The sequence below is a fragment of the Pseudomonas sp. BF-R-19 genome, assembly GCF_019956445.1.
In the GTDB taxonomy this organism is placed as follows: domain Bacteria; phylum Pseudomonadota; class Gammaproteobacteria; order Pseudomonadales; family Pseudomonadaceae; genus Aquipseudomonas; species Aquipseudomonas fluorescens_BH.
The window spans coordinates 173,015-288,357 of record NZ_JAHBDN010000070.1 but is presented as its reverse complement, the minus strand read 5'-3'; the positions used below and the strand labels follow the sequence as shown (position 1 = coordinate 288,357).

Genomic DNA, 115,343 nt, shown 5'->3' with positions numbered 1-115,343 from the left:
CGGCGTTCGCGTCGACTCGCACCTGTACAGTGGTTATGCCGTTCCGCCAAACTACGATTCGTTGATCGGCAAGCTGATCACTTACGGGGCAACCCGCGACGAAGCCATGGCGCGCATGCGCAATGCGCTGGACGAAATCGTGGTCGACGGGATCAAGACCAACATCCCGCTGCACCGCGACCTGACCCGCGACGAAGGCTTCTGCAAAGGGGGCGTGAACATTCACTACCTCGAGCACAAGCTGGCTGGTGAGAAGCACTAAGCTTCAATCCGATCAACAAAGCCGCCTTCGGGCGGCTTTGTTGTATCTGGAAGTAACTCAGATCCCATTGTGGGAGCGGGCTTGCTCGCGAAAGCGGCGTATCAGCCAACCATTAATTAACTGCCCCCCCTCTTCGCGAGCAAGCCCGCTCCCACAGAGCCCTGCTTCGCTCAACATCTGCGCAGCGAATGCAGCTCCCACAAAACCCACACTCTCGCGTAAACTTGCGCCCTTCTCGCAGCCCGCTAGGCTGCAATCAATATTTTTCAAAGGTGCCCGCCATGCCTTGGCTGCAAGTACGTCTCGCCATCAGCCCAGAACAAGCCGAAACCTATGAAGACGCTTTCCTTGAAGTGGGCGCCGTGTCGGTAACCTTCATGGACGCCGAAGATCAGCCGATCTTCGAGCCGGAACTCAACACCACGCCGCTGTGGTCGCACACACACCTGCTGGCCCTGTTCGAAGGTGGCACCGAGCCCGGCCCGGTACTGGCCCATCTGGAGCTGCTGACCGGCAGCCCGCTGCCTGAACACCACAGCGAAGTGATCGAAGACCAGGACTGGGAACGCAGCTGGATGGACAATTTCCAGCCAATGCGCTTCGGCCAGCGCCTGTGGATCGTGCCGAGCTGGCACGCCGCGCCGGAACCTGACGCAGTGAATCTGCTGCTGGACCCGGGCCTGGCGTTCGGCACCGGCACCCACCCGACCACCGCGCTGTGCCTGGAATGGCTCGACGGCCAGGACCTGAAGGACTGCAACGTGCTGGACTTTGGCTGCGGCTCGGGGATTCTGGCGATTGCTGCCCTGCTGCTGGGCGCGAAAGAAGCGGTCGGCACCGACATCGACGTGCAGGCCCTGGAAGCCTCGCGCGACAATGCCGGGCGTAACAACATTGCCGAACACCTGTTCCCGCTGTACCTGCCGCAAGACCTGCCGCAGGTGCAGGCCGACGTACTGGTGGCCAACATACTCGCCGGCCCACTGGTTTCCCTGGCGCCGCAGTTGTCGGGCCTGGTCAAGTCGGGCGGGCGCCTGGCGCTGTCGGGCATCCTCGCCGAGCAAGGCGATGAAGTCGCTGCGGCCTACGCCAAAGACTTCGATCTGGACCCGATCGCCAATCGCGATGGCTGGGTGCGTATCACTGGCCGTCGGCGCTAGAATGGACGCCTGCATAATCCGGATCGCCGCATGACCGATAGCTTCGTCACTCAGTGCCCGCATTGCCATACCAGCTTCCGCGTCAGCCATGCCCAGTTGAGCGTGGCGCGCGGGGTGGTTCGTTGTGGCTCCTGCCTGCAGGTGTTCAATGCCGCCAGGCAGTTGCTTGAGCAGGTCGGCAAGGAATCACCGGTCGCGACGCCGCTCCCGCCTGTGCAGCCTGCGGAGCCCCTCGATCCAACGCCGCCGCGCGCCATCAGCCAAAAGCAATGGAGCGCGACCGAACTGGACCTGGACAGTCTCGACCTCGACGAAGAGCTCGCCCGGCTCGAACAGCGGGAAATCCAGCCGACCACCGAGTTCGGCCGCCATCGCGACGACTCGCTGAGTGCCCGTCGCGATAGCACCGGGCAGGACGACGAGGGGCCGTGGTCCGACAGCCTGTTCAGTGCGTCGGCGGCCGATCGTGCGCCAGCCGACGAACCGCTCGACAGCCTTGAAACACCAGAACCGACGATCGAACCGAGCAAAACCTCGCGCACCGAACCTTCGCTGTCCCTGGAACCGGTTGATCTCGACGACGAGCAGCAACCACCCCAGCTGCGCCTGAACGACCCGCTCGATGCACCGCTGAGCCACGAACGCCTGTCGGCCGCCGACGAGAACGAAATCGACGACAACCTGCCCTCGATCGAGCCGCTGCGCAAGCGACGCGAACGCAGCGAGCCGGGCGTGCGCGCCGAGGTGCTGCAAGACCTGACCGACGATCCGCTGCAACTGGACTGGCAAAAACGCCGCTCGCCCTGGGGGCGACGGCTGTTGTGGTTGCTGCTGGTGCTGATTGCCGCTGGCGCCCTCGCCGGCCAGTACATCGCCTACCATTTCGACGAATTGGCGCGACAGGATCAATATCGCCCGTGGTTCCAGCAACTGTGCCCGCAAATCGGCTGCACCGTGCCCTCCAAGGTCGACATCGCGAAAATCAAGAGCAGCAACCTGGTGGTGCGCAGCCATCCCGAGTTCAATGGCGCCCTGGTGGTCGATGCGATCATCTATAACCGCGCGCCCTTCTCCCAGCCCTTCCCGCTGCTGGAACTGCGCTTCGCCGACCTCAATGGCCACCTGATCGCCAGTCGCCGCTTCAAACCCGGCGAGTACCTCAATGGCGATCTCGAAGGCATGGCGGAAATGCCTCCGCAAACGCCGATCCACATTGCCCTGGACATTCTCGACCCTGGTGCCAAGGCCGTGAACTACAGTTTGAGCTTTCACTCTCCGGAGTGAAACGCTTCATCGTTCCGGGATTAACGTCGGTTTTCTGACTCCCCCTGGCCAACCAAACCACGGGTAATAACAGAATAACTGTTCAGATTTTGTTCAATTCAGCCTTTATCCAGTCATCGAGAGCGGGTATCATGCCAACCCTTTTTCGAACTCTCATGATCCGGCCCCACAACAGGGAAGTCCTATGTCGGCGGTACGCATCGGCCCATACACATTACATAACAGCTTGATTCTCGCCCCCATGGCAGGAGTCACCGACCAGCCCTTTCGTCAGCTGTGCAAGCGCTTGGGCGCGGGACTGGTCGTCTCGGAAATGGTCACCAGCGACATGAGTTTGTGGAACACCCGCAAATCGCGCATGCGCATGATCCACGAAGGCGATCCCGAGCCACGCTCGGTCCAGATCGCCGGTGGTGATGCGCAGATGCTGGCGGACGCGGCCCGGGCCAACGTCGAGCTGGGTGCACAGATTATTGATATCAACATGGGTTGTCCGGCGAAGAAGGTCTGCAACAAGGCCGCCGGTTCCGCCCTGTTGAAGGATGAAGCATTGGTCACCGAGATCCTGCAGGCCGTCGTGGCTGCGGTCGATGTGCCGGTGACCCTGAAGATCCGGACCGGTTGGGACCGGGACAACAAGAACGGCCTGACAGTGGCGAAGATCGCCGAACAGGCAGGCATTACGGCGCTGGCGGTGCATGGCCGCACCCGTGCCGACCTGTACACCGGTGAAGCCGAGTACGACACCATTGCCGCGATCAAGCAGGCGGTGTCGATTCCGGTCTTCGCCAATGGCGATATCGATTCGCCGGAAAAGGCCCGGTACGTGCTCGACGCGACCGGTGCCGATGGCCTGTTGATTGGCCGGGCTGCCCAGGGGCGGCCATGGATTTTTCGCGAGATCGACCATTTCCTGCGTACCGGCGAGAAACTCCCGGCGCTGGAACTGATCGAGGTGGAACGCATTCTGCTAGAGCATCTGGCTGCCCTGCACGCCTTCTATGGCGATGTCATGGGCGTGCGCATTGCTCGAAAGCATGTGGGCTGGTATCTCGCAACCCTGCCGGGCGCCAGGGAGTTTCGCGCCCACTTCAATCGTTTGGATGGTACGGATACACAATGCGCCAACGTTCGGGCGTTTTTCGCCGAGCGTTACAAGAGCCTGACAGGGGACGGAGAGTGGGTGGCCGCATGACGATGATGACCGAGACTTTAGTGAGTGGAACAACACCCGTGAGCGACAACGTAAATTTGAAACAGCACCTCAATACGCCAAGCGAAGAAGGCCAGACCCTTCGCGGGAGTGTCGAGAAGGCGCTGCACAATTATTTCGCCCACCTTGAGGGCGCTGCCGTCACGGATGTGTACAACCTGGTGCTCTCCGAAGTCGAGGCTCCCCTGCTCGAGTGCGTGATGAATTACGTCAAGGGCAACCAGACCAAGGCCAGCGAGCTGCTCGGGCTGAACCGGGGCACGCTGCGCAAGAAACTCAAGCAATACGATTTGCTGTAAGCATTCAATCAAACCAGAAAGGCGCCCGCGTAAAACCGGTCGCCTTTTTTGCTGACTTCCTTTGCTTTTGATGGAAATTGAGATGACCGACCAGACTACCCGCCTGCCGATCCGCCGCGCCTTGATCAGCGTTTCCGACAAGACCGGGATCCTCGAATTCGCCAAGGAGCTTGAAGCCCTGGGCGTCGAGATCCTCTCCACCGGCGGAACGTTCAAGCTGCTGCAGGACAACGGCGTTGCTGCAGTGGAAGTCGCTGATTACACCGGCTTTGCGGAAATGATGGACGGCCGGGTGAAGACCCTGCACCCGAAAATCCACGGCGGGATCCTCGGCCGTCGCGGTATTGACGACGCCATCATGAACGAGCACGGCATCAAGCCGATCGATCTGGTAGCGGTCAACCTGTACCCGTTCGAAGCCACCATCAGCAAGCCAGGCTGCGACCTGCCGACCGCCATCGAGAACATCGACATCGGCGGCCCGACCATGGTCCGTTCCGCGGCCAAGAACCACAAGGACGTGGCCATCGTGGTCAACGCCAGCGATTACACCAGCGTCCTGGAAAACCTCAAGGCCGGCGGCCTGACCTACGCCCAGCGTTTCGACCTGATGCTCAAGGCCTTCGAGCACACGGCCGCCTACGACGGCATGATCGCCAACTACATGGGCACCGTGAACCAGGCAGCCGAAACCCTCTCGACCTCCGGCCGCAGCGAATTCCCGCGCACCTTCAACAGCCAGTTCATCAAGGCCCAGGAAATGCGCTACGGCGAGAACCCGCACCAGAGCGCGGCGTTCTATGTTGAAGCCAAGCCTGCCGAAGTCGGCATCGCCACCGCGACCCAACTGCAAGGCAAGGAACTGTCGTACAACAACGTGGCCGACACCGACGCCGCGCTGGAATGCGTGAAGAGCTTCGTCAAGCCGGCTTGCGTAATCGTCAAGCACGCCAACCCGTGCGGCGTGGCTGTCAGCCCTGATGCCGAAGGCGGCATCCGTCAGGCCTACGAACTGGCCTACGCTACCGACACTGAATCGGCGTTCGGCGGCATCATCGCCTTCAACCGCGAACTGGACGCCGAGACCGCCAAGGCCATCGTCGAACGTCAGTTCGTCGAAGTGATCATCGCGCCGTCGGTCAGCGAAGAAGCCCGCGCCATCGTCGCTGCCAAAGCCAACGTACGCCTGCTGGCCTGCGGCGAGTGGTCGGCTGACCGCGCGGCGGCCTGGGACTACAAGCGCGTCAACGGAGGCCTGCTGGTACAGAGCCGCGACATCGGCATGATTGGCGCCGACGACCTGAAAGTCGTGACCAAGCGCGCACCGAGCGAGCAGGAAATCCACGACCTGATCTTCGCCTGGAAAGTTGCCAAGTACGTCAAGTCCAACGCCATCGTCTACGCCAAGAATCGCCAGACCATCGGTGTCGGCGCCGGCCAGATGAGCCGCGTGAACTCCGCGCGTATCGCTGCAATCAAGGCAGAACATGCCGGTTTGCAGGTTCAAGGTGCGGTCATGGCATCCGACGCGTTCTTCCCGTTCCGCGACGGCATCGACAATGCAGCCAAAGCCGGTATCACTGCGGTGATCCAGCCAGGCGGCTCGATGCGTGACAACGAAGTGATTGCAGCAGCTGACGAGGCCGGTATCGCGATGGTGTTCACCGGCATGCGCCACTTCCGTCACTGATACACAGATTCAAATGTGGGAGCGGGCTTGCTCGCGAAGACGGCAGCACATTCAGTATTGATGTGACTGACACACCGCTTTCGCGAGCAAGCCCGCTCCCACAGGTAAAGCATCTTTGCGATGCTCAACAGAATTAGCGTCATCCGAGGTTTTTGAAATGAATGTTTTGATCATTGGCAGCGGTGGCCGTGAACACGCCCTGGCCTGGAAAGTGGCTCAGGATCCGCGTGTGCAGAAGGTATTCGTGGCTCCGGGCAACGCCGGTACCGCCATCGAAGCCAAGTGCGAGAACGTCGCCATCGACGTACTGGCGCTTGAGCAACTGGCAGACTTTGCCGAGAAAAACGTTTCCCTGACCATCGTTGGCCCTGAAGTGCCGCTGGTTGCGGGTGTTGTGGATCTGTTCCGCAGCCGCGGTCTGGATTGCTTCGGTCCGACCGCTGGCGCTGCACAGCTGGAAGGTTCGAAAGCCTTCACCAAGGACTTCCTGGCTCGCCACAAGATCCCGACTGCCGACTACCAGAACTTCACCGAAATCGAGCCGGCCCTCGCTTACCTGCGTGAAAAAGGCGCTCCGATCGTGATCAAGGCCGATGGCCTGGCCGCTGGTAAAGGCGTGATCGTCGCCATGACCCTGGCCGAAGCCGAAGACGCCGTGCGCGACATGCTGGCGGGCAATGCCTTTGGCGATGCGGGTTCGCGCGTAGTCATCGAAGAGTTCCTGGACGGCGAAGAAGCCAGCTTCATCGTCATGGTCGACGGCAAGAACGTTCTGCCGATGGCCACCAGCCAGGACCACAAACGCGTCGGCGACGGCGACACCGGGCCAAACACCGGCGGCATGGGTGCTTACTCCCCGGCGCCAGTGGTCACCGCCGAGGTGCACAAGCGCGTCATGGACCTGGTGATCTGGCCGACCGTGTGCGGCATGGCCGAGGAAGGCAACGTCTATACTGGCTTCCTGTACGCCGGCCTGATGATCGACAAGGCTGGCAACCCAAAAGTCATCGAATTCAACTGCCGCTTCGGCGACCCTGAGACCCAACCGGTGATGCTGCGCTTGCAGTCGAGCCTGGTGCTGTTGGTCGAAGCGGCTCTGGCGCAGGCGCTGGACAAGGTCGAAGCGCAATGGGATCCACGTCCGAGCGTCGGTATCGTGCTGGCCGCAGGCGGCTATCCTGGTGACTACGCCAAAGGCGTGGCCATCAATGGCCTGGATGCAGCAGCTGCACTGGAAGGCAAAGTCTTCCACGCCGGAACTGCGCTCAAGGACGGTCAAGTCGTAACGGCCGGTGGTCGGGTGCTTTGCGCCACGGCCATGGGCGCCAGCGTCGACGCTGCGCAGCAGCAGGCTTACAAACTGGCGGCATCGATTGACTGGGAAGGCTGTTTCTATCGCAAGGACATTGGCTACCGTGCCATTGCCCGCGAGCGTGGCGAAAATCAGGAATAAGGTAAACACCGCGCCAGGCAATGAACACGGTTTATTGCCTGGCTGTTCCGGCGTCGCGCATCGTTATATTCTGGCATCAACCTAACGAAGGGATTTCGCCGTGCGCTGGCTCAGGATTGCCATAAGCTTGACCGTCACTTTGCTGACCTTGCTCTGCATGCTACCGGCCCAGGCCACGCAAGGCAGTGGCTGGGCGGTATTGCTCGACGAACAGGGCGACCTGCAACTGAGCGACATCCGTTCCGCACGTTACACCAATCAATTCAGCCCCATCGAACTCGACCGCATTACTGCGGCCGAACCCGATGGCGCGCTATGGTTGCGATTCAGGCTCGCTCCGGGCAAACACGAACAGTTGCTGCGGGTGTTCGCGCCTGACCTGCGCCAGTTCAACATGTACGTACTGGACGACGACAAGCTGATCGATCAATCCAGCACGGGCAACGAACAGCCGCAATCCGAGCGACCATTGCCCAGCAGCGACTTCATGCTGGCTCTGCCGCAAAGCGACAACCCCCTCGACGTTTATCTGCGGCTGGCCTCCGATCACCAGTTACGGCCCTATATCACCCTGCAATCGGCGATCCTCGCGGCTGCCAACCAGATCCAGACGCTGATCTATGGCCTGCTGTTCGGTTGCATCGCCATGTTGATCCTGCACAATCTCATCCGCTACACCTATACCCGCTCGCACAGTGCCCTCTGGTTGGCGACGTGCGAAGGGCTGTTGATGCTCAGCCTGCTGTTGTTGCTGAACCTCGCCGGCCCCTGGCTACCGGACTGGCATGCACTGCAAACGCCAGGGGCTTACCTGGCATTGTTAATGACTGCGCCCTGCGGCCTGATGCTTGCCCATCGTTTCTTCTCCCCACTCGGGCCGCATCCGCTGAATCGGTTGCTGCTCGGCGAGGTCCTGCTCATCACCGCCTGCGGCCTGATGCTGCTGTTCGTCAATACCTTGCCGCTGAACTTCATTACCTATGGCCTGGTGGCCCTGGCCGGCCTGACCATGCTGTTCATCAGCGCCTATCACTGGCAAAAAGGTTATCGTCCGGCTCGCCTCTTCGTGGCGGCCATGGTGGTGTTCAACCTCGGGACACTGGTCATCCTGCCGGCGCTGTTGGGGCTGACCCTGATCGAACCCCATGGCCTGCTCACCACCTTGCTGGTGGTCATCTGCATCAGCGGCCTGCTGATGAGCATTGCATTGAGCGAGCGCCAGCGCCGCATCACCGAAGACCGCTTCAGCATCAGTCGTGACCTGGCGGCCAGCAACGCCGAGATCAACGCCAAGGCCGAGTTCCTGGCGAAGATCAGCCATGAAATCCGCACCCCGATGAACGGCGTCCTCGGCATGACCGAGCTGCTGCTGGGCACGCCGCTTTCGGTCAAGCAACGCGACTATGTGCAGACGATCCACAGCGCGGGCAACGAGCTGCTGACACTGATCAACGAAATTCTCGACATCTCCAGACTCGAGTCCGGGCAGATCGAGCTGGACGATGTGCAGTTCGACCTCAACGCGCTGATCGAAGACTGCCTGAACATCTTCCGCGCCAAGGCCGAGCAGCAAAACGTCGAGTTGATCAGCTTCATCCAGCCGCAAGTGCCGCGGGTGATCAGCGGTGACCCCACACGCCTGCGCCAGACGCTGTTGAGCCTGCTTGAAAACGCCCTGAAAAAAACTGATGAGGGCGAAATCCTGATCGTCGTGGCGCTCGACGAGCGCAACACCAAGCCACGCCTGCGTATCGCCGTGCAGGACAGCGGCGAGCCCATGAACGCCGAAGAACGCGACGCCCTGATGCACGCCGAACTGCACAGCCGGCATTTCCTTTCGGCCACCCACCTGGGCGGCAACCTGGGGCTGGTGATTGCCCGCCAGCTGATCCGCTTGATGCAGGGGGAATTCGGGATCAAGAGTGGCAGCAACCAGGGCAGCACCCTGTGGCTGACCCTGCCGCTGGACCCGGAGCGCCTCGAACACCCGACCTCCGACCTCGATGGCCCGCTGCAAGGTGCGCGGGTATTGGTGGTGGACGATAATGAAACCTGTCGCAAGGTGCTGGTGCAGCAATGCAGCGCCTGGGGCCTGAATGTCAGCGCCGCGCCTTCCGGCAAGGAGGCACTCGCACTGCTGCGCACCAAGGCTCATTTGCGCGATTACTTCGATGTGGTCCTGCTGGACCAGAACATGCCCGGCATGACCGGCATGCAACTGGCGGCCAAGATCAAGGAAGACCCGAGCCTGAACCATGACATCCTGCTGATCATGCTCACAGGCATCAGCAACGCACCGAGCAAGATCATCGCGCGCAACTCCGGGATCAAGCGCATCCTCGCCAAACCGGTGGCCGGCTACACCCTCAAGACCACACTGGCCGACGAACTGACCCAACGCAACAACGGTCTCGTCGCCACCCACCCAGTGCAAAGCGATCCGGCCCTGCCGGTCAAGGTCCCCTGCGACTTCCGCATTCTGGTGGCCGAAGACAACAGCATTTCGACCAAGGTGATCCGCGGCATGCTGAGCAAGCTCAACCTGCAACCGGATACCGCCTGCAACGGCGAAGAAGCCTTGCAGGCGATGAAGGCCCAACGTTACGACCTGGTGCTGATGGACTGCGAAATGCCCATCCTCGATGGCTTTTCGGCTACCCAGCAATTACGCGCCTGGGAAGTCGGCAACCAGCGGACTCGCACCCCTGTGGTGGCGTTGACCGCCCATATCCTTGCCGAACACAAAGAGCGTGCGCGCCAGGCCGGCATGGACGGACACATGGCCAAGCCGGTGGAACTGTCGCAGTTGCGCGAACTGATCGAGCACTGGGTCGCCCAGCGTGACCAGCAGAATCGCACCACAACCCAAACGTCCTGAGCCGACAGACTTCGCAACCCCTGATAGACTCCCTCCCGACTTCCCTCGCCAGTGAGCCCGGCACCATGCTCCATGTGTTGTTCAGCGTTTACCTGAAGATGCTGGTGCTCTACAGCCCATTCTTCGTGTTGTCCTGCTTCATCAGCCTGACCCGTGGTTATTCGCGCAAGGAACAGCGACGGCTGGCCTGGAAAGTAGCGGTCGCCACCCTGGTCTCCAGTGTTCTGTTGTACTTGTTCGGCCGAGTGATTTTCACTGTCTTCGGCATTACCGTGGATGCCTTTCGCATCGGCGCCGGCAGTGTCCTGTTCATCTCCGCACTAGGGATGGCGCAAGGCAAATCGGCGGTACAGACCGACAACGTGCAGCAGGATGTGACCATCGTCCCGCTGACCATTCCGCTGACGGTCGGCCCCGGCACCATCGGCGCCTTGCTGGTGATGGGCGTGAGCCAGCCGCACTGGGACGACAAGCTCACCGCCATTGTCAGCATTGCCCTGGCCAGTTTCACCGTGGGCGTGGTGCTGTTTTTGTCCGGCCGTATCGAGCGCATTCTTGGCGACCAGGGGTTACAGATCGTCAGCCGCTTGATGGGGTTGTTCGTGTGTGCACTGGCGGCGCAGATTATCTTCACTGGGGTGAAGGGTTATCTGGTGCCTTAAAGCACGTTTACCCCACTCCAAAAACAAGGCCTTGTGCGTCAATCACAGGGCCTTGTCTTTTATTGCGTGCAAAGCCTTTCAGTCAGGACTGGAGTTTGCGCACGAACACCTTGTTTGAATAAGCTTCGATTTTCTGGTGGACCCGTTTACGGTAGTTTTCAAACGCCCGTCGGTCGAACACAAACACCCCGCCATCGGGAATGATCGCCAGCTCTCGATCGAACTCGCTCAACAGGAAAAAGTCGCTTTCAATCACGGTCGCGCTGTAGCGCAAGCCAAGCAGGCAGACGACCACTTCACCCGAGGCGAGCCGCTCGCAAGGCGCGCACTTGAGGATGCCCGAGCCGCCATTGGCAACATTGCCGCGAAAGAAGTCCCAGGCAAACTCATCCAGCCGCAATGCCTTATAGGTGTCCTCGAACAACCGGCCCAACCGCTCCACACCCAAATTGCCCATCACGGTATAACTGGCGCTTAACAATTGACGGACGCTCGCTACCCGGATCGGGTCGGATGGAACAATAGTTTTCAGTGCGAACCCCGCTTTGAGCAACCGCCCTTGAAAATAATCGAACCAGGTTTTCTTCGAGACCTTTCCCGGATACTTTTCGTTAGCGGCCAACTCTGCGTACATCAAACAATCCTGTATATCCTGCTGATCTTGCGGACTATCACTTTGCGCAAAAGACAACAGACAGCCACCCACTACGACGGCATTGAGAGTTACAGACATATTCACCACTCATAGTCAGCACTTGAAACCGGCATTACCGACAAAAAGCCAGCCTCACTACCCTATTAATTGTTTGAAAAGGCCATCGGCATACTCGTCGTTATACGCATATATCGTATTTTTCACTCGTTCGAATGAACGTCGATTAAAATTACGCACACCGGCGCCCTGGAAAATCTGCACCCCCTGGGTTTTGTAAGTCACGAATAAGAAGTTTCCGTTGTAATCCTTGTCTACCAGATCCAGTCCGCCCATCAGCATGGCCATGCCTGCGCCTCGCGTTGCGATGCAAGGAACAGCCTTGAAGCTGACGACATCGTTTTTCTTGCTGCCAGCATCGACAATCTTCAGTGCATCCTTATCGCCCTTAAGCTTGCTGAAACCCGACGCCACCAGGCTCAGGACGCTGCCTGCTCCACCGGAAATAACGGTCTCAAGCACTTGCAAAATCGCTTCATTCATCGTGATGGTGAGCTGTTTGCTGACGTATTTCTTGTAGGTGAAGCTTTCCGTCACCCAGCCCACCGCCAACAATGCCTCGTTGTACTCCCGGTAGCGTTCTTCGTTGCTGGTTCCCTTGGGCAGGCGCCGAACTACCGCTTCGGCAAACTGCTGGCAGTCCAGCGCATCCTGCCTGTCGTCCTCCGAAAGCACCTGGTCAAAGACCACCAGCGAGGGCCCTACTACCGAAGTCCCCACACCTTGCGCCGACGAGTCACTCGATGCCGTCCCCAGGGTCGAGGTGGAACGCTTGGTCCGCCCCCCAGGCGCGACGTTTTGCAGTTCTGCCGCAATGCCTTCGAAGTACTTATCCTGCGCCGCATCATCAAATGCCATTTGAGTAACTGGCGGAATATTTATATCGCTCATTTAAATCTCCATTTTAATTAACATGCCACTCCATGCGACAGCTTTAAAACTAAAACAAAACACTGAGCCATTCAAAACAAAAACACTTAAAACTTATTTCAAATAGCAAATATCAAAAAGCCCACGACAACTTTCATTGACCGCGGGCTAATCGTTAGTTTGTATTTTTTGAAACAGCGGCTTGGAAAACCAGGCCGCTTCAACTCAGGATACTGGTTTACTGCCATACCAGCGTGGCGTGTAAACCCAGTCCCCGCCTCCAGCGCGTGGAAAAACGCAGGTCAGGGATGAACCGATCAACACCATGGTGCGCATGTCGACCTGATCCGGGGTCAACTGGCCAAGGGTAGTGGTCCGCAGCGTCTGCCCCGGACGCCCGATATCCCGCCCCAGCACCACGGGAGTCTCTGGTACGCGGTGCCGGGCAACGATGTCCAGCGCCTGGCCCAATTGCCATGGCCGCGAACGCGAGATCGGATTGTAGAAGGCCAGGGCCAGGTCGGCTTGCGCGGCCAGGTCCAGGCGTTTCTCGATGATTGCCCAGGGCTTGAGGTTATCCGACAGCGACAGCACGCAGAAGTCATGCCCCAACGGCGCACCCGCCTGGGCGGCTGTCGCCAGCGAGGCGGAAACCCCCGGCAAAATCTCGAGATCGACGTTGTGCCAATGGACGTCGGTGGATTCGTGCAGCGCTTCCAACACCGCCGCAGCCATGGCGAAAACCCCCGGATCACCTGAAGAAACCACCACCACCGAACGCCCTTGGGCCGCCAGCTCGAAAGCGTGACGGGCGCGCTGCATCTCTTCGCGGTTGTCGGTGCAATGCAGCACCTGGTCGGCACGAAACGGCCCGGCCATGCGCACATAGGTTTCGTAGCCCAATACATCGTTGGCGCGTGCCAGTTCAGCCTTCACTGCCGGCACCATCAGTTCAGCAGCGCCCGGCCCGAGGCCGATCACCGCCAGCCGTCCACGCGGGCGGCCGATCTGCAACGGGTCCAGCGGCAGCTCTGCCACCGCAATGGCAATGGTGTCGCTACCAAGCATGGAAACGGGCTGGCCGATGGCAGTACGCAGACGTTCGCCAAGCGCCTTCCCGGCGTGGGCAAAGCGTAGCGGCACGCCCAATTCAAGCGCCGCCTCGCGCAACCCCAAACTGGCCATTTCGGTGTCGGCGGCCAACAGGCAGGCCAGCGACTGCACGGCGATTTTCGCCTGATGCAAAGCTTCGCACACTGCCTCCGCGACGTTCACCAGGCCAGCATCCACAGCGACCACTACATTACGCGGGTAGATCAACAATTCGTTGGCCGCGGGTGCCCGCTCGGCATGACTGACATGCACGGCCAATCGGGCCTGTGCATCCTCAGGCAATTGCGCCTGTGCCAGCCACGGTGCTTCGCCTTCGATACGCACGGTTTCGCCGGCGAGCAAATCGGAAACGAACCGCTTGCCCAGTTCCAGATCGCCAAGGGCATAACCGCTGGGCGGGTTGAGCAGGCACGTGCCGAAACGCAACTCGCCGCTGGTGGTGATCGCCGCAGCGACTTCAAGCGCGGCAGCAATCTCCCGCGCCATCACATTCACACCGCCAAGACCACCCAGCAGGGGAACCACGGCGCTGCCGTCTTCGGCCACCGCCAATACCGGTGGCTCGGCGCCCTTCTCCAGCAATAAGGGCGCCAGTGTGCGGATCACGATCCCCGCCGCGCACAGGGCAATGATCGGTGTGCCCTGCTGATAGAGCTCGCGCAGGGTCGCGCCGAATTCGTGATAGATCCGATCCGCGCCTTCGACCCGCTCGGCCAGGCCGTGGATCAGGGCTTCGGGGTACACCTGCTGAATGCTGCGCGCGGTAGCGAGGCTGCCATTGCCGAGAATGACAATCGCCGGAACTGGACGAGTCATCAGCCTTGCCACCTTTCGCCGGGAACGATGATCAACGAGAAGTACGGAGAAGACATCGGCTCGACCTGATCCAGCGGCACGATCTTCTGATTGGCCATGGTCGCGCGCTCGACGTACAACGCGCGTTCGGCCAGGCCGAGCTCTTCCAGCACCTGGCGAACCTTGGGAAAGTTGCGCCCCAGCTTCATGATCACCGCCGCATCGGCATCGGCCAGGCGACGCTTGAGTTCGTCGTGCGGCAGCACACCGGACAACACCGACAGACTCTGATTGCGATACACCAGCGGCGCACCGAGCACCGAGGCCCCGCCGAGCATCGAGCACACGCCCGGCACGACTTCGGCCTGATAACGCTCGGCGAGCCGGTCGTGCAAGTACATATAGGAGCCGTAGAAGAACGGATCGCCTTCGCAGATCACCGCCACGTCGCGACCGGCATCGAGATGCGTCGCCAGTTCGTCGGCGGCGTCATCGTAGAAGTCGCTGATCACTTGCTCGTAGGACAACGGTGCCGGCAACGCTTCGGTGGTCACCGGGTACACCAGCGGTAACAGCTTCTGTGCTTCCTGCAGATGCGCCTCGATGATGCCGAAGGCGTTGCCCTTCTTGCCCTTGGCCACGAAATACGCCACCACCGGCGACTCGCGCAGCAAGCGCAGGGCCTTGACGGTAATCAGTTCCGGATCACCAGGGCCGACGCCGAGGCCGATCAAACGTCCAGGTTGCTGCATCATTCGATCTCCGTGGCGAGGGCATTGACGGCGGCGGCGGCCATGGCGCTTCCGCCCATGCGACCTTGCATGATGACGAAAGGCACGCCACGGCTGTCGGCCGCCAGCGCGGCCTTGGATTCGGCGGCACCGACGAAGCCCACTGGAAAACCGAGGATCAGCGCCGGTTTCGGTGCACCGGCGTCGAGCATTTCCAGCAGGTAAAACAGTGCCGTCGGGGCGTTGCCGATGACCACCACGCTGCCTTCCAGGTGCGGGCGCCACAGTTCCAGCGCAGCGGCAGAGCGGGTGTTACCCAATTCACGAGCCAGTTCCGGAACGCTCTCGTCGCGCAAGGTGCAAATCACCGGATTGTTCGCCGGCAACCGCGCGCGGGTCACGCCTTCGGAGACCATCCGCGCATCGCACAAAATCGGCGCACCGGCCGCCAGCGCATCACGCCCGGCCTTGCCGGCCCCTGCGGAAAACTGCAAGCCGTCGATGGCCTCGACCATGCCGCAGGCGTGGATCACACGAACCGCGAGTTTCTCCAGATCGTCCGGGATTCGGTCGAGGTTGGCCTCGGCGCGAATGATCGCGAAGGAATTGCGATAGATCTCCTGACCGTCGCGGATGTAATCAAGCATCAAGGGGGCTCCGTGAGCGGGCGTCGAGCAGGGCCGCGACCGCTTCAATAGTAAGGTTGCGTGCGTGCAGCGCGCCGAAACCCGGCTGTGCTGCATCGCGAAAATAGAGATCGTAGTGACCGTGGGCGACGGCCAGTAATGTGACGGGCGCCGTATGTGCAGCGGCGCAGGAGCGCGGGCAACCGCTCAGGTGCATGTTCAGGGCCGGTCCATGGCGGTGCAGCAACGCGGCCAGTTGCAGGGCATCGCCCTTGGTCTCGGCCAATCCCTTGGCGCAACCGCTGGAACCGGTGCAGGCGATCAACCGGGATAATGGCTGACCGGCCTCACAGGACAAGCCCAGACGTTGCAAACGCCCCATGACTTCGGCGGCGTTTTCCATGCGGACATTGGGCAGCAGCAGGCTTTGCCAGGGTGTGAAGCGCAGACTGGCATCACCGAACTCCCGTGCCAGTTGTGCCACCCCCCGCAGCATCGACGGATCTAGCCGCCCCAGAGGCGGGACGGCCCCCACATAGACAACACCGGACTCGGCCTGGGGATGGGCACCCAGGTGCAAATCACTTGAGCCCGAAACCCGCTGCCAACCGACAACGGCTTGCAGCGGCACTCGCTCGGCCAGTCGAAGCACAATGCCCTCGATCGGGCACTCGGCCAGCAAATGGCGCATCCGTGTCTGCTCGGGGCGCGCCAGTTCAAGGAACAACTCAAGGACCGCGACCACCAGCGCGTGCCCGTCAGCCAGTGCAACCGATCCGGCGGGTCTGTCCGTCGGGCATCCCGCCAGACCGAACGCCAGCCGTTGCTCGCCGTCTTGTTCAAACGCCGAGAGCCACAGGTCATGGGGATGTTCGAGCATCGTCAGGTCTTCGCCGCCATCGAGTTGCACGGCGAACTTGGCACCGAGGTCGTGGAACGCTTCCTGGTTTTGCAGTGTGGCGAGGATTTGCCCGGCCAGCGGGCGAGTGTCGAACAACATGCGCCGATCGATCCCGGCACCGGGGCTGAGCATCAGGTTGCGCACATCGTCGCCAGCCGCCGTGCGCGGCCCCAGATCGGCGGCCAGCAGGCTATCGATCAACGCCGCTTGCTCGTTGCCAATGCCGCGAATCTGCAGGTTGGCCCGGTTGGTCGCCTCGATCGCCCCGCTGGCGTAACGCTCGGCCGCAGACGCTACGGCCTCGGCCTGGTCGCTGCTGATCGAACCACCGTCCAACTTGATCCGGCAGATGCCGCCATCCAGCGCCGGGACAATACGCAGCAACCCCGGACAGGCCGAGGGGCGTAAGGCAGTGGACAGTGGACGTTCGTTCAAGGTGGACCCGTTCAGGTGGCGAGGCAGTTCACGGCGAAAGTGCGCGGTATTATGCCTGCTTTACTTCGCTGCATGAAAAGACTCCGGTCGGGAAGACAAGGCAGTCAGCTCAAGGAACCCGCGCTATCATGCCGCCCAACAACGTTGAACGCGTGATTGAGGAATGGCATGACACCCTGGCTGACGGTAGTAGGCATCGGCGAAGACGGTTTCAAGGGCCTGGGCAAAAACGCCCGGCATGCGCTGTTGCGCGCCGCGAAAATCTTCGGCGGCCAGCGGCATCTGGATTTGCTCCCGCCGTGCATACGCGGCGAGCGCCAGCCGTGGCCGAGCCCCTTCTGCCTTGAGTCGCTGCTGTCGCACCGTGGCGAACCCGTTTGCGTGTTGGCCAGTGGCGATCCGATGTTCTTCGGCGTCGGCGCCAGCCTCGCCCGGCAACTCCCCGCAGCCGAGATGCTGACGCTTCCCGCGCCGTCCTCCTGCTCACTGGCCGCGGCGCGAATGGGTTGGCCCATGCAGGAAGTGGTCATGCTGTCGGTGGTTGCCCGCCCCGTCGCCGCACTCAGCGCGCAATTGTCCAGTGGCGTGCGCTTGCTGGTGTTGTGCAACGACGGCAGCAGCCCCGCCGCCATCGCCGCACTGCTGCGTGAGCGTGGTTTCGGTCCGAGCCGGATAACCGTGCTCGAACATTTGGGCGGTGAAGCCGAGCGACGTGTCGACGGTATCGCCAATGACTGGACCGATCCTGTGATCGCCGACCTGAACCTGATCGCCATCGAGTGCATCGCCGAGCCGAACACGCTGCGCCTGTCGCGACTGGCCGGGTTGCCGGACTCGGCGTTCAAGCATGACGGCCAGATAACCAAGCGCGACGTTCGAGCGGTCACCCTTGCTCGACTGGCCCCGGCGCCCGGCGAACTGTTGTGGGACGTCGGCGCCGGCAGTGGCTCGATCGGCATCGAATGGATGCGCGCCCACCCCGCTTGCCGCGCACTGGCCATCGAGTCAGATGCGGGCCGACAAGCGTTGATCGAACATAACCGCGATGCCCTCGGCGTTCCCGGCCTGCAACTGGTTCGCGGCAGCGCGCCACAGGCATTGGCCGGACTGGAGCGACCGGATGCGATATTCATTGGCGGCGGTGTCACCCGCGACGGCGTGCTCGATACCTGTTGGGCCGAACTCAAACCCGGTGGCCGGCTGATTGCCAACGCAGTCACCCTGCAAAGTGAAATGACCCTGATGGCCTGGCGCGAGCAACACGGCGGGGAGTTGACCCGCATTCATATCGCCCAGGCACAACCGCTGGGCGACTTCGACACCTGGCGCCAGGCCTTGCCGATTACCTTGCTGGACGTGACGAAGCCCTTCGATGCGTGACGAAACCGCCGAACAACCCGCCCCCCTGCGCAGTGGCCTGACCACCGGCAGTTGCGCCACGGCCACCAGCCTCGCCGCCGCGCGTCTGCTGCTGGATGGCACAGCGACCGATGCGGTGGAAATCGTGTTGCCCAAGGGCAAACAAGTGCAGATGCGCCTGGAGTTCTGCCGCCTCACCGAGGACGGCGCCGAAGCGGGAACCCTCAAGGACGCCGGTGACGATCCGGACGTGACCCACGGTGCCCTGCTCTATTCCCAGGTGCGCCTGAGCAGCGAACCGGGGACTCGCTTCAAGGCCGGTCGCGGCGTCGGCACCGTGACCCGGCCCGGGCTGGTGCTGGGTGTCGGCGAGCCCGCGATCAACCCGGTGCCGCGCAAAATGATTAGCGAACACCTGGCCCGACTGGCCGACGAACTCGGCTACAGCGGCGGTTTCGAGGTCACGGTCAATGTCGAGAACGGCGAAGCACTGGCACTGAAAACCATGAACCCGCGCCTGGGCATTCTTGGTGGCCTGTCGATTCTCGGCACCAGTGGCATCGTCCGGCCGTTTTCCTGTGCGGCCTACATCGCCTCGATCCACCAGGGCATCGACGTGGCGAAAACCAACGGTTACCTGCACATCGCCGCCTGCACCGGCAACGCCAGCGAAGACACCATGCGCCGGGTCTACAACCTGCCGGAAATCGCCCTGATCGAAATGGGCGACTTCGTTGGCGCCGTGCTCAAGCACCTGCGCAAAGTACCGGTGGATAAACTCAGCCTGTGCGGTGGTTTCGGCAAGATCAGCAAACTGGCGGCCGGGCACATGGATTTGCACAGTCGCCATTCGAGCATTGACCTGCCGCAATTGGCGCTATGGGCGGCGCAGGTCGGTGCCGATGCCGCGTTGCAGCAGAGCATCCGGGAGGCCAACACCAGCCAGCAGGCACTGACCATGGCCGCCGCAGCCGGGGTCGCCCTGGGTGATGCAGTCTGTCAGCACGCCCTGGATTTTGCCCGTAGCGTGGTGCCGGCGCAGGTTCAGGTGGAAGTCTTTGCCATCGATCGCCAGGGCGGGATCGTTGGCCATGCGGGAGCCTTTCAATGAAGCGCATCCTGTTGCTCGGCGGCGTGACCGAAGCCATGACCATTGCCCGCACGCTGGGACCGCAGCATATCTACAGCCTGGCCGGTGTCGGTCGGGTGCCAACCGATCTGCAATGCCAGGTTCGTGTCGGCGGCTACGGCGGTGCCGAGGGTCTGGCGCAGTTCATTGGCGATGAAGACATCGATCTACTGCTCGATGCCACTCACCCCTACGCTGCCCAAATCAGCCAGAACGCCGCGACCGCCGCGCGCTTGAGCGGCATTCGCTGCTGGGCGCTACGCCGTCCCGCCTGGCAAGCCCAGGCGGGTGATGACTGGCGGGAAGTCAGCGATTGGGCCGAACTGATCGAAGCCCTGAAGCCCTTCCGACGACCGCTGTTCACCCTCGGTCGCGAGCCTCTGCAACACCTGGACGAAATTCCTGCGGAGCAATTCTGGACCCTGCGCGCACTGGATGTGTACCCGGGCAACGAGCGCTGCGAAGTGATCGGCGCACGGGGCCCCTTCCTGATCGACGATGAACGTGAGTTGTTCGAACGGCGAAACATCGATGTGCTGATCAGCAAGAACAGCGGCAGCACGGCGACCGAGCCAAAGCTGGAAGTGGCGCGTGAGCGTGGGGTACCGGTGATTATCTTGAAACGGCCGGTGTTGCCGGGGGTTGATCGGGAGTTCCTGACGCCTGAGGAAACACTTGGTGCGTTGTCAGTCTTCGCTCATTAGGTCAGGATCATTGGCTTGCATGATAAGTAACCTATTTGTTACCATCAGGGCCGCCTGTGATCACACTCGAAGAATACGTACAGGACAACGAAACCAGCCCCTTTGATAGCCGAGTGTCTATAAAAAAGACTGAACGACACCGGAGATAACGTCATGGCGCTCACCCGAAGCTACAAACACACCATTGCCGAGCGTGCCCAACGTGATCCCGAGTTCGCCCAGGCACTGTTGGATGAGGCTGCTACTCTGTTTCTTAACGGCGAACCCGAAATGGCGCGGATCATCCTGCGCGACCTCATCAACGCCACCGTTGGTTTTGAAGAACTGGCAAAGGAAACGGCAAAGCCCAGCAAAAGCCTCCATCGAATGTTGTCCGCCAAAGGCAACCCGAGCATGGACAACCTGGCTGCAATATTCGCCGTAATTCGCGCTACGCTTGGAGTAGAAATACAAGTACATGCGGTACGTGCGCACTGAGCTGACGTCTTTTTGCTGCGACACCAAACCGCACGCCGCCTTTTTACTTATCGGCCCTGATCAGGCTAAATAGCCCGCGCCTGATCGCCCACCCAAACGGATCTTGTCCCATGTCCCGACAACGGCTCGCAATTGCCTGGATAGCCTGCTTCGCAGTGCTGTTCAACATGCTCGCCATGCCGATGTCCGGAGCGATGGCGCAAACGGCGAAGTCACCTGCCGAACAGTTGTTGTGGGGCAGTTTCTGCAGCGCCAGTGGCACCAGGATGGTGGCGATTTCCATCGGGGACCTTGAACAGAAAGCCCCGCAAAACGACGATCATTCCAACATGCAGCATTGCTGGTGCTGCTCGGGTTCTGCGCCATTGGTGGCGTTGCCGGGGCATTCGCCACAGCTGTATTTCGCGCACTTCGAATCCAACCGAAGCCTGCCCGCCACTTCGCTCGACAGCCCGTCACCGCGCCAGCAATGGCCGAGCCTCAACCCCCGCGCGTCCCCTCTGGTGTGATTTTTTCTCGCAATTGACTGCGTTTTAAATCGTTCCGGAGAACTGCCATGTTGAACAAACTCATCGTTCTGGCTGCGTTGCTGCTGCCTGCCTGCTTTGCCAATGCCCACGAATACAAGGTCGGCGCACTGGAAATCGCTCATCCGTGGTCCCAGGAGTTGCCGCCCAATGCGCCCACCGTTGCGGCGTATTTCGTGATCAACAATGAAGGCAAGACCGCCGACCGCCTGCTCAGCGTCGACAGCCCCATTGCGGGCGAAGCGCAGTTGCATGAGCACGTGATGCAAGGCGACATGATGAAAATGCAGCACGTACCGAGCGTGGAAGTGCCCGCCGGAAGCGAGGTCACTTTTGCGCCGATGGCCTATCACGTGATGTTGCTGGGCCTCAAGGACCGCAGCCTGCTGGTTGACGGCAAGCGTTTCCCCATGACGCTGCACTTCGAGAAGTCCGGTGACGTGACGGTCGAAGTCGCGGTGCAGAAGCAGGCGCCGGACACCATGCAAGCGCACGTGCACAAGCCGTAATCGCCTGAACTGAAAACGCCCATGCGCCCGCTTAGCGCCAGGTCATCCAGGTCACGCAATCAGGCATTGAGCCTGACACGCGGCAGCTGGATCAGCCTGTTCGCCATGCTGATGATCTTTATCGGTCCACTGATTTCTCAGTCGATGCCGATGGATTCGCGCGCCATGTCGATGAGCATGCCTGCGGGTATGAGCATGGACATGTCGGCGATGGAACATGCCGACCATGCCACGCAAGCCGCCGCCGAGCACTGCCCGCCTGCCCTCGGGCACCATGTGCTGTGGGAAAAGTGCGGCTATTGCAGCCTGCTGTTCAATTGCCCGGCGCTGACCGGTGGCGTGTCTTTCGCCAACTTCGTCATCGCGCCCGTCAACACCTTCACCACACCCTCTCCACGCCTGGGCCATGCCCGGCAAACCTTCTTCCCCGGCGCCCGCACCCGCGCCCCGCCCGTCGTCGCGTAAACACTCACTTCTGATTTCACACGGTCCGCAAGACAGCCAACGCAACCTGTGGGAGCGGGCTTGCTCGCGAAGAGGGAGTGTCAGTCAACGTTGATGTTGTCTGGCACACCGCTTTCGCGAGCAAGCCCGCTCCCACAGGGACAGCTTCAGGCTGCCGGCCGTGTCGTTTACGACTGTTCGATGGAAATTGTCATGTCCCGGTTTTCCGCTGTCCCGTGCTTGAGCCCTGCCCAAGCCTCTTATGCCCTGAACGAATCCGCCGTTCGTTTCAGGCACGCCACCGCGATCCTGTGCGGTGCCTTGCTGGCGCCCTCTGCGCTGGCCGATGAACATTCCGGTCACACTGAAGAACTGAGCCCGACGGTGATTACCGCCGTTGCGCCCAGCTCGCCCTTGACCATCGTCACCAACCCCAAGGATCCGCGCCAACCGGTACCGGCCAGCGACGGCGCCGATTACCTGAAAACCATCCCCGGCTTTGCCATGGTGCGCAATGGCGGCACCAATGGTGACCCGGTACTGCGCGGCATGTTCGGTTCGCGGCTGAACATCCTCACCAACGGCGGCATGATGCTCGGTGCCTGCCCGGGCCGCATGGACGCCCCGACCTCCTACATCTCGCCGGAAACCTACGACAAACTCACCGTAATCAAGGGCCCGCAAACCGTGCTGTGGGGACCGGGTTCCTCGGCTGGCACTATCCTGTTCGACCGCGAGCCGGAGCACTTCGGCGAACTCGGCACACGGGTCAACGCCAGCGTGCTGGCCGGCTCCTACGGTCGCTTCGACAAACTGGTGGACGCCGCAGCCGGCGGTCAGTCAGGTTACGTGCGGGTCATTGGCAACACCGCGCACTCCGACGACTACCAGGACGGCAACAACGACACCGTGGCGTCGCGCTACGACAAATGGAACGGCGACGTGGCCGTCGGCTGGACGCCGAATACCGACACCTTGCTGGAGCTGACCGCCGGCCGTGGCGACGGTGAAGCCCGCTACGCCGGGCGCGGCATGGACGGTTCGCAGTTCCTGCGCGAGAGCCTCGGCCTGCGCTTCGAGCAGGCCAACATCGGCGAGGTGCTGGATAAGGTCGAGGCGCAGGTCTACTACAACTACGCCGACCACGTGATGGACAACTACACCCTGCGCACGCCATCCGGCACCGGAATGATGGCCGGGCCCATGGCCTCCAACGTCGACCGCCGCACCCTCGGCGCCCGGGTCAAGGCCACCTGGCGCTGGGCCGATGTACAGCTGATCAGCGGCATTGACGCGCAGACCAACGAGCATCGCCAGCGCGGCGCCATGGGCGTCGACACCTACAAGGACCTGCCCTACACCAAGGATGCCGACTTCCATAACTACGGTGTGTTCGGCGAACTGACCTGGTACGCCGCCGACCGTGACCGCCTGATCAGCGGCGCACGCCTGGACCGCGCCTCGGCCAAGGATTTTCGGCAGACCGTCGGCTCGGGCATGATGACCCGCCCGAATCCGACCGCCGACGACACCCGCGCCGATACCCTGCCGAGCGGTTTCATCCGCTACGAGCATGACCTGGCCGACAGCCCGACCACCTTGTATGCCGGCCTCGGTCACACCCAGCGGTTCCCGGATTACTGGGAGCTGTTTTCACCCAAATCCGGCCCCGCCGGTTCGGTGAATGCCTTCGATTCGATCAAACCGGAAAAAACCACCCAGCTCGATTTCGGCCTGCAATACAAGACCGAAGACCTCGAAGCCTGGGCCTCGGCTTACGTCGGGCAGGTGCGCGATTACATCCTGTTCAATTACACCCCGACAATGATGGGTACGACCTCGCAAGCCGAAAACATCGACGCGCGAATCATGGGCGGCGAACTGGGCGCCGCTTACAACTTCACCAACAACTGGAAAGCCGACGCGACCCTGGCCTACGCCTGGGGCAAGAACAGCAGCGATGGCAGTGCATTGCCGCAAATGCCGCCGCTGGATGCCCGTTTCGGCCTGACCTACAGCGAAGACAACTGGAGCGCCGGCGCACTGTGGAGAGTGGTCGCCGCGCAAAACCGCATCGACCAGAACAAGGGCAACGTGGTCGGCAAGGATTTCGGCAAGACGCCGGGTTTCGGCGTGTTCTCCCTCAACGGTGCCTATCGGATCAACAGCAACTGGAAGGTCAGCAGCGGCGTCGACAACCTGTTCGGCAAGGCTTACGCCGAGCACTTGAACCTGGCCGGCAACGCCGGTTTCGGCTACCCCGCCAATGACCCGCAAGCCATCAAGGAGCCGGGGCGAACGCTCTGGACCAAGGTGGACATGAGCTTCTAAAAGCTTCGCGAGCAAGCTCGCTCCTACAGGGGAGCGAGCCTGCTCGCGATCGGTTGCGCAGCAACCGCAAAACAAACAACTAAAAGATCCAGCCAAGCGGAGCACACGTGATGAAACAGCCCAAAGTGAATTTCTACAACCTGGCGTGGCGCTGGCATTTCTATGCCGGATTGTTCGTTGCGCCATTCATGGTGATGCTGGCCCTGACCGGCACCCTCTACCTGTTCAAACCGCAGCTCGACTCGCTGATGTACAGCAGCCTGCTCAACGTCCCGGCCGGTCATCACACCGTACCGGCCGACGACCTGCTGACACGGGTGAAAACAGCTTATCCACAAGGCCAGGTCACCCAATACCTGCCACCGGTCAACGCCGAGCGCAGCGCGCAGTTTGTCGTGCTCAACGATGACAAGGAGCTGAACGTTTTCGTCGATCCGTACCACGGCGACATCCTCGGCGAGCAAGACGCCAAGAAGAACCTGCAAGCCATCGCCCGGTCGATTCACGGCGAGTTGATGATCGGCACCATTGGCGATCGGCTGATCGAACTGGCCGCTGGTTGGGGCGTGGTGCTGGTGGTGTCCGGCATCTTCCTGTGGTGGCCGCGCGGTCAGGCGGCAGGCATTTTGTGGCCACGCCTGAACAGTCGTGGTCGCGTATTGTGGCGCGACCTGCACGCGGTCACCGGGTTCTGGGGCGCTTCCCTGCTGCTGGTGATGCTGCTCAGCGGCATGACCTGGACCGGCTTCTGGGGCAAGCAATACGCCGAAGTATGGAACGTGTTCCCGGCCGCCATGTGGGATGACGTGCCAAAGTCCGATATCGAGGCGCGCAGCCTCAACACCGCCACCCGCCAGACCGTGCCGTGGGCCATGGAAAACACGCCGATGCCGATGTCCGGCGACCATGCCGAGCACATGGCCCACGACGGTGCAGCGGCCGGCCCGGCCTCGCCGACCATCCGCCTGCAGGACGTACAAAACATCGCCAGAGAGCGCAAGGTCGAACCGGGTTACAGCATCACCCTGCCGACCACTGCAACCGGCGTGTTCACCATCGCCCTGTTCGCCGACGACCCGCGCAATGACGCCACGCTGCACATCGATCAATACACCGGTAAGGTCCTGGCCGATGTACGTTTCGAGCAGTACGGCACCGTCGCCCGCGCCACGGAAATCGGCGTGATGCTGCACGAAGGCAAGATGTTCGGCACGTTCAACCAAATCGTCGTGTTGCTGATCTGCCTGATGATTTTACTCAGCGCGGTCAGCGGCGTGGTGATCTGGTGGAAGCGCCGTCCGCAAGGAAAACTCGGCGTGCCGCCGCTGCGCCACGACCTGCCGAAATGGAAAACCGCGATGGTGATCATGTTCGCCCTGGCGGTGGCCTTTCCGTTGGTGGGCGCTTCGCTGGTGGTAGTGTGGGTGCTGGATCGTGTGCTGCTGTCGCGCTTCACCCGGCAGACTGAGAGCGCCTCATCTTCATCATGAAACAGGCGAGATGCGCGGGGCTCAATGGGCTGTAAACTCCCCCGCGCGTCACCCTCTCGCATTCAGGGTGTCCTTTCGGGCCCCTTCGCGGGCAAGCGCGCTCCCACCGGGTTCGCGCAAATCCTGTGGGAGCGGGCTTGCCCGCGAAGGGGCCATCAGCATCACCTCAAGAGCCACTGCATGACCTCGCTGAACCTCACAAACCTCACCTGGTCCCCACTGGGCCACGGCCATTACCACCACCAATTCCATCTGCGCGATGCCTCTCTGCACGTGGCCGCTGGTGAATTCGTCGGTCTGATCGGCCCCAACGGCAGCGGCAAGACCAGCCTGTTGCGGTGTGCCTGGCGCTTCAATAAACCGGAAAGCGGCGAGGTCAGGCTCGATCACCAGAACGTCTGGAAACAATCCTCGCGCTGGTGCGCGCAACGCATCGCCGTGGTGTTGCAGGAGTTCCCTGATGCCTTTGGCCTGACGGTCGAGGAAGTGGTCGCCATGGGCCGCACCCCGCATAAAGGCTTGTTCGATGGCGACACCTTTGAAGACCGCGACCTGATCAATCAGGCCCTGGAATCCGTCGGCCTCAAGGGCTTCGAAGACCACGGGTTCGTCACTCTCTCCGGTGGTGAAAAACAGCGAGTCATCCTCGCCCGCGCCCTGGCCCAGCAACCACAATTGCTGATCCTCGACGAGCCGACCAACCACCTCGACCCGCGTTACCAGCTTGAGCTTTTGCAGTTGGTCACGCGCTTGAACATCGGCACCCTGGCAAGCATCCACGACCTCAATCTGGCGGCGGCTTTTTGTGATCGGCTGTACGTGATCAATCATGGTCGTATCGTCGCCAGCGGCACGCCAAAAGAAGTCCTGACGGCTGCGCTGCTGCGCAATGTGTTCGGCGTCGAAGCACTGATCGATGAACACCCACTGCACGGCTACCCACGAATCACCTGGATAACCCAACCATGACTTTGCGTTCCCTGCTGCGCTGCTGCCTCCCTCTCGTGATGCTGCTGGGCAGCGCCCAGGCATTGGCCGAAGCCACCCGTTACCCGCTGACAATCAAAAGCTGCAACCGCGAAGTGACCTTCAAGCAGGCACCGCAACACGCCCTCAGCCACGACATCAACATGACCCAGATGATGCTCGCCCTCGGCCTCAAGCCGCAGATGGCCGGTTACAGCGGCATCAGTGGCTGGAAGGCCGTGACGCCCGAGATGCAGGGCATTCTCGAAGGCCTGCCGGAGCTGGCGGCCAAGTACCCGTCGGTGGAAACCCTGCTCAATGCCAACGTCGATTTCTTCTTCGCCGGCTGGGACTACGGCATGCGTATCGGCGGCGATCTCACACCACAAACCCTGCAACCGCTGGGCATCAATGTGTACGAGCTGAGCGAATCCTGCGCCTTCGTGATGAAACGCCCGCCGGCCAGCCTCGAAGACACCTACAACGACCTGCGCAACCTCGGCAGAATCTTCGACGTGCAGGACCGCGCCAACGCCCTGATCGCAGACATGCAGGCGCAAGTGGCGGACATCGGCAAAGACCTGCCCGTGGAAAAACCGCGGGTCTTCCTGTACGACAGCGGCGAAGACCGGGCCATGACCTCAGGAAGCCTGGGCATGCCGCAAGCTCTGATCGACGCCGCTGGCGGGCGCAATGTCCTGGAGGATGTCGACGCGAGCTGGACCCGGGTCAATTGGGAAACCGTGGTCGAGCGCAACCCGCAGGTGATCGTGATTGTCGACTACAGCGAAGTCACTGCCGAACAGAAGATTCAATTCCTGCTGGGCAACAAGGCCCTGCAATCGGTGGACGCGATCAAGCACCGGCGCTTCATCGTCATCCCTTACGTGCAGGCCACGCCGGGGATCGATAACGTGCTGGCGGTCGCCACCCTGGCCAAGGGTCTCCACGGCGAATGATCAACCGTCGCTACGCCCTGTTGCTGATCGCCCTCGGTACCCTGTTGCTGGTGTCGTGCGTGGTATCCCTGGGTTTCGGCCCGGCACGGGTGCCGCTGGATGTGGTGTGGCGCATCCTGTTGCACAAACTGTTCGGTTTCGGTGTGCCGGACTGGAACCCTGGACAAGAGCATATCGTCTGGCTGATCCGCGTCCCGCGCATGCTACTTGGCGCGTTGGTGGGCGCCGGCCTGGCGTTGATCGGCGCGGTGCTGCAAGCGGTCACGCGCAACCCGTTGGCTGACCCGCACCTGCTCGGCGTCACGTCCGGCGCGACCTTGGGCGCAGTCATCGTGGTGTTGCATGTCGGTGCAATCGCTGGCCTGCTGACCTTGCCGATCGCGGCATTCATCGGTGCATTGCTGAGCATGCTGGTGGTGCTGATGATCGCCAGCCGTCATGGTCGCCTGGACAGTGACCGCTTGCTGCTGTGCGGCGTGGCGGTGTCGTTCGTGATGATGGCGATTGCCAATTTGCTGCTGTTCATGGGCGACCATCGAGCCAGTTCGGCGGTGATGTTCTGGATGCTTGGCGGGCTCGGGTTGGCACGCTGGGAGCTGCTGGCGGTGCCGACCGCCAGCGTGCTGCTCGGGCTGATTTTGCTGCTGGGCATGGCGCGACCGCTGAATGCGCTGATGGCCGGTGAGCAGACAGCGGTGACCCTGGGCCTGAATGCACGCAGCGTGCGCCTGCGGGTGTTTCTGATTGCGTCATTGATGACCGGGGTGCTGGTGTCGATCAGCGGCTCGATCGGTTTTGTCGGGCTGATGGTGCCGCACATTGCGCGGCGCCTGGTCGGCGCTGAACACCGAAGATTGCTGCCGGTGTGCGGGTTGCTCGGCAGCCTGTTTCTCGTCTGGGTCGACGTCGCCGCCCGGACACTGATCGCCCCCGAAGACTTGCCCATCGGCGTTGCCACCGCGGCGATTGGCGGGTTGTTTTTCATCGGGTTGATGCGACGTCGTTAACGCCACATTTAATTAAAGAAGTTTCAGAACTGTATTTACGCTTGGAAAAACCTCGTATTGAGTTAACGCTTAACAAGTTAACCATCATGTTCATACTCCGCACTCGCGAGTTCAACTACAAAACGCTCGCGCACTTCAACGACGATTATTCCTACACCTTAATCGCCAAAACTCTTACAAGAGCGGAAAGAGGTAAACATGTTCAAGAAGTTCATCGCATCCATTGCACTTGTTTCAGCGCCCGCATGGGCAGTGCAGCCACCCTTTACTGGCGTTGACTACAGCGGCCGGTATCAATGCACCGGAATGGACAGCCATATCGGTGCGTTTGAAGGTGTTGTCGACATGAAACTCAATGCCGAACAGAGTACCGGCGAACACGGCGCCTACGGTTTTACACTGACGTTGCTCGACAACTCCCGGTATGACGGATTTGCTGCCGCCAACTTGAGTTCCCTGGCGATTTACTTTGCCCATACGGATCCGTCGCTCAAGGATTACGGCGTCGGGATTGCGGAAATTGCTAAAACCCCTGACGGGAAAACTTCATTTACCAAGTACTACTACGGCCCGGAGTACGAAGGGGGCGGACATGGTTTTGAAACCTGCATTAAAAGCTGAGTTGATGCGCCGCTGACCTTGTGGGAGCGGGCTTGCTCGCGAATGCGGTGTTTCAGTTGCCATTCATGTTGTCTGACACACCCTCTTCGCGAGCAAGCCCGCTCTCACAATTGATCGATGCTACCCGCCCCAATCTGGCGCAGCTCTTCGCACCAACGCGCCAGACGCGATCCTTCATGGTGCGCCATCAAACCGTTCAACCGCTCTAAAACGACATTTCCCTGCCTTTTGCCGACCGGGCACAGCCCTTGCAAAACACACCTTCAGTAGTCCGCATCTGCCAACCAAGAAAACTCATAAGTTCATGGAGATCGCACAATGAAGCGTCGCAGTTTGATCAAGGCTTTCACACTCTCGGCAAGCATCGCCGCGATGGGCATGACCTGGACTGTCCAGGCCGCCGAGACCATCAAGGTCGGTATTCTGCATTCGTTGTCCGGAACCATGGCGATCTCCGAAACGTCGTTGAAAGACATGGCGCTGATGACCATCGACGAGATCAACGCCAAGGGCGGCGTAAACGGCAAGATGCTCGAGCCGGTGGTGGTCGACCCTGCCTCGAACTGGCCGCTGTTCGCCGAGAAGGGTCGTCAGTTGCTGACCCAGGACAAGGTCGCCGTGGTGTTTGGTTGCTGGACTTCCGTGTCGCGCAAATCGGTACTGCCGGTGTTCGAAGAACTCAACGGCCTGCTGTTCTACCCGGTGCAATACGAAGGCGAAGAGATGTCGCCAAACGTGTTCTACACCGGCGCGGCGCCGAACCAGCAGGCGATCCCTGCCGTTGAATACCTGATGAGCGAAGAGGGCGGCAGCGCCAAGCGCTACTTCCTGCTCGGCACCGACTACGTCTACCCGCGCACCACCAACAAGATCCTGCGTTCGTTCCTGCACTCCAAAGGCGTGGCCGACAAGGACATCGAAGAGGTCTATACCCCGTTCGGTCACAGCGACTACCAGACCATCGTCGCCAACATCAAGAAGTTCTCGGCCGGTGGCAAGACGGCGGTTATCTCCACCGTCAACGGCGACTCCAACGTGCCCTTCTATAAAGAACTGGCGAACCAGGGCCTGAAAGCCACCGACGTTCCGGTCGTGGCGTTCTCGGTCGGCGAAGAAGAACTGCGCGGCATCGACACCAAGCCACTGGTGGGCAACCTGGCGGCGTGGAACTACTTCGAATCGGTCGAGAACCCGGTGAACAAGAAGTTCGTCGATGACTGGAAAGCCTACGCGAAGAAACACAACCTGCCGGGTGCAGACAAAGCCGTCACCAACGATCCGATGGAAGCCACTTATGTCGGCATCCACATGTGGGCGCAAGCGGCGGAAAAAGCCAAGTCCACCGACGTCGACAAAGTCCGCGAAGCCCTGGCCGGCCAGACCTTTGCCGCGCCGTCCGGCTACACCCTGACCATGGACAAGACCAATCACCACCTGCACAAGCCGGTAATGATCGGCGAGATCCAGGCCGACGGTCAGTTCAACGTGGTGTGGCAGACCGAAGGACCGATCCGCGCCCAGCCGTGGAGCCCGTTCATCCCGGGCAACGACAAGAAGCCGGAGTATGCGGTGAAGAGTAACTAAGCCATTGGGCCTGACGATTGTTCCGGCCCAACACAACTCCCTGTGGGAGCGGGCTTGCTCGCGAAGACGGCGGCACATCCAACATCTATGTGACTGACACACCGTCTTCGCGAGCAAGCCCGCTCCCACATTTAGTCCGAGCAAGGCGACTCTCTATGCCCACTGCCCTGTACCGATTTCTTCTGGCGATCGCACTCTTGTTGCCGATGGCCGCCCACGCCGGTGACACCGAAGACTTCGTCACCGCCAATCCCGTGCAGCAAGCCAGACTACTGGAGTCCTGGGCCGCGCAGCCCGATCCGGCCCGTATCGAATTGATCAACGCCCTGCAACAAGGCGAGTTGAGCATCAACGGCCAGCCGAAAACCTTGCGTCTGAACAACCGCCTTCGGGGTCTCATCGACACGGCCCTGGCCAGCCATCAGTTGCTCGCCGCCGACACCAAAATCCGTCTGGCCGCCGCGCAGCAATTGCAGAAAAGTGCCAAGCCGGCGCAGTTGAAATTCCTCGACCAGCAGTTGGCGGGCGAACAGGACGAAGGCGTTCACGCCGCATTGAGCCTGGCTCTGGCCAATCTGCAACTGGTCGACAGCGACCCGGCCGTGCGCCTCGCCGCTGTACGCCTGCTCGGTGAAACCGGCGATCCGCTGGCCCGAACACGCCTGGAAAGCCTGCTGGAGCCGGGCGTTGAAACCGACGCGAATGTGCGTACCGCCGCCGAAACCAGCCTCGCTCAAGTCAAACGCAAACTGCTGGTCGGCGAGATGCTCGGCCAGGCATTCAGCGGCATGTCCCTGGGATCGATTCTGCTGCTCGCCGCCCTCGGTCTGGCGATCACTTTCGGCCTGCTCGGCGTGATCAACATGGCCCACGGCGAGATGCTGATGCTCGGTGCCTACTCGACCTATGTGGTGCAACTGATGTTCCAGCGCTTCGCACCGCAGGCCATCGAGTTCTATCCACTGATCGCGCTGCCCGTGGCGTTTTTCGTCACCGCGGCCATCGGCATGGCGCTGGAGCGCACGGTGATTCGCCACCTCTACGGCCGTCCGCTGGAAACCCTGCTCGCCACCTGGGGCATCAGCCTGATGCTGATCCAACTGGTTCGCCTGGTGTTCGGCGCGCAGAACGTCGAAGTGGCCAACCCGGCGTGGCTGTCGGGCGGCATTCAAGTACTGCCGAACCTGGTGCTGCCGTACAACCGCATCGTCATCATTGCCTTTGCGCTGTTTGTGGTGGTGCTGACCTGGCTGCTGCTGAACAAGACTCGCCTTGGCCTGAATGTTCGCGCCGTCACGCAGAACCGCAACATGGCCGCCTGCTGCGGCGTACCCACCGGGCGTGTGGACATGCTCGCCTTCGGCCTCGGCTCGGGTATCGCCGGCCTCGGTGGCGTGGCCCTGAGCCAGATCGGCAACGTCGGCCCGGACCTCGGCCAGAGCTACATCATCGACTCGTTCCTGGTGGTGGTGCTCGGCGGTGTCGGTCAGTTGGCCGGTAGCGTGCTGGCGGCGTTTGGCCTGGGGATCGCCAACAAGATTCTCGAACCGCAGATCGGTGCCGTGCTCGGCAAGATCCTCATCCTCGCGCTGATCATTCTGTTCATCCAGAAGCGTCCGCAAGGCCTCTTCGCACTCAAAGGACGGGTGATCGACTGATGAACCAGCCCCTGCTCGTTACCGTGACCCAAAAAGCCGGCCCTAAAGTCTCGATTGCCGTCGGTGCAGTGATCCTCGTTCTGCTGTTGGCGCTACCGCTGCTGTCGCTGTTATCGCCCGACAGCACGCTGCACGTTTCGGCCTACACACTGACGCTGGTGGGCAAGATTCTTTGCTACGCCATCGTCGCACTGGCACTGGATCTGGTGTGGGGTTACGCCGGCTTGCTGTCCCTCGGCCACGGTCTGTTTTTCGCCCTCGGCGGCTATGCCATGGGCATGTACCTGATGCGCCAGGCCTCGGGCGATGGCTTGCCGGCGTTCATGACCTTCCTGTCGTGGACCGAAATGCCGTGGTTCTGGACCGGCACCAGCAGCTTCCTCTGGACCTTGTGCCTGGTGGTTTTGGCGCCGGGTTTGCTGGCCTTGGTGTTCGGCGTCTTCGCCTTCCGTTCGCGGATCAAGGGCGTGTATTTCTCGATCATGACCCAGGCCCTGACCTTCGCCGGCATGCTGCTGTTTTTCCGCAACGAAACCGGCTTCGGCGGCAACAACGGCTTCACCAACTTCCGCACCATTCTTGGCTTCGGCATCACTGAGCCGGGCACCCGCGCCGTGCTGTTTTTCGCCACGGTGCTGTTGCTGGTGGCGAGCCTGTTCATCGGCTGGCGCCTGGCGCAGAGCAAGTTCGGCCGGGTACTGACCGCGCTGCGCGATGCGGAAAATCGCCTGATGTTCTGCGGCTACGACCCACGCGGTTTCAAGCTGTTCGTGTGGGTGTTGAGCGCGGTGTTGTGCGGCCTGGCCGGTGCGTTGTACGTGCCGCAAGTGGGGATCATCAACCCGAGTGAAATGTCGCCGACCAACTCCATCGAAGCGGCAGTCTGGGTGGCACTGGGTGGGCGTGGCACCTTGATCGGTCCGTTGCTCGGCGCCGGCGTGGTCAACGGCATGAAGAGCTGGTTCACCGTGGCGTTCCCCGAGTACTGGCTGTTCTTCCTCGGCGCGCTGTTCATCATCGTGACCCTGTATTTGCCCAAAGGCGTGATCGGTCTGCTGAAGAAAAGAGGTGAGCAATGAGAGTCACTGCAACCGCTGAATTCATGCTCGAACCAGCGTTTTTTCCTGTGGAGCCCAACAAGGACGCCGGCAGCAGCCGCGATGCCATCGGCCTTGGCCAACGCGTCGGGCCAGGCCTGAACACCCGCCACGGCACCATCCTGACCCTGGAAGACATCAGTGTCAGCTTCGACGGCTTCCGCGCGCTGAACGAACTGAACCTGTACATCGGCGTCGGTGAGCTGCGCTGCATCATCGGCCCCAACGGCGCAGGCAAGACCACGCTGATGGACGTGATCACCGGCAAGACCCGCCCCAGCCACGGCAAGGCCTGGTTCGGCGAAACCCTGGACCTGACGCAAATGAGCGAAGTGCAGATCGCCCAGGCCGGCATCGGTCGCAAGTTCCAGAAACCGACGGTGTTCGAAGCCTTGAGCGTGTTCGAGAACCTTGAGCTGGCGCAGAAAACCGACAAGTCGGTGTGGGCCAGCCTGCGGGCGCGTTTGAGCGGCGAACAGAAAGACCGCATCGCCGAAGTGCTGGAAACCATTCGCCTGACCAGCTCGGTCAATCGCCCGGCCGGCCTGTTGTCCCATGGTCAGAAGCAGTTCCTGGAGATCGGCATGTTGCTGATGCAGGACCCGCAATTGCTGCTGCTCGATGAGCCGGTGGCGGGCATGACCGACGCCGAAACCGAATTCACCGCCGAGCTGTTCAAGAGCCTGGCTGGCAAGCATTCGCTGATGGTGGTGGAGCACGACATGGGCTTCGTCGGCTCGATTGCCGACCACGTCACGGTGTTGCATCAGGGCAGCGTGCTGGCAGAAGGGTCGCTGGAGCAGGTGCAGGACAACGAGCGGGTGATCGAGGTTTATCTCGGTCGATAGACATGTGAACACCGCCCCATGTGGGAGCGGGCTTGCTCGCGAAAGCGGTGTGCCAGTCGATGCAAATGTTGAATGTCAGTCCGCATTCGCGAGCAAGCCCGCTCCCACAGGGGATTTGAGGAGTATTTGAGAATGTTGCAAGTCGAAAAACTGCACCAGTACTACGGCGGAAGCCACATCCTGCGCGGCCTGACGTTTGACGTGAAGGTCGGCGAAGTCACCTGCCTGCTCGGCCGAAACGGCGTGGGCAAGACCACCCTGCTCAAATGCCTGATGGGCCTGCTGCCGGCGAAGGAAGGCGCGGTGAACTGGGAAGGCAAGCCAATCACCACGTTCAAGCCGCACCAACGCGTGCATGCCGGCATCGCCTACGTGCCGCAGGGCCGGGAGATCTTCGGCCGCCTCACCGTGGAAGAAAACCTGCTGATGGGGCTGTCGCGCTTTCCCGGCAGCGAAGCGAAGGAAGTGCCGGCGTTCATCTACGAGCTGTTCCCGGTGCTGCTGCAAATGAAGCAACGCCGGGGCGGTGACCTGTCCGGTGGCCAGCAACAACAACTGGCCATCGGCCGTGCGTTGGCCAGCCGCCCTCGCCTGCTGATCCTCGACGAGCCCACCGAAGGCATCCAGCCATCGGTGATCAAGGAGATCGGTGCCGTGATCAAAAAACTCGCCGCCCGGGGCGACATGGCCATTCTACTGGTCGAGCAGTTCTACGATTTCGCCGCCGAACTGGCCGACCAATACCTGGTGATGTCCCGGGGCGAGATCGTGCAACAGGGGCGCGGCGAGAACATGGAAGCCGAAGGGGTGCGCGGACTGGTCACGATCTGAGTCGATCACTCTCCGTGAGGCCTGGAGGGGAGCGATTGGCAGGGAACCAATCAGCCGTGATCGGACCGAGAAGTCCGGTCGATCCGGTTCGCCATCGATGAGGCGCACCAATTTATTGCACGATATTTCATGACTGGCCCTGCGTTGGTGCATCAGCACAATCAATAGACGCCTCCTTCCTGCGAATTCTTGCGGCACAGCCTTTGCAACTATCCTGACGACCCCACGATAAGCACTGACTATGACTCTTCCCGCATCTGGCGCCTTGTTTACCCCCAGTTGGCACGCCGAACTGGAGCTTGGCTACGCCCGATTCGACAACACCACTCGCCCGGTCCAGCGTCGACACAAAGGTCCGTTGCGCGTGCAGAAACACCTGTATGCCGAAGGGCCAGAAGTCTGCCAGCACATCATCGTCCACCCACCAGGCGGAATTGCCGGCGGTGATCGGCTGGACATCTCGGCCAGCGTCGAGCGCGATGCCTGGGCACAAATCACCAGCCCCGGCGCGGCCAAGTGGTATCGCGCCGCCGGCCCCGCCTATCAGCAGCTGAAGTTGAAGGTGGCGGCCGGTGCGACGCTGGAATGGCTGCCCCAGGAGACGATCATTTTCAGCGCTGCGCAGGCTGAGCTCAGCACTTGCATCGACCTTGAAGACGATGCGCGGCTGTTCTACTGGGACGTCGTGGCCCTGGGCCGTCCGGCCAGTGGCGAGCGCTTCGATCTTGGGCACTTCCAGGCGCAGCTGGATATCCGCCGCGACGGCCAATTGCTCTGGCATGAACGCCAGCGCATTGTCGGGGCAGACGGTTTGCTGGACTCGCCCATCGGACTGGATGGGCAACCGGTGTTTGCTACATTGCTGGTGACCGGGGAAATCGATAGCGACTTGCTGGAAACCTGCCGCTCACTACCCAACGACGTGCGCGGGGATCTGACCCAACTGCCGGGGTTGCTGGTTGCACGGTGTCTGGCCAGTGAAGCGTTGTTGGCGCGGGGATGGTTGATTGAACTCTGGAAGTTGTTACGCCCTGCCCTGCTGGGTCGCGAAGCCGTACCACCCAGAATATGGAACACCTGAATTGCCTTTCTGTGGGAGCGAGCTTGCTCGCGATAGCGGTGTGTCAGGCACCGTTTTTGTTGAATGTGCCGACGCCATCGCGAGCAAGCCCGCTCCCACAGGGGATGTGTACTCACAGATCCCACACCTTTTAACTGCCGATTATGGATGTCTACGATGGACCTGACCCCACGCGAAAAAGACAAGCTGCTGATCTTCACCGCCGGCCTGGTGGCCGAGCGGCGTTTGGCTCGCGGCGTGAAACTCAATTACCCGGAGGCCATGGCCTACATTTCCGCCGCGCTGCTTGAAGGCGCTCGCGACGGCCAGACCGTGGCCGACCTGATGCACCTGGGCACTACCCTGCTGACCCGCGAACAAGTGATGCAAGGCATCCCGGAAATGATCCCGGAAATCCAGGTCGAGGCCACCTTCCCCGACGGCACCAAACTGGTCACCGTCCACCAACCCATCGCCTGAGGCCGCGCCATGACTTACCACATCCGCGATGCCGTGCATGCCGACTTGCCAGCCATCCGCGACATCTACAACGACGCGGTGCTCAACACCACGGCGATCTGGAACGAGCAGGCGGTCGACCTCGGCAACCGCCAGGCCTGGTTCAACGCCCGGCAAGCCCAGGCTTATCCAATCCTGGTGATTGTCGATGCCGATAATATGGTGCTCGGGTACGCCTCGTTCGGCGACTGGCGACCCTTCGACGGTTTCCGCCACACCGTCGAGCACTCGGTCTATGTGCGCAGCGACCAGCGCGGCAACGGCCTCGGCCCGCAACTGATGGAAGCGCTGATTGAATGCGCCAAAGGCTGCGGCAAGCACGTGATGGTCGCCGCCATCGAAAGCGGTAACGCCGCCTCCATTCGCTTGCATGAGCGCATCGGCTTTATCACCACCGGGCAAATGCCTCAGGTCGGCACCAAATTCGGCCGCTGGCTGGACCTGACTTTCATGCAATTGACCCTCAATCCTGGCGCGCAACCACCCGCCACCAACAAGGAGTGATCGCCCATGAACCCCGCCCAACTGCGACGCGTCAACGTTGAAAGCTTTGCGCATTATCGCCAGGGCCTGATCGACCTGCTGCTCGATGCCGTCGGCTATGGCGCCAGTGTCGGCTTCATGGCTGACCTCGATACCACCCAGGCCCACGCCTGGTTCGACGAGGTCCAGGACAACCTGATCAAGGGCAATGTGTTGCTGTGGGTGGTGGTCAAGGACGAGCAGGTGCAGGCCAGCGTACAGCTGGGTCTGTGCCAGAAAGCCAACGGCCTGAACCGTGCCGAAGTGCAGAAGTTGCTGGTGCGCGAACATGCGCGGCGTCGCGGTCTGGGCCAGCAACTGATGAGCGCTCTGGAGGCGGCTGCCCTGCAGCACAAGCGCGGCATGCTTTACCTCGACACCGAGGCCGGTTCGCCCGCCGAAGACTTCTACCAATCACTGGGTTATACCCGCGCCGGTGAGATTCCCGACTACGCCTGCGACCCGAGCGGCCGCTACAAGCCGACCGCGCTGTACTACAAGATTCTCCAAGGAGCCCATTGATGATTCCCGGTGAATACCAGATCCAGCCCGGCGAGATCGAACTCAACGCCGGCCGGCGCACGATCAGTCTGAAAGTGGCCAACAGTGGTGATCGGCCGATCCAGGTCGGCTCGCACTACCACTTTTTCGAAACCAACGACGCCCTGACGTTCGACCGCGCCGCCAGCCGCGGCATGCGCTTGAATATTCCTGCCGGCACCGCCGTGCGCTTCGAACCGGGGCAGAGTCGCGAGGTAGAGTTGGTGGATTTGGCGGGGCATCGTCGGGTGTTTGGATTTGCCGGGCGGATCATGGGTGACCTCTAAGTAATGCGATGTCCCCACTGACGCCTTCGCGAGCAAGCCCGCTCCCACAGGGGAACGCGATCGAATGTGGGAGCGGGCTTGCTCGCGAATCTGTGAGCGAAGCGAACAGTCTCAAATTCAATTGAATTCCAAGGCGAACACATGAAGATTTCCCGTCAAGCCTACGCCGACATGTTCGGTCCCACCGTCGGCGACAAGGTGCGCCTGGCCGATACCGAATTGTGGATCGAAGTGGAACAGGACTTCACCACTTACGGCGAAGAAGTGAAATTCGGGGGCGGCAAAGTCATCCGTGACGGCCAGGGTCAGAGCCAGTTGCTGGCCGCCGAGGTGGTCGACACACTGATCACCAACGCGCTGATCATCGACCACTGGGGCATCGTCAAGGCCGACGTCGGTCTCAAGGACGGGCGCATCGCGGCGATCGGCAAGGCCGGCAATCCGGACATCCAGCCCAACGTCAACATCGCCATTGGCGCCAGCACCGAAGTCATTGCTGGCGAAGGCATGATCCTCACCGCCGGCGGCATCGACACCCACATCCACTTCATCTGCCCGCAGCAGATCGAAGAGGCGTTGATGAGCGGCGTCACCACCATGATCGGTGGCGGCACCGGACCGGCCACCGGCACCAATGCGACCACATGCACCTCCGGGCCGTGGCACCTGGCGCGCATGCTCCAGGCCGCCGATGCCTTCCCGATGAACATCGGCCTGACCGGCAAGGGTAACGCCAGCCTGCCTGAGCCGTTGATCGAGCAAGTCAAGGCCGGTGCCATCGGCCTCAAGTTGCATGAGGACTGGGGCACCACGCCGGCAAGTATCGACAACTGCCTGAGCGTGGCCGACCGGTTCGACGTGCAGGTGGCGATCCACACCGACACCCTCAACGAATCCGGTTTCGTCGAGACCACCCTCGCCGCCTTCAAGGGCCGCACCATTCACACCTATCACACCGAAGGTGCCGGTGGCGGTCATGCGCCGGACATCATCAAGGCCTGCGGTTTGGCCAATGTGCTGCCCAGCTCCACCAACCCGACCCGGCCGTTCACTCGCAACACCATTGATGAACACCTCGACATGCTGATGGTCTGCCATCACCTCGACCCGAGCATTGCCGAGGATGTGGCCTTCGCCGAAAGCCGCATTCGCCGCGAGACGATTGCCGCCGAAGACATCCTCCACGACCTCGGTGCGTTCTCGATGATCAGCTCAGACAGTCAGGCCATGGGGCGGGTCGGCGAAGTCATCACCCGCACCTGGCAGACCGCCGACAAGATGAAAAAACAACGCGGGCCGCTGCCCGGCGATGGTCAAGGCAACGACAACTTCCGCGCCAAACGCTACATCGCCAAGTACACCATCAACCCGGCGATCACCCACGGCATCAGCCATGAAGTGGGTTCGGTCGAAGTGGGCAAATGGGCGGATCTGGTGCTCTGGCGCCCGGCGTTTTTTGGCGTGAAGCCGACGCTGATTCTCAAGGGCGGTGCCATTGCGGCCAGCCTGATGGGCGACGCCAATGCCTCGATCCCGACACCACAACCGGTGCATTACCGCCCGATGTTCGCCAGCTTCGGCGGCTCGCTGCACGCCACCAGCATGACCTTCATCAGCCAGGCCGCACAGGATGCAGGCTTGCCCGAAGCCCTGGGCTTGAAGAAGAAAATCGCCGTGGTCAAAGGCTGCCGCGACGTGCAGAAAACCGACCTGATTCACAACGACTACCTGCCGGACATAGACGTAGATCCGCAGACCTACCAGGTCAAGGCCGACGGTGTGCTGCTGTGGTGTGAGCCAGCGCAAACCTTGCCGATGGCCCAGCGTTACTTCCTGTTCTGAACCGGCAACCACGAGCAAAGGCCTCGCACACCCGGTGTCGAGGCCTTCGTTTTTTCGTGGTTACTGTACGGATTCAATCCGCAGCCGATCCAGCTTGGCCCGAATCATCGCTTCCCGTGTCAGTTTTTTCAGCAACTGCGTAATCTGCAAATCGATGTCATCCAAGGCTTGAACATAATCCTCGTCAGTCATCAGCCTGCCATCGGCAAAATCAGTTTCACTTTTGCCTAACTCACTGCACAGCCCCTTGATTTCCGCCTCCACCGCCGTCTTTTCCTCGGTGGTGAGCCGCGTACCTTCGGCCCTGCGCTGCAACGCATCCTGTAAATCAATGGTGGCGTCGATCCGGCGTTTCAAGCCATTCAATTCCTCGCGGTAAGTCGACTCCAGCCAGGTTTTCCAGAGCGGTTGCTCGAAGATCCGGTCTATCAGCAGATCCCCTTCCTCCAGCGCCTTGATCCGCTGGAACGCTGCCTCGATCATCTCTTTGCTGACCTCGGCGATGCTGCGAAACTGCATGCCCCGCGCCTGCCACGGCAGATCCAGGCGCTCGGCCAGATCAGTCATGTAGGCCAGGTGCACTTCCACTTCATCGATAGTGCCGGTCACTTCGCCATCGGCGTCGTAGCGGCGGAACCGCTCTCCCTTCACCAACCGCGCAGACACCCGTTGACGGGCAATGGCGCCGAGTTCATCGAGCCGGGACTTGCCCAGGGCCAATTCCAGCAACTGTGTTTCGATCAAGTCGGCACGCTCCAGGGCGTAAGCTTCGTGGACCAAGACCTGCACCCCCATGGCATTGAACAACTGTGTGCCGCCATCCACGCATTCGGTGGGGGTTGCCGCCTCATTGAACAGCTTGATTCGCAGTTCACTGTCGCGGGCCATGGCCTCGAGCATGCGCCAGATCTTGGTCGTCAGTTCTGTCTGATAGGTCTCGCCGGCCTTGAAGTCAGCGGATTGGGTGAGCTTGCGGATTTCGTTGAAGAACGGCACCGAATCGAATTCATCCTCGACCGCGTTCCAGACTTCCTGTTTTACCTGCCATTGCCGCTCGGACATGCCCGACGCCCATTCCGAACTGTCGAGCACACCGCGGGGCGGATAAGGACGCTCCGGGTCCATTCCGACCGACTCGATGTAAGACTTGAGGATCTCGAGATTCTCCGACGAGATCCAACGCGAACCCCGGTTGATTACGGTACGCGCCAATAACTCTGCGCGAAATGAACCGGGCGCGACCTCCGGTATCCGACTGATCGGGTTGCCGCTCAAGTCAAGGTAGATACTGCGCGGCCGCGATTGAGAAAACAGCCCGACAGGCCAGCTGTCCAGTCCCGTTTCGCCCAGCAACAGCACCTGCAAATGTGGCATTCGACTGATGTTCGGAATGAGCTTGAGCGGGTTGCCGCGCAAGCGCAGGGACGTCATGCGCGTCAGATTCTTCAGGCGCTCTACCGCCACTGCATCCAGCTCAATGTTATTGCCGTCAAGAAACAGGTGAGTGAGATGACGCATATCCTTCACCGCCTGCGGAAGCGCCGACAGCAGATTGTCTTGCAGATTGAGATAGCGCACCTCATGAAACGAGTCGAGGAGTGACAGATGCTCGGAGCCCAATCGGCAATTGCGCAGGCTCAACGCGGTGACATGGTCGAAGTTGGCCTCCAGTTTTGGCAGGGTATCCAGAAGCCGGCTCAACGTTGGAATGTTGTCGAACGTCAAGGTCTGCGGGCGCAGCACACCCGCCGCTTCTATACCCTCCGGCCCGGTGCGCTGCCAGCATTGCCTGAGCGCTTTGTAGACCTGGTTTCGCGCCTGCCACTGCGCCACACCCGCCGGGGTAAAACGAGAGGACTCCAGTGGCGAACTCATCCAGCGTTGCAGGGTGCGGTTCAACTGATTGAACTCGGCCTCGAGCACGGCCAGTCGTTCATGCACCGTACCTTCGCCCTGGCTGAACTGCGCCAGCAACGTCTCGACCTGCTCCGAGGTGAAATCCGGATACAGTGCATGAGCCCGTCGCCGCAGCCCCATGCCATGCGGTGCTTGCCGAGCATAGCCACGCATGCCGCCGCGCAGGCGCATGCCGGTCGGATCGTAGGTCGGCTTGTAAGTCGGGTTGTCCCGCAGAATCGGCTCAAACACCTGACGATCCAGCGGGTGTGCCTTTATCGTTTGTTCCAGGCGTGCTGCCTCGTTGATACCGAAGTCCAGGGTTTTTCGTTGCGAATCCGGCAACGCATGCAGCACCGCGGCATACATATTGTCCGCGCCGTGCAGGTGTTGATCGCGGTCGTCCCGAGCCTGGTATTTGCCATCCTCATCCAGGATCAGCACTTTGCGGATCGGCGCGTCGATGGGGCCCAGACTGTCGGTCAACGCTCCCCCGAATGAATACTCACGAACCTCCAGACGCAAATCCGCCGGCCAGCCTGGCAGGACTGCCAGGGAGTGCAACTCCAGGCGCGCGGTGTCAGCGCTGTGCAAGGCGTCGAGGTAAAGGCCTTCATAGGCCCGTGTCATCCGCAATTGCTCGGCGGCCTTGCGGGCGTGTTCCGCCAGGCGCAAAGGCACGCGTTTTTTTTCGCTCAGGTGTTGCACGTCCGAGGGGTGCGCCTCACCCAGCAGTTCTTGCGCCTGGCTGATCGAGATCTCTGCAAAATCCTCCTTGAGCAAATTCACCAAAGGATCGTCCGAACGGGTCCGACGACTGTACAGAAGGTCGAACAACTGCCGCTTGCGCTGGCCCATCTGTGCCGCCCATTGCTCGCGCAATGCTTCGGTACGTTTCTGCGCGTCACCGGATAACCATTCGTCGAGCAGTTCGCGAAGCGCCTGCTCGTCAAGGAACCCCACCACCCGCTCGGGCAGCGCCCCCGCCAGCAGGTCAGTCCAGGTCATCTGCAACGTATTGGCCGGTGACGCTTGGGCAAAGCCGTCCTTGATCGTCGCCCCCGTCAGTCCCGGCCCCTGGAAGACCTCAATGGCCTTGTCGCCGGGCCAGCCGCCCATTTCGGTCATGGATCGCACGGCGTAATCGGCCCATTCCTCGCCGATCCGATTGACCAGAATCTGCTCTGCGCAGGCTTGCGCATCGGCATGGGCCTTGAAGCGCTTGAGGGTATCGGCCAACAGAGCGGGAGGGGTCTCCTGTTCGACGTGAAGCCGGCGCAGCACATTTTCGTGCACGCCACTGGCGGTCAGAATCTGCTCCAGGGTTTCATCAGAGAATCCATCCACCGAAGCGCCCAGACGCCTGAGTATTTGCCCCTTGTCCCATTCGAGCGGTTGGTCCAGCTCCGTCTTCCAACTGCCGGCACCGTTGTGCTCCAGCAGCGGCTGATAGGCATCGGCGCGAGTCGGGTGTTGAAGCCGGTGCCGGCCAGTGTCCGGGTCTTGCCTGACTGCGTAGCATTTGTCATCGCGCCGCAGCAGGTCCCGACCCTGATGACGGTACAGCCCTGTGTCACTGGCCTTCGCCCCATCGGGCAACGCGATCGATTGTTCATAGGGACCGAGGTCAGGGTTCCACAAACGCTCCTTGCCGCCGACCTCCACGGGTTTGAGGCCCTCGACAAACGGCGACACCTTGATTGGCGTGACACCGGTGCCGGGCAGTACATGTCCGGCGCCCATGAGCGCCAATTGCGCGAAGTTGATCAAGACCCCGTTGAAGTACGCAGAGGCTTGATCCTTGTCACCCTTGCTCCAGTCCTCGACGCCTTCGGCTACCTCGGCGAGCATCTGCGCGACCATGATGCCGAGCATGGCTTCGCCCAGGCCGGGCACCAGCATTGCGGCGAAATTGAACAGGTTCCAGCCGATAGACAGGTAACTGGTCAGGCGCTTGAAGCGTGCGTTGGCATCCTCATCGTCGGTCGGCACTGCGATGAGCCTCGCATCGGCGATCGCCTTGTCGCGGCGCTGCAGAAACAGCGCCACCCACAGATCACCCGTCATCTGGTTGGTGATGGGCTCCGCATCGGGGTTTTCAACCGCGGTTTCACGCCACCACGGGCCCATGTCGAGCGGCTCGCGCTCATGCCAGGTGAAGGTCTTGAGACGTTCGTTGACCCTGGCGAAAAACTGTCCTTTGTCCTTCTGCGCCACAAAGCGGCTGAAAAATGCCTGGTAATCCGTATTTCTCAACTGACCCAGCAACTCCTTCATGAACGCGGTCAGCGACGGATACTCCTTCACGGGGTGATCAGGATCGTCTGGAACGTAGGCGATCAATGGGCCGGACAAACGGGTTTGTTGATGTATGTCGCCCCGACGCAGCAGTTCTTCACTCACGCCCTGAGAGCCATTGGCCAGAAATGCCTGCAACAGCTTGAACTGTTCGTAGGCTTTTTCGGGTAGCACCGGAAGACGCTCAGACCATTCACTCCAGAACCTTAATGATTCGGGGGTCAGTTCATCGATCAATTGCTTGATTTTCGAGGGTTCGCTAACCGCACTGAACAGCACAATGCCCGTCAATCGAAAGCCCATCAGCGACAAACGATAACCATGCAACGGCTGGTTATACAGGGTGACGTCGGCTTGCCCCTCACGTATCTGCCTCAGCTTGCCATAGGCATGATCGCTGATATCGCCCTTCAGCCGGGCGATCAGGGCCGCCACATGAAAAGCCACCTTTTCACTGGCCACCGAATCCTGTTGCAAGGTTCGCTGTGCCTGTGGGGTATCGGGCAACAAGACGGACTTGATGTGTCGCTGGTATTGCCCACCGATGTCCAGGCTTCGGCACAAGGCCGCAAACGCCGGGAGAGTGATGGCCGGTTCAAGGCTGAGACTGCCCCGACTGTCCTTGCGGTAAATACCGGAACTGCTGCGCAACACGCCATGTGCCGTTTCGTCTTCTTCGAAGTTGTGCAGCGCTGCTTCCAGCAATGTGGATTGGCGGACACGACTGGCGCCGGTGTCAATGCCGAAGATGATCGTGCTAGGCACCTCGAGCTGTACGCTGAGCTCGTTGAAGTCCTCGACCGTATTGAATTTTGACTGCAATGCCTTTTTGAGCAAGGGTTCGGCGAAGGCATTGATGCCGTGCTTCAAGTCGCCCTGGGTCTGGTCCATTACGTCTTGCAAACGCCAGCGCTCATCCATCAACTGTTTGAGGTATTGACGATCGATTTCCCGCGCGCCGCTATACCACTCGGGCATTTGCGGCTTGAGCGCCAGCAGGGTCTTCAATCTCGCCAGCGGCGCATTCTTGATGGCACCGGGGATCACGTCGTTTGCACGACGGTAATGGATCCCGTGACTATCGATGGACACTCCGTCCGGTATTTTCTGTGAGTTGCTTCCATGCAAATCAGACACTTTTGAATCACCTTGATGACAGGAAAAGAACCACCAGCTTATTCACCTGCACCTGAAACAAAAGTCCAAATAGCTGCTTGGCCGCCCCCCTGAAATGGCTCCGTGGGATCGAAAATCAGGGAGCCAAAAACATATATCTACCGCCATCGGCATGTCCGCCTGTGCCTCTGCATGAGCGGTCGTGTTTTTTCCGGCAAAGGGACTACTATTCGACTCGCTGCCCCCGGTTCATGCTCAGGTAACTGCCATGCGTCTTTCCGAGTTCATCGTGTTACACGCTGATCGCATCGTCGATGAGTGGGAGCTGTTCGCCAAAACCATCACCCCGGCCGCCGAAACCATGGACCGCGTCGCCTTGCGCGACCATGCCCGGTCGATCCTGCTGGCCGCGGCCCGGGACATGTGCAAACCCCAGACTCCTGCCGAACAAGCGGCCAAGGCGCGTGGCGAAGGACCGGAGAAAACCCCCAGCCTCGACGAGGCCGGCGCCAGCCACGGCGAACTGCGCCATACATTGGGTTTTGATCTGGTGCAGATGACCAGTGAATTCCGTCATTTGCGCGCCTGTGTCATCCGCCTTTGGGTCAACAGCCTGCAATCGCCTGACCTGGCCTACTTCCAGGACATGATCCGTTTCAACGAAGCCATCGATGAAGCCCTTGCCGAGTCCACGGCCACTTATGCCGAGCAGGTCAATCGCTCCCGGGATATTTTTCTGGCGATCCTCGGCCATGACCTGCGCGCGCCCCTGCAGGCGGTGAGCATGTCCACCGAACTACTGCTGCGCAAAGCCGCGCTCGAAGGAGATGCGCTCAAGTGCGCGGTCAATATCCTGCGCAGTACCGGGCACCTGGCGGTGATGGTCGGGGACTTGCTGGAACTGGTGCGCAGCCGCCTGGGCAAGCGCCTGCCGATCGAGCCGGCGCCCATGGACCTGGCCGAAGCCGCGCGCGAAGCGATTGCCCGGGCCTGTGCCAGTCAACCGGAATGCAATCCGACCCTGGATGTACAGGGTGACACCCGTGGCACCTGGGACCCACGCAGGATCGATCAGATGCTGCAAAACCTGATCGGCAATGCCTTGCAGCATGGCTCAAGCAAACGCGAGGTGACGCTGTGCCTCAAGGGCGAGGCCGACAGCGTCCGACTGACGGTGCACAACGACGGAGCCCCGATCCCCGACGATGCGATCCCGACGATTTTCGACCCGCTGGTGCGCAGTGCCAGCGAAGAACTCGGCGAGCCTACTACCAGCCTTGGGTTGGGGTTGTTTATCGTCAAGGAAGTGGTCGACGCCCATCAGGGGACGATTGGAGTCAGCTCCGGCGAGATTGATGGCACGACGTTTACCGTGGTGTTGCCCAGGAAGGTGTGATGCCGCAATACCGCGTTATCGTTCTTCGCGAGCAGGCTCGCTCCCACAGGGGATTTTGATCACGACACAAACCAATGTGGGAGCGAGCCTGCTCGCGATAGCGTCCGAACGGACAGCAAAGAAATACCTGAACAACTACTCCACCACCAACCGCCCCAACCTCTGTTTGAGCATGCGGTTCTCGGCCCGCAACTGCTGGACTTCTTCGAGCAGGTCCAGCGCCAGGGCGACGCCTTCCCACTCCAGGTCAAGGTCGCGCCGCAGCTTGGCGGCGCGCTTGGCCAGGGTCAGCTCGTAGTCGTTGAAAACCCAGTCCTTGGGCTGAGCGCCCTGAGGTTCGAGGATGCCGTGCTCGACGATTTCGATCACGTAGACGTCCGACAACTCGGTCGCCTCACAGAATTCTGCCATGTCCAGTTGAACGTTCAGGGGACTGCTCATAGTCAGTGACTCCTTGGTTCTAAGGGATCAAAAATGCTCTCGCGGGTCGAACGCGGCTTTTTTCGCCAGCTCCTGCCACAGGGCCTTGATGTCATCGTCGGATTTCTTCGGCATCACGGCCTTCAACTGCACGAACAGGTAACCACGCTCACCGGCCTTGTTCATCAGGCCATGGCCCTTGGCACGCATGCGCTGGCCGTTCTGGCTGCCGGCCGGGACCTTGAGGTTGATCTTGCCGGTCAGGGTCGGCACGGCGACTTCAGCGCCCAGCGCCAGCTCCCACGGTGCCAGTGGCAAGGTGATGATCAGGTTCTCGCCTTCGACGTCGAATTTCGGGTGCGGTGCAAAACGGATCGTCAGGTACAGGTCGCCATTGGCCCCGCTACCGACACCCGGAGCACCCTGCCCCTTGAGGCGAATGCGCTCGCCATCGCTCACACCGGCCGGAATCTTCACGTTCAGGCTTTTGCTGGTGTTGCTCACATGCTGGCCAGCCGCGTTGTACTGCGGCACCTGGAAGGTGACCTTCTTCGATTCGGTCGACAGTGTTTCTTCGAGAAAAACCCCAAGCTCCATTTCCACGTCCTGCCCTCGACGTCCGGTACTGCGACGCGATTGTCCACCACCACTGAAACCAGGCCCACGGTTGCCAAAGATCGAACTGAAGAAGTCCGAGAAGTCGCCCGTGTCCTGGCCACCGCCACCGAAACCGCCACGGCTTTGCCAGCCTGGTGGTCCCTGGAACGGTTGGCCATGCTGGCCATAGCGGCGCAAATCATCGTACTCGGCGCGCTTGTCGGCGCTTTTCAGCGCTTCATAAGCTTCCGAGGCGTCCTTGAACCGGGACTCTGCATCCTTTTCCTTGCTGACGTCGGGGTGGTATTTACGCGCAAGCTTGCGATAGGCGGCCTTGATCGCCTTGTCGTCTGCGGTCGGTTCCACACCGAGAATCTTGTAATAGTCTTTGAAGTCCATCGCGGGAATCACCATCCGTTATCAAATCGCGCCACGGGCCACAGCATGCGCTTGTTTGCAGCCATTGGTCTGACCGATCTCAAGTTTGTGACCGGGCGGCGCGGCAGAAGTTTATCGGCAGCCGGCGGGGCTTCTTGCAAGCACTCCCGCGGTTGTCCGGTTGATGCAGGGTAGTTTGGGGGTGATGGTTCGTCTTTCAAGGATCATCAGGCGAGATTTAGCAGATAACCGGCCTTCGAATCTGGCGCGCTCTGACATACACTGCGCGGCCGTTTTTTAACCGGAACCTGAAAGACATGAACAACGCATCTCCAGCCCGTGCCTTGGGTATCGACTTTGGCACGTCCAACTCCACTGTCGGCTGGCTGCGCCCCGGCGTGGAAACGCTGATCGCGCTGGAGGACGACAAGATCACCCTGCCGTCAGTGGTCTTCTTCAATATCGAAGAGCGCCGCCCGGTGTACGGCCGGCTGGCGCTGCACGAGTACCTGGAAGGCTACGAAGGCCGCCTGATGCGCTCGCTCAAGAGCCTGCTGGGTTCCAAGCTGATCAAGCACGACACCAGCGTCCTGGGCACGGCAATGCCGTTCAAGGACCTGCTCGGGCTGTTCATCGGCCAGCTCAAGAGCCGCGCCGAAGCGGCCGCCGGTCGGGAATTCGAAGAAGTGGTGCTGGGCCGGCCGGTGTTTTTTGTCGACGATGACCCGATGGCCGACAAAGAAGCCGAAGACACCTTGGTCGACGTGGCGCGCAAGATCGGTTTCAAGGAAGTCTCGTTCCAGTACGAGCCGATTGCCGCTGCGTTCGACTACGAGTCGACCATCGAGAAAGAAGAGCTGGTACTGATCGTCGACATCGGCGGTGGTACCTCCGACTTCTCGCTGGTACGCCTGTCGCCGGAGCGTCGGGGTGTGGATAACCGCCACGAGGACATCCTCGCCACTGGCGGTGTGCACATCGGCGGAACCGACTTTGACAAGCAGCTCAGCCTGCAAGGCCTGATGCCGCTGTTCGGCTACGGCAGCCGCATGAAGAGCGGCGCCTACATGCCCACCAGTCACCACATGAACCTGGCGACCTGGCACACCATCAACTCGGTGTACTCGCAGAAATCGCAACTGGCCCTGGGCAGCATGCGCTACGACATCGAAGACACCGGTGGTATCGACCGCCTGTTCAAGCTGATCGAACAGCGCGCCGGGCACTGGCTGGCGATGGAAGTGGAAGAAACCAAGATCCAGCTGACCCACGCCGAGAGTCGCCACGTGCCGCTGGACCGCATCGAAGCCGGTTTGAGTGTGGAGCTGAGCCGGGCGCTGTTCGAGTCGGCCATCGACAACCTGCTTGAACGCGTGCGCAACAGCGTCACCCAACTGCTGGCAGATGCCGACGTGCGGGTCGATCAGGTCGATACGGTGTTCTTCACCGGTGGTTCGAGCGGGATTCCGGCGCTACGCAACAGTGTTTCGGCGATGTTGCCGAATGCGCGGCATGTGGAAGGGAACATCTTTGGCAGTATCGGTAGCGGTCTGGCGATCGAGGCTGCAAAGCGCTACGGCTCGATGGACTGATCCAAAATCTTTGGTGCGCCCTTCGCGAGCAAGCCCGCTCCCACATTTGACCGTACTCCATCTGGAGGAACTCGGTTGAATGTGGGAGCGGGCTTGCTCGCGAAGGGGCCAGCTCAGGCAACAAAGACCCAGCAGATCAAACCATCCCCACCTGCTTCAACTCGCTCTTCAGGTACGCATAGTAAATCGGCCCCGCCACCACCCCCGGCAGGCCGAACGCGGCCTCGAACACCAGCATCGCCAGCAGCAACTCCCACGACTTGGCACTGATCTGCCCGCCGACGATGCGCGCGTTGAGGAAGTATTCGAGCTTGTGGATGACAATCAGGTAACCCAGCGCCGCCACAGCGACCCAGATCGACAACGACAAACCGACGATGGTGATCAGGGTGTTCGACATCAGGTTGCCGATCACTGGCAACAGGCCGAGCAGGAACGTCAGCACGATCAGGGTTTTGGTCAGCGGCAGCTTGATACCGAACATCGGCAGCACCACCGCCAGGAAAATCCCGGTGAAGACAGTGTTGAGCAGGGAAATCTTGATCTGGGCGAACACGATGTTGCGAAACGCCTGGACCAGCAGGCTCAGACGTTCGAACAGCGCCGCAGCCAGCGGTTTGCGCTTGGTCAGGTCCGGCACACGCTGCAAGGCAATGATCGCACCCAGCACCATGCCGATCAGCAAGGTCACGAACATGTGCGCCGCGTCCTTGCCCACCAGTTGCAAATCACTGAGGTGTTTGCTGACCCACTCGCCAATCGCCACGCGGAACTCCGCAGCACTGGCCGGCAGGTAGGCGTCGATGAACGGTGGCAACTGCCCGCGTGCGCGGTCGACCACCCCCATGAACTTGTCGAGGGAAGCACCGGGGTTTTCCGCCTCGTGCAGCAGGAAGCTGAAGGCACCGGCAAAGATCAGCGACAGCACGCTGACAATCAGAGTCCCCAGCAACGCCACCGCCAGCCAGCGCGCGCGCCGGCCTTCGATCAGCCGTTGCAGTTGCGGGGTGAGCATGTTGACCAGTTCGAACACCAGCAACCCGGCGAGCAGGCTGGGCAGCAATCGCAGCGGCAGGACCAGCAGCAGCCCGCCAAAAATGATGACCCAGCTGATGACCAGCAAGACTTGACGCTGAGAAAACGTTGGCATACAGCCTCAAAAACAAACGGCGTAAAAAGGATTGGCAGTCTGCCAGCGATCCGGTGCGAGCACTAGGGATTGTGTGGGGCGACCTTAGTGGGGTGGCAGCTTGAGTGCGGGGCCCATCGCGGGTCGTCGTACACATATCTGAAAATCGCCATCAATCAAATGTGGGAGCGGGCTTGCTCGCGAAGGCGTCGTATCAGTCAACTTCAATGCTGTTTGAGGTACCGCTTTCGCGAGCAAGCCCGCTCCCACACTCGACTGAGTTGATCCCTGTGAATCATTTCTTCTTCAGGCAATCACTCATGAACGCCTTGCGCTCATCACCCTTGAGGGCTTTGGTGGCGGCGTCGGCGTTGCAGGTTTTCATTTTCTCTTGCTGTGGGGTCAAGGCCTTATCGGCATCGTTTGCCGCCGGAGTAGCCTTCAGGCAGGTGCTCATGAAGGCTTTGCGCTCGTCGCCCTTGAGACTTTTAGCCGTAGCGTCGGCATTGCAGGTAGTCATCTTTTCCTGTTGGGCTGTGGCAGCAAAGCCTTGGGAACAGAGCAGCAAACCGATCATCAACAAAGGGACACGCATCATCTTCATGGAGTTTTCTCCTGGTCGCCACACCAAGGGGCGCGGCCTTGTACTGGAGTGTAGACAACCCCTGTTACACCTTCCTGTTCTCCAGATGGCTGCGCCGATACTGCTCCGGCGTACACCCGGCCTGGCGCTGGAACATCGCGATAAACGCCGAGCCGGTGCTGTAGCCCATGTCGAAGGCAATCTCTTGAATGCTGCGCGGGCTATCCAGCGCTTCGATCGCCGCCAGAAAACGCAGGCGCTGGCGCCACTCACCGAAACTCATGCCCAGTTCCCGCACGAACTGCCGCGCCAGGGTGCGCTCACTGACATGGATGCGTGCAGCCCATTCCGACAACGGCCGGTTATCCCCAGGCTCGGCCTGCAACGCTTCGAGAATCCCGAGCAATCCGGGGCTGCTGGCATAGGGCAGGTAGCACTCGTGCACCGGGGCCTGTTGCAGCTGGTCCACCAATACCTGGGCCAGACGCTGATCGGCGGCCTGTTCGGGGATTTTCACGTCCCGGGCGGCGAAGTCCTTGAGGATTGCCTTGAGAATGTCGCTGATGGCCAGGGTGCAGGCTCGCGGCGGCAGATCGGCGCAGACCTTGGGTGCCAGGCACACGGCGCGGTAGTTGACCGGTTGATGACTGTAGAAACTGTGCTCGATCTGCGGCGGCACCCACACCGCGTATTGCGGCGGCGACATGAAGCGGCTGCCCTCGACGTCCATGTGCAGCACGCCGTGGGCGGCGTATTCCAGCGTCCCCCAGGGATGTCGATGGGGCGCGGCATATTCGTGGGCGTCGAAATCGGCGTAGCGGAAGTACACCGCCGACGGCAGTTCGCTGAAATCCAGCAGGTCGATGTGTTTACTGCTCATGCTGTCCGTCATCAGGGGCCGGTTGTCTGGATCGAAGTATAGGCTTGCATCCAGACAAGCGGATAATTGCCCTTCATTAACGTTCTGGTTTTTCCCGATGCAATACGCTTATCCCCTGCTGGCCATTTTTATCTGGGCCGGCAACACCGTGATCACCAAAATGTCGGCCGGGGCGATTTTCCCTGCCGAGATCGGTTTCTACCGCTGGCTGCTGGCCGGGTTGCTGTTCACGCCCTTCATGCTCAAACCGGTGCTCGCCCATTGGCCGCTGATCCGCCCGAAACTGGGCAAGATCTTTGTCCTCGGTGTACTGGGCATGGCCGTTTATCAAAGCCTGGCGTACTTCGCCGCGAGCCTGACCTCGGCCACCAACATGGGCATCATCCTGTCGCTGATGCCGCTGATGTCGCTCGCCATGGCGATCATCAGCCTCGGCCAGCGCCTGACCATGGGTGCCTTGGCCGGTGCGGTGCTGTCATTCGCCGGTGTCCTGGTGGTGGTGTCGTCCGGCAGCCTTGGCGCATTGCTCGAACACGGGGTTAACCTGGGCGACGCGATGATGCTGATCGCCACCCTGGCCTACGCGGTCTACAGCACCCTGTTGAAAAAATGGCAGCTGAAACTGCCGCCGCTGGTGCTCCTGTATCTGCAGGTGCTGGTGGCCGTGGTGGTGCTGTTTCCGTTGTTCCTCGCCTCACCGAAAGTCGGCCCGACCCTGCAGAACATTCCGCTGGTGCTGTATGCCTGCCTGCTGGCTTCGATGGTCGCGCCACTGGCGTGGATGCAGGCCGTGGTGCGTTTGGGGCCGAGCCGGACCACGCAGTTTTTCAATTTGCTGCCGTTGATTACCGCCTTGATTGCGGCGGTGGTGCTGCATGAGCAACTGGCGCTGTATCACCTGGTGGGCGGGGTGCTGACGTTGGGTGGGGTGATTGTTTCCGAGCGTTGGACGACGGTGTTGGGTCGTAAGGTCAGTGTTGCCTGATCTGACGCCTTCGCGAGCAAGCCCGCTCCCACATTTGGAATGCATTCACCTGTGGGAGCGGGCTTGCTCGCGAAGAACGATAACGCGGTCTAGACGCCTGCCGCCGCCAGCCGCGCCGCATGCTCGACAAACAACCGGATCGGCTCGGCCCCCTTGCCCACCAGCCCCAGCGACTGGTTGACGATATCGAAGTGATCCAGCGGATATTCGTCACCAATCACCGTGCCCAGGTGCGAGCTGTAGCGCCCGACCAAGCCATCGCAATGCCCGGCTTCGCGGACGAAGGCTTTAGCGAACAGCCGACAACTGCGGTTGGTACCGTCCAGCAGATTGCGCCCGCGATCGGTAATGCCCGGTTGCAAGGTGCCAGACCAGGAGTAGTAACGGACGCCATTGACCTCCTCCGGCCCGTGACCACCCCAGGTTTCAGGCAAGCCCTGTGGATAACGCTGGTTGAACAGCGCCACGCCAGCGCTAGTGAGGGAGTGATGGGACGCATGGATGTCCACCGGCAACTTCGGCCCGCGGTAACCGGTATCCAGCCACCCCATCAGCACCCCGACCATCCGCAGCAAAAAGCTCAGCAGACGACCACGGACACTGTCATGGGGATAATGCTCGTGCAGGTAATCGGCGAGTTCCGAGCCGTGGTTCGGCCCCGCCACCGAGGTCACCGATGCCACCAGGTCCGGGCGTTTGGCCGCTGCATAACGGGCGGTCAGCGAGCCCTGGCTATGGCCGATCAGGTTGACCTTGGCGGCCCCGGTTTCCCGCAGGATTTCGTCGATACGCGCAAGCAATTGCTCGCCGCGCACTTCGTTCGAATTAAGCGGCGAGACCTGCACGGCAAACACCACCGCACCACCCCGGCGCAACGCCTCGACGATCCCGTACCAGTACGGATAAAGCACCAAACGGATGAACCCGAGCATTCCCGGGACCAACACCAGCGGGTAGCGCGGGGCAGAACCTTGCGACATGGGCGGACATCCTTGTGGTCGGGCGGTGACGCAAGGCGGGATGCAAGACATCCGCCAAGCATCACCAGCGAAGATGACAACTCGACGACAAGTCTATGTCATCCGCCCTACTTCAACCCCGCCACACCTGCCACGATCAGCCCGACCGAGACCAGCTTGATCACGGTCAGGCTTTCACCCAGCAGCACGAAACCGAGAAACACCGTGCCCAGCGAGCCGATGGCGGTCCAGATCGGGTACGCGATGCTCACCGGCAACTCGCGCATGGCCAGGGTCAGGAAGTAGATCCCGCCCACAGCGGCCACCACGGTGACCAGCGAAGGCCAGAGCCGAGTGAAGCCCTCGGCGTACTTCATGCCCATGGCGAAGGTGACTTCGAACCCGGCGGCGACCAGCAGAAACAGCCAGGCCACCTAGAACTCCCCGGCCAGCGCCAACAAGCGCTGTTCAGCCTCGGCGGCAGAGATTTCAAAGCTGCGCTCGGCGGACTCTTCGCCCTCGGCAGCCACCACGGTGACGTCCGTGATGCCGATGAATCCGAGCACCGTGCGCAGTAGCGTATCGGCATGGTTCATGGCTTGCAGCTCGCCTCCCGGGCCAAAACCGAAGCCGCCACGGCTGGTGATGATCAGGGCTTTTTTGCCCTGCACCAGGGGTTGGTACTGGGCCACGCCATTGTCCAGGGTGTGATCGAAGGTCACCCCTACGCGCACGATCTGATCGATCCAGGCCTTGAGGCCGCTGGGTACGCTGAAGTTGTGCATCGGCGTGGAAATCAGCAACACATCATGGCCAAGCAGTTCGCCGACCAGTTCGTCGCTCAGCGCCAGGTCGGCCTGCATCGACAGTGGCCGAGCATGGGGCTCGGGGTAAAACGCGGCGGCCACGAATGCCTCGTTGACCGGCGGTATCAGCGCCCGACCGACTTCGCGTCGGGTCAACTGTGAGTGTGGATGACGGGCCTGCCAGGCCGACAGAAACACTTCGGCCAAGCGGCGCGAGTGCGAGCGATCACCACGGGGACTGGCATGAACAGCAAGAATTCTACTCATCTGAATCTCCTCAAGGACTAAACTAAAACCACTTGTGGCTTGCAGCTTGAAGCTCACAGCTGCTCTCATTCAAATGAGTAGAAATCAGTCTGGATGAATCCATTTCATCCATGGAGTGTTCAATGTTTGCCTCGTTGCCGTTGACCGCCCTGCGGGCCTTTGAATCCGCCTCACGCCTGTTGAGCTTCAAGGCCGCCGCCGAAGAACTGTCCGTCACCCCGACGGCGGTGTCCCACCAGATCCGCTCCCTGGAGAGCTGGCTCGGCGTGCCATTGTTCGAGCGCCTGCCACGCCGGGTGCGCCTGACCGAATGCGGCGAACGGCTGTTCCAGAGCCTGCACGGGGCTTTTCTGGAAGTCGCGCAAAGCGTCGATACCCTGCGCCCGCAACGCAGCGGTGCCAGCCTGACGGTCTCCACCACCGCTGCCTTCGCCGCGCTGTGGCTGGTGCCACGGCTGGGACGCTTCTACGCCCGTCACCCGAACATCAACGTGCGCCTCGATACCCACTGCGAAGTCATCGATCTGCATCAGGACGCCAGTGTCGATCTGGTGCTGCGCTACAGCCTCGACGATTACCCCAACCTGTACGGGTTGTGCCTGTTCGACGAATCCTTCGGCGTCTACGGTTCGCCCGAACAAGTGACCCTGGCGTCGAGTCGCACCCCCACCCTGATCAGCGTGCGTTGGCACAACTCCAAACTCTATGCCCACGGCTGGGAGGCCTGGTGCGCGCAATCCGGCGAAACCTGGCTGAGCGACCGGCCAGCGGTGCGCGAATACGACGAAGAGCATTACGCCCTGCAAGCGGCAATTGCCGGGCAAGGTCTGGTGTTGGCAAGCAATATCCTGGTATCGGAAAGCGTGGCCAGTGGCCTGTTGTTGCCGTACCGGGGGGAAATCCAGGTCGATGGCGCCGGCTATAGCGCACTGTGCGTGCCGGGACGCGAACGTCATCCACCGGTTCGGGCGTTTTTTGCATGGCTGCGTGAAGAGGCGTTGGTGTCGGGACATGCTTTGGCATAAGCAACTAAATGTAGTGCCTGCAAAACCGCCATCGCGAGCAAGCTCGCTCCCACAATGATCTGTAAACGCAGGACCAATGTGGGAGCGAGCCTGCTCCGGGCGGCGCTCCGACGATGGGGCCCGTATAGACGCCCGATTACTTGGCTGACTTGACGGTGACAGGCGCCTTGCCCGCTTTCATCTGTTCCAGCAACGGCGCGCACTGGTTCGTCTCGCCGCCGCTTGGCGCCACCAGCGCCAGCAACCCTGCCGCCGGTGCGGCGATCACGCCCAGCGCCACCATCCCGGCTCCGCGCAACATCAGCGGCACGGCCTTGACCCCGGCATCGGGCTTGATGAACTTGCCGCGCACATACAGCGGCGAGCGTAATGAAATCAGGCGCCAGCCCTTGGATTCCGGGGTGATGGTCAGGTCCAGTTGCTCGGTCGCCATGTTCGCCGTGCCATCGATGTAAACAATGGCGTTCTCGGTGTCGAACACAAACAGGCGGGTACTCGCCAGGCCGGACTGGATGCCGAAGTCGGCGGCGGCGCAGTTGATCTTCACTTCCTTGTCGCCAAAGATCTTGCCGACCACGTAGTTGCCGACGTTCAGGCCCGCCAGTTCCATCAATTCGCGACTGATGGCGCCATCGTTGATCAGCATTTTCAGATTGCCATTGGCGCTGCCCAGCAGTTTGGCCACCGAATTGCCGCGCCCGCTGATATCAGCATCGCCATTGAGTTCACCGAAACTGGTTTTCATCGGTTCAAAGCCGGGGAACAACTGCTTGAGCTTGAAGCCTCGCGCCGTGAGTCTGGCATGGCCCTCCAGTGGATCGGTGTGGCCGTTCAGGCGAATCTGCGCATCCAGCTTGCCGCCGGCCACGCCGAAACGCAGCGGTTCGAGGCTGAGCACGCCATCGGTGAGCACCAGATGGGTATAGAGGTCGTTGAACGGCAGTTTTTCGCTGTGCACGATGCGCTTGCCGGTGAACTCGACATCGGCGTCCATATCGCGCCAGCGATCGGTCTTGAACTCTTCGACCGGCAGCACTTTGTCCGCCGGTTGTTTGCTGTCACCGCCCCGGGCCTTCTGTTCAGCGTTGGAGTCGGCACCGATCAGCGGCGCCAGGTCAGCGAACAGCAATTGATTGGACAACAGCGAGCCGCTGAGTTTTGGCCGTGGCTGGCTGGCCACGTAAGTCAGATTGCCGTGGATGTCGCTTTCGCCGATCTTGCCGTTGAATTCCTCATAGCGGAACACCGCGCCTCCCGCCTCGTGCAACTTGGCGACCAGGTGGCCGTCGGTGGCATAGGGTGGTGTGTCCGGCAGGATCACGCCGATCAGCGGGTAGAGGTTGCCCAGGCTGGTGCCTGCCAGTTTCAGGCGCAGGTTCAGGGCGCCGAGATTCAGCGGATCGGTCAGGGTGCCGGCCAGTTCAACGCTCGTATCGGCAATTTTCACCTGTGCCTGGAGCGGAAACGGCCGTGCCGCATCCTGCAGCGCCAACAGCCCGCCAATCTTGCCCTGGCCCGCGAGTTTCTGGCCGTGGTACTGGCCGTTGACCTTGAGCGCGAACGCATAATCCTGGGGGGACGAGCCCTTTTCCTGCGCGGCTTTCGCCGCTTTGTCGCCGACGATATCGCTGAACGGAACCGGTTTGCCCAATGGATCGATCAGCACGTCGAGTTGAGTCTTCAGGTTCTGGTCGTCGAGGGTGACGTGGCCCTTGTCGAAACCGATCGCACCGATATCCACCACCCAACTCGAAGGCTCGGCGTTCGGGTCCTTAGGGTCGAATTTGAACTCCCAGTTGGCGCGCCCGTCAGCCAGGCGTTGCAGTTGGGCATTGGGCTCGGTGAGATCGATGCGCGGGATCACCACCCGCTGCGCCAGCAATGCCAGGGGTGAAATACGCAATTCCACCCGCTTGAGGGTGACCATCTGCGGTTGCCTGGACCAGTCCGGGTTGCCCAGGCTGAGGTCCTCGGCCACCACGTGGGGCCACGGCAGCCAGGCGCGCCAGCCGCTTTCATCGGGCTCGGGCTGCCAGACCACCGACAGATTGCCGTTGATGGCGAAAGCGCGGTGCAGCTCTTCGGAAACTTTGGCGTTGAGCGGCGGTTTGATCCGGTTCCAGTCGAAGAACACGATGATCAGCACCAGCACCATCAACAAGGTAAGAAAAGTGGAAAGGGTCCAGACAAACGTTTTTTGAGTGCGCGTCATTGCACAGGGCTCCTGATACGACTGAGCGCCCCGACTGCGACGCACATGTGAAACGGTGAGCCGCAAGCGACCCGCCATGAAATCTACGACTGATAAAAAACCGCCAGGTTTAATCGATAGACCGATTTCGCCGAATCCGCCCAGTCCAATACTGACCAGCCAGTCTGCCGGCGTTACCGGACCTGCACTTTTGCACGTCAAAGGTGGGTCGAAAATACCCACTTCGGTGCAAGACTGCTCGCCGGAAACGCCCGGTCTAGAGCTTCCGCAGCAAACAATCAATTCCGTTGATTATTACCATTGCGTTTATGAACTTTCATATCGACTTATCGAGAGTAGCATTGCTCTCGTACCCACTTATTCGCACCCCCACGGAGCAAAACAATCATGAAACGCCAACTACTGCTTAGCCTTACACTCTCGATGCTGGCCAGCACTGCTTTTGCCCTGCCAGCGGCTGACCAGGCCACTCCACAAGTGAAACAGAACCACTCGGTGTTCAGCCAGACCATCGCCGCCGATGGCTCCGACCGTACCCCACAAGGCCAGACCCTTGCCGAAGGTGGTAATGATCGCCTGAAAGAAAAAGGCCTGATCACTCAGGATGGCTCGGACCGCACCCCACAAGGCCAGACTCTCGCCGCAGATGGTTCGGATCGTACTCCACAAGGCCAAACCCTGGCTGCTGATGGCTCCGACCGTACTCCACAAGGCCAAACCCTCGCTGCTGATGGTTCCGACCGTACTCCACAAGGCCAAACCCTGGCTGCTGATGGTTCCGACCGTACTCCACAAGGCCAGACCCTTGCCGCCGACGGTTCGGATCGCACTCCACAAGGTCAAACCCTCGCTGAAGGCGGTGGTGACCGTGTAATTGAACGCAACAGCGACCTGAGCTAAGCCTCATGGCCGCCTTGAAAAAAGCCCAATCACCGGATTGGGCTTTTGACTTTTCAGCGGTCCACTTGATAGATGCCGCACTTCCCCCGCTTGATCCCCCCACAGTCGTTCGACGCCGGCAAAGCCGATTTGCTAGAGTGCGCCGCGTCCCAGTCCAGAAAACGCCCTTGCGATGCTGCCCCGCGCCGAACAGAAACAACAAACCCGTAACGCCCTGATGGACGCTGCCCGGCGCCTGATGGATGGCGGCCGAGGATTCGGCAGCCTGAGCCTGCGCGAAGTCGCGAAAACCGCCGGGATCGTACCGACTGGTTTCTACCGCCATTTTGCCGACATGGATGAATTGGGCCTGGTGCTGGTCAGCGAAGTCGGCCAGACATTCCGCGAAACCATTCGCCTGGTACGGCACAACGAATTCGTGATGGGCGGCATCATCGATGCCTCGGTACGGATCTTTCTCGACGTGGTCAGCGCCAACCGTTCGCAGTTCCTGTTTCTCGCCCGCGAGCAATACGGCGGTTCGCTGCCGGTGCGCCAAGCCATCGGCCGTTTGCGTGAAGACATCAGCTCGGACCTGGCCGCGGATTTGTCACTGATGCCGAAACTGCAGCATCTGAACATCGCCAGCCTGAGCGTCATGGCGGACCTGATCGTCAAAAGCGTGTTCGCCACCCTCCCAGACATCATTGACCCACCAGCCGACGCCTTGCCTGAGCACCTGACGCCCCAGGCGAAAATCACCCAGCAACTGCGGTTTATCTTTATCGGCCTCAAGCATTGGCAAGGGCTTGGCAGCACCGAGTAACCTTTAGCCTTCAGTCTGGATCAAGACCCTGTGGGAGCGAGCTTGCTCCGGGCGGCGTTCCGACGATAGCGTCGGCACATACAGAATCGATGTGACAGGCACACCGCCATCGCGAGCAGGCCCGCTCCCACATTGATCCGCACCGCTTCAACTTGGTGCGCAACTCAAAAACAACGCACCAACTTCAGTCAAAAAACTTACTCCATCGATACTAGTCCCACGTCTCCTTCAGCCATTTCCTACGCATCATGTCGATTGGCAAGCCCCTTGCTCTAGCCTGAGCATTGTCCATTGCTGGAAGCCTTCCGATGCTGGTGATTCATCGCAGAATCGACCCTCAACCCGTTTGGGCCGCCGAACTACATCTGACGTTCGAAGCCCGCAGCAAAAGCCGTTTGCGCTGTTTCAGTGCCGAAGGCGAAGACGTCGGGTTGTTTTTGCAGCGCGGCCAGTCGCCGTTGCATGACGGCGAATGCCTGCAAGCCGAAGACGGGCGAATCGTCCGCATTTGCGCCCGCCCCGAACAATTGCTGCACGTCACTTGCGCCAATGCTTTTGAACTGACCCGCGCGGCCTATCACCTGGGCAACCGCCATGTCGCCCTGCAAGTCGGCAACGGCTGGTTGCGCCTGCTCGACGATTACGTGCTCAAGGCCATGCTCGAACAACTCGGCGCCCATGCCGAGAACATCGAAGCGCCGTTCCAGCCGGAACATGGTGCCTACGGCGGTGGCCATCACCACTCGCGCCACGGTGATGAAGACTTCAACTACGCGCCGAAACTGCACCAGTTCGGCGTACGCGCATGAACCCGGCCTGGGCGCTGTTGCGCCTGGCCAGTCCGCAATTGCCGATTGGCGGCTACAGCTACTCCCAAGGGCTGGAAATGGCTGTGGATAACGGCCGGGTTCACGACCCCGACAGCGCCCGGCGCTGGATCAGCGATCAGTTGCTTTTGAATCTGGCACGCTTCGAAGCGCCGCTGTTGCTCGCCCATTGCGTGGCCGCCTGCGAGGAAAACTGGGACGAATTGCTGCAGAGCTGCAATGAGCATCGCGCCAGTCGCGAAACCCGCGAACTGCATCAGGAGAGCCGGCAGATGGGCTACTCGTTGCAGCAATTGCTCAATGGCTTGCCGGAACTCGACGCGCCGGCTCGTGCCTTCCTGGAACAACGCAGCGAGCCACATCTGGCCCTGGGTTGGGCCTTGGCCGCGCGCGCCTGGCACATCAGCCCGCAGGACGCCCTGGCCGCGTGGCTCTGGAGCTGGTTGGAAAACCAGTTGGCAGTGCTGATGAAGACCCTGCCCCTCGGTCAGCAAGCTGCCCAACGCCTGACCAGCGAACTGCTGCCGCTGCTTCAACAAGCTCAACAGAACGCCACCCGAATCGATCCCGATCATTACGGCAGCGCCGCTTTCGGCCTGTCCCTGGCGTGTATGGCCCACGAGCGCCAGTACAGCCGTCTGTTCCGTTCCTAGGGCCTTTTATTTTGGAGAATCACATGAACGCACAACCCCTGCGCGTCGGCATCGGCGGCCCGGTCGGCTCCGGCAAAACCGCCCTGACCCTGGCCCTGTGCCTGGCCCTGCGCGAGCGCTACAACCTGGCCGTCGTGACCAACGACATCTACACCCGCGAAGACGCCGACTTTCTGGTGCGCAACGAAGCCCTGGCGCCGGAACGCATCATTGGCGTGGAAACCGGCGGCTGCCCGCACACGGCCATCCGCGAAGACGCCTCGATCAACCTTGAAGCCGTGGATCAACTCAATCGCCGCTTTCCGGGGCTGGACCTGATTCTCGTGGAGTCCGGTGGCGACAACCTCTCGGCGACCTTCAGCCCGGAACTGTCCGACCTGACGATCTACGTGATCGACGTCTCGGCCGGCGACAAGCTGCCGCGCAAGGGTGGGCCGGGGATCTGTAAATCCGATCTGTTGGTGATCAACAAAATCGACCTCGCGCCGCTGGTCGGTGCCTCGCTGACGATGATGGACAGCGACACAAAACGCATGCGCAACGGCAAGCCGTTCGTGTTCAGCAATCAGAAAACCGGCCTGGGTCTGGAAGAGATCATCGCCTTCATCGAACGCCAGGGTTTGCTGACCGCGGCCTGATCACGACTTATCAACAAGGAAGCTTATCCATGACACTCAAACGCATTCTCGGCGCCCTGGCCCTGCTGCTGGCCCCGACCCTCGCCTTCGCCCATCCGGGGCATGGCGACAACGGCTTGATCGCCGGTATCAGCCATCCGCTTGGCGGCCTCGATCACTTGCTGGCGATGCTGGCGGTCGGTTTGTGGGCGGCACAGCAGCAAGGCGCTGCGCGTTGGGCGCTGCCGTGCGCCTTTGTCGGCACTATGTTGATTGGCGGGCTGTTGGGTTTTGAAGGATTGAACCTGCCGGCACTGGAAGGCGGGATTGCCGCTTCCGTGTTGGCCTTGGGGCTGGCGGTTGCCTTGGCAGTGCGTCCACCGTTGATGATGGCGGTGGGTGCGACGGCGTTGTTTGCGCTGTTCCATGGTGTCGCACATGGGCTGGAACTGCCGGACATGTCGAGTCCCTGGACCTACGTCGCAGGCTTTGTCGCGGCGACGGCGGTGTTGCACGCGGCGGGTTATGCGCTGGTGCGGGTGTTGCCGCATGCGGCAGCGCCGCTGGTGCGACTGGCGGGCGCGGCTTCGGCGGCGACCGGGGTGTGGTTGCTGGCGGGTTGATTCTCTAGCGCCGTCCACGGCCTCTTCGCGAGCAAGCCCGCTCCCACATTTGATCTTTGTTGTTCACAAGTATTGTGTTCACAGCAAATCCAGTGTGGGAGCGGGCTTGCTCGCGAAGGCGACCTGACAGACACCGCATCGCTCAGGCCGACCTCTCTGCTAACATGTCGCGCAATCGCCCCTGCCGTGACGACGCCAGCCAATGCCGCCTGTTTCCCGCTCCGCCTCCCAGCCTGAACTGACCGCCCTGTTTGCCTCGGTGCAACAGCACTTCCTGAACGTCATCGTGCCGCTTTGGCAAGGTCCGGGCTGGAACGCCGACATGGCGTTGCCCTACGAGGCGCTGGATGCCGAACACCAACCGCTGCCACCGCAACGCTACCGGGCCATGGCCTGTGCGCGGCAGTTGTATCTGTTTGCCAGCCTGATCGGTCAGGTGCCGGGCGCCGAAGAGCGTGCCGCCGCGTTGTTCCGCTCGTTGCAGCGGCACTTCCACGATGCCGAGCACGGTGGCTGGTTCTACTGTGTCGATGCGCAAGGTGCGCCGCTGGATCAGCGCAAGGACCTCTACACCCACGCCTTCATCCTGTTCGCCTGCGCCCATTACTGGGACAAGGTCCGCGAGCCACTGGTGGAGTCGGTGCTCAATGCCTCGCTGGAAGTGATTGCGCAGCGTTTCGCCACGGACGACGGTCTGTACGAAGCCACGCTCGACCGCGACTGGTCGTCGCTGGACAGCGGCCCTTTGCAAAATCCACTGATGCACCTGGCCGAAGCATTCCTCGCCACCCTGTCGGTGCGTGAAAACCTCGACGTGCAACAGGCGCTCGTCGAGTTATGCACAGCCATGCACGCGCGCTTCATCGATCCGCAGCACGGCGTGTTGATGGAAAAACCGTTGGGGTCTGTGGATAACTGGTTTGAACCGGGGCACCAGTTCGAGTGGTATTTCCTGCTGGAGTCCTCGGCGCTGTTGCGTAATTCGACGCTGCATGCCGATCTGGAGCGGGCCTTCGCCTTTACCGAGCAAGTGGGTGTCGATCAGCAGACTGGCGCCGTGCGGGCAATGCTCGACTTCGCAGCGGATCACGGCGTCCGGGACGCCACGCAGCGTATCTGGGCCCAGGCCGAGTACCTGCGCGCATTGACGCTGCGCCGGGACAGCGAGGCCGTCGTGCTGCGCCAATTGCAGGCGTTGCAGCAACGCTCGCTACACGAGGGAGGTTGGTTTGAGTGCCGTGACGAGCACGGTGAAGTCAGCCGCCGCGACATGCCGTCGACCACGCCCTATCACCTGGCAACCTGTTATCGCGGGTTGGCGGAATATCTCGCCACAAAGTGAAATCCAATCACTCAGTCCACTTGCGATCCCCGGTAAAGCTGATGGTCAGCCATCGCGCTGCATCCGGCTTACCGAGCTTCGCGGAAATCTCCTCGCGCAAACTGTCCAGTTGCCCCACACCGTCCAGCCAGTAATCCTTCGGCAATACGATGTGAATCTCGATAAAACAGGCCCTGCCGTGTTTCTGCACGTAGGAAATGTAATCGTCGAAACCATGCTCGACCTTCGCCACCTCCATCACCTGACGCACCTTGTCGTCCAATTGATCCGGAACGATCCCCAATACATCGCGCAGTGCCGGGCCGAGGATTTTGAACGCCGGGGGCAGCATGCCCAAGGCCAGCAGGATCAGGATCATCGGGTCGACATACACCGCCCACTTGTCGTAACCCTGAGTCTTGAGCAGCAGTGCGATGAGGAAACTCACCAGCAGTCCCGCCGACAGCATCGCGTCCACCAGCCAACTGATGTTGTCGAACTGGATCAGCGATGATTTGAGTGTGCGATTGCGATGGCGGACGTAGAAGAAGTAAATGAGCTCAACGACGGTGAACACCGCCGCGTAGAGGATCACCAGACCGAGTTCGACCTCGCGACCTCCATTGATGATGCCGAACACGCCGTTGAGAAACGCATAAACGGCCACCAGGAATATGAAACAGCCTTCGATCACCAGCACCATGGGCTCCAGGTGCCAGGAGCCGAACTGGAAGCGCTGGTTGCTTTCCTTGGCGATCAGCCTGGCGGTGATCAGCATCAGGACCTTGATGAAGGCCGCGATCAACGAAAAGAAGCCATCGAACAGGATGGATTGGGCGCCCGAAACAAATCCGGTGATGATCCCGGCGAATGTCACGGCGAGCATCAGGAAGGTCGATTGTTTGAGCAGCGACTGCTCGCCTCGATTACTCACTTGATCTCCTCTAAAACCTCTAGACCGCCGGGTGTGGCGGAGTTATTGGGTGAGGAGTCTAGCTGATGTCTTGCACTGCCAGTTCCGACCCCTTCGCGAGCAAGCCCGCTCCCACAGTGGGTCAAGGTGCACACAAGTTGTGTGGACGACACAAAATTCTGTGGGAGCGGGCTTGCCCGCGAATGGCCGTTACGCGGTCTTAAGACTTACGCTCGATAGCAAAACCAGCCCAGGTCTGGCTGACCGGCATCAGCTCCAGGCTGTTGATATTGATATGCGCCGGCGCATTGAGCACCCAGAAGATGGTCTCGGCGATGTCCTGCGGCTGAATCGGCTCGGCGCCGGCGTAAGTAGCGTTGTAGCGCTCCTGGTCACCGGCAAAACGCACCAGCGAGAACTCGCTCTCGCACAGGCCCGGCTCGATGTTGCTGACCCGTACGCCCGTGCCTTGCAGGTCGCAGCGCAGGTTCACGGAGAACTGTTTGACGAACGCCTTGGTCGCGCCATACACGTGGCTGCCCGGGTACGGGTAGTTGCCGGCGATGGACCCCAGGTTGACGATACCGGCACCACGACCGTGGGCGATCAGGCGCGGCAACAGCAGACGGGTGCTGTACATCAGGCCCTTGACGTTGGTATCGACCATGGTGTCCCAGTCGTCCAGGTCGCACTTGGGCGCCGGATCAACCCCCAGGGCCAGCCCGGCGTTGTTGATCAACCCGCGCAGTTTGGCAAAGGATGGCGGCAGATTGGCAATCGCCTCCTCCATGGCCTTGCGATCACGCACATCGAGCACCAGGCCATGGACTTCGGTCTGCTTCGACAGCTCGGCGCACAGTGCATTGAGGCGCTCTTCACGACGGCCAGTCAGCACCAGTTTCCAGCCGGCCTCGGCAAAACGACGGGCACAGGCTTCACCAAAACCGGAGGTCGCGCCGGTAATAAACAGGGTGTTGGACATCGTGTTCTCCTTGCTTCGGCTGATCGCCAGCCATTGGAATAGAAAATCAGCAGGCAGCATGCCCGGCCTTGTTCACAGCGGCAACCACCGTTCAAACTGTTCAAAAAACGCTCAACTCCGGCAAGCCCTTGACCAGCGTGGCCTACAGCCATGTGCGCGCACGTTATCCACAGGCCGGTCCACAGTCTCTGGGGGCAAGTGGAAAAGCTGCAAGCCGCTATCCACAAGGCTTTGCGCGGGGTTTTGAAACTTTTTTGCTTGACCCTCAACCGCCTGCCGTGTAGCCCTTGGCCATTTTCATGACTGACGGGTCAAACCGACGATGGCGCCAAGCCAGTAACCACGGCCTTCAGCCGAGTCTTTCCAGAGTTTAGTCACAGACTTATCCACAGGCTTGTCCACGCCGATTTCACGCACTTGCGCCCCGAACAAAAAGGTTGACAAAGCGACCTGCAAGCTGCGCAAAAACACCTGATCAAAAAACAACCACACCTCTGCAAGCCACGGTTTAAAAGGCCTCCAGCCAGCTACTCCCACGTTATTCACAGCCGGTTCCACAGCAAACGGGGACAAGTCAAAACCGTGACAAAACAACTATTTGCAGCGGCTTTATGTCGCGCTTTGCGAGCTTGGGAATATTGTTTTCCACAATTTCTTTAAAGTGCATCGAGCCCCCCTGTGGGAGCGGGCTTGCTCGCGAAGACGGCGTGTCAGTCACATCATTGCCGGATGAATGACCGCATTCGCGAGCAAGCCCGCTCCCACAGGGGATTTGCGGTGGATTGGAGATGTAAAAAAGCCCCGGCGATTGCGCGCCGGGGCTTGTGCATAACAAAGCAGACTCAGTGCCCGCCGAGATAGGCGTTACGCACATCCTCGTTGACCAACAACTCCTTGCCGGTGCCGGTCATGCGGATTTCACCGTTGACCATCACATACGCCCGGTCCGACAACCGCAGGGCGTGGTTGGCGTTCTGCTCCACCAGGAAGATGGTCATGCCGGTCTTGGCCAGTTCACGCAGAGTGGCAAAGATCTGCTTCACCACGATCGGCGCCAGGCCCAGGCTCGGTTCATCGAGCAGCAACAACTTGGGCCGGCTCATCAGGGCCCGGGCGATGGCGAGCATTTGCTGCTCGCCGCCGGACATGGTCATCGCCCGTTGGGTACGCCGCTCTTCGAGCCGCGGGAACAGCTCGAACATGCGCTGCATGTCCTCCTTGGCGTACTTGTCACCGATAGGGATGGTGCCCATCAGCAGGTTCTCCTCGACGGTCATGTCGGGGAACACCCGCCGCCCTTCCGGCGATTGCGCGATGCCGTTGGAGGCGATGTAGTGGGACGACTTGTGGGTAATGTCCACGCCCTGATAAAGGATCTGCCCGTCCGCCGCCCTTGGCTGGCCGAAGATCGACATCAGCAGGGTCGACTTGCCGGCACCGTTGGAGCCGATCAGGCTGACGGTTTCCCCTTCGTTGATGTGCAGCGAGACACCTTTAAGGGCCTGGATCGGGCCGTAAAACACGTCCAGATCCTTGAGTTCGAGGATGGGTTTACTCATACCACCTCCTCTTCTTCGGCGCCCAGGTACGCAGCAATCACTTTCGGGTCGTTGCGGATGTCGTCGGGACCACCCTCGGCAATGACGATGCCGTGGTCCAGCACCACGATGTGGTCGGAGATACTCATAACCATGCCCATGTCGTGTTCGATCAGCACCACGGTCAGATCGTGCTCGTCGCGCAGCAGCCGGATCATCGCGCTCAGCGCTTCGGTTTCCTGAGGGTTGAGGCCGGCGGCCGGTTCGTCGAGGCAGATGATCTGCGGACGGGTGCACATGGCGCGGGCGATTTCCAGGCGGCGCTGTTGGCCGTAGGACAGTTCACCGGCCAGGCGGTTGGCGCAGTCCACCAGATCCACCACTTCCAGCCAGTAGAACGCGTGGTCCAGCGCATCGCTTTCGGCCTTGCGGTAGCCCTTGGTATTGAGGATGCCGGCGAGCATGCTGCGGTTGACCCACATGTGCTGGGCCACCAGCAGGTTTTCCAGCACGGACATTTCCTTGAACAAACGAATGTTCTGGAAGGTCCGCGCCAGGCCTGCCCGGTTCACCAGGTGGGTGCCGCCGAATGCCTTGTAGAACAGCCGACTGGCGAAGGATTTCGGCGAAACGAAGTCCGTTGGCTTGAACGACTCACCCAGCAACTTGATGACGTTGGTCTGTTGCCCACGGATGTTGAGTTCGATCTTGCCGCCGGAGGCTTTGTAGAACCCGGTCAGGCAGTTGAACACCGTGGTCTTGCCGGCGCCGTTAGGTCCGATCAAGGCGAAGATCGAGTTGCGGTGCACCTTCAGGCTGACATCGCTCAACGCCTTGATGCCGCCGAAGTGCATCATCAGCTTTTCTACACTGAGTACGACTTCGCTCATGGCGCTACTCCTTTACGCGGGGTCACACCGGTACGGCTGATCCGAATCAGGCCGCGCGGTCGCCAGATCATCATCAACACCATCAGGATGCCGAACAGCAGCACGCGGTATTCGGCGAAGCCACGCAGCAGTTCCGGGGCGACGGTCAGCACGAAGGCTGCAATTACGACGCCTATGGTCGAACCCATGCCCCCCAGTACCACGATGGCGAGGATCAGCGCCGATTCGAAGAAGGTGAACGAGGTCGGGTTGACGAAGCCCTGGTAGGTGGCGAAAAACACCCCGGCCAGACCGGCCGTCGAGGCACCGATGGTGAACGCCGAGAGCTTGACCAGTACGTGGTTCAGGCCCATGGAGCGGCAGGCGATTTCGTCTTCGCGCAGGGCTTCCCAGGCGCGGCCGACCGGCATGCGGGTCAGGCGATGCTTGATGTGCAGCACGGCCAGGACCACCAGGAACAACACGACGTAGATGAAGTAGTACTTCACGTCAGGGTTGTAGGCGATGCCGAAGAACTCATGGAACGGCACTCCGCCCTCTTTCGCCCTTTTTCCGAACTCGATGCCGAAGAAGGTTGGCAACGGCGCTGCCATGCCGTTCGGGCCGCCAGTCAGCGACAACCAGTTGTTGAGGATCAGACGGATGATTTCACCGAAACCCAGGGTCACGATCGCCAGATAGTCGCCATGCAGGCGCAACACCGGGAAGCCGAGGATGCAACCGGCCAGGCCGGCGGTGATCGCCGCCAGCGGCAACACCGTCCAGAAGCCCAGCCCAAGATATTGATAACCGAGCGCCAGGCCGTAGGCACCGATGGCGTAGAACGCCACGTAACCGAGGTCGAGCAGGCCGGCCAGGCCGACCACGATGTTCAGACCCAGCCCCAGCAGCACGTAGATCAGCCCGAGGATGACCACGCCCAGCAGGTAGGAGTTGGAGAAAAACGGGAACACCACGGCGATGACGATCATCAGCGGGATGATCCAGCGCAACCGCGATTTGTAATCGGGTGCCAGTACATGCACCCCGGAACCGGTGGTTTCAAAACCTTCGAGGATTCTCAGGCCCTTGGGGGTTTGCAGGAACATGCTCAGGGCAAAACGACCGGCCATGACGATAGCGACAATCCACGCCACACGAGTGGTTTCCAGGTTGAAGCCATAGCCATCGAGAACGACGCCGACGATTGGCCCGAACACGATCAGGGCAATGAGTCCGGCAAGAATCGCGTCAACCAGACTTTTTTTGATATCAATGGTTTTTTTAGTGGTTGAAGACATCGCTTACACCTTCGACACAAGAGGACGGCCGAGCAGGCCTTGAGGCCGAAAGACCAGAACGAGGACCAGCAACGAGAAGCTGAAAACGTCTTTGTAGTCCGAGTTCACCAGACCGGAAAACAGCGACTCGGAAATCCCGAGAATGATCCCGCCGAGCATCGCGCCGGGCAGTGAGCCAATCCCGCCAAGTACCGCGGCGGTGAACGCCTTGATCCCGATGATGAAGCCGGCATAGAAGTCGAATGTGCCGTAGTTCATGGTGATCAGCACACCGGCCAGGGCCGCCATCGCAGCACCGATGATGAATACGTAGGAAATCACCCGATCGGTGTTGATCCCCAGGATCGAAGCCATCTTGCGGTCTTGCTGGGTTGCACGGCACATGCGGCCGAGCTTGGTGTATTTGATGATGTAGGTCAGCGCGGCCATCCCGACAAACGCGGCGACCAGAATGAAGACCTTGGTGTAGGTCAACTGAACGAAACCGGTACCGATATCAACGCGCCAGGCACCCGAGAGCAAAGTCGGAACACCTTGTTGCTTCGCGCCCTGGGAGATCTGTGCGTAGTTTTGCAGGATCAGGGAGATACCGATCGCACTGATCAACGGTGCGAGTCGGGTGGAGTTGCGCAGGGGCTTGTAGGCGACGCGCTCGATGACCCAGCCATACACCGCCGTGACGACGATGGTGAAGATCAGTGTGCCAAGCATCAGCAGCGGGAAGGATTCGATACCGAAGTACGCCAGCAGAGCCAGACTGATTGCCGCGAGGTAAGCGGAAATCATGTAAACCTCGCCGTGGGCGAAGTTGATCATGCCGATGATGCCATAGACCATTGTGTAGCCGATGGCGATCAGGCCATAGACCGACCCGAGGGTCAGGCCGTTGACCAGTTGCTGCAGGAAAATACCATCCATAACGCAATCTCACGCAATGAGAACCTGCACATGTGGCTGTGCGGTTCCTCTAAGGAAAATACAGATATACGTCGGAGCAATGTCAGACACGATCAGGCAGGCCACCACGGCCCCTGTGGGAGCTGGCTTGCCTGCGATAGCGGTTGAACATTCAACAAAGTTGTCGTCTGCCAGTCCGTCATCGTCGGAACGCCGCCCGGAGCAAGCTCGCTCCCACAGGGGACTCGTGGGGTTCACCCGATTGAGTCAGCCCTTACTTCTGTTTTTCCAGCTGGTGGTACTTGCCATCCTTGTCCCACTGGTAAACCACGTAGTCGGAGATTTTCAGGTCGCCCTTGCTGTCCCAGGTCTTCTCGCCCATGACGGTCTTGACCGGGTTCTTCTTCAGCCATGCCGCCGCTTCTTCGCCCTTGTTGGACTTGGCGCCGTTGAAGGCTGCTGCCAGGGTCTGGACCGAAGCGTAGGCGTACAGGGTGTAGCCTTCAGGCTCGGTACCGGCCTTGCGGAAGGCGTCTACCACGGTCTTGCTGTCTGGCAGCATGCGTGGGTCGGCACCGAAGGTCATCAGCACGCCGTCAACGAATTGCGGACCGCCAGCGGTGGTCACCAGTTCGTCGGTCACGATGCCGTCGTCGGACATGAACTTGACGTCTTTCAGGCCTTGTTCACGCAGTTGACGCACCAGAGGACCGGCTTCCGGGTGCAGGCCACCGAAGTAGACGACGTCAGCGCCGGCGCCGCGGATCTTGGTGACGATGGTGCTGAAGTCTTTCTCGCCACGGGTCAGGCCTTCATACAGCACAGGCGTTACGCCGCGCTTGACCAGTTGAGCCTTGGTGGCATCCGCCAGGCCCTGGCCGTAGGTGTCCTTGTCGTGCAGCACGACAACTTTCTTGCCCTTGAGCACGTCGACGATGTAGTCGCCGGCCACGATGCCTTGCTGGTCGTCACGCCCGCACATACGGAACATGGCGCTCAGGCCACGCTCGGTCACAGCCGGGTTGGTGGAGCCTGGAGTGATGGCGATGATGCCTGCTTCGTCGTAGATCTCGGAGGCCGGGATGGTCGACGAGGAGCAGAAGTGACCGACCACGCCGGCGACTTTCTGGTTGGTCAGGTCTTTGGCGACCGTCACAGCCTGTTTCGGTTCGCAGGCGTCATCGCCCTTGACCAGTACGATTTTTTCCCCGTTAACCCCGCCCGCCGCGTTGACCGCATCGGCCGCTGCCTGTGCACCCTTCATGTACTGCTCGCCAAATGCCGCGTTGGCGCCCGTCATTGGTCCCGCTACGCCGATCTTGATGTCAGCCTGAGCAAACGCAGAAACACCCAGCGCAGTTGCCACTGCGAGGGCCAGAAAGCCTTTCTTGTAAAACGTCTGGGACATGAGGTGGTGCTCCATGGTTTTTTTTAATTGGCACTGCGACTTCACTGAATGCTCAGAGCAAGGGCCGTGCCATCGGTTTTTTATTCTGAAAAAAGTCGCTGCTTTCTTGTTATTTCGACTGTTTCGGTCCCATTTTCATTGGGCGTGCAACCGTCTAAACCGCGGAAGGTAAAACCATTATTTTTTTGAGGCGCAACCCGCCTGCGCCATCATTGCAACCGCAGCTTTAAACGACGTGCAACCAGCCTGTAACAACGTGCGTCACCGAAGTGCACACTGCTGGTGCGGGACTGCTACAACCCGCACCACTACAGGCTAGCTGCAGATCGAAAAAGCGCCGCTTCCCACTGCAAAAATCAACCTTCAGATCACGATCCGCAGGCACTGGCCTGCGTGATACAGCGAGAATCCCGCCTCATACAGACAGCTGCGCAACCCCACCCCGGCCAATGGCTGCATGGGCGCGAAAGGAATCGGTAGCGCTTGAGGATTTCCGTTACACAGGTAATCGGCAAAGGCTTTGCCGACCACTGTTCCCGTGGTCACGCCCCGACCGTTGTAACCGGTGACTGCCACTAAACCGGGCGCGGGCTCGAACAGACGCATCAAATGATCGGGAGTAAAGGCGATGCAACCGGTCCAGGTGCACTCCCATTCCACCGGTTTCAGGTACGGAAAATAGTGCTGCTGCACCCGGTCGGCCCAGGCCTTGAGGAACCAGGCCGGTTTCTGATTGCCATTACCCAGGCTGCCAAGCAGCAGGCGACCGTCTTTGTCGCGACGGATACTGCTGAGCACCTGCCGGGTGTCCCAGGAACCCTGGCCACCGGGCAGAATTTGCCGGGCGGCTTCTTCGGTCAGCGGCACCGAGGCCACCTGATAGTAATAACCCGGGAAGAAATTGCGCCGCAGCTCCGTCCAGTCGCCTTCGGTGTAGGCATTGGAGGCAATCACCACCTTCTCGGCCATGACCGAGCCCTGGGCAGTCTGTACTGACCAGCGCTGCCCCTGACGTTCGAGTCGGGTGACCGGGGAGTGATCGAATAATTGACCACCCAGGCCGATGGCCGCTTTGGCCAACCCCGTGGTATAGGCCATCGGGTTGAGCGTGCCAGCGCGGCGATCGAGCAGCGCGGCGGCGATTTTTTTTGTGCCGGTGGCTTGTTCACAAGCTTGCCCGGTGAGCAGCTCTACCGGCGCACCGCGACGTTTCCATTGTTCTTCACGACTGCGCAGATCGGCTTCGCCACGGGCGTTGTGCGCCATGTGCAGCGTGCCTTCGCGGCGCAACTGGCAATCGATGTTGTACTTGTCCACAAGGCTGAACACCAGCGATGGCGCCGCCCCCAGCATGCGGTTGAGCTGGCTGCCGACCGCCTCGCCAAACCCGGCTTCGATCTCGTCCGGGGGAATCCACATCCCGGCGTTGATCAGTCCGACGTTGCGCCCCGAACCACCATGGCCGGCGCGGTGAGCCTCCAGCACACAAACGGTCTTGCCTTGCTCCAGCAGATGCACCGCCGCCGACAAACCGGTAAACCCGGCGCCGATGACGCAGACATCCACCGAGACCTCACCCTTGAGGGCCGAATTGTCCGGCCTCTGCGGCGTCAGTTTTTCCCACAGACACTCTTCGCGTAACGGCATTGCCAGACTCCGAAAATGAAACCTAACCACCCACACAAATCAGTGTGGGAGCGGGCTTGCTCGCGAAAGCGGTATGTCAGTCACCATTAATGTCGGCTGACAGATTGCATTCGCGAGCAAGCCCGCTCCCACAGGGGATCTTGTTTGACTCAAGACTCAGTCAAACGTAATACCCTGCGCCAACGGCAACTCCAGCGAATAGTTCACGGTGTTGGTCTGGCGGCGCATGTAGCCGCGCCACGCATCGGAGCCGGACTCGCGACCGCCGCCGGTTTCTTTCTCGCCACCAAACGCGCCACCGATTTCCGCGCCGCTCGGGCCGATGTTGACGTTGGCAATGCCGCAGTCGCTGCCCACCGCCGACATGAACTGCTCGGCTTCACGCACATCGGTGGTGAAGATGCACGAGGACAGGCCTTGTGGCACGGCGTTATTCAGGCGCAGGGCTTCCTGGAAGTCGCTGTAACCGACCACGTACAGGATCGGGGCGAAGGTTTCGTGGCAGACCACATCGCTCTGCTCCGGCATTTCGACGATGGCCGGCGATACGTAATAGGCATTCGGGAACTTGTCTTCCAGCTGACGCTTGCCGCCGAATACCCGGCCGCCTTCGCTCAGTGCCTGCTCGAGCGCGTCCTGCATGTTGTCGAAGCTTTGTTTGTCGATCAGCGGGCCGATCAGGTTGCCTTCCAGCGGATGGCCGATACGTACTTTCGAGTACGCAGCTTTCAGACGGGTGACGATTTCTTCTTTGACAGACTCATGGGCGATCAGGCGACGCAGGGTGGTGCAGCGCTGACCGGCGGTGCCGACGGCGCTGAACAGAATGGCGCGAACAGCCATGTCCAGGTCGGCGCTTGGGCCGAGGATCATTGCGTTGTTGCCGCCCAGTTCCAGAATGCTGCGGGCGAAACGTGCGGCGATTTTCGGCGCCACTTCACGGCCCATGCGGGTGCTGCCGGTGGCGCTGACCAGCGCGACACGCGGATCATCGACCAAGGCTTCGCCAGCATCTCGACCGCCAATGATCACCTGGCTCAGGTGCGGTGGCGCATCGCTGAAGTTCTTCAGCACACGATCGAACAGCGCCTGGCAAGCCAGTGCGGTCAGCGGGGTTTTTTCCGATGGCTTCCAGATCACCGGGTTGCCGCAGACCAGCGCCAGCGTGGCGTTCCAGGCCCAGACCGCGACCGGGAAGTTGAACGCACTGATCACCCCGACAACGCCCAGCGGGTGCCAGGTTTCACGCATGTGATGGCCAGGACGCTCGGAGGCGATGGTCAAACCGTACAGCTGGCGCGACAGACCGACGGCGAAGTCGCAGATGTCGATCATTTCCTGAACTTCACCCAGGCCTTCCTGGGTGATCTTGCCGGCTTCCCAGGACACCAGCTCGCCGAGGTCGGCCTTGTATTCCCGCAGGATGTCACCCAGTTGCCGCACCAGCTCCCCACGGCGCGGCGCCGGAACCTTGCGCCACAGTTCGAACGCATGATCTGCGCGACTGATGTGCTGCTCGACTTCAGCAGCGCCTTCCCAGTTCACGGCGGCGATCCTGCTGCCATCGATCGGCGAATGCACCGGCACTTTGCCGTTCTGGTACAGGGCCGGGTTCACACCTAGACGATCAAGCAATGCGGCAACCATGGGTCACTCCTCAAGCAAAAGACAGAACACGTGCAGCCGGAAATTCACGGCTGATCAGACCTGTAGTTTTAGCTGCCCGGAGGTTACTCAACAAACGACCATTAAGAGAGATATCATTCCGTTTATTCATGCTGTGCATTGCTGGCAATAAAGAGACAAGAACCAAGGACCGCCCATGCTGAATAAACGCTACTTGCCATCGATCGCTGCGTTGCAGTGCTTCGAGGCCGTCACCCGGCATTTGAGCTTCACCCGGGCCGCCGAAGAGTTGAACCTGACCCAGAGCGCCGTGAGCAAACAGGTTGCGCAACTCGAAGAGCTGCTGCAACACCTGCTGTTTCGCCGGGTGCGCCGCCGCCTGCAGATGACGCCGGCCGGCGACCTGTACCTGGTTGAAGTGCGAAAAATCCTCACGCAGGTCGAGATGTCGACCCATTACCTGCGTTCCTACGGCGGCGAGACTGAAGTACTACGCGTCTCGACACCGCCGACCTTCGGCGCACGCTGGCTAGTGCCTCGCCTGAAAGGCTGGCGCCTGCGTCATCCGTCGATTCACCTGGACCTGTGCAGCGAGCAGGAAGCCGACGATCTGCAGCAAGGGCGCAGCGACCTGGCGTTCTATTTCGGCCAGGGCTCACGGCCCGGCTCCGAATGCCTGAAGCTGTTCGGCGAAGAGCTGGTGCCCGTGTGCGCCCCGGGTAGCCTGCCGGACACACCGTTCACCGATCCGACGCAACTGACTGACCTGGTCCTGCTGCAAAACGCTTCCCGCCCCCAGGCCTGGCATGACTGGTTCGACCATCAGGGCTACCACACCGAGCACAGCTACCACGGCCCGCGCTTCGAAACCTTTTATATGTGCATCCGCGCCGCCCAGGTCGGTTGCGGCGTGGCGTTGTTGCCGCGCTTTCTGGTGGAAGAGGAACTGGCGGACGGCAAACTGGTCATTCCCTGGCAGCATGCAATGCCCAGCACCGACGCCTATTACCTTGCGTACCCGGAGCATTCGGCGGAAGTGCCCAAGGTGCGGGACTTTGTGAAGTGGATGCTGGAGCAGATCGATAGCCCGGAGACGGTGCCACATTAAGCCCTTGCACATCCCCTGTGGGAGCGAGCTTGCTCCGGGCGGCGTTCCGACGATGGCGTCATCACATTCAATGCTTCAATTGACTGTCAGTCCGCTATCGCGAGCAAGCTCGCTCCCACAGGGATCCGCTGCGCTCCAAGAAATCGCTGGCAATCCAGCCCTCTGATATGCGCCACTAGCGCCATTGTTCAATACCGCTGCAACGCTGGAGATTCCCGTTATGAGCGAGAGTGTGTTTGCCGATCGCATCGTGCAGAACCTGCTCGACACCGACTTCTACAAACTGACGATGATGCAGGCGGTGCTGCACAACTACCCGAACGTCGAAGTCGAATGGGAGTTTCGTTGCCGTAACAGCGAGGACTTGCGCCCGTACCTGGCGGAAATCCGTTTCCAGATCGAGCGCTTGGCCGAACTGAGCCTGAGTGCCGACCAGTTGAGCTTTCTGGAACGCATCAGCTTCCTGAAGCCGGACTTCCTGCGTTTTCTCGGGTTGTTTCGCTTCAACCTGCGCTACATCCACACCGGCCTCGAAAACGGTGAACTGTTTATCCGCCTGCGTGGCCCCTGGCTGCATGTGATCCTGTTCGAAGTGCCACTGCTGGCCCTGGTCAGCGAGGTGCGCAACCGCTATCGCTACCGCGAAGTCGTGCTGGAGCAGGCCCGTGAGCAGCTCTACCGCAAGTTCGACTGGCTGAGCGCCAACGCCAGCAGTGATGAATTGTCCGAATTGCAGGTGGCCGATTTCGGCACGCGCCGTCGCTTCTCGTATCGGGTGCAGGAAGAAGTGGTGAATGTGCTCAAGCACGATTTCCCCGGACGCTTCGTCGGCACCAGCAACGTGCACCTGTCCCGGGAACTGGACATGAAGCCCTTGGGCACCATGGCCCACGAATGGATCATGGCGCACCAGCAGCTCGGCCCGCGGCTGATCGACAGCCAGATCGCCGCACTCGATTGCTGGGTCCGCGAATACCGTGGCCTGCTGGGGATTGCCCTGACTGACTGCATCACCAGTGATGCCTTCCTCGGCGATTTCGATCTGTTTTTCGCCAAGCTTTTCGACGGTTTGCGCCACGATTCAGGCGATCCGGTGCTGTGGGCGGAAAAAGCCATCGCCCACTATCACAAGCTCGGCATCGACCCGATGAGCAAGACGCTGACCTTCTCCGATAGCCTGACATTGCCCAAGACCCTGGAGATATTCCGGGCGCTGCGCGGTCGGATCAATGTCAGCTTCGGCATCGGCACCAACCTGACCTGTGATATTCCGGGTGTCGAACCGATGAGCATCGTGCTTAAAATGACCGCCTGCAACGGCCAGCCGGTGGCGAAGATCTCCGACGAGCCAGGCAAGACGCACTGCAAAGACCCGAATTTCGTCGCTTACTTGCGACACGTTTTCCAGGTTCCTGCCGCCCTTTCCAGTACATCAAGCAAGGAGTGAATTCATGCAAGCCGTACAGCGTGAGATTGCTGAACAGCTCAAGGTCCAGCCGCCATTCGCCGACGAAGCCGCCCTTGAGGCCGAAGTCGCCCGGCGGGTGACCTTCATTCAGGACTGCCTGGTCAATTCCGGGCTCAAGACCCTGGTGCTGGGCATCAGTGGCGGCGTCGATTCCCTGACCGCCGGCCTGCTGGCCCAACGTGCAATGCGTGAATTGCGCCAACGCACGGGCGAAGACAGCTACAAGTTCATTGCCGTGCGCCTGCCCTACGAAACCCAGTTCGATGAGCACGACGCCCAGGCTTCGGTGGATTTCATCAAGCCGGACGAGCGCCACACCGTGAACATCGGCCCGGCGGTCAAATCCCTGGCCAATGAAGTGGCAGCCTTCGAAGGCAAACATGCGGTGTCGGTGGACTTCGTGCTCGGCAACACCAAGGCGCGCATGCGCATGGTCGCCCAGTACACCATCGCCGGCGCAGCCCATGGCCTGGTGATCGGCACCGATCACGCGGCGGAAGCGGTGATGGGTTTCTTCACCAAGTTCGGTGACGGCGCCTGCGACCTGGCGCCACTCAGTGGCCTGGTGAAAAACCAGGTCCGCGCCATCGCCCGCAGCTTCGGCGCGCCGGAGTCGCTGGTGGAGAAAGTCCCGACCGCCGACCTCGAAGACCTGTCGCCGGGCAAGCCGGACGAAGCGTCCCACGGCGTGACCTACGCCGAGATCGACGCCTTCCTGCACGGCGACCCGGTGCGTGAAGAGGCGTTCAGGATCATTGTTGATACCTACAACAAGACCCATCACAAGCGGGTAATGCCGTTTGCGCCGTGATTGGTGATTGAATGAAAAAGCCCGCTGAAGTGTTGAGCTTCAGCGGGCTTTTTCTTTGGCCAAAACATGCGTCGATGCTTCTGGCCCCTTCGCGGGCAAGCCCGCTCCCACAGGTACGGTGGTGTCCCTGTGGGAGCGGGCTTGCTCCGGGCGGCGTTCCGACGAAGAACGATGACGCGGTGCGCCTGATTACTTCAGGGTCACGGTACCTTTCATCATCGAGATGTGGCCCGGGAACGAGCAGAAGAAACCGTACTTTTGAGTCGCATCCAGCTTCGACACATCGAAGGTCACCGAGTCGGTTTCCTTGGCGCCGATGATCTTGGTGTGGGCGATCACGCGGACGTCGCCTTCCTTCAGGTAGTTCTTGTCGATGCCGGCGCTCAGGCCGTCGGTAGCGATCGGCTGCATGTCGGCTTCTTTACTCAGCACCCAGTTATGGCCCATGACGTTCTTCGGCAAGCTGCCGGAGTGCTTGAGTTCCACGGTAAACGTCTTGCAGCTCTTGTCGATTTCAATGGCCTTCGTGTCGAAAGACATCTGGTCGGTGGAGTCGACGGTGACTTTGCACTCTGCAGCCATCAATTGGCTGCTGGCCAGTGTCAACAGGGATACCGCAACAAGTTTGGCAAACATGGTGAATCTCCAAGGCAGGGTTAACGAAATCGCGAATGAACAGAAGACTGCCTGAAAACTTCGCAAGTTCATATGACTTGAATCAAAAATTGTATACAACTTTCGAGCTATGACGCCGATGCAAATTATCTACCGGCCAAGTGTCTGGCCCGGGCCTATCATCAGGCCGTCCCCCTTTCAAATGGAACGTCTGTCATGTCGATCAACAGCCTGTTGTGCAGTTTGCTGGCCGCCTACGCTTGCGGCGCCAGCGGTACGTACGAAACCCCGGAACAACAAGTCTAGCCCTTGGAGTGCCGTGCGCCTGCCTTTACTCTGTGGTCCTGATCGACCATGGAGCAAGGCATGTCTTTAACATCCGTTTGTGTATTTTGTGGTGCCAGCACCGGCACCAACCCCGCTTACCGCGAAGCAGCCGTGGCCCTTGGCCGCGCGTTGGCCGAGCGCAAGCTGACCCTGGTGTATGGCGGTGGCGCCGTGGGCCTGATGGGCATCGTCGCCGATGCGGCCCTGGCGGCCGGCGGTGAAGTGATCGGCATCATCCCGCAAAGCCTCAAGGACAAGGAAATCGGCCACAGCGGCCTGACTCGCCTGGAAGTCGTCGATGGTATGCACGCGCGCAAGGCGCGGATGGCCGAGCTCAGCGATGCCTTTATCGCGCTGCCCGGTGGCCTTGGCACCCTCGAAGAACTGTTCGAAGTCTGGACCTGGGGCCAGCTCGGCTATCACGGCAAACCGCTGGGTTTGCTGGAAGTGAACGGTTTCTACAGCAAATTGACGTCTTTTCTCGATCATATCGTCGGCGAAGGCTTCGTTCGCGGGCAGCACCGTGACATGCTGCAAGTGAGCGAATCGCCGCAAACCCTGCTCGATGCTCTGGATGCCTGGCAACCGTCCATAGCGCCAAAATGGGCCGAGCAAAAACCCAGCTAACGGCTTGGCACCGATACAGGGCAGAATATGCGCCGCTCAACCTCACCTTCGACCCCAGAGGATCGCCCATGGCCAAACCTAATTATTCCTTCGCCAAACGTCAGAGAGACTTGGCCAAGGAGCAGAAGAAAGAGGAAAAGCTTCAGCGCAAGAAAGCTACAGCTGAAGAAGCGGCACTGAACCCTGAGGGTGAAGTGGCGGCAGAAGACGATGTTGATGCACCGAAAGACTCAGCGCCCGACGCCTGAGAACCTCCGGGCCCGATAACCTGATCAGGCTCACCGGATCTGTGTAAAGGGTTGGCAGCTTTGCTGCCGACCCTCACAGGCCAATCGAATGACTCCAAAGCACCGCAATTCCCTGTGGGAGCGGGCTTGCTCGCGAAAGCGGTTTCACATCTAAAAATGATGTTCCTGACACTCCGTCTTCGCGAGCAAGCCCGCTCCCACATTTGATCGTTGTTAATCCAGTGGCATCACGGTGACGCGGACTTCGGGATCATGGTTACCGCCTCCCAGAATCACCCCCCGCAACGGCGACACATCGGAAAAATCCCGGCCCCAGGCCAGGGTGATGTGCTCCAGTGCCGGTTGCACATTGTTGGTCGGATCGAAATCCACCCACCCCAGCACCGGGCAAAACACCGAGACCCAGGCGTGGGATGCATCAGCGCCGATCAGCCGTGGCTGACCCGGCGGTGGCTGGGTCAGCAGGTAGCCGCTGATGTAGCGAGCCGCCAACCCTCTGGAACGTACGCAGGCGAGCATCAGGTGGGCAAAGTCCTGGCAGACCCCGCGCCGACGCTCCAGCACCTCCACCAGCGGCGTCGCCACCTGGGTTGCTTCGGCATCGAAGGTGAACTCGCTGAAGATTTTCTCCATCAGCGCCTGCACGCCGAGCAACAACGCTCGACCCGGCGGAAAACAGCTTTCCGAAAACTCGACGAAGTTTCTCTTCAAATGCACATACGGCGATTCAAACCGGTATCGGCAGGCTTCGAGTAGCTCGGGCGACAGCGGTTGGCTGCTGTAGGTCAGCGCGCTACGGGTGTCTTCCCATGCGGGTGACAGATTGAAGTCCAACGCAGGCCGGGGCAGCACTTCAATGGTCAGGCTGGCGTTGACCAGCAATTCATCGTGGGGACGCTCGAACGCCAGCCGGGTCAGCGGATTGCCGAATACATCCAGTTCATCGCGACGCGAGGTCGGCTCGGGGCTGATCTGCAATTGCCGGTCGGTGCAGCGCTGCCAGGCACAAGGCCGCGGCCACAAATGCGCCAATTGCTGGGCCAGGGACACCGGGCTGTCGTAGTGATAATGGGTGTCGTGGAAAATCTGGTAGTAGGCGCTCATCAGACGGACACCGTGCGTTGGCTGACATCGTCGACATGGGCGAAATGCCGTAGCGCCAGACGATCGGAAACCTGCCCGCTGGCGTCGGCGATCTCTTGCAGCAGCGCGGCCAGCCCCTCGATGGCAGCGCGAACACTGGCGTCGCCGAACAGCGGGTTTTCCAGGCAGCCCAGGTCGAATCGCGCCAGACGCTCGACCAATTGCGGCAGCGCTGCTTCACGCGGCACGCCAAAGTCATCGTTGAGGCGTTTGAGGGTGCGGGTCACCAGTTTCAACTGGAACAACACGGCGTGAGGGTTCTGCTCGTCGAGCAATAGCAGGTCGAGCACCGGGATCAGTTGCGCCACCGCCAGGTATCGAGAACGGTAGGTGATGCTGCTGTTGCCCAGTTCCAGCAGCCATTCCAGCCCGGCCTGGTCGAAAGCCCCGGCGCCTCGCAGGAACGCCGCCAGGCTGCCGCTGAGAAATTGCAGGCGCTCGATCCGCCGGCCAATCATCAGGAAACGCCAGCCTTCGTCCCGGGTCATGTCGTCCAGGGCAAAGCCGGACAACGCCGCCAGGGACATCACCAGACGGTTGAGGAAATCCAGCAACTCGCCGAAATCCGGCTCCTCGGTTTCCAGTTCCATGGCTTCGCGCTGCAACTCCACCAGCGCCTGCCAGTTTTCCCGCGAGAGCTTGCCGCGCACCTGTGAAGCGGCCCACTGCAAGCGTTGCAGGTTGGAACGCAGGCTGAACGGCCAGTCATCGCCGAGCAACGCCGCCAACAGGCGCTCCGGCAACTCGCCCTCCTCGGGCAGCAGCATCAGCCGTTCGCCGAGATCCACCGCGGCCTGTAGGGCTTGCGGGTCGTCGCCGTCGACATAGCGCGCCAGCATGATGCGCAACAAACGGGCACTGTCGTCGCAACGTTCGCAGTAACGACCAAACCAGAACAGGTTTTCCACCACCCGCGACGGCAGGTAGGGATCGCGCCGCACCAGATCATGCACACCGATGTTGCGCTGGGCCTTCCATTGTTCGCCGCTGGGCGCACGCTCTCCCAGCACCCAGGTGTCCTTGCTGGCGCCACCGCGTTGCATCGACACCACTTCGGCATCGGCTTGGGCGGCGACCCGGGTCAAGCCGCCGGGCAATACCCGGTAACCCTCACGACTGGCCACCGCATACACGCGCATGCCGATCGCACGGGGTTGCAGTTGACCATCTTCGGCTTGCCAGATCGGCGCCTGGGACAATTGCGCCAGTTCTTGCGCGACATAGGCGTATGGCCGTGCCTGCATGCGCTCGGCGAGCTCCTTGCGCTGTTTTTCACTCAAATCACGGCCAAACACCGGCGCAAAGCTCTGGGACGGAAACGCCGGTTTGATCAGCAATTCCGGCAGTTTCTCCAGGGCCTGGGCCAAAACCGGCGCTTCGCCACACCACCAGGTGGCGATGGACGGCAGGATCAGCTCTTCACCAAACAGGAATTGATTGATCCTCGGCAGAAAACCCAACAAGCCCGGCGATTCCAGCACACCGCTACCGAGGGCATTGGCCACCAGCACCCGCCCCTGCCGCACGGCTTCCAGCAGGCCCGGTACGCCGAGGGCCGAATCGGTACGCAGTTCCAGCGGGTCGCAGAAATCATCGTCGAGCCGGCGCATGATCGCGTGGACCCGACGCAGGCCACTCAGGGTTTTCAAGTAAACCGTGGCGTCGCGCACCGTCAGGTCGCCGCCCTCCACCAGCGGATAACCGAGCTGGCGAGCCAGATACAGATGTTCAAAATAGCTTTCGTTGAAACGCCCCGGTGTCAACAGCACCACCAACGGCGCGTCGCCGTCACTCGGCGCCTGACGGGCCAGGGTTTCCTGCAAGGTGCGGAAGAACCCGGCCAGGTGCTGCACTTTCAGATCGCGGTACAACTCGGGAAAGGCCCGGGAAACAATCGTGCGGTTTTCCAGCGCATACCCGGCACCCGACGGCGCCTGGGTGCGATCCGCCGTCACCCACCAGCGACCATCGGGTGTGCGTGCCAGATCCACGGCATACAGATGCAGAAAGGCTGCGTCAGGCGGGCTGATGCCCTGACAGGGCCAAAGGAAGTTGTTGTGACCGAACACCAGCTCGGCGGGCAGCAGACCTTCGGCAATCAGCCGTTGTGGACCGTAAAGGTCAGCCAGTACGGCATTGAGCAACCGCGCCCGCTGAGCGATGCCGGCCGACAACTGTTGCCACTCATCAGCCGCGATGACATGGGGCAGCAGGTCCAGCTCCCACGGCCGGTCTGCGCCCTTGGGATCGGCATAGACGTTATAGGTAACGCCGTTTTCCTGAATCTGCCGGGTCAGCAGGGCCTGACGCTGCACCAGTTGTGCCGGCGTGCTGCGTTGCAACTGCTCGAACAGCCGGCGCCAGTGCGGGCGTACGGCAGCACTGTCGTCGAGCAGTTCGTGATAGGTGCCCGCCGTCAGCGGGTAGCGGTCTAGCAGGTCAGGCATGGAAAACTCGGCAGACAGCAATGAAGGGTCAGACTAACGCAGGCTCGTGACGCCCGGATATACGAAAAATCCGAGCGTCGCGGACGGTTTAGAAACGTCGCAAATCGAGTGTCATCGGCAGTTCGTCGCTGATTTCCAGATTGGGTACAGGAAGTTTCCCCGGCGTGTGTCCGATGCGGAAGAAGCGCGCCATTCGCCGGCTCTCCGCTTCATTGGCGTTCACCGGCAAGCTGTCGTAGTTGCGCCCGCCCGGATGGGCGACGTGATACTGGCAACCGCCCAGCGAGCGCTGCATCCAGGTATCGAGCAGGTCGAACACCAGGGGCGCGTGGACCGGAATGGTCGGTTGCAGGCAGTTGGCCGGTTGCCAGGCACGAAATCTCACGCCAGCGACGAATTCGCCTACACGCCCGGTGGGCTGCAATGGAACAGGAATGCCGTTGCAGGTCAGCAGATAACGCTGGGGCGGCAAGCCGCTGAGCTTGACCTGCAAACGCTCCAGCGACGAATCCACGTAACGCACCGTACCGCCCATGGCACCCTCTTCGCCCAGCACGTGCCAGGGCTCGAGCGCTTGGCGCAACTCCAGCGCAATGCCACTGACGGCGTAGTCGCCAACCTTGGGGAAGCGGAACTCCAGATGCGCGGCGAACCATTCGGCCCGCACCGGATAACCGGCGGCGTTGAGGTCGACGATGACATCGGCGAAGTCTTGCTCGATAAAGTGCGGCAACAGGAAGCGATCGTGCAGCTCCGTGCCCCAGCGCGCCAGTTTCGGTGGTGCATAGGGCTCGCGCCAGAACCGCGCGACCAGCGCCCGCAGCAACAATTGTTGCGCCAGGCTCATTCGGGCATGGGGCGGCATTTCGAATGCACGCAGCTCCAGCAATCCGAGGCGCCCGGTGGCACCGTCCGGCGAATAGAGCTTGTCGATGCAGAACTCGGCGCGGTGGGTGTTGCCGGTCACATCGATCAGCAGATTGCGCAGCAGTCGATCCACCAACCATGGCGGACATTCTTCACCTGCTTCTGGCATCTGCGCGAAAGCGATCTCCAGTTCGTACAAGGCATCGTTGCGTGCTTCATCGACGCGGGGCGCCTGGGACGTCGGGCCGATGAACAATCCGGAAAACAGGTAGGACAGCGACGGATGGTTATGCCAGTAGCTGATCAGGCTGCGCAGCAGATCCGGGCGACGCAGAAACGGTGAGTCCCCCGGTGTCGCGCCACCCAGCACGAAATGGTTACCGCCGCCCGTGCCGGTATGCCGGCCGTCGATCATGAATTTCTCGGTGGTCAGCCGGGTCTGGCGCGCTTCTTCGTAGAGGAATTCGGTGCGTTCGACCAGCTCATCCCAGGTCGCGGACGGCTGCACGTTGACCTCGATCACCCCCGGATCCGGGGTGATGCGGAAGTTGCTCAGGCGTGAATCGCTCGGCGGCTCATAGCCCTCCAGCAACACCGGGCACATCAACTCCTGCGCGGTGGCTTCGATGGCAGCGACCAGTTCGAGGTAATCCTCGACCCGCTCCAGCGGCGGCATGAACAGATACAACCGGCCTTCCCGCGCCTCGGCGCAGAAGGCGGTACGGGTCAGCCAGTCGGCGGATTCGTCGATCTTCGGTGCGCGCTCTTTTACCTCGGCAGCTTCGCTTTGGCTTTGCAGTTGCGCGGTGTCGGGCAGTGGCGGGAAGTCTTGATTCGGGTCTTGCGGATGAATGAACGGATATTCCGCCGCTTTCACCCAAGGCTGCGACCCCAGCGGCAAGCGATACCCCAACGGTGAGTCCCCCGGCACCAGGCGGCAGTGCTCGTCGCGCAGATACCAGCGCCCGCTCTGCCACTGGTCGCCCTTGGCGGTGCGCGCCAGCGGCAGGACCTGGCCGATGACCTTGTCCAAACCTTGACTGAAGACCTTGCGCAGACGCTCACGCTCCAAAGGCTCTTCCAGACGCGAGTCTTCGGCGCTGACGTTTTGCGGCAACATCCCTTCGCGCCAGAGGTAATAGAAATTGTCTTCGTAGGCCGCAAACACAAAGCGTGTCGGAATTTTCAGGCGTTCGGCGACACTCGCCAGAAAACGCCCGGCCAGCGCTCCGTCGGCGCCATAGTCTTCCTGCTCATCGGCGATCAGCGCACTGCTGTGCCAGATCGGCACGCCGTCACGGCGCCAGTAGCAATTGAGCGACCAGCGCGGCAGTTGCTCGCCGGGGTACCACTTGCCCTGCCCGAAATGCACCAGCCCCTGGGGTGCGTAGTGTTTACGCATGCGCTGGAACAGTTCGGCGGACAAGCGTCGTTTATCCGGCCCCAGTGCCGCGGTATTCCACTCGGCACCGTCCGGGTCATCGATGGATACAAAGGTCGGCTCGCCGCCCATGGTCAGGCGCACATCGCCCTCCAGCAAGTCGGCATCGATCTGTCGGCCCAGGGCCTGGATCGCCAGCCACTGGTCGTCGGTGTAGGGCTTGGTGACCCGTGGAGCTTCCCAAATCCGCTCCACGGACATTTCGTGGCTGAATTCACACTCGCACGGCTCCACCAAACCACTGATTGGCGCCGCAGAGGACGGATCGGGACTACAGGCCAACGGAATGTGTCCTTCACCGGCAAACAGCCCGGAGGTCGCATCCAGGCCGATCCAGCCGGCGCCGGGCAGGTACACCTCGCACCAGGCATGCAGGTCGGTGAAATCCACTTCGGTGCCGGACGGACCGTCGAGACTTTTGACGTCGGCGGTCAGCTGGATCAGGTAGCCCGACACAAAACGCGCCGCCAGCCCCAGGTTGCGCAGCAGTTGCACCAGCAACCACGCGGAGTCGCGGCACGACCCGGAGGCCTGGTCGAGGGTGTGTTCAGGTGTTTGTACGCCGGGCTCCATGCGGATCAGGTAGTCGATGTCTTCGCTCAGGCGCTGGTTGAGCGCGACGAGAAAGTCCACAGCGGGCAATGGCGTGCGATCGATCCCGTCCAGGTAGGCCTTGAACTTCGGCGTCAGGGGCAGGGTTTCCAGGTACGGCGCCAGCTCCTTGCGCTCATCTGCGGCATAGGCGAAGGGAATTTTTTCCGCGTAGGGTTCGAGGAAGAAGTCGAACGGATTGAAGATCGCCATTGCTGCCAGCAGATCGACTTCGATTCGCAATTCCTCGGTTTTTTCCGGGAACACCAGCCGCGCCAGGTAATTGCCCTGAGGGTCCTGCTGCCAGTTGATGAAGTGCTGTTCGGGGGAGACTTTCAGCGCATAGGACAGAATCCGCGTACGGCTGTGGGCAGCGGGACGCAGGCGAACGATCTGCGGGCCGAGCTCGACAGCGCGGTCATAGCGGTAATGGGTGATGTGGTGCAATGCGACATGAATCGACACGGCGTGCCTCCTGCGAGCCTTAAGCGTATGGGAAAGCGCGCAAGACTTATGCCATCCAGCAGTGCTGGCGCTTTCTTTGATTGCCTGAGGCAGTACAGCACCAAAATCGGGCGATGCAGGAAAATGATTGGGCGTAGGTGCACGTAAATGTGGCGACCAACCAAAAATTGGTTGGCAATTCCGGCCTCTTCGCGGGCAAGCCCGCTCCCACAGGGATTTGCTGTGAACACGAAACTGTTGGCAACCCCGAATACCTGTGGGAGCGGGCTTGCCCGCGAAGGGGCCAGTTGCTCCAACAAACCTTTCAGCCTTGAATGCAAAACGCCAACCCGAAGGTTGGCGTTCTGTTCAGCTCAAGCGCAGCTTAGCGCGGCACGACCGGCTTGCGGGTCGGCTTTGGCCCCTTGCCTTTGGCCGCGTCCTTGCGTTCCTTGGCCGCCTGCTGGTTGCGGGCGAACGCCGCAGCCTTGGCCTGTTCGCGCTTGTCCCACGGGTTGCCGCCATCGCTGGCGCGCGGTGGCAGGCCGGTATGCTGGGTCAGGATCTTGGTGGTCTTTTCCCCTGCAACCTTGTGGCTGCCGGCCGGCGTCGAGTTCTTGCGACGGGCGCTCTGGTAGCTGTCAGTCGACGGCTGGTGCAAAGGAATCAACTGGTTCTTGCCCGGCCCGATCAGGTCGGCGCGGCCCATGCGGGTCAGTGCCTCACGCAGCATCGGCCAGCCTTTCGGATCGTGATAACGCAAGAACGCCTTGTGCAGACGGCGCTGCTCTTCGCTCTTGACGATGGTCACCGCGTCACTCTTGTAGGTGACCTTGCGCAGCGGGTTCTTGCCCGAGTGGTACATCGCGGTGGCGGTGGCCATCGGCGACGGGTAGAACGCCTGCACCTGGTCGGCACGGAAGCCGTTGCCCTTGAGCCACAAGGCCAGGTTCATCATGTCTTCATCGGTGGTGCCCGGGTGGGCGGCGATGAAGTACGGAATCAGGTACTGCTCCTTGCCCGCTTCCTTGGAGTACTTCTCGAACATGCGCTTGAACTTGTCATAGCTGCCGATGCCCGGTTTCATCATCTGGTTGAGCGGACCTTCCTCGGTGTGTTCCGGGGCGATCTTCAGGTAACCACCGACGTGGTGGGTCACCAACTCTTTAACGTACTCCGGCGACTCGACCGCCAGGTCATAGCGCAGGCCGGAAGCGATCAGGATCTTCTTCACGCCCGGCAACTCACGGGCGCTGCGGTACAGCTGGATCAGCGCCGAGTGGTCAGTGTTCAGGTTCGGACAGATACCAGGGAACACACACGATGGCTTGCGGCACGCGGATTCGATTTCCGGGCTCTTGCACGCGATTCGGTACATGTTGGCGGTCGGGCCGCCGAGGTCGGAGATCACGCCAGTAAAGCCCGGGACCTTGTCGCGAATTTCTTCGATTTCGCGAATGATCGACTCGTGGGAACGGTTCTGGATGATCCGGCCTTCGTGCTCGGTGATCGAGCAGAAGGTGCAGCCGCCGAAGCAGCCACGCATGATATTCACCGAGAAACGGATCATGTCGTAGGCCGGGATCTTCTCCTTGCCATACGCCGGGTGCGGAATGCGCGCATAAGGCATGCCGAACACGTAGTCCATTTCTTCGGTGGTCATCGGAATCGGTGGCGGGTTGAACCAGACGTCGACTTCGCCGTGCTTCTGCACCAGCGCACGGGCGTTGCCCGGGTTGGTTTCCAGGTGCAATACGCGGTTGGCGTGGGCATAAAGCACCGCATCGCCACGGACTTTTTCAACCGACGGCAAGCGGATCACGGTCTTGTCGCGGGTCATGCGCGGGCTGGCCAGGATCTGTACGACCTTGGCTTCCTGCGGATCCTCGACCGGCCCCTTTTCCTGCTCGATGGCGCAGGCTTGGGTGTCCTGGGTATTCACGTACGGGTTGATGATCTTGTCGATCTTGCCCGGACGGTCGATGCGCGTGGAGTCGACTTCATACCAGTCTTTCGGCGTGTCACGACGAATGAACGCGGTGCCGCGCACGTCGGTGATGTCTTCGATCTTGTGACCGAACGACAGACGCTGGGCGACTTCAACGATTGCTCGCTCGGCGTTGCCATAAAGCAGGATGTCGGCGCAGGCGTCGATCAGGATCGAGTTGCGGACACGGTCTTGCCAGTAATCGTAATGCGCGATGCGGCGCAGGGATGCTTCGATACCGCCGAGTACGATCGGCACGTGCTTGTAGGCTTCCTTGCAGCGCTGGCTGTAGACCAGGCTGGCGCGGTCCGGACGCTTGCCGGCCAGGCCACCCGGCGTATAGGCATCGTCGGAACGGATTTTCTTGTCCGCGGTGTAGCGGTTGATCATCGAGTCCATGTTGCCGGCCGCGACACCGAAGAACAGGTTCGGCTCACCGAGCTTCATGAAATCGTCTTTGGACTGCCAGTTCGGCTGGGCAATGATCCCGACGCGGAAGCCCTGGGACTCCAGCAGCCGGCCGATGATCGCCATGCCGAACGACGGGTGATCGACGTACGCATCACCGGTGACGATGATGATGTCGCAGGAATCCCAGCCGAGCTGATCCATCTCCTCCCTGCTCATGGGCAGGAACGGCGCTGGCCCGAAACATTCGGCCCAGTACTTGGGATAGTCAAATAACGGCTTGGCTGCTTGCATGTCGATAACCGGTGTTGGCTTTCATTGAATTTCGCGGGCGCGGAATATAGCACAAATTTTGACCAATTCCGACGGCTATGGTCGGAAATTGCGCGTTGCTCATGTGGGAGCGGGCTTGCTCGCGAAGGCGATGCGTCAGTCGACATTGATGTTATCTGACATACCGCCTTCGCGAGCAAGCCCGCTCCCACAGGTTACTCGTCGTCGTCGAAGTTGTAGCTACCCGGCGCCAGGTTCTCGAAGCGGGTGTACTTGCCGATGAACGCCAGGCGAATAAAGCCGATCGGGCCGTTCCGCTGCTTGCCGATGATGATTTCAGCAATGCCCTTGTGCTCGGTTTCCGGGTGATACACCTCGTCGCGATACACGAACATGATCACGTCGGCGTCCTGCTCGATCGCTCCGGATTCCCGCAAGTCGGAGTTCACCGGGCGTTTGTTCGGACGTTGTTCCAGGGAACGGTTGAGCTGCGAGAGCGCCACAACCGGGCATTGGAATTCTTTCGCCAGGGCTTTCAGGGACCGGGAGATTTCGGAAATCTCGTTGGTCCGGTTATCGCCACTGGAACCCGGGATCTGCATCAGTTGCAGGTAGTCGATCATGATCAAGCCGACTTCGCCGTGTTCACGCACCAGACGGCGGGTCCGGGCGCGCATTTCCGACGGGCTGATGCCGGCGGTATCGTCGATGAACAACTTGCGGTCGTTGAGCAGGTTGACCGCCGAGGTCAGGCGCGGCCAGTCGTCATCTTCAAGCTGACCGGAACGGACCTTGGTCTGGTCGATACGGCCGAGGGACGAGAGCATACGCATGATCAGCGATTCGCCTGGCATCTCCAGCGAGTAAACCAGGACGGCCTTCTCGCTGCGCAACACGGCGTTTTCCACCAGGTTCATCGCAAAGGTGGTTTTACCCATCGATGGACGGCCGGCGACGATGATCAGGTCGGACGGTTGCAGGCCGCTGGTTTTCTCGTCGAGGTCGGTGTAACCCGTGGACAGCCCGGTAATGGCGTTGTCGGTGTTGAACAAGGTGTCGATGCGGTCGATGGCCTTGGTCAGCAGGTCATTGACGCCCACCGGGCCACCGGTTTTCGGTCGGGCCTCGGCGATCTGGAAGATCTGCCGTTCAGCCTCGTCGAGAATCTCGGCGGCAGTGCGACCCTCAGGGTTGAACGCGCTGTCGGCAATCTCGGTACTGATACCGATCAGTTGGCGCAACGTCGCCCGCTCGCGAACGATCTGCGCATAGGCCTTGATGTTGGCGACAGACGGGGTGTTTTTCGCCAGCTCGCCGAGGTAGCCAAGGCCGCCGACTTGCGAGGTCTGACCTTCCTTGTCCAGTTGCTCGGACAGGGTCACGACGTCGATCGGCATGTTCTGATCGGCCAGTTTGGCGATCGCACGGAAAATCAGGCGGTGGTCATGTCGATAGAAATCGCCGTCGGAGACTTGATCGAGCACGCGTTCCCAGGCGTTGTTGTCCAGCATCAGACCACCGAGTACAGCCTGTTCGGCTTCGATGGAATGCGGCGGCACCTTCAGCGCGGCGGTTTGCAGATCGTATTGCTCAGGAGCGGAGATATCGTTCATGGCCTCTTGATTCTTGGTGATAAAAAGCAGGGGTTTCAGAAAGACAAAGGGCACGACCTGTAAACAGGATCGTGCCCGATGTTACCGGCAAGCACCCGAGGGTGCCAGCCGACAAGTGCTGCTTAAGCTGCTACCACGACAACGCGTACGGTGGCTTCAACTTCGGCGTGCAGGTGCACGGCTACGTCGAATTCGCCTACGTTGCGGATGGTGCCGTTCGGCAGACGAACTTCGCTCTTCTGCACTTCAACGCCGGAGGCGGTCAGTGCGTCAGCGATGTCGTGAGTACCGATCGAACCGAACAGCTTGCCTTCGTCGCCAGCGGTGGCAGTGATGGTCACTTCCAGCTCGGCCAGTTGGGCAGCGCGGCTTTCAGCCGACGATTTACGATCTGCTGCTGCTTTTTCCAGCTCGGCACGACGCTCTTCGAACGCAGCCAGGTTGGCTGGGGTCGCAGCGGTAGCTTTGCCGTAAGGCAGCAGGTAGTTACGACCGTAACCAGCCTTAACGTTCACTTTGTCACCCAGGTTGCCCAGGTTGGTGACTTTTTCCAGAAGGATCAGTTGCATGTGAAAATCCTCTTAACTTTTAACCTTCACCGTTCGCGTTATCGGCATCTTTCGGTGCCGAACGACCGCGAAAATCAATCAGGCTGTCGACGATGGCCAGGACCACCAGCAACGGATAGATCAGTTGCATGAATAGCAACAGCGTCACGTACAACCCCACCAGCCAGAACCTGGCCAGTCGCTTCTGCGCCACCAGCCCGTGAATCAGGGCCAGCCCGGCGAACACCAGCGGTACACTGCACAACGGCGTCAACATGGCCATCTGTGGGCCGATGTTCGGCCCCAGAAGCATGCACGCCAGCAGCAACATCGCCGGCAACAGCGGGATGCGGATGGCGCGAAACTCGCGACCAAAACCGCCCGGGTTGTACAACAACGCCTGCCAGTAGCGCCCGACAAGCAGGCTCAGCAAGCTGACGATTTGCAACAACGCCGCAATCAGGCCGGTCAGGACCGGTGCAATCAGGGACGCGAAACGCGCTTGTTCGTCTACCGACAACTTCTGGTAGACATCGCCGAGTAGCGACGGCATGACTTTGATCAAAGCCTGCGCCAGCATCTCGATCTGGGGAGCAAAAGCTGTCCCCAACACCACTGAAAACACCACTCCCATCGCTATGCTGACCAGCAGCACGCGGTTCCAGGACTCGCTTGCGCGCAAAACCAACGCAAGGCTCGCAGACCCCAGCAGCACCAGAAGTGCCCGTGGGTCGTCGGAGTAAAGCCACCAGGCCAATGCCGGCAGCAGTCCCAGAGCAAGAACGCCCAGGGCGTCCCTCAATCCGCGCCGCAGGAGCACAAGGCATCCGGCGGCAGCACCCAACCAATACAACAACGGCAATGCCGCGCATCCAGCCACTACCAGAGTGGCCTGCATACGGCCGCGCATGATGAACTCAGCTATGGCCCGCATGCATTCAATCCTTTGCTACGTGTCGACTGCCCGGTCTCAGCGGCCGTGGCTGTCGGTGTAGGCCAGCAGGGCCAGGAAGCGGGCGCGCTTGATAGCGGTGGCCAGCTGACGCTGATAACGAGCTTTGGTACCGGTGATGCGGCTTGGAACAATTTTGCCGGTCTCGGATACGTAGGCTTTCAGAGTGTTGAGATCTTTGTAATCGATCTCTTTCACGTCTTCAGCGGTGAAGCGGCAGAATTTACGACGACGGAAGAAACGTGCCATGTAATTGGCTCCTTAAAAGGTCCGTGGATTACTCGTCAGCGTTATCGCTGTTGTCGCTGTCATCACTATCAGCGCTTTCAGCGCCTTCGTGCTCAGGACGGTCGCGACGCTCACGGCGCTCACTGCGGTTTTCTTCAGCCTTGAGCATCTCGGACTGGCCGGTAACGGCTTCGTCGCGACGGATGACCAGGTTACGGATCACTGCATCGTTGTAGCGGAAGTTGTCTTCCAGCTCGGCCAGGGCCTTGCCAGTGCACTCAACGTTCAGCATCACGTAGTGAGCCTTGTGAACATTGTTGATTGCGTAGGCCAGTTGACGACGGCCCCAATCTTCCAGACGGTGGATTTTGCCGCCGTCTTCTTCGATCAGCTTGGTGTAACGCTCAACCATGCCGCCGACTTGCTCGCTTTGATCCGGGTGGACCAAAAAGATGATTTCGTAATGACGCATGAATGCTCCTTACGGGTTGTAGCCTGCCGCTCAAAAGCGGTCAGACAAGGAGTGAATGACACTTATGGACTTGCGGACGCTAGACACGTTGGTGCCTGCCATCACAGCAAGGGGCGCAATTGTAGAGAAGGGGCGAGGGAGGCGCAAGGTAATTGGTGATTATTTGAACAGCCACCAACTCATGCCACACCACAAAACACTGTGGGAGCGGGCTTGCTCGCGAATGCGGTACTACATCCAACATATTTGCTGAATGTTACTCCGCTTTCGCGAGCAAGCCCGCTCCCACATTTTGATTGCGTCGAGCTTAGGACTTCTTGGCAGCAGCCTTGGCTTTGACACTGCGCTGACGCTGCGCTTCGAACAGGCATACACCCGTCGCCACGGAAACGTTGAGACTGCTGACGCTACCGGCCATCGGCAGGTTCACCAGGTAGTCGCAATGCTCGCGGGTCAGGCGACGCATGCCCTTGCCTTCGGCGCCCATGATCAGGATGGTCGGGCCGGTCAGGTCCTGGTCATACAGGCTGACCTCAGCTTCACCGGCCGTACCGACAACCCACAAGCCGCGCTGCTGGAGTTTTTCCAGGGTGCGCGCCAGGTTGGTCACGGCAACCAGCGGAATCACTTCCGCCGCGCCGCAGGCGATTTTTCGTACAACCGGAGTCAGGGTCGCCGACTTGTCCTTCGGTACGATCACTGCCAGCGCGCCCGCCGCATCGGCGGAACGCAGGCAGGCGCCGAGGTTGTGCGGATCGGTCACGCCATCGAGCACCAGCAACAACGGCGCGCCGTCGGTGCGATCGAGCAGCTCGTCGAGCATCGCCTCGCCCCAGACCTGGCTCGGACTCACGTCCGCGACCACGCCCTGGTGCACGCCTTCAACCCAGGCGTCCATTTCGCGGCGCTCGGCCTGGCCGACCTGGACCCGGTTTTCGTTCGCCAGCTCAATCAGCGTCTGGACCCGAGGGTCATTGCGACCTTCGGCCAACCAGATCTGCTTGACGCGTTTCGGGTGGTGACGCAACAACGCTTCTACAGCATGTACGCCGTAGATCTTTTCCAACTGACTCATGGCTTGGCCTTAGGTTTACGCGCCCCGCCACTCTTGGCTGGAGCCGAGCCCGCTTTTGGCGGGCCTTTACGATGTTTGCTCGGTTTGGCTGGCTTGCCGCCGACGGCCTTGTCAGGCGTCGACCGACTGGTCTTTCCCCCAGACGCCGCTTTACCGCCGCTTTTCGCACCGGCGAGCAACGCCTGTTTCATTTCACGACTTTTGCGCACTTCGGCGTTTTTCGCCGCCGCATCGCTCGGGCGATAGGCCTCGACAGCTTTTTCCTTGGCAGGACGACGGCCGGTTTTCGCCGGTGCCGGTTCTGCGGCCGACTTGGAGGCAGGTGCCGCAGTTTCGGCGCCACGCTTCTTGCGACCGATTGGCGCGTTGATGGTGTTTTCAGCCATCTCGAAGTCGATCTTGCGCTCGTCGAGATCGACGCGCATGACCCGCACTTCCACGGTATCGCCAAGGCGGAAGCTGCGACCGGTACGCTCACCGGCCAAGCGGTGGTGCACAGGATCGAAGTGGTAGTAATCGCCCGGCAGCGCGGTGACGTGCACCAGGCCTTCGACGTAGATATCGGTCAGCTCGACGAACAGACCAAAACCGGTCACGGCGGTGATCACACCCGGGAACGATTCGCCCACACGATCCTTCATAAACTCGCACTTGAGCCAGTTCACTACGTCGCGGGTCGCTTCGTCGGCACGGCGCTCGCTCATCGAGCACTGCTCGCCAAGTTGCTCCAGGGCCGCTTCGTCGTATGGATAGATGCGCGCTTTCGGAATGGTCATCGCACCGGCACGGCGAACGTGCGGGGTGTTCTGCTTCGAATGGATCACGCTGCGAATCGCCCGGTGCGTGAGCAAGTCCGGGTAGCGACGGATCGGCGAAGTGAAGTGAGTGTACGCCTCGTAATTCAGACCGAAGTGGCCCTGGTTGTCGGCGCTGTACACCGCCTGGCTCAACGAACGCAGCATGACGGTCTGGATCAGGTGGAAATCCGGACGATCCTTGATACCCGCCAGCAATGCCTGGTAATCCTTCGGCGACGGACCATCCTTGCCTTTGTGCAGGGACAGGCCGAGTTCGCCGAGGAACGCGCGCAGCTTTTCCAGACGCTCCGGTGGCGGACCATCGTGGACGCGATACAGCGCCGGGATTTCGTGCTTCTTCAGGAATTCGGCGGTGGCCACGTTGGCCGCCAGCATGCATTCCTCGATCAGCTTGTGCGCATCGTTGCGCACGGTCGGGCGGATTTCGGCGATTTTGCGCTCGGTACCGAAAATAATCCGGGTTTCCTGGGTTTCGAAATCGATCGCGCCACGTACGTGACGGGCCGCCAGCAACACCTTGTACAGCGAGTACAACTGCTTGAGGTGCGGCACAACGTCGGTGTATTCACCGCGCAGCTTGCGCCCTTCGGTGGCTTTCGGCGTTTCCAGCATCGCGCTGACCTTGTTGTAGGTCAGACGGGCATGGGAGTGGATCACCGCTTCATAGAAGCAGTAGTCGGTCATTTCGCCGGATTTTGAGATGGTCATCTCGCAAACCATGGCCAGGCGATCGACTTGCGGGTTCAGCGAGCACAAACCGTTGGACAGCTGCTCAGGCAGCATCGGAATCACGCGCTCAGGGAAGTACACCGAGTTGCCGCGAACCTGCGCTTCGGCATCCAGCGCCGAACCGAGCTTCACGTAGCTGGATACGTCGGCGATCGCCACGTACAGCTTCCAGCCGCCCGAGAACAGGCGCAGCTTGCCCGGACGGGCTTCGCAGAAGACCGCATCGTCGAAGTCGCGGGCATCTTCGCCGTCGATGGTGACGAACGGCAAATGACGCAGATCGATGCGCTTCTCTTTGTCTTTCTCTTCGACTTCCGGCTTGAGCTTGCCGGCTTCCTTGAGCACGGCGTCAGGCCAGACGTGAGGAATGTCGTAGGTACGCAGGGCAACGTCGATCTCCATGCCCGGCGCCATGTAGTTGCCCACGACTTCAACCACGTCCCCTTGCGGCTGGAAGCGTGGCGTCGGCCAGTGAGTGATCTTCACTTCGACGAACTGACCGATCTGCGCGTTGGCGTTACGACCCGGCGTCACCAGCACTTCCTGCTGGATCTTCGGGTTGTCGGCAACCACGAAACCGATGCCGCCCTCTTCGAAGTAGCGGCCGACGATGGTTTCGTGAGCGCGGGACACCACCTCGACGATCATGCCTTCGCGGCGACCACGACGGTCCAGACCGGATACACGGGCCAGCGCACGGTCACCATCGAACACCAGACGCATCTGCGCCGGGCTCATGAACAGGTCATCGCTGCCATCGTCCGGCACCAGGAAGCCGAAGCCATCACGGTGACCGCTGATGCGACCCAGGATCAGATCAAGCTTGTCCACCGGCGCATAAGTGCCGCGACGGGTATAGATGAGTTGAGCATCGCGCTCCATGGCGCGCAGGCGGCGGCGCAGGGCTTCGATCTGGTCTTCTGTGGTCAGACCAAACTCTTCGACCAGCTGCTCGCGGTTAGCAGGCGAACCTCGATCAGCAAGGTGCTGAAGGATCAGTTCACGGCTAGGAATAGGGTTTTCATATTTTTCCGCTTCACGAGCGGCCTCGGGATCGAGGGACTGCCAATCGGCCATTAGAGAGTTTTCACCTTGTCTATATGCGGGTTAGTTTGGCATAGGCGTAATGAAACGGGAAATTTCAGGCTAAGACGACCCATCTAAAGCCCTGTATCGACACCGCAAAGCTGTTTTGAAGACCGCTGGCGAAATTTTCCAGGTTTTTTTGATGTCGGGGGTTTACAGTTAAAAAGACGCTCCGTATAGTGCGCGCCATCGACAACGGACAACGTTGCCGATACTGCCCAGATGGTGAAATTGGTAGACACGCCAGCTTCAGGTGCTGGTGACCGCAAGGTCGTGGAAGTTCGAGTCTTCTTCTGGGCACCAATTTCGAGCTTGAGATTAGTTCAATTTCAAGGCTCACACAAAAACCCGCGAAAGCGGGTTTTTGCATTTTTGACCACTGGTTTATTATTTTTAGAATCAGGGGTTTACAGATCAAAATGCTCTCCGTATAGTGCGCCACATCAACAGCGGCAACGCTTTCGATGAATGCCCAGATGGTGAAATTGGTAGACACGCCAGCTTCAGGTGCTGGTGACCGCAAGGTCGTGGAAGTTCGAGTCTTCTTCTGGGCACCAATTCAAATTCAAGGTTACGACCTTGGATTTCACAAAAACCCGCGAAAGCGGGTTTTTGCGTTTCTGGCCCCTCAAAAACAACCCACCCTCTTCTGTAGGAGCGAGCTTGCTCCGGGCGGCGTTCCGACGATGCACTCAAATTTAACGGTTGCTAACAGATAGAACGCGCCATCGTTCACGCCCATCGCGAGCAAGCTCGCTCCTACAGGAATCAGCGTCCGCATTTGAGAAACAATATCGTTTATCATTGTTACAAGTTTTTGCAATGTGACAGTGAGGAACCCTGCGAATGATGTTTCGAAATACCCTGCGCCGCGGCCTGATCACCACCCTCCTCGGCCTGGCACTCGCCACTCCCCTCACCCAAGCCGCCGATCCGGTTGCCCTGACCCTCTACAACGGCCAGCACAAAGAAGTCGGCGACGCGGTCGCCAAGGCCTTCGAAGCCAAGACCGGCATCCACGTCAATGTGCGCAAAGGCAGCAGCAACCAGCTCGCCAGCCAGATCGTCGAAGAAGGCGATCGCTCCCCCGCCGACGTGATCTACACCGAAGAGTCGCCGCCCCTGAACAAACTCGGCGAACAAGGCCTGCTGGCCAAGACGGATGACGCCACGCTGGCCGTTCTGCCCAAGGAATACGTCGCCGGCAACGGCACCTGGATTGGCGTGACCGCACGGGTGCGCGTCGTCGCCTTCAACCCAAAGCTGATCGATGAAAAAGACCTGCCGACATCGGTGATGGAATTCTCCGATCCTAAATGGCAAGGCAAAGTCGGCTTCGTACCCACCAGTGGTGCCTTCCAGGAGCAAGCGGTAGCGATCATCAAGGTGCACGGCATGGACGCCGCCGAAGAATGGCTGACCGGGCTGCGCGCATTCGGCAAGACCTACAGCAACAACATGGTTGCCTTGAAAGCGGTGGAAAATGGTGAAGTCGCCACCGTGCTGGTCAACAACTACTACTGGTTCGCCCTACAGCGTGAAAAAGGCCAGCTCGACTCGAAACTGCATTACTTCACTGGCGGCGACGTCGGTGGACTCATCACCGTTTCCAGTGCTGCTGTGCTCAAATCCAGCAAACACCCCAAGGAAGCACAACAATTGCTCGCCTACATGGCTAGCGAGGAAGGCCAGCGCGTGATCACCCAGACCACCGCCGAATACCCGCTGCACAAGGGCATGGAATCTGATCGCGGGCTCAAGCCATTCAGCGAACTGGAAGCACCAAAAGTCACGCCTGCCGACCTCGGCAACGCCGAAGAAGCGCTGGACCTGGAACGTGACGTTGGCCTGAATTGATGGGTGCCTCACTGTCCGCGCATCACGCGTACGCACCACGGCGCAAGCGGCCGTCTATCTGGCTGATACTGCCCGTGTTGCTGCTGGTGGCGCTCAGCCTCCTGCCGCTGCTGTATGTCGGCCTGAAAGCCTGGCAGGCGGGCTGGGCAGAAGCACTGCATTTGCTATGGCGACCCTATGTGTTCGGCTTGCTGCGCAACACACTCACATTGATGATTGGCGTCACCGTTGTTTGCGGGATAATCGGATTGTCGCTGGCCTGGTTGCTGGAGCGCAGCAATCTGCCGGGCCGACGATTGTGGGGCGTGATCCTCTGCTTGCCATTCGCCGTTCCCGCCTTTGTCAGCAGCTTCACCTGGGTTTCGCTCAGCGCTCATTTCGAGGGCCTTGGCGGGGCTATCCTGGTGATGAGCCTGTCCAAATACCCGCTGATTTTCCTGCCCGTAGCGGCAACGCTGCGCAACCTTGACCCGTCCCTCGAAGAGTCCGCGCGCACGCTGGGGCAGAATCGTTGGGGCGTATTTTTCAAGGTCACCCTGCCCCTGCTCTGGCCTTCGCTGCTCGCGGGTTCGTTGCTGATTGCCCTGCACATGCTGGTGGAGTTCGGCGCCTTGTCGATCATCGGCCTGCAAACCTTCACCACGGCGATCTATCAACAGTTCGAACTGGAGTTCAGCAATGCCAACGCGGCGATGCTCTCCGCCGTACTGCTGATGTTGTGCCTGGCGCTGCTGTGGCTGGAGTTGCGCGTGCGCGGCAAGGGTCGACACGTGCGCACCGGCCAGGGTGCAGCGCGACGCGCGGAACAGGTTCAACTGGGATACTGGACCGTGGCAGGACAACTTTATTGCTTGCTGCTGGCAATCATTGGCAGCGGGATTCCGCTCGGCATGCTGGCCTACTGGTTGGCGGTGGGATCATCGGCCGCCTTTCCCGTGGCGGCTATCGGCGAAGCATTGCTGTCCTCCCTCGCACTGTCGCTGGGTGGCGCGGCACTGTGCCTGGTGCTGGCGGTGCCAGTCGGTCTGCTGGTGGTGCGCTACAAAGGCCAACTGGCGATCTGGGCCGAGCGCCTGCCGTACCTGCTGCACGCCCTGCCGGGGCTGGTCATTGCCCTGACCCTGGTGTATTTCGCCCTGCACTACGTGCCGATGCTTTACCAGACTTCGGCATTGCTGCTGATCGCCTACGCCCTGCTGTTTCTGCCGCTGGCCCAGGCGCCGATCCGCACCGCCCTGAACAAGGCGGCGCCACAGCTTGAGGAGGCGGCCCGCACTCTGGGCGCCTCCTCATTCAGTGCCTTTTGCCGAGTGACACTGCCGATTATTTTCCCGGCGCTGGGCGCGGCTTTTGCCCTGGTGTTCCTGGATGCGATGAAGGAACTGACGGCGACCTTGCTGTTGAGTCCAACCGGGCTGAATACACTGGCGACGGAAGTCTGGGCGCATACGGCGAATGTGGAGTTTGCGGCGGCTGCGCCTTATGCGGCGTTGTTGATATTGGTGTCGGGGTTGCCGGTCTATTTGCTGACGACCCGGATGTATCTGAGTCGCTGAAACCGCTTTCGCGAGCAAGCCCGCTCCCACTGTGGTCCTCTGTCGAACACAAATATGATGCTCACAAAGAGCCAATGTGGGAGCGGGCTTGCTCGCGAAGGGGCCGGCACAGGCAATAGATCAAGCCCTGAACTGCCCCAGGCTCGCCTTCAACTGCGCCGCCAGACCATCGAGCACCTTGCCGCTCGCCGTGGTCTCCACAACGGCTTGCGCCGCCTTCTCAGCCTGCGCGTGAATGGTCTGGACCCGCCCTCGCACTGCCTGCGCACCCTGTGCCTGATGCGCCGCGGCCTGGGTGGCCAGACCGATCGCCGCATGGACCTGCTCGACCGATGCCTGCACCGACTGCTGCAACCGCGCACTGTCACGCAACACCAGCAAACCCTCACTGGCCTGGCGCCCGGCCTGACCGATTGCCGCCACCGCCTCACGCGCGCCTTGTTGCAACGCCACGATATGCGCCTGAATATCGCCAGTGGAGCTTTGCGTCTTGCTCGCCAGCGCCCGCACCTCATCGGCCACCACGGCAAACCCGCGCCCGGTCTCGCCGGCACGCGCCGCCTCAATCGCCGCGTTCAGCGCCAGCAGGTTAGTCTGCTCGGCGATCCCGTGAATCACCGTCAGCACCACCTCAATCTGCTCACTTTGCTGCGCCAGACGCTCGATGACTTGCGCCCCGGTATTAACCTGACCCGCCAGCTCCTCGATCAGGCTGCCTACTTTCGCTGACGTCCGAGTGTTTTCATCGGTGGCCTGGCGAATGTCCACCACCTGCTTCAGCGCCGCCTGCATCGCGTGGCTTTCCGACTGGGCCTCATCAGCCATTTGCGACAGCGCACGCAAACTCTCCGCCACCTCGTCTCGCTGCATGCCAGCCGCTGCATCCGCACCGGCATTGCGCAAGGTCATCGCTCCGATCTCCACTCCGGTACGCTGGGCCACATCGCCCGCCTCGCGCACGATCGGCTGCAACTTATCCACAAAGCGATTGACCGCCGAGGCCATGTCGCCGATTTCATCCTTGCTGTTGATCTGCACACGCTTGGTCAGATCGCCCTCGCCCGCCGCCAGGTCATCCATGGCTACGATCAGCATTTTCAGGCGATTGACCACTCGGCGACCGAGCACCACCGCCAACAACAGCAGGACACCGAAACCCACCACCGCCAGACACACGCCGATGCGCCAGCGCAATGTCGCAGCAGCTTCCTGCACGGTGCTGGTGGTGTTGGCCTTCATTTCAGCCGCCGTGGACTGCGCCGACTGCAGGCGCGAGCGCATGGCCGTTGCGCTGTCAGCGGCCGCGCCCTTGAGGCTGTCGCCCACCAGTTGATCGCTGCTGGCGATCAACGCAGAGAAGCGCTTGTCGAGGGCCGCCAGATCAGTCTCCACCGAAGCCGTCGAGACCCCCATCAGGACCTTGCCGATTTCTACGCCATTGGGATTGATCGGGGCCTCGATGTAGAACACCGAAGGATCGTTCTTCGCCGCATCCAGCACCTTGTCCAGCGCCCGCTCGCCCTGGCCTTTTTCCAGCAGCGCCTTGTTGATCGGGTTTTCCCGATTGAGGTAGCGCGTCAGGTGCTGGCCGGTGGCGTCGTCATAGACCACGAACAGCACGTTGGGATTGCGCTGGGCCCGGCGGGCGAACTCGGAAAGTGTCGGAATGTCGTTGTCCCACATGGCGCGGGGCGCGACGGAAGCCAGAAGCTGCGCCATGTCGCTGGCGGAGTCCTTCAGGTCTTTTTCCAGCGTTGAGCGCAACTGCGCCTGTTCGTCCTTCAGTCGCGAGGATAAACCGGCCATGAGGCGCTGACGCGTACTGGTGGAGAGGCTGTCGAGGCTCGACGTGACTTCACGCCCCGCCTGCTCAAGTTCAGCGGAAAGCTTTTGACTGTCCGCACCCAGGCGCAGGCCCAGATCGGCTTCCAGCGCGGTCACCGTGCTCCGGGTCAGAGCAACAGCCACCAGCACCTGCACTAAAAGGGCGATACCGAGGGTAACGAACACGGGCCGCAACAAACGGCTCTGTAACAATGAGAGAACGGCCGACACTTGATATCCCTCTGCAAAAGCGCCATTAAATTGATGGCACGTCAAAAGTGACGTTTTAGGCAAAGCTAATAGCAAAGGTCATGCCGTCCGACAGGCATAAACGACAAAGACCCCAATTAAGGGGCCTTTGTGTTTTACATCAACGACTTATCAAGCAAACGGATGGCGCAGAACGATGGTTTCGTTGCGGTCCGGGCCCGTCGAAATAATGTCGATCGGCGCGCCGATCAGCTCTTCAACGCGCTTGATGTAAGCACGGGCGTTAGCCGGCAGCTCTTCCAGGGTTTTGGCACCCACGGTCGACTCGGTCCAGCCCGGCACTTCTTCGTACACAGGCTGCAGGCCCACATAGCTGTCAGCATCAGTCGGGGCAACGGCCTTGCCTTCTGCATCCTTGTAGCCGACGCAGATGTTGATGGTTTCCAGACCGTCGAGCACGTCCAGCTTGGTCAGGCAGATGCCCGAGATGCTGTTCACATCGATAGCGCGACGCAGGATAACAGCGTCGAACCAGCCACAACGACGAGCACGGCCGGTAGTCGCGCCGAACTCGTGGCCTTGTTTAGCCAGGTGCGCACCGACTTCGTCGAACAGCTCAGTCGGGAATGGACCCGAACCTACACGCGTGGTGTAAGCCTTGGTGATGCCCAGGATGTAGTCCAGGAACATAGGGCCAACACCCGAACCGGTAGCAACGCCGCCAGCAGTGGTGTTAGAGCTGGTCACGTACGGGTAGGTGCCGTGGTCGATGTCCAGCAACGAACCCTGGGCGCCTTCGAACATGATGTCTTTGCCAGCGCGACGCAGGTCGTGCAGCTCGGCAGTCACGTCCAGCATCAGCGGCTTGAGCAGCTCAGCGTATTCCTTGCACTCGGCCAGGGTCTTGTCGAATTCGATGGCTGGCTCTTTGTAGTAACCCACCAGCATGAAGTTGTGGTAATCCACCAGTTCACGCAGCTTGTCTTCAAAGCGCGGCATGTTGAGCAGGTCGCCCACACGCAGGCCACGACGTGCAACCTTGTCTTCGTAGGCCGGGCCGATACCGCGACCGGTGGTACCGATCTTCAGCTCGCCACGGGCCTTTTCACGGGCCTGGTCCAGCGCAACGTGGAAGGACAGGATCAGCGGGCAGGACGGGCTGATACGCAGGCGCTCGCGCACCGGTACGCCTTTTTCTTCCAGCTTGGTGATCTCGCGCAGCAGGGCGTCAGGTGCAACCACCACGCCGTTGCCGATCAAGCACTGCACGCCTTCGCGCAGCACGCCCGACGGGATCAGGTGCAAGACAGTTTTTTCGCCATCGATCACCAGAGTGTGACCAGCGTTGTGGCCACCCTGGTAGCGCACTACGGCGGCAGCATGTTCGGTCAGCAGATCAACGATCTTGCCTTTGCCCTCATCACCCCACTGGGTGCCCAGGACTACGACATTCTTACCCATAACACTTGTCCTCATTCGCGCAAACTTGGTGCCGGCGGCGGCCGGCAGGAAAACTCAAGAAGCCAGTGGCGATACTTGCCAAAGCCCGTTCTGCTGAATCAATTGCCGGTCGCAGTCCGCTTCACGGGCGGCGGCAAAAGGCTGTCCAGGCAAGGCCTGAACGACACGCTGACCCTCACTGCGCAACTGGCAAACCTGCTGCCAGAGTGCCGCATCCGTACTGTCAGGCATCCAGATACCGCCAGACGGTAGCTCGATCTCAGCACGCCCCAGGGTCACCAGGGTTTTCAAATCGGTGGAAAAGCCGGTCGCCGGACGGGCGCGACCGAAGTCGGCGCCGATGTCGTCGTAACGACCGCCCTGGGCAATGGACTGGCCAACACCCGGTACGAACACGGCGAACACCACACCGGTGTGGTAGTGGTAACCGCGCAACTCGCCCAGGTCGAAATACAGCGGCAGCTCAGGGAAACGCACGGACAGCCGCTCGGCAATCGACAGCAAGTCGTCCAGCGCTGCCAGAACAGGGGCCGGCGCCTTGGCCAGACGCTCGCGGGCAGCGCTCAATACTTCACGACCGCCACACAGATCGACCAACGCCCGCAGCATGCCCGACAGATCGGCAGGCAAGCCTTCAGTCAAGGTAATGACCTCGTCGATGGCCTTACGTTGCAAGGCATCGAACAACTGCTGCTCGACTTCACCGGACAAACCGGCGGCGCGGGCCAGGCCACGGTAGATACCGACATGACCGAGGTCCATGTGCACATCCGGCACATCGGCCAGTTGCAGCATGGCCAGCATCAGACTGATGACTTCGACGTCGCTGCTCGGACTGCCGTCGCCGTACAACTCTGCACCCAGCTGAATCGGGCTGCGCGAGGACGACAAGGCGCGAGGCTGAGCATGCAGCACGCTACCGGCATAGCACAGACGGCTTGGGCCTTCACGACGCAGGGTGTGCGCATCGATGCGTGCCACTTGCGGCGTGATGTCGGCACGGAAACCCATCTGACGGCCCGATTGCGGGTCGATGACCTTGAAGGTGCGCAGATCCAGGTCCTGGCCCGCGCCGGTCAGCAGGGATTCCAGGTACTCGATATGGGGAGTCACGACAAACTCGTAACCCCAGCTCTGGAACAGATCCAACACCTGACGACGCGCGACTTCAATACGCGCAGCTTCCGGTGGCAGTACTTCTTCGATGCCATCTGGCAGAAGCCAGCGGTCTACCGTTGCCATTACGCCTTCCCCTATCTCCGGGCGACCAGCCTGTCGGCGAGCCTTGAGTGAAGCAGAAAATGATCGGCTTGCGCACAAACCACGCGCATGAGCGACGGAGCGAAAAGCCCTTCTACCGGCTTCGCCAACCACTTTCCTCGAAAAACTGTCGAGCCAATCGGCCCGGCATCTGCTTGAAAACAGCAATCAAACATGCAGACGCAAAAAAGCCGGGAATTTCCCGGCTGCCGCATCATACACACGTTTTCCCAAAGGATCACCCCGCCAGAGGTTTTAGCCGCCCGGCGGGGGATAAATCAGGTCAACGCCGTATCAAGGCTTGGCTTTTTCCAGGTAGTGGAAGAAGTCGCTGCTTGGGTCGAGGACCAGGACGTCGGATTTGTTCGCGAAGCTTTCACGGTAGGCGCGCAGGCTACGGTAGAACGCGTAGAACTCCTGATCCTGACCGTAGGCCTTGGAGTAGATCGCAGCAGCCTGGGCATCACCGTCACCGCGAACCTCTTCGGATTCACGATAGGCTTCAGCCAACAGCACGCGGCGTTGACGATCGGCGTCGGCACGGATGCCTTCGGCCAGCTCGTTACCCTTGGCGCGGTGCTCGCGAGCTTCACGCTCACGCTCGGTGCTCATACGTTCGAACACGCTGCGGTTCACTTCTTTCGGCAGGTCGATGGTCTTGACCCGAACATCGACCACTTCGATGCCCAGCTCTTTCTCGGCCATCTTGTTCAGCGAAGCCGTGATATCCGCCATCAGCGCATCACGTTCACCCGACACCACTTCGTGCAGGGTGCGCTTACCGAACTGGTCACGCAGGCCCGATTCCAGACGACGGGACAAACGTTCGTCGGCGATCTGCTTGAGGCCGGAAGTCGCGGTGTAGTAACGCTCTGCGTCCTTCACGCGCCACTTGGCGTAGGCATCGACCATCACGGCTTTCTTTTCCAGCGTCAGGAAGCGTTGTGTCGGTGCGTCCAGCGTCATCAGGCGTGCGTCGAATTTACGCACCTGGTTAACGTAAGGCACCTTCACATGCAGGCCTGGCTGGACATCGGTCTGGACCACGCGACCGAACTGCAGCAACACCGCACGCTCGGTCTGAGCCACGATGTAGAAGCAGTTCCAGGCAGCGATCGCCACGACGACGCCAACAATAAGGGCGATCAGCGATTTATTGCTCATCAGCGACTCTCCCTGGTACGTGCTTGCTGTTGCTGCAGATCTGCTGCCGCACGCGCATTCGCTTCATTGCTGGTGGCTGCCGCGCCGGTCACCGGAGTGCTGGCGCTGCGACCACTTTCGACCATCTTGTCCAGCGGCAGGTACAGCAGGTTGTTCTGGCCGTTCTTGTTGCCGGTCACGAGAACCTTGCTGGTGTTGGTGAAGACTTCCTGCATGGTGTCCAGGTACAGACGCTGGCGGGTGACTTCAGGAGCCTTGCGGTACTCGGCGACCAGTTTGGTGAAGCGATCGGCCTCACCCTTGGCGCGCGAGACGGTTTCGTCACGGTAGCCATTGGCATCTTCGAGAATGCGCTGGGCCTGACCACGGGCTTCCGGCACGACGCCGTTGGCATAGGTCTCAGCCTGGTTACGCGAACGCTGTTCGTCTTCACGGGCGCGGATCACGTCATCGAAGGCTTCCTGGACTTCACGCGGTGCCGCTGCGCTCTGAACGTTGACCTGGGTGACGGTGATACCGGTGCGATAGGTGTCCATGAAGCGTTGCAGACGCTCCTTGATCTCGCTGGCCATCAACTCACGACCTTCGGTCAGCACCTGGTCCATCGCGGTGGAACCCACCACATGGCGCAAGGCGCTGTCGGTCGCGTGCTGCAGGCTGATTTCCGGCTGATCGACGCTCAGCACGAAATCCTGCAGGTTGCTGATCTTGTACTGCACGGTCAGCGGCACTTCGACGATGTTCTCGTCTTCAGTCAGCATCTGGCCCTGCTTGGTGTAGGCACGCTCACGCGTGACGTTCTCCATGTACTTCTTGTCGATCGGCGGGAAGTAGATGTTCAGGCCCGGACCCACGGTTTCGTAGTACTTGCCGAAGCGCAGCACTACAGCTTGCTCCTGCTCGTCGACGACATAAACCGCGCTGTACAGCCAAACGGCGGCCAGCACGACCAGACCGATGCCGAGCAGGCCGCCAAAGCCGCCACTCCTGCCCGGACCACCGCCGTCGTCGCCACCACGTTTCTTACCGCCACCGAACAAACCGTTCAGGCTTTCCTGCAGCTTTCGGAAGGCCTCGTCGAGATCCGGTGGTCCCTTGCGGTCGCCGTTGTTACGACGCTTGCCACCCCAAGGATCCTGATTATTCGAGTTGCCACCCGGCTCATTCCAAGCCATAGCGCTCTCCATCTGATAAAGCAAAGACGCACCCACGGCGCGCCGACCAATGCTACAGAATGCCTGTCACCGCGGCACAACCGCTTTCTCAGGCTTTTATTGCAAAGTGTGTTGCTCGATGAATTCCATCGGTTGCAAACCTTCGCGGCTCACCAGCCGATTCAATTCGGCTCGTGGCAAACGAACGGCCAGTAAACTGATGCCTTCGTCGTCGTGTTCTTCTTTCTGTACCGCTCCGAGTTCGAAAAACTGCGCACGCAGTCGAGCAAATCGGTTCGGCAAGCGCAAGGTGCCAACAAACAACTCATCGCCTAGCAACTCGGCCACGGCCTGCTTGAGCAGGTCCAGACCCGTACCCTCTTTCGCCGAAAGCCAGACCCGCTGCGGTTTGCCATCGGCATCGCGCTGGATCTGCGGCTCCACGCCTTCGAGCAAATCGAGTTTGTTATAGACCTCCAGGATCGGCAAGTCTTGAGCGCCGATCTCTCCGAGCACCACCATGACCTGTTCAATCTGGGCCATGCGCTCGGGTTCATGGGAGTCGATCACGTGCAGCAACAGGTCGGAGTTGCTCGACTCTTCGAGCGTAGCCCGAAATGCCTCGACCAGCTTGTGCGGCAAGTGGCGAATGAAGCCCACAGTGTCCGCCAGCACGATCGGACCCAGGTCATCGAGCTCGAGTCGGCGCAAGGTCGGGTCGAGGGTGGCGAACAACTGGTCAGCCGCGAAGACGTCGGAATCGGTCACCGAGTTGAACAGCGTCGATTTGCCGGCGTTGGTATAACCCACCAGTGAAACCGTCGGAATGTCAGCCCGTTTGCGGCCACGGCGCGATTGCTCACGCTGGCTGCGGACCTTTTCCAGGCGTCCCTTGATCTGCCGCAGGCGAACCCGCAACAGGCGCCGGTCGGTTTCCAGCTGGGTTTCACCCGGACCGCGCAGGCCGATACCGCCTTTCTGTCGTTCAAGGTGAGTCCAGCCGCGAACCAGCCGCGTACTCATGTGCTCAAGCTGGGCCAGTTCGACCTGGAGCTTGCCTTCATGGGTGCGGGCACGTTGGGCGAAGATATCGAGAATCAAACCCGTGCGGTCGATCACGCGACACTCGAAAATACGTTCGAGGTTACGTTCCTGACTGGGCGTGAGGATGTGATTGAAAATCACCAGATCGACCTGTTCGGCCTGGACCAGGTCGCGTAACTCTTCGACCTTGCCGCTGCTGATCAGGGTTTTGGCGGTTGGCCGATGACGCGGCACGTTGAAAAACGCGACGGTCTCGGCGCCAGCCGAAATAGCCAACTCCTGAAACTCCTGCGGATCTTCGCGCGCCTCAGGGTCCTGTCCATCCAAGTGAACGAGAATGGCTCGTTCACCACCACCGTGGCGCTCAAAGAACAAAGGAGACTCCTATCAGGCGTTACCTGGCTCAGCGTCACCTGCTTCGGATTCGGTTGCGCTAGGCAGACGAATTGGACGAACCGGCACCACTGTAGAGATCGCGTGTTTGTAAACCATCTGGCTGACGGTGTTTTTCAGCAGGATAACGAACTGGTCGAAAGACTCGATCGTGCCTTGCAGTTTGATACCGTTGACCAGGTAGATGGACACCCCAACTTTCTCTTTACGTAAAGTATTCAAGTAAGGGTCTTGTAGCGAATGCCCTTTTGACATGTGCCGCACTCCTTTAAGGATTCAATATAAAAATAGGTAATCAGATGGCTTTGGCCGCCACACCCCCAAGGATAGACGGCAATTGCAAGGACTCAGCTCAATATGGAGATGGTCCCAAGGTATTTCAAGGCGCGCGGCAGATTGTCGCAATCCAGACTGTCCAGCCAATGCAGATCAGTCCAACTGCGCAGCCAGGTGAACTGGCGTTTCGCCAATTGGCGCGTGGCAATGATTCCACGCTCCTGCATCTCGGCTGACGTCAGCTTGCCATCCAGGTAGTCCCAGACTTGGCGGTAGCCTACTGCACGTATAGACGGCAACCCGGCATGCAGGTCACCTCTATTACGCAGGGCTACGACCTCGTCAATGAATCCCTGTTCCAACATTAAAGTGAATCTTTGTTTAATTCGCTCATGCAGTACCTGGCGATTTGCCGGAGCAATGGCCAAGTTCGCGACAGTATAGGGCAATTGTTGCAGTCCCGAAGCGGCTGCTTCGGTACTTTGCACAGATTGTTGCAATCGCAGGGCGGTCATGCTTTGACCGCTGACACGATAAACCTCCAGTGCTCGACTCAATCGCTGGGGATCGTTCGGATGTATTCGCGCCGCGGACTCCGGATCAATCACCGCCAATTGTTCGTGCAAGGCTTGCCAGCCAAGGCGCGCAGCCTCTTCTTCGATTTGCGCACGGACCTCGGGATCGGCGGCCGGCATATCCGCCAGACCTTCAACCAAAGCCTTGTAATAGAGCATGGTGCCGCCCACCAGCAGCGGAATTTTTCCGCGCGCGGTGATATCGGCCATGGCTTCCAGGGCATCACGGCGGAAATCCGCGGCCGAATAGCTCTCGGCCGGGTCGAGAATATCGATCAGACGATGCGGATACTGCGCCAGCAGCTCTTTGGAAGGCTTGGCGGTGCCGATGTCCATGCCACGGTAGACCAGCGCCGAATCGACGCTGATCAACTCGCAAGGCAGGACTTTGGTGAGTTCGATGGCCAGGTCGGTCTTGCCGGCGGCGGTCGGGCCCATCAGGAAAATCGCAGGTGGGAACTGGCTCATCAACGACCGCGCAAGAACAGTTTGTCCAGATCGTCCAGGCCCAGCTGGGTCCAGGTCGGTCGGCCATGGTTGCATTGACCGCTGCGCTCGGTGTTTTCCATGTCACGCAGCAGACCGTTCATTTCCGGCAAGGCCAGGCGCCGATTCGCACGAACCGCACCGTGACAGGCCATGGTCCCGAGCAATTCGTTCAGGTGCGCCTGAATGCGGTCGCTGGTGCCGAACTCCATCAGATCAGCCAGGACGTCGGCGACCAGCCGGTTGGCTTCGGCCTGCTTGAGCAGCGCCGGGATCTGCCGAATCGCCAGGGTTTCCGGGCCCAGGCGCTGCAATTCAAAGCCCAGGCGCTGGAACCAGGCGACATGTTCCTCGGCGCAATCGGCTTCACGCTGACTGACGGCCAGGGTCTCCGGCACCAGCAACGGCTGGCCGCTCAGGCCCTCGCTGGCCATCGCCACCTTCAAACGCTCATACATGATCCGCTCGTGGGCGGCATGCATATCCACCAGAACCAGGCCCTGAGCATTTTCCGAAAGAATGTAGATACCCTTGAGTTGTGCCAGCGCATAACCCAGCGGCGGGATGTCGTCCTGCCCTGCCGGGAGCGCGACGGCATTGGCCTCGGGCAGTGGCGCAAAAAACTCGCGATAGGCGGCCTGCGCTTCGGCGACAGGAACTCCGGACTGCGGACGCGGCGTGTACTGATATTGATAACCCGCGCCAGCCCCCGAACCCGCCGGCGCATTGAACGACGGCTGAGCCTGGGGCTGTTCCAGCAGCGCATTGGCGGCCAGGCGCATTTCGCCCTGGGGCCCGAATTCACCGGCCTCGAGGCCGGTAGGCCGGACGATGGCCGTGGCAACCGGCGCCGCCAGTTGATCGTCGGGGCGCACATCGCCCAAGGCGCGGTGCAAGGTGCCGTAGAGAAAATCGTGGACCATGCGCCCTTCACGGAAGCGCACTTCGTGCTTGGTCGGGTGCACGTTGACGTCAACGCCGGTCGGATCGACTTCGAAAAACAGCACGAAGGTCGGGTGCCGACCGTTGAACAGCACGTCGCGATAGGCCTGGCGCACCGCGTGGGCCACCAGTTTGTCGCGCACGGCGCGGCCATTGACGAAGAAATACTGCAAATCAGCCTGACTGCGGTTGAAGGTCGGCAGACCGACCCAGCCCCATAGATGCAGGCCGTTGCGTTCGATTTCGATCGGCAGTGCCTGCTCCAGGAAGCCTGGCCCGCAGATCGCCGACACGCGCCGCGCACGGGCCGCATCATCATGGGCCTCGTGCAGACTGAGGATGGTCTTGCCATTGTGGCGCAGATGGAACGCCACATCGAAGCGCGCCAAAGCCAGGCGTCTGATCACTTCTTGCAGGTGATCGAATTCGGTTTTTTCGGTCTTGAGAAACTTGCGTCGCGCCGGCGTGTTGAAAAACAGGTCGCGCACTTCAACCGAAGTGCCCACCGGGTGGGCCGCTGGCTGCACGCGGGGCGCCATGTCACGGCCTTCGGTCTCGACCTGCCAGGCCTGATCGGCGTCGCGGGTGCGGGAGGTCAGGGTCAGGCGCGCGACGGAGCTGATCGATGCCAGGGCCTCGCCGCGAAACCCCAGGCTCATGACCTGTTCGAGGTCTTCCAGGTTGCGAATCTTGCTGGTGGCGTGACGGGCCAGGGCCAGCGGCAGGTCATCGGCGGAAATGCCGCTGCCATCGTCGCGCACCCGCAGCAGCTTGACGCCGCCCTGCTCCACATCGACGTCGATGCGTTTGGCGCCGGAGTCGAGGCTGTTTTCCAGCAGCTCCTTGATCACCGAAGCCGGACGTTCGACCACCTCACCCGCCGCAATCTGGTTCGCCAGTCGCGGGCTGAGCAACTCGATTCGAGCGCTACTATTCACGACCTGATTCATTCTTTGGCCGCCAGTTCAGTGCCCGGAATCGTCAGGTGCTGACCGACCTTGAGCTCATCGCTCGACAGGCTGTTGGCGCTGCGCAGGGTCGCGGGCGATACCTGATAGCGCACGGCGATCATCGCCAGGGTCTCGCCCGGGTTGACGCGGTGATCACGCGGCCCCTGCACAATCTTGCCGGAGTCGCGCAGCCAGGCAATGTAGGTGCCCGGCGGCGGGTTCTGCTGGAAGAACTGGCGCACGCCGCTGCTGATCGAACGCGCCAGCGCCTGCTGGTGACTCGACGCGGCAAGCTTCGAGGCTTCGTTGGCGTTGGAGATGAACCCGGTTTCCACCAGGATGGACGGAATATCCGGCGACTTCAGCACCATGAACCCGGCCTGCTCGACCCGCTGTTTGTGCAGCGGTGTCACCCGGCCGATGTTGCTCAAGACTTTCTGGCCAACATTCAGGCTTGAAGTCAGGGATGCAGTCATCGACAAATCGAGTAATACGCCAGCGAGCATGCGGTCCTTGTCATCGAGGCTGACGTTGCCGGCACCACCGATCAGGTCGGAACGGTTTTCGCTGTCGGCCAGCCAACGGGCAGTCTCCGAGGTGGCACCACGGTCGGACAAGGCGAACACCGAGGCACCGAACGCAGCGGCAGACGGCGCGGCGTCGGCGTGAATCGAGACGAACAGGTCGGCGCCTTTCTTGCGGGCAATTTCGGTACGGCCGCGCAGTGGAATGAAGTAGTCGCCGGTGCGGGTCAATTCGGCGCGGAAACCTTTCATGCCGTTGACCTGGCGTTGCAGTTCACGGGCGATGGCCAGTACCACGTCTTTTTCCCGTTGGCCACGGGAGCCCGAGGCACCCGGGTCTTCGCCACCGTGTCCGGCGTCGATCACCACAATGATGTCGCGCTTGCCGGCCGGAGCCGGCGGCAATTTGATTGCAGGTTCCGTCGGCGTGACCGGTACGGCGGGCACCGTGGCGACCGACGGTGTCGGCGCTGGAGGAGGCGCGGCGTCTGCGGCGTTATCGAACAGATCGACCACCAACCGGTTGCCGTACTGGGCGTTCGGCGCCAGGGAAAAGCTTTTCGGCGTCACGGCCTTTTTCAGGTCGATGACCACCCGCAGGTCGGTCGGCGTGCGCTGGGCCGAGCGCATGGCGGTAATCGGGGTGTTCGAGGTGTTGACGTTGAGCGGCGCACCGAGGGTCGCGCCATTGATGTCGATGACCAGGCGATCCGGAGCCGTCAGGGTAAAGACGCTGTGTTGCACCGGGCCGGTCAGGTCAAACACCAGTCGCGTGTTGTCCGGTGCCCGCCACAGACGAACACTGTTGACCTTCGAATCGGCCACAGCGTCGACGGTCACCGCCAAAAACAACACCCCTACGGCAGCCACCAACGCGCGAAAGCGCATACCTAACCCCATCATCTATTTGGATTCCAATGCCAAAGCGGCACACCAGGCCTCGCCACGCGAGCCCTGGGATAAAATTTTCAGCGAACGCCCGCTGTCTTGCGGGCTAATGGTAATGGTCAGGTCAGGCTTTGGCAAAAAGCCTGCACCTTTATCGGGCCATTCGATCAGACACAGGGCATCGTCTTCGAAGTAGTCGCGGATACCGAGGAACTCTAGCTCTTCCGGATCGACCAGACGGTACAAATCGAAATGGAAGGCGCGAATGTCGCCGATCTCGTAGGGTTCGACCAGGGTGAAGGTCGGGCTTTTGACTGCTCCGACATGCCCCAGACCGCGGATGATGCCTCGGGACAACGTGGTTTTGCCCATCCCCAGGTTGCCCTCGAGGAAGATCAGGCCATGGCCTTGGGTGATTCGGGCAATGCGTGCGCCAAAGTCGCTCATGGCCTGTTCATCGGCCAGGTACAGGGTTACTTCAGACACGGTGCTTGCTCCTCCAACAACTGACGAATGGCTGGGATCAGATCACTGGCCGCCAGCCCACGGCCCGATTTTCCTTGTTGCTCGCCGGCATTGGCGTGCAGCCAGA

At 60.7% G+C, this 115,343-nt stretch carries 101 protein-coding genes and 2 tRNA genes (2 of these 103 running past the window's edge); 53 read left to right on the top strand and 50 right to left on the bottom strand.

Annotated features, from left to right (window positions below; all coding sequences use genetic code 11):
* The 9 genes from accC to KGB28_RS21170 form a co-directional block, all read left to right on the top strand.
* On the top strand, positions 1-262 hold the end of the coding sequence (gene accC / locus KGB28_RS21210) for an acetyl-CoA carboxylase biotin carboxylase subunit (RefSeq protein ID WP_056725293.1). The gene continues 1,097 nt to the left of window position 1, outside the view; only the last 262 of its 1,359 coding nucleotides appear in the window; its start codon lies beyond the left edge, outside the window; the stop codon is at positions 260-262.
* Between the two features lie 281 nt (positions 263-543).
* Positions 544-1,422, top strand: coding sequence for a 50S ribosomal protein L11 methyltransferase (prmA, locus tag KGB28_RS21205; protein ID WP_150727807.1), 879 nt, complete (start codon positions 544-546; stop codon positions 1,420-1,422).
* Positions 1,423-1,452: 30 nt separating this feature from the next.
* Entirely contained in the window at positions 1,453-2,706 is a 1,254-nt protein-coding gene (locus KGB28_RS21200) for a DUF3426 domain-containing protein (protein ID WP_223447727.1), read from the top strand.
* A gap of 184 nt (positions 2,707-2,890) precedes the next feature.
* On the top strand, positions 2,891-3,901 hold the full coding sequence (gene dusB, locus KGB28_RS21195) for a tRNA dihydrouridine synthase DusB (protein WP_150727809.1): 1,011 nt from the start codon (positions 2,891-2,893) through the stop codon (positions 3,899-3,901).
* The gene (fis, locus tag KGB28_RS21190; RefSeq protein WP_007907419.1) at positions 3,898-4,218 is read left to right on the top strand and encodes a DNA-binding transcriptional regulator Fis; all 321 of its coding nucleotides are present in this window, start codon (positions 3,898-3,900) and stop codon (positions 4,216-4,218) included. Before dusB ends, fis begins: the two co-directional genes overlap by 4 nt.
* A gap of 82 nt (positions 4,219-4,300) precedes the next feature.
* Positions 4,301-5,908 carry a bifunctional phosphoribosylaminoimidazolecarboxamide formyltransferase/IMP cyclohydrolase gene (gene purH / locus KGB28_RS21185; protein WP_223447725.1) on the top strand — a complete coding sequence of 536 codons (1,608 nt, stop codon included), beginning with the start codon at positions 4,301-4,303 and terminating at the stop codon, positions 5,906-5,908.
* Between the two features lie 157 nt (positions 5,909-6,065).
* Positions 6,066-7,361 carry a phosphoribosylamine--glycine ligase gene (gene purD / locus KGB28_RS21180; RefSeq protein ID WP_223447723.1) on the top strand — a complete coding sequence of 432 codons (1,296 nt, stop codon included), beginning with the start codon at positions 6,066-6,068 and terminating at the stop codon, positions 7,359-7,361.
* A gap of 100 nt (positions 7,362-7,461) precedes the next feature.
* Entirely contained in the window at positions 7,462-10,239 is a 2,778-nt protein-coding gene (locus tag KGB28_RS21175; RefSeq protein ID WP_223447721.1) for a hybrid sensor histidine kinase/response regulator, read from the top strand.
* Positions 10,240-10,304: 65 nt separating this feature from the next.
* Positions 10,305-10,901 (top strand): MarC family protein, encoded by a 597-nt coding sequence (locus KGB28_RS21170; protein WP_150755873.1) that lies wholly within the window; start codon positions 10,305-10,307, stop codon positions 10,899-10,901.
* Between the two features lie 82 nt (positions 10,902-10,983).
* On the opposite strand, the gene KGB28_RS21165 is transcribed toward KGB28_RS21170, so the two are convergent.
* The 6 genes from KGB28_RS21165 to cobG form a co-directional block, all read right to left on the bottom strand.
* Positions 10,984-11,634, bottom strand: a complete 651-nt coding sequence (locus tag KGB28_RS21165) for a hypothetical protein (RefSeq protein WP_223447719.1) — start codon at positions 11,632-11,634, stop codon at positions 10,984-10,986.
* A gap of 57 nt (positions 11,635-11,691) precedes the next feature.
* A complete protein-coding gene (locus KGB28_RS21160) occupies positions 11,692-12,504 on the bottom strand; it encodes a hypothetical protein (protein ID WP_223447717.1) in 813 nt (270 codons plus the stop codon).
* Positions 12,505-12,708: 204 nt separating this feature from the next.
* On the bottom strand, positions 12,709-14,412 hold the full coding sequence (gene cobJ, locus KGB28_RS21155) for a precorrin-3B C(17)-methyltransferase (RefSeq protein WP_223447715.1): 1,704 nt from the start codon (positions 14,410-14,412) through the stop codon (positions 12,709-12,711).
* Positions 14,412-15,143, bottom strand: a complete 732-nt coding sequence (locus KGB28_RS21150) for a precorrin-2 C(20)-methyltransferase (protein WP_223447756.1) — start codon at positions 15,141-15,143, stop codon at positions 14,412-14,414. Before KGB28_RS21150 ends, cobJ begins: the two co-directional genes overlap by 1 nt.
* Positions 15,143-15,769: a precorrin-8X methylmutase gene (locus KGB28_RS21145; protein ID WP_223447713.1), complete on the bottom strand. Its 627-nt coding sequence runs from the start codon at positions 15,767-15,769 to the stop codon at positions 15,143-15,145. Before KGB28_RS21145 ends, KGB28_RS21150 begins: the two co-directional genes overlap by 1 nt.
* Positions 15,762-17,084 (bottom strand): precorrin-3B synthase, encoded by a 1,323-nt coding sequence (gene cobG, locus KGB28_RS21140; protein WP_223447711.1) that lies wholly within the window; start codon positions 17,082-17,084, stop codon positions 15,762-15,764. Before cobG ends, KGB28_RS21145 begins: the two co-directional genes overlap by 8 nt.
* Before the next feature lie 168 nt (positions 17,085-17,252).
* On the opposite strand from cobG, the gene cbiE reads away from it, so the two are divergent.
* The 24 genes from cbiE (at position 17,253) to ureC (ending at position 40,395) form a co-directional block, all read left to right on the top strand.
* The gene (gene cbiE, locus KGB28_RS21135; protein ID WP_223447710.1) at positions 17,253-18,464 is read left to right on the top strand and encodes a precorrin-6y C5,15-methyltransferase (decarboxylating) subunit CbiE; all 1,212 of its coding nucleotides are present in this window, start codon (positions 17,253-17,255) and stop codon (positions 18,462-18,464) included.
* The gene (locus KGB28_RS21130; RefSeq protein ID WP_223447708.1) at positions 18,457-19,554 is read left to right on the top strand and encodes a cobalt-precorrin-5B (C(1))-methyltransferase; all 1,098 of its coding nucleotides are present in this window, start codon (positions 18,457-18,459) and stop codon (positions 19,552-19,554) included. The genes cbiE and KGB28_RS21130 overlap by 8 nt, the downstream gene beginning before the upstream one ends.
* On the top strand, positions 19,551-20,276 hold the full coding sequence (locus KGB28_RS21125; protein WP_223447706.1) for a cobalt-precorrin-6A reductase: 726 nt from the start codon (positions 19,551-19,553) through the stop codon (positions 20,274-20,276). Before KGB28_RS21130 ends, KGB28_RS21125 begins: the two co-directional genes overlap by 4 nt.
* Positions 20,277-20,429: 153 nt before the next feature.
* Positions 20,430-20,753, top strand: a complete 324-nt coding sequence (locus KGB28_RS21120; RefSeq protein WP_008016808.1) for a DNA-binding protein — start codon at positions 20,430-20,432, stop codon at positions 20,751-20,753.
* A 110-nt stretch (positions 20,754-20,863) separates the two neighbouring features.
* Entirely contained in the window at positions 20,864-21,262 is a 399-nt protein-coding gene (locus KGB28_RS21115) for a DUF2946 domain-containing protein (RefSeq protein WP_223447704.1), read from the top strand.
* Between the two features lie 47 nt (positions 21,263-21,309).
* Positions 21,310-21,789 (top strand): copper chaperone PCu(A)C, encoded by a 480-nt coding sequence (locus KGB28_RS21110; protein WP_223447702.1) that lies wholly within the window; start codon positions 21,310-21,312, stop codon positions 21,787-21,789.
* A 21-nt stretch (positions 21,790-21,810) separates the two neighbouring features.
* Positions 21,811-22,254, top strand: coding sequence for a DUF2946 domain-containing protein (locus tag KGB28_RS21105; protein ID WP_223447700.1), 444 nt, complete (start codon positions 21,811-21,813; stop codon positions 22,252-22,254).
* Between the two features lie 192 nt (positions 22,255-22,446).
* On the top strand, positions 22,447-24,564 hold the full coding sequence (locus KGB28_RS21095; protein WP_223447698.1) for a TonB-dependent copper receptor: 2,118 nt from the start codon (positions 22,447-22,449) through the stop codon (positions 24,562-24,564).
* Between the two features lie 110 nt (positions 24,565-24,674).
* Entirely contained in the window at positions 24,675-26,054 is a 1,380-nt protein-coding gene (locus KGB28_RS21090) for a PepSY-associated TM helix domain-containing protein (RefSeq protein ID WP_223447696.1), read from the top strand.
* Positions 26,055-26,234: 180 nt separating this feature from the next.
* Positions 26,235-27,023 (top strand): ABC transporter ATP-binding protein, encoded by a 789-nt coding sequence (locus KGB28_RS21085; protein ID WP_223447694.1) that lies wholly within the window; start codon positions 26,235-26,237, stop codon positions 27,021-27,023.
* On the top strand, positions 27,020-27,979 hold the full coding sequence (locus KGB28_RS21080) for an ABC transporter substrate-binding protein (RefSeq protein WP_223447692.1): 960 nt from the start codon (positions 27,020-27,022) through the stop codon (positions 27,977-27,979). Before KGB28_RS21085 ends, KGB28_RS21080 begins: the two co-directional genes overlap by 4 nt.
* Positions 27,976-28,986, top strand: coding sequence for a FecCD family ABC transporter permease (locus KGB28_RS21075; protein ID WP_223447690.1), 1,011 nt, complete (start codon positions 27,976-27,978; stop codon positions 28,984-28,986). Before KGB28_RS21080 ends, KGB28_RS21075 begins: the two co-directional genes overlap by 4 nt.
* Before the next feature lie 198 nt (positions 28,987-29,184).
* On the top strand, positions 29,185-29,607 hold the full coding sequence (locus KGB28_RS21070; RefSeq protein WP_223447688.1) for a hypothetical protein: 423 nt from the start codon (positions 29,185-29,187) through the stop codon (positions 29,605-29,607).
* A gap of 318 nt (positions 29,608-29,925) precedes the next feature.
* On the top strand, positions 29,926-31,191 hold the full coding sequence (gene urtA / locus KGB28_RS21065) for an urea ABC transporter substrate-binding protein (protein ID WP_090328640.1): 1,266 nt from the start codon (positions 29,926-29,928) through the stop codon (positions 31,189-31,191).
* A 155-nt stretch (positions 31,192-31,346) separates the two neighbouring features.
* On the top strand, positions 31,347-32,849 hold the full coding sequence (gene urtB, locus KGB28_RS21060) for an urea ABC transporter permease subunit UrtB (RefSeq protein WP_223447686.1): 1,503 nt from the start codon (positions 31,347-31,349) through the stop codon (positions 32,847-32,849).
* Positions 32,849-33,928 carry an urea ABC transporter permease subunit UrtC gene (urtC, locus tag KGB28_RS21055; RefSeq protein ID WP_223447684.1) on the top strand — a complete coding sequence of 360 codons (1,080 nt, stop codon included), beginning with the start codon at positions 32,849-32,851 and terminating at the stop codon, positions 33,926-33,928. Before urtB ends, urtC begins: the two co-directional genes overlap by 1 nt.
* The gene (urtD, locus tag KGB28_RS21050; protein WP_223447682.1) at positions 33,925-34,794 is read left to right on the top strand and encodes an urea ABC transporter ATP-binding protein UrtD; all 870 of its coding nucleotides are present in this window, start codon (positions 33,925-33,927) and stop codon (positions 34,792-34,794) included. The genes urtC and urtD overlap by 4 nt, the downstream gene beginning before the upstream one ends.
* 132 nt (positions 34,795-34,926) lie before the next feature.
* The gene (gene urtE, locus KGB28_RS21045) at positions 34,927-35,625 is read left to right on the top strand and encodes an urea ABC transporter ATP-binding subunit UrtE (protein WP_007979642.1); all 699 of its coding nucleotides are present in this window, start codon (positions 34,927-34,929) and stop codon (positions 35,623-35,625) included.
* A gap of 241 nt (positions 35,626-35,866) precedes the next feature.
* On the top strand, positions 35,867-36,706 hold the full coding sequence (locus KGB28_RS21040; RefSeq protein WP_223447680.1) for an urease accessory protein UreD: 840 nt from the start codon (positions 35,867-35,869) through the stop codon (positions 36,704-36,706).
* Between the two features lie 156 nt (positions 36,707-36,862).
* A complete protein-coding gene (locus KGB28_RS21035) occupies positions 36,863-37,165 on the top strand; it encodes an urease subunit gamma (protein ID WP_223447678.1) in 303 nt (100 codons plus the stop codon).
* Between the two features lie 9 nt (positions 37,166-37,174).
* Complete coding sequence (locus tag KGB28_RS21030; protein ID WP_223447676.1) at positions 37,175-37,708, top strand: GNAT family N-acetyltransferase; 534 nt, start codon at positions 37,175-37,177, stop codon at positions 37,706-37,708.
* A 6-nt stretch (positions 37,709-37,714) separates the two neighbouring features.
* Positions 37,715-38,248 (top strand): GNAT family N-acetyltransferase, encoded by a 534-nt coding sequence (locus tag KGB28_RS21025; protein ID WP_223447674.1) that lies wholly within the window; start codon positions 37,715-37,717, stop codon positions 38,246-38,248.
* The gene (locus KGB28_RS21020; protein ID WP_223447672.1) at positions 38,248-38,553 is read left to right on the top strand and encodes an urease subunit beta; all 306 of its coding nucleotides are present in this window, start codon (positions 38,248-38,250) and stop codon (positions 38,551-38,553) included. The genes KGB28_RS21025 and KGB28_RS21020 overlap by 1 nt, the downstream gene beginning before the upstream one ends.
* A gap of 141 nt (positions 38,554-38,694) precedes the next feature.
* On the top strand, positions 38,695-40,395 hold the full coding sequence (gene ureC, locus KGB28_RS21015; RefSeq protein ID WP_223447670.1) for an urease subunit alpha: 1,701 nt from the start codon (positions 38,695-38,697) through the stop codon (positions 40,393-40,395).
* A 60-nt stretch (positions 40,396-40,455) separates the two neighbouring features.
* Here ureC and KGB28_RS21010 read toward each other — a convergent pair whose 3' ends face one another.
* On the bottom strand, positions 40,456-45,726 hold the full coding sequence (locus KGB28_RS21010; protein ID WP_223447668.1) for a dermonecrotic toxin domain-containing protein: 5,271 nt from the start codon (positions 45,724-45,726) through the stop codon (positions 40,456-40,458).
* 247 nt (positions 45,727-45,973) lie between these two features.
* On the opposite strand from KGB28_RS21010, the gene KGB28_RS21005 reads away from it, so the two are divergent.
* On the top strand, positions 45,974-47,101 hold the full coding sequence (locus tag KGB28_RS21005; RefSeq protein WP_223447666.1) for a sensor histidine kinase: 1,128 nt from the start codon (positions 45,974-45,976) through the stop codon (positions 47,099-47,101).
* 135 nt (positions 47,102-47,236) lie between these two features.
* Here KGB28_RS21005 and KGB28_RS21000 read toward each other — a convergent pair whose 3' ends face one another.
* Together KGB28_RS21000 and KGB28_RS20995 are read right to left on the bottom strand one after the other, a co-directional pair.
* Positions 47,237-47,542, bottom strand: a complete 306-nt coding sequence (locus KGB28_RS21000) for a chaperone modulator CbpM (protein WP_095944237.1) — start codon at positions 47,540-47,542, stop codon at positions 47,237-47,239.
* Positions 47,543-47,569: 27 nt separating this feature from the next.
* Entirely contained in the window at positions 47,570-48,517 is a 948-nt protein-coding gene (locus tag KGB28_RS20995) for a DnaJ C-terminal domain-containing protein (RefSeq protein WP_223447664.1), read from the bottom strand.
* A gap of 296 nt (positions 48,518-48,813) precedes the next feature.
* Here KGB28_RS20995 and KGB28_RS20990 point away from each other — a divergent pair, with 296 nt between their 5' ends.
* Positions 48,814-50,088, top strand: a complete 1,275-nt coding sequence (locus tag KGB28_RS20990) for an Hsp70 family protein (protein ID WP_053153825.1) — start codon at positions 48,814-48,816, stop codon at positions 50,086-50,088.
* Between the two features lie 136 nt (positions 50,089-50,224).
* On the opposite strand, the gene KGB28_RS20985 is transcribed toward KGB28_RS20990, so the two are convergent.
* The 3 genes from KGB28_RS20985 to KGB28_RS20975 form a co-directional block, all read right to left on the bottom strand.
* On the bottom strand, positions 50,225-51,238 hold the full coding sequence (locus tag KGB28_RS20985; protein ID WP_150727843.1) for an AI-2E family transporter: 1,014 nt from the start codon (positions 51,236-51,238) through the stop codon (positions 50,225-50,227).
* A 274-nt stretch (positions 51,239-51,512) separates the two neighbouring features.
* The gene (locus tag KGB28_RS20980) at positions 51,513-51,821 is read right to left on the bottom strand and encodes a PsiF family protein (RefSeq protein ID WP_223447662.1); all 309 of its coding nucleotides are present in this window, start codon (positions 51,819-51,821) and stop codon (positions 51,513-51,515) included.
* Positions 51,822-51,885: 64 nt separating this feature from the next.
* Positions 51,886-52,680: an AraC family transcriptional regulator gene (locus KGB28_RS20975; RefSeq protein WP_223447660.1), complete on the bottom strand. Its 795-nt coding sequence runs from the start codon at positions 52,678-52,680 to the stop codon at positions 51,886-51,888.
* A 97-nt stretch (positions 52,681-52,777) separates the two neighbouring features.
* Here KGB28_RS20975 and KGB28_RS20970 point away from each other — a divergent pair, with 97 nt between their 5' ends.
* A complete protein-coding gene (locus KGB28_RS20970) occupies positions 52,778-53,665 on the top strand; it encodes a DMT family transporter (protein WP_150755842.1) in 888 nt (295 codons plus the stop codon).
* 89 nt (positions 53,666-53,754) lie between these two features.
* Here KGB28_RS20970 and KGB28_RS20965 read toward each other — a convergent pair whose 3' ends face one another.
* From KGB28_RS20965 to KGB28_RS20955, 3 genes are all read right to left on the bottom strand, one after another.
* Positions 53,755-54,645: a lipase family alpha/beta hydrolase gene (locus tag KGB28_RS20965; RefSeq protein ID WP_223447658.1), complete on the bottom strand. Its 891-nt coding sequence runs from the start codon at positions 54,643-54,645 to the stop codon at positions 53,755-53,757.
* 107 nt (positions 54,646-54,752) lie between these two features.
* Entirely contained in the window at positions 54,753-55,058 is a 306-nt protein-coding gene (locus tag KGB28_RS20960; RefSeq protein WP_223447656.1) for a DMT family transporter, read from the bottom strand.
* On the bottom strand, positions 55,059-55,697 hold the full coding sequence (locus tag KGB28_RS20955) for an FMN-dependent NADH-azoreductase (RefSeq protein ID WP_223447654.1): 639 nt from the start codon (positions 55,695-55,697) through the stop codon (positions 55,059-55,061).
* 110 nt (positions 55,698-55,807) lie between these two features.
* Between KGB28_RS20955 and KGB28_RS20950 the strand changes: the two genes are divergently transcribed.
* Complete coding sequence (locus KGB28_RS20950; RefSeq protein ID WP_191628086.1) at positions 55,808-56,722, top strand: LysR substrate-binding domain-containing protein; 915 nt, start codon at positions 55,808-55,810, stop codon at positions 56,720-56,722.
* Between the two features lie 136 nt (positions 56,723-56,858).
* Here KGB28_RS20950 and KGB28_RS20945 read toward each other — a convergent pair whose 3' ends face one another.
* Positions 56,859-58,934, bottom strand: coding sequence for an AsmA family protein (locus KGB28_RS20945; protein ID WP_223447652.1), 2,076 nt, complete (start codon positions 58,932-58,934; stop codon positions 56,859-56,861).
* Positions 58,935-59,321: 387 nt separating this feature from the next.
* Between KGB28_RS20945 and KGB28_RS20940 the strand changes: the two genes are divergently transcribed.
* The 7 genes from KGB28_RS20940 to KGB28_RS20910 all read left to right on the top strand — a co-directional run bounded on the left by KGB28_RS20940 (position 59,322) and on the right by KGB28_RS20910 (position 64,701).
* On the top strand, positions 59,322-59,834 hold the full coding sequence (locus tag KGB28_RS20940; RefSeq protein ID WP_223447651.1) for a hypothetical protein: 513 nt from the start codon (positions 59,322-59,324) through the stop codon (positions 59,832-59,834).
* A 172-nt stretch (positions 59,835-60,006) separates the two neighbouring features.
* Positions 60,007-60,639, top strand: a complete 633-nt coding sequence (locus KGB28_RS20935) for a TetR family transcriptional regulator (protein ID WP_223447649.1) — start codon at positions 60,007-60,009, stop codon at positions 60,637-60,639.
* Between the two features lie 308 nt (positions 60,640-60,947).
* Positions 60,948-61,448 (top strand): urease accessory protein UreE, encoded by a 501-nt coding sequence (gene ureE / locus KGB28_RS20930; protein WP_223447647.1) that lies wholly within the window; start codon positions 60,948-60,950, stop codon positions 61,446-61,448.
* Complete coding sequence (locus KGB28_RS20925; protein ID WP_223447645.1) at positions 61,445-62,119, top strand: urease accessory protein UreF; 675 nt, start codon at positions 61,445-61,447, stop codon at positions 62,117-62,119. The genes ureE and KGB28_RS20925 overlap by 4 nt, the downstream gene beginning before the upstream one ends.
* Before the next feature lie 23 nt (positions 62,120-62,142).
* A complete protein-coding gene (gene ureG / locus KGB28_RS20920; protein ID WP_150727856.1) occupies positions 62,143-62,757 on the top strand; it encodes an urease accessory protein UreG in 615 nt (204 codons plus the stop codon).
* Positions 62,758-62,786: 29 nt separating this feature from the next.
* Positions 62,787-63,359 carry a HupE/UreJ family protein gene (locus KGB28_RS20915; RefSeq protein ID WP_223447643.1) on the top strand — a complete coding sequence of 191 codons (573 nt, stop codon included), beginning with the start codon at positions 62,787-62,789 and terminating at the stop codon, positions 63,357-63,359.
* Positions 63,360-63,561: 202 nt separating this feature from the next.
* Entirely contained in the window at positions 63,562-64,701 is a 1,140-nt protein-coding gene (locus tag KGB28_RS20910; RefSeq protein ID WP_223447641.1) for an AGE family epimerase/isomerase, read from the top strand.
* 7 nt (positions 64,702-64,708) lie between these two features.
* Here the strand turns inward: KGB28_RS20910 and KGB28_RS20905 are convergent, their stop codons facing one another.
* From KGB28_RS20905 to KGB28_RS20860, 10 genes are all read right to left on the bottom strand, one after another.
* Positions 64,709-65,614 carry a cation diffusion facilitator family transporter gene (locus tag KGB28_RS20905; RefSeq protein ID WP_095945438.1) on the bottom strand — a complete coding sequence of 302 codons (906 nt, stop codon included), beginning with the start codon at positions 65,612-65,614 and terminating at the stop codon, positions 64,709-64,711.
* Between the two features lie 199 nt (positions 65,615-65,813).
* Complete coding sequence (locus tag KGB28_RS20900) at positions 65,814-66,575, bottom strand: SDR family oxidoreductase (protein ID WP_056725413.1); 762 nt, start codon at positions 66,573-66,575, stop codon at positions 65,814-65,816.
* A 297-nt stretch (positions 66,576-66,872) separates the two neighbouring features.
* The gene (locus KGB28_RS20895) at positions 66,873-67,121 is read right to left on the bottom strand and encodes a hypothetical protein (protein WP_223447639.1); all 249 of its coding nucleotides are present in this window, start codon (positions 67,119-67,121) and stop codon (positions 66,873-66,875) included.
* Positions 67,122-67,417: 296 nt separating this feature from the next.
* Complete coding sequence (locus tag KGB28_RS20890; RefSeq protein ID WP_007979701.1) at positions 67,418-68,134, bottom strand: ABC transporter ATP-binding protein; 717 nt, start codon at positions 68,132-68,134, stop codon at positions 67,418-67,420.
* Positions 68,131-69,003, bottom strand: coding sequence for an ABC transporter ATP-binding protein (locus tag KGB28_RS20885; RefSeq protein ID WP_095945441.1), 873 nt, complete (start codon positions 69,001-69,003; stop codon positions 68,131-68,133). The genes KGB28_RS20890 and KGB28_RS20885 overlap by 4 nt, the downstream gene beginning before the upstream one ends.
* Positions 69,000-70,283 carry a high-affinity branched-chain amino acid ABC transporter permease LivM gene (gene livM, locus KGB28_RS20880; protein WP_223447637.1) on the bottom strand — a complete coding sequence of 428 codons (1,284 nt, stop codon included), beginning with the start codon at positions 70,281-70,283 and terminating at the stop codon, positions 69,000-69,002. Before livM ends, KGB28_RS20885 begins: the two co-directional genes overlap by 4 nt.
* A 3-nt stretch (positions 70,284-70,286) precedes the next feature.
* Entirely contained in the window at positions 70,287-71,201 is a 915-nt protein-coding gene (locus KGB28_RS20875; RefSeq protein WP_008048116.1) for an ABC transporter permease subunit, read from the bottom strand.
* A 253-nt stretch (positions 71,202-71,454) separates the two neighbouring features.
* Complete coding sequence (locus tag KGB28_RS20870) at positions 71,455-72,588, bottom strand: ABC transporter substrate-binding protein (protein ID WP_053153757.1); 1,134 nt, start codon at positions 72,586-72,588, stop codon at positions 71,455-71,457.
* A gap of 363 nt (positions 72,589-72,951) precedes the next feature.
* On the bottom strand, positions 72,952-74,235 hold the full coding sequence (locus tag KGB28_RS20865) for an NAD(P)/FAD-dependent oxidoreductase (protein WP_223447635.1): 1,284 nt from the start codon (positions 74,233-74,235) through the stop codon (positions 72,952-72,954).
* A gap of 156 nt (positions 74,236-74,391) precedes the next feature.
* Complete coding sequence (locus KGB28_RS20860; RefSeq protein WP_223447633.1) at positions 74,392-75,882, bottom strand: aldehyde dehydrogenase family protein; 1,491 nt, start codon at positions 75,880-75,882, stop codon at positions 74,392-74,394.
* Positions 75,883-76,057: 175 nt separating this feature from the next.
* Between KGB28_RS20860 and KGB28_RS20855 the strand changes: the two genes are divergently transcribed.
* The 3 genes from KGB28_RS20855 to nadE all read left to right on the top strand — a co-directional run bounded on the left by KGB28_RS20855 (position 76,058) and on the right by nadE (position 79,248).
* Complete coding sequence (locus tag KGB28_RS20855; protein ID WP_223447632.1) at positions 76,058-76,969, top strand: LysR family transcriptional regulator; 912 nt, start codon at positions 76,058-76,060, stop codon at positions 76,967-76,969.
* Between the two features lie 220 nt (positions 76,970-77,189).
* Positions 77,190-78,416, top strand: a complete 1,227-nt coding sequence (pncB, locus tag KGB28_RS20850; RefSeq protein WP_223447630.1) for a nicotinate phosphoribosyltransferase — start codon at positions 77,190-77,192, stop codon at positions 78,414-78,416.
* 4 nt (positions 78,417-78,420) lie between these two features.
* Positions 78,421-79,248, top strand: a complete 828-nt coding sequence (gene nadE, locus KGB28_RS20845; protein WP_223447628.1) for an ammonia-dependent NAD(+) synthetase — start codon at positions 78,421-78,423, stop codon at positions 79,246-79,248.
* 189 nt (positions 79,249-79,437) lie between these two features.
* Here the strand turns inward: nadE and azu are convergent, their stop codons facing one another.
* Positions 79,438-79,884 (bottom strand): azurin, encoded by a 447-nt coding sequence (gene azu, locus KGB28_RS20840; protein WP_223447626.1) that lies wholly within the window; start codon positions 79,882-79,884, stop codon positions 79,438-79,440.
* Between the two features lie 345 nt (positions 79,885-80,229).
* On the opposite strand from azu, the gene KGB28_RS20835 reads away from it, so the two are divergent.
* The gene (locus KGB28_RS20835) at positions 80,230-80,817 is read left to right on the top strand and encodes a TIGR00730 family Rossman fold protein (RefSeq protein WP_057397746.1); all 588 of its coding nucleotides are present in this window, start codon (positions 80,230-80,232) and stop codon (positions 80,815-80,817) included.
* 68 nt (positions 80,818-80,885) lie between these two features.
* Positions 80,886-81,065 (top strand): hypothetical protein, encoded by a 180-nt coding sequence (locus KGB28_RS20830; protein WP_007973286.1) that lies wholly within the window; start codon positions 80,886-80,888, stop codon positions 81,063-81,065.
* Positions 81,066-81,278: 213 nt separating this feature from the next.
* Here KGB28_RS20830 and KGB28_RS20825 read toward each other — a convergent pair whose 3' ends face one another.
* From KGB28_RS20825 to rnr, 11 genes are all read right to left on the bottom strand, one after another.
* Positions 81,279-82,169: a transglutaminase N-terminal domain-containing protein gene (locus tag KGB28_RS20825; protein ID WP_223447624.1), complete on the bottom strand. Its 891-nt coding sequence runs from the start codon at positions 82,167-82,169 to the stop codon at positions 81,279-81,281.
* Positions 82,169-84,655, bottom strand: coding sequence for a circularly permuted type 2 ATP-grasp protein (locus KGB28_RS20820; protein ID WP_223447622.1), 2,487 nt, complete (start codon positions 84,653-84,655; stop codon positions 82,169-82,171). The genes KGB28_RS20825 and KGB28_RS20820 overlap by 1 nt, the downstream gene beginning before the upstream one ends.
* Positions 84,656-84,743: 88 nt before the next feature.
* Positions 84,744-88,019 carry a DUF2126 domain-containing protein gene (locus KGB28_RS20815; protein WP_223447620.1) on the bottom strand — a complete coding sequence of 1,092 codons (3,276 nt, stop codon included), beginning with the start codon at positions 88,017-88,019 and terminating at the stop codon, positions 84,744-84,746.
* A 364-nt stretch (positions 88,020-88,383) separates the two neighbouring features.
* Entirely contained in the window at positions 88,384-90,687 is a 2,304-nt protein-coding gene (locus KGB28_RS20810; RefSeq protein ID WP_150727873.1) for a YgiQ family radical SAM protein, read from the bottom strand.
* A gap of 194 nt (positions 90,688-90,881) precedes the next feature.
* A complete protein-coding gene (dnaB, locus tag KGB28_RS20805) occupies positions 90,882-92,279 on the bottom strand; it encodes a replicative DNA helicase (protein WP_223447618.1) in 1,398 nt (465 codons plus the stop codon).
* 122 nt (positions 92,280-92,401) lie between these two features.
* Positions 92,402-92,848, bottom strand: coding sequence for a 50S ribosomal protein L9 (gene rplI / locus KGB28_RS20800; protein WP_034149636.1), 447 nt, complete (start codon positions 92,846-92,848; stop codon positions 92,402-92,404).
* A gap of 19 nt (positions 92,849-92,867) precedes the next feature.
* Positions 92,868-93,761: a hypothetical protein gene (locus KGB28_RS20795; protein ID WP_223447616.1), complete on the bottom strand. Its 894-nt coding sequence runs from the start codon at positions 93,759-93,761 to the stop codon at positions 92,868-92,870.
* Between the two features lie 36 nt (positions 93,762-93,797).
* Positions 93,798-94,028, bottom strand: coding sequence for a 30S ribosomal protein S18 (rpsR, locus tag KGB28_RS20790; protein WP_002551829.1), 231 nt, complete (start codon positions 94,026-94,028; stop codon positions 93,798-93,800).
* A 28-nt stretch (positions 94,029-94,056) separates the two neighbouring features.
* Positions 94,057-94,479, bottom strand: a complete 423-nt coding sequence (rpsF, locus tag KGB28_RS20785; protein ID WP_008048087.1) for a 30S ribosomal protein S6 — start codon at positions 94,477-94,479, stop codon at positions 94,057-94,059.
* Positions 94,480-94,786: 307 nt separating this feature from the next.
* Positions 94,787-95,554: a 23S rRNA (guanosine(2251)-2'-O)-methyltransferase RlmB gene (gene rlmB, locus KGB28_RS20780; RefSeq protein ID WP_007973273.1), complete on the bottom strand. Its 768-nt coding sequence runs from the start codon at positions 95,552-95,554 to the stop codon at positions 94,787-94,789.
* Positions 95,551-98,178, bottom strand: a complete 2,628-nt coding sequence (gene rnr / locus KGB28_RS20775; RefSeq protein WP_223447614.1) for a ribonuclease R — start codon at positions 98,176-98,178, stop codon at positions 95,551-95,553. The genes rlmB and rnr overlap by 4 nt, the downstream gene beginning before the upstream one ends.
* Positions 98,179-98,403: 225 nt before the next feature.
* Between rnr and KGB28_RS20770 the strand changes: the two genes are divergently transcribed.
* From KGB28_RS20770 to KGB28_RS20755, 4 genes are all read left to right on the top strand, one after another.
* Positions 98,404-98,490 (top strand) — tRNA-Leu (locus KGB28_RS20770).
* 167 nt (positions 98,491-98,657) lie between these two features.
* A tRNA-Leu gene (locus KGB28_RS20765) sits at positions 98,658-98,744 on the top strand.
* A gap of 289 nt (positions 98,745-99,033) precedes the next feature.
* The gene (locus KGB28_RS20760; protein ID WP_056725448.1) at positions 99,034-100,044 is read left to right on the top strand and encodes an extracellular solute-binding protein; all 1,011 of its coding nucleotides are present in this window, start codon (positions 99,034-99,036) and stop codon (positions 100,042-100,044) included.
* On the top strand, positions 100,044-101,600 hold the full coding sequence (locus KGB28_RS20755; protein WP_223447612.1) for an ABC transporter permease: 1,557 nt from the start codon (positions 100,044-100,046) through the stop codon (positions 101,598-101,600). The genes KGB28_RS20760 and KGB28_RS20755 overlap by 1 nt, the downstream gene beginning before the upstream one ends.
* A 120-nt stretch (positions 101,601-101,720) precedes the next feature.
* On the opposite strand, the gene KGB28_RS20750 is transcribed toward KGB28_RS20755, so the two are convergent.
* From KGB28_RS20750 to KGB28_RS20695, 12 genes are all read right to left on the bottom strand, one after another.
* Positions 101,721-103,655 (bottom strand): methyl-accepting chemotaxis protein, encoded by a 1,935-nt coding sequence (locus KGB28_RS20750; protein ID WP_223447610.1) that lies wholly within the window; start codon positions 103,653-103,655, stop codon positions 101,721-101,723.
* A gap of 150 nt (positions 103,656-103,805) precedes the next feature.
* Positions 103,806-105,095 (bottom strand): adenylosuccinate synthase, encoded by a 1,290-nt coding sequence (locus KGB28_RS20745; RefSeq protein WP_046039830.1) that lies wholly within the window; start codon positions 105,093-105,095, stop codon positions 103,806-103,808.
* Positions 105,096-105,149: 54 nt separating this feature from the next.
* Positions 105,150-106,337, bottom strand: coding sequence for an ATP phosphoribosyltransferase regulatory subunit (locus KGB28_RS20740; RefSeq protein WP_223447608.1), 1,188 nt, complete (start codon positions 106,335-106,337; stop codon positions 105,150-105,152).
* A 312-nt stretch (positions 106,338-106,649) separates the two neighbouring features.
* Positions 106,650-107,519, bottom strand: a complete 870-nt coding sequence (hflC, locus tag KGB28_RS20735) for a protease modulator HflC (RefSeq protein ID WP_056725458.1) — start codon at positions 107,517-107,519, stop codon at positions 106,650-106,652.
* Positions 107,519-108,694: an FtsH protease activity modulator HflK gene (hflK, locus tag KGB28_RS20730; protein ID WP_223447606.1), complete on the bottom strand. Its 1,176-nt coding sequence runs from the start codon at positions 108,692-108,694 to the stop codon at positions 107,519-107,521. Before hflK ends, hflC begins: the two co-directional genes overlap by 1 nt.
* A 96-nt stretch (positions 108,695-108,790) precedes the next feature.
* On the bottom strand, positions 108,791-110,092 hold the full coding sequence (gene hflX / locus KGB28_RS20725) for a ribosome rescue GTPase HflX (protein ID WP_116262990.1): 1,302 nt from the start codon (positions 110,090-110,092) through the stop codon (positions 108,791-108,793).
* A 12-nt stretch (positions 110,093-110,104) separates the two neighbouring features.
* Entirely contained in the window at positions 110,105-110,365 is a 261-nt protein-coding gene (gene hfq, locus KGB28_RS20720; protein WP_007902656.1) for an RNA chaperone Hfq, read from the bottom strand.
* A 92-nt stretch (positions 110,366-110,457) separates the two neighbouring features.
* Positions 110,458-111,429, bottom strand: coding sequence for a tRNA (adenosine(37)-N6)-dimethylallyltransferase MiaA (miaA, locus tag KGB28_RS20715; RefSeq protein WP_046039821.1), 972 nt, complete (start codon positions 111,427-111,429; stop codon positions 110,458-110,460).
* Positions 111,429-113,339 carry a DNA mismatch repair endonuclease MutL gene (gene mutL, locus KGB28_RS20710; RefSeq protein WP_263296856.1) on the bottom strand — a complete coding sequence of 637 codons (1,911 nt, stop codon included), beginning with the start codon at positions 113,337-113,339 and terminating at the stop codon, positions 111,429-111,431. Before mutL ends, miaA begins: the two co-directional genes overlap by 1 nt.
* Positions 113,336-114,766, bottom strand: coding sequence for an N-acetylmuramoyl-L-alanine amidase (locus KGB28_RS20705; protein ID WP_411740592.1), 1,431 nt, complete (start codon positions 114,764-114,766; stop codon positions 113,336-113,338). The genes mutL and KGB28_RS20705 overlap by 4 nt, the downstream gene beginning before the upstream one ends.
* A complete protein-coding gene (gene tsaE / locus KGB28_RS20700; RefSeq protein WP_007973252.1) occupies positions 114,767-115,237 on the bottom strand; it encodes a tRNA (adenosine(37)-N6)-threonylcarbamoyltransferase complex ATPase subunit type 1 TsaE in 471 nt (156 codons plus the stop codon).
* A protein-coding gene (locus tag KGB28_RS20695; RefSeq protein WP_223447603.1) for an NAD(P)H-hydrate dehydratase crosses the window boundary here: on the bottom strand, positions 115,225-115,343 show its final stretch. 1,381 nt of this gene lie beyond the right edge of the window; only the last 119 of its 1,500 coding nucleotides appear in the window; its start codon lies beyond the right edge, outside the window; it ends in the stop codon at positions 115,225-115,227. The genes tsaE and KGB28_RS20695 overlap by 13 nt, the downstream gene beginning before the upstream one ends.

What these genes read in the sequence shown, in the direction of transcription:
- hflK (WP_223447606.1), bottom strand. Translation starts at nt 108,694, where the DNA reads ATGGCTTGGAATGAGCCGGGTGGCAACTCGAATAATCAGGATCCTTGG.
- hfq (WP_007902656.1), bottom strand. Translation starts at nt 110,365, where the DNA reads ATGTCAAAAGGGCATTCGCTACAAGACCCTTACTTGAATACTTTACGT.
- urtA (WP_090328640.1), top strand. Translation starts at nt 29,926, where the DNA reads ATGAAGCGTCGCAGTTTGATCAAGGCTTTCACACTCTCGGCAAGCATC.
- KGB28_RS20935 (WP_223447649.1), top strand. Translation starts at nt 60,007, where the DNA reads ATGCTGCCCCGCGCCGAACAGAAACAACAAACCCGTAACGCCCTGATG.
- KGB28_RS21130 (WP_223447708.1), top strand. Translation starts at nt 18,457, where the DNA reads ATGCGTGACGAAACCGCCGAACAACCCGCCCCCCTGCGCAGTGGCCTG.
- KGB28_RS21160 (WP_223447717.1), bottom strand. Translation starts at nt 12,504, where the DNA reads ATGAGCGATATAAATATTCCGCCAGTTACTCAAATGGCATTTGATGAT.
- dnaB (WP_223447618.1), bottom strand. Translation starts at nt 92,279, where the DNA reads ATGAACGATATCTCCGCTCCTGAGCAATACGATCTGCAAACCGCCGCG.
- prmA (WP_150727807.1), top strand. Translation starts at nt 544, where the DNA reads ATGCCTTGGCTGCAAGTACGTCTCGCCATCAGCCCAGAACAAGCCGAA.
- KGB28_RS20990 (WP_053153825.1), top strand. Translation starts at nt 48,814, where the DNA reads ATGAACAACGCATCTCCAGCCCGTGCCTTGGGTATCGACTTTGGCACG.
- KGB28_RS20760 (WP_056725448.1), top strand. Translation starts at nt 99,034, where the DNA reads ATGATGTTTCGAAATACCCTGCGCCGCGGCCTGATCACCACCCTCCTC.
- KGB28_RS21085 (WP_223447694.1), top strand. Translation starts at nt 26,235, where the DNA reads ATGACCTCGCTGAACCTCACAAACCTCACCTGGTCCCCACTGGGCCAC.
- rpsR (WP_002551829.1), bottom strand. Translation starts at nt 94,028, where the DNA reads ATGGCACGTTTCTTCCGTCGTCGTAAATTCTGCCGCTTCACCGCTGAA.
- cobJ (WP_223447715.1), bottom strand. Translation starts at nt 14,412, where the DNA reads ATGACTCGTCCAGTTCCGGCGATTGTCATTCTCGGCAATGGCAGCCTC.
- mutL (WP_263296856.1), bottom strand. Translation starts at nt 113,339, where the DNA reads ATGAATCAGGTCGTGAATAGTAGCGCTCGAATCGAGTTGCTCAGCCCG.
- KGB28_RS21025 (WP_223447674.1), top strand. Translation starts at nt 37,715, where the DNA reads ATGAACCCCGCCCAACTGCGACGCGTCAACGTTGAAAGCTTTGCGCAT.
- KGB28_RS21035 (WP_223447678.1), top strand. Translation starts at nt 36,863, where the DNA reads ATGGACCTGACCCCACGCGAAAAAGACAAGCTGCTGATCTTCACCGCC.
- KGB28_RS21200 (WP_223447727.1), top strand. Translation starts at nt 1,453, where the DNA reads ATGACCGATAGCTTCGTCACTCAGTGCCCGCATTGCCATACCAGCTTC.
- KGB28_RS20820 (WP_223447622.1), bottom strand. Translation starts at nt 84,655, where the DNA reads ATGCCTGACCTGCTAGACCGCTACCCGCTGACGGCGGGCACCTATCAC.
- KGB28_RS20755 (WP_223447612.1), top strand. Translation starts at nt 100,044, where the DNA reads ATGGGTGCCTCACTGTCCGCGCATCACGCGTACGCACCACGGCGCAAG.
- KGB28_RS20705 (WP_411740592.1), bottom strand. Translation starts at nt 114,766, where the DNA reads ATGATGGGGTTAGGTATGCGCTTTCGCGCGTTGGTGGCTGCCGTAGGG.
- KGB28_RS20830 (WP_007973286.1), top strand. Translation starts at nt 80,886, where the DNA reads ATGGCCAAACCTAATTATTCCTTCGCCAAACGTCAGAGAGACTTGGCC.
- urtD (WP_223447682.1), top strand. Translation starts at nt 33,925, where the DNA reads ATGAGAGTCACTGCAACCGCTGAATTCATGCTCGAACCAGCGTTTTTT.
- KGB28_RS20980 (WP_223447662.1), bottom strand. Translation starts at nt 51,821, where the DNA reads ATGAAGATGATGCGTGTCCCTTTGTTGATGATCGGTTTGCTGCTCTGT.
- KGB28_RS21150 (WP_223447756.1), bottom strand. Translation starts at nt 15,143, where the DNA reads ATGCAGCAACCTGGACGTTTGATCGGCCTCGGCGTCGGCCCTGGTGAT.
- KGB28_RS20985 (WP_150727843.1), bottom strand. Translation starts at nt 51,238, where the DNA reads ATGCCAACGTTTTCTCAGCGTCAAGTCTTGCTGGTCATCAGCTGGGTC.
- cbiE (WP_223447710.1), top strand. Translation starts at nt 17,253, where the DNA reads ATGACACCCTGGCTGACGGTAGTAGGCATCGGCGAAGACGGTTTCAAG.
- KGB28_RS21030 (WP_223447676.1), top strand. Translation starts at nt 37,175, where the DNA reads ATGACTTACCACATCCGCGATGCCGTGCATGCCGACTTGCCAGCCATC.
- nadE (WP_223447628.1), top strand. Translation starts at nt 78,421, where the DNA reads ATGCAAGCCGTACAGCGTGAGATTGCTGAACAGCTCAAGGTCCAGCCG.
- KGB28_RS20940 (WP_223447651.1), top strand. Translation starts at nt 59,322, where the DNA reads ATGAAACGCCAACTACTGCTTAGCCTTACACTCTCGATGCTGGCCAGC.
- KGB28_RS21095 (WP_223447698.1), top strand. Translation starts at nt 22,447, where the DNA reads ATGTCCCGGTTTTCCGCTGTCCCGTGCTTGAGCCCTGCCCAAGCCTCT.
- KGB28_RS20740 (WP_223447608.1), bottom strand. Translation starts at nt 106,337, where the DNA reads ATGGCAACGGTAGACCGCTGGCTTCTGCCAGATGGCATCGAAGAAGTA.
- KGB28_RS21075 (WP_223447690.1), top strand. Translation starts at nt 27,976, where the DNA reads ATGATCAACCGTCGCTACGCCCTGTTGCTGATCGCCCTCGGTACCCTG.
- rlmB (WP_007973273.1), bottom strand. Translation starts at nt 95,554, where the DNA reads ATGAGTCAGTTGGAAAAGATCTACGGCGTACATGCTGTAGAAGCGTTG.
- KGB28_RS21110 (WP_223447702.1), top strand. Translation starts at nt 21,310, where the DNA reads ATGTTGAACAAACTCATCGTTCTGGCTGCGTTGCTGCTGCCTGCCTGC.
- KGB28_RS20825 (WP_223447624.1), bottom strand. Translation starts at nt 82,169, where the DNA reads ATGAGCGCCTACTACCAGATTTTCCACGACACCCATTATCACTACGAC.
- KGB28_RS20835 (WP_057397746.1), top strand. Translation starts at nt 80,230, where the DNA reads ATGTCTTTAACATCCGTTTGTGTATTTTGTGGTGCCAGCACCGGCACC.
- KGB28_RS20890 (WP_007979701.1), bottom strand. Translation starts at nt 68,134, where the DNA reads ATGAGTAAACCCATCCTCGAACTCAAGGATCTGGACGTGTTTTACGGC.
- KGB28_RS20950 (WP_191628086.1), top strand. Translation starts at nt 55,808, where the DNA reads ATGGAGTGTTCAATGTTTGCCTCGTTGCCGTTGACCGCCCTGCGGGCC.
- KGB28_RS21120 (WP_008016808.1), top strand. Translation starts at nt 20,430, where the DNA reads ATGGCGCTCACCCGAAGCTACAAACACACCATTGCCGAGCGTGCCCAA.
- KGB28_RS21005 (WP_223447666.1), top strand. Translation starts at nt 45,974, where the DNA reads ATGCGTCTTTCCGAGTTCATCGTGTTACACGCTGATCGCATCGTCGAT.
- KGB28_RS21080 (WP_223447692.1), top strand. Translation starts at nt 27,020, where the DNA reads ATGACTTTGCGTTCCCTGCTGCGCTGCTGCCTCCCTCTCGTGATGCTG.
- hflC (WP_056725458.1), bottom strand. Translation starts at nt 107,519, where the DNA reads ATGAGCAATAAATCGCTGATCGCCCTTATTGTTGGCGTCGTCGTGGCG.
- KGB28_RS21070 (WP_223447688.1), top strand. Translation starts at nt 29,185, where the DNA reads ATGTTCAAGAAGTTCATCGCATCCATTGCACTTGTTTCAGCGCCCGCA.
- ureE (WP_223447647.1), top strand. Translation starts at nt 60,948, where the DNA reads ATGCTGGTGATTCATCGCAGAATCGACCCTCAACCCGTTTGGGCCGCC.
- pncB (WP_223447630.1), top strand. Translation starts at nt 77,190, where the DNA reads ATGAGCGAGAGTGTGTTTGCCGATCGCATCGTGCAGAACCTGCTCGAC.
- KGB28_RS20875 (WP_008048116.1), bottom strand. Translation starts at nt 71,201, where the DNA reads ATGGATGGTATTTTCCTGCAGCAACTGGTCAACGGCCTGACCCTCGGG.
- miaA (WP_046039821.1), bottom strand. Translation starts at nt 111,429, where the DNA reads ATGAGCCAGTTCCCACCTGCGATTTTCCTGATGGGCCCGACCGCCGCC.
- KGB28_RS21115 (WP_223447704.1), top strand. Translation starts at nt 20,864, where the DNA reads ATGTCCCGACAACGGCTCGCAATTGCCTGGATAGCCTGCTTCGCAGTG.
- KGB28_RS20865 (WP_223447635.1), bottom strand. Translation starts at nt 74,235, where the DNA reads ATGCCGTTACGCGAAGAGTGTCTGTGGGAAAAACTGACGCCGCAGAGG.
- urtE (WP_007979642.1), top strand. Translation starts at nt 34,927, where the DNA reads ATGTTGCAAGTCGAAAAACTGCACCAGTACTACGGCGGAAGCCACATC.
- purD (WP_223447723.1), top strand. Translation starts at nt 6,066, where the DNA reads ATGAATGTTTTGATCATTGGCAGCGGTGGCCGTGAACACGCCCTGGCC.
- KGB28_RS20900 (WP_056725413.1), bottom strand. Translation starts at nt 66,575, where the DNA reads ATGTCCAACACCCTGTTTATTACCGGCGCGACCTCCGGTTTTGGTGAA.
- rpsF (WP_008048087.1), bottom strand. Translation starts at nt 94,479, where the DNA reads ATGCGTCATTACGAAATCATCTTTTTGGTCCACCCGGATCAAAGCGAG.
- KGB28_RS21040 (WP_223447680.1), top strand. Translation starts at nt 35,867, where the DNA reads ATGACTCTTCCCGCATCTGGCGCCTTGTTTACCCCCAGTTGGCACGCC.
- KGB28_RS20910 (WP_223447641.1), top strand. Translation starts at nt 63,562, where the DNA reads ATGCCGCCTGTTTCCCGCTCCGCCTCCCAGCCTGAACTGACCGCCCTG.
- dusB (WP_150727809.1), top strand. Translation starts at nt 2,891, where the DNA reads ATGTCGGCGGTACGCATCGGCCCATACACATTACATAACAGCTTGATT.
- KGB28_RS21145 (WP_223447713.1), bottom strand. Translation starts at nt 15,769, where the DNA reads ATGCTTGATTACATCCGCGACGGTCAGGAGATCTATCGCAATTCCTTC.
- KGB28_RS20795 (WP_223447616.1), bottom strand. Translation starts at nt 93,761, where the DNA reads ATGCGGGCCATAGCTGAGTTCATCATGCGCGGCCGTATGCAGGCCACT.
- KGB28_RS20995 (WP_223447664.1), bottom strand. Translation starts at nt 48,517, where the DNA reads ATGGACTTCAAAGACTATTACAAGATTCTCGGTGTGGAACCGACCGCA.
- urtB (WP_223447686.1), top strand. Translation starts at nt 31,347, where the DNA reads ATGCCCACTGCCCTGTACCGATTTCTTCTGGCGATCGCACTCTTGTTG.
- ureG (WP_150727856.1), top strand. Translation starts at nt 62,143, where the DNA reads ATGAACGCACAACCCCTGCGCGTCGGCATCGGCGGCCCGGTCGGCTCC.
- KGB28_RS20870 (WP_053153757.1), bottom strand. Translation starts at nt 72,588, where the DNA reads ATGTCCCAGACGTTTTACAAGAAAGGCTTTCTGGCCCTCGCAGTGGCA.
- urtC (WP_223447684.1), top strand. Translation starts at nt 32,849, where the DNA reads ATGAACCAGCCCCTGCTCGTTACCGTGACCCAAAAAGCCGGCCCTAAA.
- purH (WP_223447725.1), top strand. Translation starts at nt 4,301, where the DNA reads ATGACCGACCAGACTACCCGCCTGCCGATCCGCCGCGCCTTGATCAGC.
- KGB28_RS20945 (WP_223447652.1), bottom strand. Translation starts at nt 58,934, where the DNA reads ATGACGCGCACTCAAAAAACGTTTGTCTGGACCCTTTCCACTTTTCTT.
- KGB28_RS21170 (WP_150755873.1), top strand. Translation starts at nt 10,305, where the DNA reads ATGCTCCATGTGTTGTTCAGCGTTTACCTGAAGATGCTGGTGCTCTAC.
- KGB28_RS20745 (WP_046039830.1), bottom strand. Translation starts at nt 105,095, where the DNA reads ATGGGTAAGAATGTCGTAGTCCTGGGCACCCAGTGGGGTGATGAGGGC.
- KGB28_RS21125 (WP_223447706.1), top strand. Translation starts at nt 19,551, where the DNA reads ATGAAGCGCATCCTGTTGCTCGGCGGCGTGACCGAAGCCATGACCATT.
- rplI (WP_034149636.1), bottom strand. Translation starts at nt 92,848, where the DNA reads ATGCAACTGATCCTTCTGGAAAAAGTCACCAACCTGGGCAACCTGGGT.
- KGB28_RS20970 (WP_150755842.1), top strand. Translation starts at nt 52,778, where the DNA reads ATGCAATACGCTTATCCCCTGCTGGCCATTTTTATCTGGGCCGGCAAC.
- KGB28_RS20860 (WP_223447633.1), bottom strand. Translation starts at nt 75,882, where the DNA reads ATGGTTGCCGCATTGCTTGATCGTCTAGGTGTGAACCCGGCCCTGTAC.
- KGB28_RS21020 (WP_223447672.1), top strand. Translation starts at nt 38,248, where the DNA reads ATGATTCCCGGTGAATACCAGATCCAGCCCGGCGAGATCGAACTCAAC.
- KGB28_RS21090 (WP_223447696.1), top strand. Translation starts at nt 24,675, where the DNA reads ATGAAACAGCCCAAAGTGAATTTCTACAACCTGGCGTGGCGCTGGCAT.
- KGB28_RS20810 (WP_150727873.1), bottom strand. Translation starts at nt 90,687, where the DNA reads ATGCAAGCAGCCAAGCCGTTATTTGACTATCCCAAGTACTGGGCCGAA.
- fis (WP_007907419.1), top strand. Translation starts at nt 3,898, where the DNA reads ATGACGATGATGACCGAGACTTTAGTGAGTGGAACAACACCCGTGAGC.
- KGB28_RS21000 (WP_095944237.1), bottom strand. Translation starts at nt 47,542, where the DNA reads ATGAGCAGTCCCCTGAACGTTCAACTGGACATGGCAGAATTCTGTGAG.
- KGB28_RS21105 (WP_223447700.1), top strand. Translation starts at nt 21,811, where the DNA reads ATGCGCCCGCTTAGCGCCAGGTCATCCAGGTCACGCAATCAGGCATTG.
- azu (WP_223447626.1), bottom strand. Translation starts at nt 79,884, where the DNA reads ATGTTTGCCAAACTTGTTGCGGTATCCCTGTTGACACTGGCCAGCAGC.
- KGB28_RS20885 (WP_095945441.1), bottom strand. Translation starts at nt 69,003, where the DNA reads ATGAGCGAAGTCGTACTCAGTGTAGAAAAGCTGATGATGCACTTCGGC.
- rnr (WP_223447614.1), bottom strand. Translation starts at nt 98,178, where the DNA reads ATGGCCGATTGGCAGTCCCTCGATCCCGAGGCCGCTCGTGAAGCGGAA.
- KGB28_RS21165 (WP_223447719.1), bottom strand. Translation starts at nt 11,634, where the DNA reads ATGTCTGTAACTCTCAATGCCGTCGTAGTGGGTGGCTGTCTGTTGTCT.
- KGB28_RS20925 (WP_223447645.1), top strand. Translation starts at nt 61,445, where the DNA reads ATGAACCCGGCCTGGGCGCTGTTGCGCCTGGCCAGTCCGCAATTGCCG.
- ureC (WP_223447670.1), top strand. Translation starts at nt 38,695, where the DNA reads ATGAAGATTTCCCGTCAAGCCTACGCCGACATGTTCGGTCCCACCGTC.
- KGB28_RS20855 (WP_223447632.1), top strand. Translation starts at nt 76,058, where the DNA reads ATGCTGAATAAACGCTACTTGCCATCGATCGCTGCGTTGCAGTGCTTC.
- KGB28_RS20915 (WP_223447643.1), top strand. Translation starts at nt 62,787, where the DNA reads ATGACACTCAAACGCATTCTCGGCGCCCTGGCCCTGCTGCTGGCCCCG.
- KGB28_RS20975 (WP_223447660.1), bottom strand. Translation starts at nt 52,680, where the DNA reads ATGAGCAGTAAACACATCGACCTGCTGGATTTCAGCGAACTGCCGTCG.
- KGB28_RS20955 (WP_223447654.1), bottom strand. Translation starts at nt 55,697, where the DNA reads ATGAGTAGAATTCTTGCTGTTCATGCCAGTCCCCGTGGTGATCGCTCG.
- livM (WP_223447637.1), bottom strand. Translation starts at nt 70,283, where the DNA reads ATGTCTTCAACCACTAAAAAAACCATTGATATCAAAAAAAGTCTGGTT.
- KGB28_RS20965 (WP_223447658.1), bottom strand. Translation starts at nt 54,645, where the DNA reads ATGTCGCAAGGTTCTGCCCCGCGCTACCCGCTGGTGTTGGTCCCGGGA.